This window comes from Nonomuraea sp. NPDC049158 (assembly GCF_040648335.1).
Taxonomy (GTDB): domain Bacteria; phylum Actinomycetota; class Actinomycetes; order Streptosporangiales; family Streptosporangiaceae; genus Nonomuraea.
The window spans coordinates 110,205-223,963 of the sequence record NZ_JBEZDM010000011.1 but is presented as its reverse complement, the minus strand read 5'-3'; the positions used below and the strand labels follow the sequence as shown (position 1 = coordinate 223,963).

At 70.4% G+C, this 113,759-nt stretch carries 104 protein-coding genes (2 of these 104 cut by a window edge); 57 read left to right on the top strand and 47 right to left on the bottom strand.

Annotated features, from left to right (window positions below):
- The 5 genes from AB0B61_RS25035 to AB0B61_RS25015 all read right to left on the bottom strand — a co-directional run.
- Window positions 1-472: the start of a prolyl oligopeptidase family serine peptidase gene (locus AB0B61_RS25035; RefSeq protein ID WP_358436137.1), read on the bottom strand. The gene continues 1,376 nt to the left of window position 1, outside the view; the window shows 472 of its 1,848 coding nt (coding positions 1-472); it begins with the start codon at window positions 470-472; its stop codon lies off the left edge, out of view.
- A 139-nt stretch (window positions 473-611) separates the two neighbouring features.
- Entirely contained in the window at window positions 612-1,511 is a 900-nt protein-coding gene (locus tag AB0B61_RS25030) for an amino acid ABC transporter permease (RefSeq protein WP_358436135.1), read from the bottom strand.
- Entirely contained in the window at window positions 1,508-2,179 is a 672-nt protein-coding gene (locus AB0B61_RS25025; RefSeq protein ID WP_358436133.1) for an amino acid ABC transporter permease, read from the bottom strand. The genes AB0B61_RS25030 and AB0B61_RS25025 overlap by 4 nt, the downstream gene beginning before the upstream one ends.
- Window positions 2,180-2,241: 62 nt before the next feature.
- Window positions 2,242-3,093: a glutamate ABC transporter substrate-binding protein gene (locus AB0B61_RS25020; protein WP_358436130.1), complete on the bottom strand. Its 852-nt coding sequence runs from the start codon at window positions 3,091-3,093 to the stop codon at window positions 2,242-2,244.
- 41 nt (window positions 3,094-3,134) lie between these two features.
- The gene (locus tag AB0B61_RS25015) at window positions 3,135-3,890 is read right to left on the bottom strand and encodes an amino acid ABC transporter ATP-binding protein (RefSeq protein WP_358436127.1); all 756 of its coding nucleotides are present in this window, start codon (window positions 3,888-3,890) and stop codon (window positions 3,135-3,137) included.
- A gap of 134 nt (window positions 3,891-4,024) precedes the next feature.
- Here AB0B61_RS25015 and miaB point away from each other — a divergent pair, with 134 nt between their 5' ends.
- Complete coding sequence (miaB, locus tag AB0B61_RS25010) at window positions 4,025-5,515, top strand: tRNA (N6-isopentenyl adenosine(37)-C2)-methylthiotransferase MiaB (RefSeq protein ID WP_358436125.1); 1,491 nt, start codon at window positions 4,025-4,027, stop codon at window positions 5,513-5,515.
- Between the two features lie 232 nt (window positions 5,516-5,747).
- On the opposite strand, the gene AB0B61_RS25005 is transcribed toward miaB, so the two are convergent.
- A complete protein-coding gene (locus AB0B61_RS25005; RefSeq protein WP_358436122.1) occupies window positions 5,748-6,383 on the bottom strand; it encodes a hypothetical protein in 636 nt (211 codons plus the stop codon).
- 183 nt (window positions 6,384-6,566) lie between these two features.
- Here AB0B61_RS25005 and AB0B61_RS25000 point away from each other — a divergent pair, with 183 nt between their 5' ends.
- Complete coding sequence (locus AB0B61_RS25000) at window positions 6,567-7,112, top strand: hypothetical protein (RefSeq protein WP_358436120.1); 546 nt, start codon at window positions 6,567-6,569, stop codon at window positions 7,110-7,112.
- A 146-nt stretch (window positions 7,113-7,258) separates the two neighbouring features.
- Complete coding sequence (locus AB0B61_RS24995; RefSeq protein WP_358436117.1) at window positions 7,259-8,002, top strand: isocitrate lyase/phosphoenolpyruvate mutase family protein; 744 nt, start codon at window positions 7,259-7,261, stop codon at window positions 8,000-8,002.
- Between the two features lie 12 nt (window positions 8,003-8,014).
- Here the strand turns inward: AB0B61_RS24995 and AB0B61_RS24990 are convergent, their stop codons facing one another.
- The gene (locus tag AB0B61_RS24990) at window positions 8,015-8,407 is read right to left on the bottom strand and encodes a VOC family protein (protein ID WP_358436114.1); all 393 of its coding nucleotides are present in this window, start codon (window positions 8,405-8,407) and stop codon (window positions 8,015-8,017) included.
- A 63-nt stretch (window positions 8,408-8,470) separates the two neighbouring features.
- Here AB0B61_RS24990 and AB0B61_RS24985 point away from each other — a divergent pair, with 63 nt between their 5' ends.
- Window positions 8,471-8,896, top strand: a complete 426-nt coding sequence (locus AB0B61_RS24985; RefSeq protein WP_358436111.1) for a MarR family winged helix-turn-helix transcriptional regulator — start codon at window positions 8,471-8,473, stop codon at window positions 8,894-8,896.
- Window positions 8,897-8,939: 43 nt separating this feature from the next.
- Window positions 8,940-9,812, top strand: a complete 873-nt coding sequence (locus AB0B61_RS24980; RefSeq protein WP_358436108.1) for an LLM class flavin-dependent oxidoreductase — start codon at window positions 8,940-8,942, stop codon at window positions 9,810-9,812.
- Between the two features lies 1 nt (window position 9,813).
- Here the strand turns inward: AB0B61_RS24980 and AB0B61_RS24975 are convergent, their stop codons facing one another.
- The gene (locus AB0B61_RS24975) at window positions 9,814-10,716 is read right to left on the bottom strand and encodes a ribonuclease Z (RefSeq protein ID WP_358436105.1); all 903 of its coding nucleotides are present in this window, start codon (window positions 10,714-10,716) and stop codon (window positions 9,814-9,816) included.
- A gap of 385 nt (window positions 10,717-11,101) precedes the next feature.
- Between AB0B61_RS24975 and AB0B61_RS24970 the strand changes: the two genes are divergently transcribed.
- From AB0B61_RS24970 to AB0B61_RS24915, 12 genes are all read left to right on the top strand, one after another.
- Window positions 11,102-11,617: a methylated-DNA--[protein]-cysteine S-methyltransferase gene (locus AB0B61_RS24970; RefSeq protein ID WP_214638479.1), complete on the top strand. Its 516-nt coding sequence runs from the start codon at window positions 11,102-11,104 to the stop codon at window positions 11,615-11,617.
- A gap of 40 nt (window positions 11,618-11,657) precedes the next feature.
- Window positions 11,658-12,563 (top strand): tRNA (adenosine(37)-N6)-dimethylallyltransferase MiaA, encoded by a 906-nt coding sequence (gene miaA, locus AB0B61_RS24965; protein WP_358436102.1) that lies wholly within the window; start codon window positions 11,658-11,660, stop codon window positions 12,561-12,563.
- A gap of 9 nt (window positions 12,564-12,572) precedes the next feature.
- Window positions 12,573-13,385, top strand: a complete 813-nt coding sequence (gene dapF, locus AB0B61_RS24960) for a diaminopimelate epimerase (protein ID WP_358436099.1) — start codon at window positions 12,573-12,575, stop codon at window positions 13,383-13,385.
- A gap of 51 nt (window positions 13,386-13,436) precedes the next feature.
- Complete coding sequence (locus tag AB0B61_RS24955; RefSeq protein ID WP_358436096.1) at window positions 13,437-14,192, top strand: hypothetical protein; 756 nt, start codon at window positions 13,437-13,439, stop codon at window positions 14,190-14,192.
- Window positions 14,193-14,211: 19 nt separating this feature from the next.
- Complete coding sequence (locus tag AB0B61_RS24950) at window positions 14,212-16,488, top strand: tetratricopeptide repeat protein (RefSeq protein WP_358436093.1); 2,277 nt, start codon at window positions 14,212-14,214, stop codon at window positions 16,486-16,488.
- Window positions 16,489-16,532: 44 nt separating this feature from the next.
- Entirely contained in the window at window positions 16,533-17,291 is a 759-nt protein-coding gene (locus tag AB0B61_RS24945; protein ID WP_358436091.1) for a glucose 1-dehydrogenase, read from the top strand.
- Window positions 17,292-17,425: 134 nt separating this feature from the next.
- Complete coding sequence (locus AB0B61_RS24940; protein WP_214638474.1) at window positions 17,426-17,788, top strand: phosphomannose isomerase type II C-terminal cupin domain; 363 nt, start codon at window positions 17,426-17,428, stop codon at window positions 17,786-17,788.
- 319 nt (window positions 17,789-18,107) lie between these two features.
- The gene (locus AB0B61_RS24935) at window positions 18,108-20,555 is read left to right on the top strand and encodes an FAD-dependent oxidoreductase (protein ID WP_358436088.1); all 2,448 of its coding nucleotides are present in this window, start codon (window positions 18,108-18,110) and stop codon (window positions 20,553-20,555) included.
- On the top strand, window positions 20,552-21,760 hold the full coding sequence (locus AB0B61_RS24930; RefSeq protein ID WP_358436085.1) for a sarcosine oxidase subunit beta family protein: 1,209 nt from the start codon (window positions 20,552-20,554) through the stop codon (window positions 21,758-21,760). The genes AB0B61_RS24935 and AB0B61_RS24930 overlap by 4 nt, the downstream gene beginning before the upstream one ends.
- Window positions 21,760-22,008, top strand: a complete 249-nt coding sequence (locus tag AB0B61_RS24925; protein WP_358436082.1) for a sarcosine oxidase subunit delta — start codon at window positions 21,760-21,762, stop codon at window positions 22,006-22,008. Before AB0B61_RS24930 ends, AB0B61_RS24925 begins: the two co-directional genes overlap by 1 nt.
- Window positions 22,005-25,295 (top strand): 2Fe-2S iron-sulfur cluster-binding protein, encoded by a 3,291-nt coding sequence (locus tag AB0B61_RS24920; RefSeq protein WP_358436079.1) that lies wholly within the window; start codon window positions 22,005-22,007, stop codon window positions 25,293-25,295. The genes AB0B61_RS24925 and AB0B61_RS24920 overlap by 4 nt, the downstream gene beginning before the upstream one ends.
- 99 nt (window positions 25,296-25,394) lie before the next feature.
- Window positions 25,395-26,027: an HNH endonuclease family protein gene (locus tag AB0B61_RS24915; RefSeq protein ID WP_358436366.1), complete on the top strand. Its 633-nt coding sequence runs from the start codon at window positions 25,395-25,397 to the stop codon at window positions 26,025-26,027.
- 47 nt (window positions 26,028-26,074) lie between these two features.
- On the opposite strand, the gene AB0B61_RS24910 is transcribed toward AB0B61_RS24915, so the two are convergent.
- The 3 genes from AB0B61_RS24910 to AB0B61_RS24900 are packed head-to-tail and all read right to left on the bottom strand — an operon-like array spanning window position 26,075 to window position 28,337.
- The gene (locus AB0B61_RS24910; RefSeq protein WP_358436077.1) at window positions 26,075-26,389 is read right to left on the bottom strand and encodes a PepSY domain-containing protein; all 315 of its coding nucleotides are present in this window, start codon (window positions 26,387-26,389) and stop codon (window positions 26,075-26,077) included.
- Window positions 26,390-26,424: 35 nt separating this feature from the next.
- A complete protein-coding gene (locus tag AB0B61_RS24905; RefSeq protein ID WP_358436074.1) occupies window positions 26,425-27,663 on the bottom strand; it encodes a HAMP domain-containing sensor histidine kinase in 1,239 nt (412 codons plus the stop codon).
- Window positions 27,660-28,337, bottom strand: a complete 678-nt coding sequence (locus AB0B61_RS24900; RefSeq protein ID WP_358436071.1) for a response regulator transcription factor — start codon at window positions 28,335-28,337, stop codon at window positions 27,660-27,662. The genes AB0B61_RS24905 and AB0B61_RS24900 overlap by 4 nt, the downstream gene beginning before the upstream one ends.
- 90 nt (window positions 28,338-28,427) lie before the next feature.
- Between AB0B61_RS24900 and AB0B61_RS24895 the strand changes: the two genes are divergently transcribed.
- Window positions 28,428-28,859: a hypothetical protein gene (locus AB0B61_RS24895; protein WP_358436068.1), complete on the top strand. Its 432-nt coding sequence runs from the start codon at window positions 28,428-28,430 to the stop codon at window positions 28,857-28,859.
- Here AB0B61_RS24895 and AB0B61_RS24890 read toward each other — a convergent pair.
- The 3 genes from AB0B61_RS24890 to AB0B61_RS24880 all read right to left on the bottom strand — a co-directional run bounded on the left by AB0B61_RS24890 (window position 28,843) and on the right by AB0B61_RS24880 (window position 31,773).
- Window positions 28,843-30,756: a hypothetical protein gene (locus AB0B61_RS24890; protein ID WP_358436066.1), complete on the bottom strand. Its 1,914-nt coding sequence runs from the start codon at window positions 30,754-30,756 to the stop codon at window positions 28,843-28,845. The genes AB0B61_RS24895 and AB0B61_RS24890 overlap by 17 nt on opposite strands.
- Before the next feature lie 62 nt (window positions 30,757-30,818).
- Entirely contained in the window at window positions 30,819-31,031 is a 213-nt protein-coding gene (locus AB0B61_RS24885) for a DUF2277 domain-containing protein (RefSeq protein ID WP_358436063.1), read from the bottom strand.
- A 4-nt stretch (window positions 31,032-31,035) separates the two neighbouring features.
- Window positions 31,036-31,773, bottom strand: a complete 738-nt coding sequence (locus tag AB0B61_RS24880; RefSeq protein WP_357656073.1) for an IclR family transcriptional regulator — start codon at window positions 31,771-31,773, stop codon at window positions 31,036-31,038.
- A gap of 45 nt (window positions 31,774-31,818) precedes the next feature.
- Between AB0B61_RS24880 and AB0B61_RS24875 the strand changes: the two genes are divergently transcribed.
- Window positions 31,819-32,556 carry a VOC family protein gene (locus AB0B61_RS24875; RefSeq protein ID WP_358436061.1) on the top strand — a complete coding sequence of 246 codons (738 nt, stop codon included), beginning with the start codon at window positions 31,819-31,821 and terminating at the stop codon, window positions 32,554-32,556.
- Here AB0B61_RS24875 and AB0B61_RS24870 read toward each other — a convergent pair.
- The 5 genes from AB0B61_RS24870 to aceB all read right to left on the bottom strand — a co-directional run bounded on the left by AB0B61_RS24870 (window position 32,531) and on the right by aceB (window position 38,876).
- Window positions 32,531-33,283: an IclR family transcriptional regulator gene (locus AB0B61_RS24870; RefSeq protein ID WP_358436058.1), complete on the bottom strand. Its 753-nt coding sequence runs from the start codon at window positions 33,281-33,283 to the stop codon at window positions 32,531-32,533. The two genes, AB0B61_RS24875 and AB0B61_RS24870, sit on opposite strands and share 26 nt — an antisense overlap.
- Window positions 33,284-33,302: 19 nt before the next feature.
- Window positions 33,303-34,520, bottom strand: a complete 1,218-nt coding sequence (locus AB0B61_RS24865; protein ID WP_358436056.1) for a heterodisulfide reductase-related iron-sulfur binding cluster — start codon at window positions 34,518-34,520, stop codon at window positions 33,303-33,305.
- Window positions 34,521-34,547: 27 nt separating this feature from the next.
- The gene (locus AB0B61_RS24860) at window positions 34,548-35,741 is read right to left on the bottom strand and encodes an FAD-binding oxidoreductase (RefSeq protein WP_358436053.1); all 1,194 of its coding nucleotides are present in this window, start codon (window positions 35,739-35,741) and stop codon (window positions 34,548-34,550) included.
- Complete coding sequence (locus AB0B61_RS24855; RefSeq protein WP_358436051.1) at window positions 35,741-37,192, bottom strand: FAD-linked oxidase C-terminal domain-containing protein; 1,452 nt, start codon at window positions 37,190-37,192, stop codon at window positions 35,741-35,743. Before AB0B61_RS24855 ends, AB0B61_RS24860 begins: the two co-directional genes overlap by 1 nt.
- A gap of 106 nt (window positions 37,193-37,298) precedes the next feature.
- A complete protein-coding gene (aceB, locus tag AB0B61_RS24850) occupies window positions 37,299-38,876 on the bottom strand; it encodes a malate synthase A (protein WP_358436049.1) in 1,578 nt (525 codons plus the stop codon).
- Between the two features lie 155 nt (window positions 38,877-39,031).
- Here aceB and AB0B61_RS24845 point away from each other — a divergent pair, with 155 nt between their 5' ends.
- From AB0B61_RS24845 to AB0B61_RS24825, 5 genes are all read left to right on the top strand, one after another.
- Window positions 39,032-39,721: a DUF4097 family beta strand repeat-containing protein gene (locus AB0B61_RS24845; RefSeq protein ID WP_358436046.1), complete on the top strand. Its 690-nt coding sequence runs from the start codon at window positions 39,032-39,034 to the stop codon at window positions 39,719-39,721.
- Between the two features lie 83 nt (window positions 39,722-39,804).
- Window positions 39,805-41,217 carry a GTPase HflX gene (hflX, locus tag AB0B61_RS24840; protein ID WP_357656194.1) on the top strand — a complete coding sequence of 471 codons (1,413 nt, stop codon included), beginning with the start codon at window positions 39,805-39,807 and terminating at the stop codon, window positions 41,215-41,217.
- A 454-nt stretch (window positions 41,218-41,671) separates the two neighbouring features.
- Window positions 41,672-42,880, top strand: coding sequence for an amidohydrolase family protein (locus tag AB0B61_RS24835; RefSeq protein ID WP_225290705.1), 1,209 nt, complete (start codon window positions 41,672-41,674; stop codon window positions 42,878-42,880).
- A gap of 2 nt (window positions 42,881-42,882) precedes the next feature.
- Window positions 42,883-43,695, top strand: coding sequence for a DegV family protein (locus AB0B61_RS24830; protein ID WP_358436044.1), 813 nt, complete (start codon window positions 42,883-42,885; stop codon window positions 43,693-43,695).
- 604 nt (window positions 43,696-44,299) lie between these two features.
- Window positions 44,300-44,941: a ComEA family DNA-binding protein gene (locus AB0B61_RS24825; protein WP_358436041.1), complete on the top strand. Its 642-nt coding sequence runs from the start codon at window positions 44,300-44,302 to the stop codon at window positions 44,939-44,941.
- A 27-nt stretch (window positions 44,942-44,968) separates the two neighbouring features.
- Here the strand turns inward: AB0B61_RS24825 and AB0B61_RS24820 are convergent, their stop codons facing one another.
- Window positions 44,969-45,142, bottom strand: coding sequence for a hypothetical protein (locus AB0B61_RS24820; RefSeq protein WP_358436038.1), 174 nt, complete (start codon window positions 45,140-45,142; stop codon window positions 44,969-44,971).
- Between AB0B61_RS24820 and AB0B61_RS24815 the strand changes: the two genes are divergently transcribed.
- A complete protein-coding gene (locus AB0B61_RS24815) occupies window positions 45,135-47,972 on the top strand; it encodes a ComEC/Rec2 family competence protein (RefSeq protein ID WP_358436035.1) in 2,838 nt (945 codons plus the stop codon). The genes AB0B61_RS24820 and AB0B61_RS24815 overlap by 8 nt on opposite strands.
- Window positions 47,973-48,619: 647 nt before the next feature.
- On the opposite strand, the gene AB0B61_RS24810 is transcribed toward AB0B61_RS24815, so the two are convergent.
- The 4 genes from AB0B61_RS24810 to AB0B61_RS24795 all read right to left on the bottom strand — a co-directional run bounded on the left by AB0B61_RS24810 (window position 48,620) and on the right by AB0B61_RS24795 (window position 51,688).
- Window positions 48,620-49,510 carry a hypothetical protein gene (locus AB0B61_RS24810; protein WP_358436032.1) on the bottom strand — a complete coding sequence of 297 codons (891 nt, stop codon included), beginning with the start codon at window positions 49,508-49,510 and terminating at the stop codon, window positions 48,620-48,622.
- A complete protein-coding gene (locus tag AB0B61_RS24805; protein ID WP_358436029.1) occupies window positions 49,507-49,785 on the bottom strand; it encodes a hypothetical protein in 279 nt (92 codons plus the stop codon). The genes AB0B61_RS24810 and AB0B61_RS24805 overlap by 4 nt, the downstream gene beginning before the upstream one ends.
- Before the next feature lie 304 nt (window positions 49,786-50,089).
- Window positions 50,090-50,917, bottom strand: a complete 828-nt coding sequence (locus AB0B61_RS24800; RefSeq protein ID WP_358436026.1) for a helix-turn-helix transcriptional regulator — start codon at window positions 50,915-50,917, stop codon at window positions 50,090-50,092.
- 213 nt (window positions 50,918-51,130) lie between these two features.
- Window positions 51,131-51,688, bottom strand: coding sequence for a TetR/AcrR family transcriptional regulator (locus AB0B61_RS24795; protein ID WP_358436023.1), 558 nt, complete (start codon window positions 51,686-51,688; stop codon window positions 51,131-51,133).
- A gap of 73 nt (window positions 51,689-51,761) precedes the next feature.
- On the opposite strand from AB0B61_RS24795, the gene AB0B61_RS24790 reads away from it, so the two are divergent.
- The 4 genes from AB0B61_RS24790 to AB0B61_RS24775 all read left to right on the top strand — a co-directional run bounded on the left by AB0B61_RS24790 (window position 51,762) and on the right by AB0B61_RS24775 (window position 56,358).
- A complete protein-coding gene (locus AB0B61_RS24790; protein WP_358436020.1) occupies window positions 51,762-52,457 on the top strand; it encodes an alpha/beta hydrolase in 696 nt (231 codons plus the stop codon).
- A gap of 147 nt (window positions 52,458-52,604) precedes the next feature.
- Window positions 52,605-54,062: an ankyrin repeat domain-containing protein gene (locus AB0B61_RS24785; RefSeq protein ID WP_358436017.1), complete on the top strand. Its 1,458-nt coding sequence runs from the start codon at window positions 52,605-52,607 to the stop codon at window positions 54,060-54,062.
- 57 nt (window positions 54,063-54,119) lie between these two features.
- On the top strand, window positions 54,120-55,091 hold the full coding sequence (gene holA, locus AB0B61_RS24780) for a DNA polymerase III subunit delta (RefSeq protein WP_358436014.1): 972 nt from the start codon (window positions 54,120-54,122) through the stop codon (window positions 55,089-55,091).
- Window positions 55,092-55,212: 121 nt separating this feature from the next.
- Window positions 55,213-56,358: an epoxide hydrolase family protein gene (locus AB0B61_RS24775; protein ID WP_358436011.1), complete on the top strand. Its 1,146-nt coding sequence runs from the start codon at window positions 55,213-55,215 to the stop codon at window positions 56,356-56,358.
- A gap of 50 nt (window positions 56,359-56,408) precedes the next feature.
- Here AB0B61_RS24775 and AB0B61_RS24770 read toward each other — a convergent pair whose 3' ends face one another.
- The gene (locus AB0B61_RS24770; protein WP_358436008.1) at window positions 56,409-56,900 is read right to left on the bottom strand and encodes a MarR family transcriptional regulator; all 492 of its coding nucleotides are present in this window, start codon (window positions 56,898-56,900) and stop codon (window positions 56,409-56,411) included.
- Window positions 56,901-56,976: 76 nt separating this feature from the next.
- On the opposite strand from AB0B61_RS24770, the gene AB0B61_RS24765 reads away from it, so the two are divergent.
- Complete coding sequence (locus tag AB0B61_RS24765; protein ID WP_358436005.1) at window positions 56,977-58,170, top strand: MFS transporter; 1,194 nt, start codon at window positions 56,977-56,979, stop codon at window positions 58,168-58,170.
- Here AB0B61_RS24765 and AB0B61_RS24760 read toward each other — a convergent pair.
- The 6 genes from AB0B61_RS24760 to AB0B61_RS24735 form a co-directional block, all read right to left on the bottom strand.
- The gene (locus AB0B61_RS24760; protein ID WP_358436002.1) at window positions 58,112-58,825 is read right to left on the bottom strand and encodes an ABC transporter ATP-binding protein; all 714 of its coding nucleotides are present in this window, start codon (window positions 58,823-58,825) and stop codon (window positions 58,112-58,114) included. The genes AB0B61_RS24765 and AB0B61_RS24760 overlap by 59 nt on opposite strands.
- Window positions 58,815-59,723 carry an ABC transporter ATP-binding protein gene (locus AB0B61_RS24755; protein ID WP_358435999.1) on the bottom strand — a complete coding sequence of 303 codons (909 nt, stop codon included), beginning with the start codon at window positions 59,721-59,723 and terminating at the stop codon, window positions 58,815-58,817. The genes AB0B61_RS24760 and AB0B61_RS24755 overlap by 11 nt, the downstream gene beginning before the upstream one ends.
- Window positions 59,720-62,320, bottom strand: a complete 2,601-nt coding sequence (locus AB0B61_RS24750) for an FtsX-like permease family protein (protein WP_358435996.1) — start codon at window positions 62,318-62,320, stop codon at window positions 59,720-59,722. Before AB0B61_RS24750 ends, AB0B61_RS24755 begins: the two co-directional genes overlap by 4 nt.
- Complete coding sequence (locus tag AB0B61_RS24745) at window positions 62,317-65,364, bottom strand: FtsX-like permease family protein (RefSeq protein ID WP_358435993.1); 3,048 nt, start codon at window positions 65,362-65,364, stop codon at window positions 62,317-62,319. Before AB0B61_RS24745 ends, AB0B61_RS24750 begins: the two co-directional genes overlap by 4 nt.
- Window positions 65,365-65,550: 186 nt before the next feature.
- Complete coding sequence (gene rpsT, locus AB0B61_RS24740; RefSeq protein ID WP_219527587.1) at window positions 65,551-65,820, bottom strand: 30S ribosomal protein S20; 270 nt, start codon at window positions 65,818-65,820, stop codon at window positions 65,551-65,553.
- 149 nt (window positions 65,821-65,969) lie between these two features.
- Complete coding sequence (locus AB0B61_RS24735; RefSeq protein ID WP_358435991.1) at window positions 65,970-66,959, bottom strand: hypothetical protein; 990 nt, start codon at window positions 66,957-66,959, stop codon at window positions 65,970-65,972.
- A gap of 55 nt (window positions 66,960-67,014) precedes the next feature.
- Here AB0B61_RS24735 and lepA point away from each other — a divergent pair, with 55 nt between their 5' ends.
- The 5 genes from lepA to AB0B61_RS24710 all read left to right on the top strand — a co-directional run bounded on the left by lepA (window position 67,015) and on the right by AB0B61_RS24710 (window position 72,934).
- Window positions 67,015-68,844: a translation elongation factor 4 gene (gene lepA, locus AB0B61_RS24730; protein ID WP_358435988.1), complete on the top strand. Its 1,830-nt coding sequence runs from the start codon at window positions 67,015-67,017 to the stop codon at window positions 68,842-68,844.
- Window positions 68,845-69,440: 596 nt separating this feature from the next.
- A complete protein-coding gene (locus AB0B61_RS24725) occupies window positions 69,441-70,061 on the top strand; it encodes an RNA polymerase sigma factor (RefSeq protein ID WP_358435985.1) in 621 nt (206 codons plus the stop codon).
- The gene (locus tag AB0B61_RS24720; protein WP_358435982.1) at window positions 70,058-71,179 is read left to right on the top strand and encodes a CU044_5270 family protein; all 1,122 of its coding nucleotides are present in this window, start codon (window positions 70,058-70,060) and stop codon (window positions 71,177-71,179) included. The genes AB0B61_RS24725 and AB0B61_RS24720 overlap by 4 nt, the downstream gene beginning before the upstream one ends.
- A gap of 159 nt (window positions 71,180-71,338) precedes the next feature.
- Entirely contained in the window at window positions 71,339-72,085 is a 747-nt protein-coding gene (locus tag AB0B61_RS24715; RefSeq protein WP_358435980.1) for a TetR family transcriptional regulator, read from the top strand.
- Window positions 72,086-72,103: 18 nt separating this feature from the next.
- Window positions 72,104-72,934, top strand: a complete 831-nt coding sequence (locus tag AB0B61_RS24710; protein WP_358435977.1) for a class I SAM-dependent methyltransferase — start codon at window positions 72,104-72,106, stop codon at window positions 72,932-72,934.
- Between the two features lie 13 nt (window positions 72,935-72,947).
- Here the strand turns inward: AB0B61_RS24710 and AB0B61_RS24705 are convergent, their stop codons facing one another.
- The 3 genes from AB0B61_RS24705 to AB0B61_RS24695 form a co-directional block, all read right to left on the bottom strand.
- Complete coding sequence (locus AB0B61_RS24705) at window positions 72,948-73,364, bottom strand: acyl-CoA thioesterase (protein ID WP_358435974.1); 417 nt, start codon at window positions 73,362-73,364, stop codon at window positions 72,948-72,950.
- A gap of 87 nt (window positions 73,365-73,451) precedes the next feature.
- Window positions 73,452-74,753: an RNA-guided endonuclease IscB gene (gene iscB, locus AB0B61_RS24700; RefSeq protein WP_358435971.1), complete on the bottom strand. Its 1,302-nt coding sequence runs from the start codon at window positions 74,751-74,753 to the stop codon at window positions 73,452-73,454.
- A 385-nt stretch (window positions 74,754-75,138) separates the two neighbouring features.
- Window positions 75,139-75,573: a hypothetical protein gene (locus tag AB0B61_RS24695; protein WP_358435968.1), complete on the bottom strand. Its 435-nt coding sequence runs from the start codon at window positions 75,571-75,573 to the stop codon at window positions 75,139-75,141.
- A 100-nt stretch (window positions 75,574-75,673) separates the two neighbouring features.
- Here AB0B61_RS24695 and AB0B61_RS24690 point away from each other — a divergent pair, with 100 nt between their 5' ends.
- The gene (locus AB0B61_RS24690) at window positions 75,674-76,294 is read left to right on the top strand and encodes an HAD hydrolase-like protein (RefSeq protein ID WP_358435966.1); all 621 of its coding nucleotides are present in this window, start codon (window positions 75,674-75,676) and stop codon (window positions 76,292-76,294) included.
- A gap of 91 nt (window positions 76,295-76,385) precedes the next feature.
- Window positions 76,386-76,781: a cold-shock protein gene (locus AB0B61_RS24685; protein WP_225300766.1), complete on the top strand. Its 396-nt coding sequence runs from the start codon at window positions 76,386-76,388 to the stop codon at window positions 76,779-76,781.
- Here AB0B61_RS24685 and AB0B61_RS24680 read toward each other — a convergent pair.
- Window positions 76,778-78,358 carry an MFS transporter gene (locus AB0B61_RS24680; protein WP_358435963.1) on the bottom strand — a complete coding sequence of 527 codons (1,581 nt, stop codon included), beginning with the start codon at window positions 78,356-78,358 and terminating at the stop codon, window positions 76,778-76,780. The two genes, AB0B61_RS24685 and AB0B61_RS24680, sit on opposite strands and share 4 nt — an antisense overlap.
- A 260-nt stretch (window positions 78,359-78,618) precedes the next feature.
- Here AB0B61_RS24680 and AB0B61_RS24675 point away from each other — a divergent pair, with 260 nt between their 5' ends.
- Both AB0B61_RS24675 and AB0B61_RS24670 read left to right on the top strand, forming a co-directional pair.
- Window positions 78,619-79,419, top strand: coding sequence for a DUF3027 domain-containing protein (locus tag AB0B61_RS24675; RefSeq protein ID WP_358435960.1), 801 nt, complete (start codon window positions 78,619-78,621; stop codon window positions 79,417-79,419).
- A 101-nt stretch (window positions 79,420-79,520) separates the two neighbouring features.
- A complete protein-coding gene (locus AB0B61_RS24670; RefSeq protein ID WP_358435958.1) occupies window positions 79,521-82,568 on the top strand; it encodes a hypothetical protein in 3,048 nt (1,015 codons plus the stop codon).
- 95 nt (window positions 82,569-82,663) lie between these two features.
- Here the strand turns inward: AB0B61_RS24670 and AB0B61_RS24665 are convergent, their stop codons facing one another.
- Window positions 82,664-84,202 (bottom strand): alpha/beta hydrolase, encoded by a 1,539-nt coding sequence (locus AB0B61_RS24665; RefSeq protein WP_358435955.1) that lies wholly within the window; start codon window positions 84,200-84,202, stop codon window positions 82,664-82,666.
- 91 nt (window positions 84,203-84,293) lie between these two features.
- Window positions 84,294-84,509, bottom strand: a complete 216-nt coding sequence (locus AB0B61_RS24660; protein ID WP_225300771.1) for a DUF2530 domain-containing protein — start codon at window positions 84,507-84,509, stop codon at window positions 84,294-84,296.
- An 82-nt stretch (window positions 84,510-84,591) separates the two neighbouring features.
- On the opposite strand from AB0B61_RS24660, the gene AB0B61_RS24655 reads away from it, so the two are divergent.
- The 4 genes from AB0B61_RS24655 (at window position 84,592) to thpR (ending at window position 88,432) form a co-directional block, all read left to right on the top strand.
- A complete protein-coding gene (locus tag AB0B61_RS24655; protein WP_358435952.1) occupies window positions 84,592-86,034 on the top strand; it encodes an NCS2 family permease in 1,443 nt (480 codons plus the stop codon).
- Window positions 86,035-86,149: 115 nt separating this feature from the next.
- On the top strand, window positions 86,150-86,602 hold the full coding sequence (locus AB0B61_RS24650; RefSeq protein ID WP_225300773.1) for a MarR family transcriptional regulator: 453 nt from the start codon (window positions 86,150-86,152) through the stop codon (window positions 86,600-86,602).
- Between the two features lie 23 nt (window positions 86,603-86,625).
- Window positions 86,626-87,852, top strand: a complete 1,227-nt coding sequence (locus AB0B61_RS24645; RefSeq protein WP_358435949.1) for an MFS transporter — start codon at window positions 86,626-86,628, stop codon at window positions 87,850-87,852.
- A 22-nt stretch (window positions 87,853-87,874) separates the two neighbouring features.
- The gene (thpR, locus tag AB0B61_RS24640) at window positions 87,875-88,432 is read left to right on the top strand and encodes an RNA 2',3'-cyclic phosphodiesterase (RefSeq protein ID WP_358435946.1); all 558 of its coding nucleotides are present in this window, start codon (window positions 87,875-87,877) and stop codon (window positions 88,430-88,432) included.
- 95 nt (window positions 88,433-88,527) lie between these two features.
- Here thpR and AB0B61_RS24635 read toward each other — a convergent pair whose 3' ends face one another.
- On the bottom strand, window positions 88,528-89,496 hold the full coding sequence (locus AB0B61_RS24635; protein ID WP_358435943.1) for an aldo/keto reductase: 969 nt from the start codon (window positions 89,494-89,496) through the stop codon (window positions 88,528-88,530).
- 119 nt (window positions 89,497-89,615) lie between these two features.
- Here AB0B61_RS24635 and AB0B61_RS24630 point away from each other — a divergent pair, with 119 nt between their 5' ends.
- Entirely contained in the window at window positions 89,616-90,890 is a 1,275-nt protein-coding gene (locus AB0B61_RS24630) for an MATE family efflux transporter (protein WP_358435940.1), read from the top strand.
- Window positions 90,891-90,897: 7 nt separating this feature from the next.
- Window positions 90,898-91,908, top strand: coding sequence for a hypothetical protein (locus AB0B61_RS24625; RefSeq protein WP_358435937.1), 1,011 nt, complete (start codon window positions 90,898-90,900; stop codon window positions 91,906-91,908).
- Window positions 91,909-92,003: 95 nt separating this feature from the next.
- Here AB0B61_RS24625 and AB0B61_RS24620 read toward each other — a convergent pair whose 3' ends face one another.
- From AB0B61_RS24620 to AB0B61_RS24605, 4 genes are read right to left on the bottom strand one after another with little or no spacing between them, the layout of a single operon-like run.
- Window positions 92,004-92,936 (bottom strand): PhzF family phenazine biosynthesis isomerase, encoded by a 933-nt coding sequence (locus AB0B61_RS24620; RefSeq protein ID WP_358435934.1) that lies wholly within the window; start codon window positions 92,934-92,936, stop codon window positions 92,004-92,006.
- 25 nt (window positions 92,937-92,961) lie between these two features.
- The gene (locus AB0B61_RS24615) at window positions 92,962-93,348 is read right to left on the bottom strand and encodes a RidA family protein (protein WP_358435931.1); all 387 of its coding nucleotides are present in this window, start codon (window positions 93,346-93,348) and stop codon (window positions 92,962-92,964) included.
- A gap of 13 nt (window positions 93,349-93,361) precedes the next feature.
- On the bottom strand, window positions 93,362-94,876 hold the full coding sequence (locus AB0B61_RS24610; protein WP_358435928.1) for a leucyl aminopeptidase: 1,515 nt from the start codon (window positions 94,874-94,876) through the stop codon (window positions 93,362-93,364).
- Complete coding sequence (locus AB0B61_RS24605; protein WP_358435925.1) at window positions 94,873-95,802, bottom strand: DMT family transporter; 930 nt, start codon at window positions 95,800-95,802, stop codon at window positions 94,873-94,875. The genes AB0B61_RS24610 and AB0B61_RS24605 overlap by 4 nt, the downstream gene beginning before the upstream one ends.
- A 130-nt stretch (window positions 95,803-95,932) precedes the next feature.
- On the opposite strand from AB0B61_RS24605, the gene AB0B61_RS24600 reads away from it, so the two are divergent.
- Window positions 95,933-96,904, top strand: coding sequence for a LysR family transcriptional regulator (locus AB0B61_RS24600; RefSeq protein WP_358435922.1), 972 nt, complete (start codon window positions 95,933-95,935; stop codon window positions 96,902-96,904).
- Window positions 96,905-96,943: 39 nt separating this feature from the next.
- On the opposite strand, the gene AB0B61_RS24595 is transcribed toward AB0B61_RS24600, so the two are convergent.
- Window positions 96,944-97,318: a hypothetical protein gene (locus AB0B61_RS24595; RefSeq protein ID WP_357651238.1), complete on the bottom strand. Its 375-nt coding sequence runs from the start codon at window positions 97,316-97,318 to the stop codon at window positions 96,944-96,946.
- Window positions 97,319-97,404: 86 nt separating this feature from the next.
- Between AB0B61_RS24595 and AB0B61_RS24590 the strand changes: the two genes are divergently transcribed.
- From AB0B61_RS24590 to AB0B61_RS24550, 9 genes are all read left to right on the top strand, one after another.
- The gene (locus AB0B61_RS24590) at window positions 97,405-98,310 is read left to right on the top strand and encodes an NAD(P)H-binding protein (protein ID WP_358435920.1); all 906 of its coding nucleotides are present in this window, start codon (window positions 97,405-97,407) and stop codon (window positions 98,308-98,310) included.
- 165 nt (window positions 98,311-98,475) lie between these two features.
- Window positions 98,476-98,913 carry a VOC family protein gene (locus AB0B61_RS24585; RefSeq protein ID WP_358436364.1) on the top strand — a complete coding sequence of 146 codons (438 nt, stop codon included), beginning with the start codon at window positions 98,476-98,478 and terminating at the stop codon, window positions 98,911-98,913.
- Window positions 98,914-98,988: 75 nt separating this feature from the next.
- Window positions 98,989-99,978 carry an NAD-dependent epimerase/dehydratase family protein gene (locus AB0B61_RS24580; RefSeq protein ID WP_358435917.1) on the top strand — a complete coding sequence of 330 codons (990 nt, stop codon included), beginning with the start codon at window positions 98,989-98,991 and terminating at the stop codon, window positions 99,976-99,978.
- Window positions 99,975-101,165, top strand: a complete 1,191-nt coding sequence (lhgO, locus tag AB0B61_RS24575) for an L-2-hydroxyglutarate oxidase (RefSeq protein WP_358435914.1) — start codon at window positions 99,975-99,977, stop codon at window positions 101,163-101,165. Before AB0B61_RS24580 ends, lhgO begins: the two co-directional genes overlap by 4 nt.
- A gap of 14 nt (window positions 101,166-101,179) precedes the next feature.
- Entirely contained in the window at window positions 101,180-101,875 is a 696-nt protein-coding gene (locus AB0B61_RS24570; RefSeq protein WP_358436361.1) for a response regulator transcription factor, read from the top strand.
- The gene (locus tag AB0B61_RS24565; RefSeq protein ID WP_358435912.1) at window positions 101,875-103,296 is read left to right on the top strand and encodes a HAMP domain-containing sensor histidine kinase; all 1,422 of its coding nucleotides are present in this window, start codon (window positions 101,875-101,877) and stop codon (window positions 103,294-103,296) included. Before AB0B61_RS24570 ends, AB0B61_RS24565 begins: the two co-directional genes overlap by 1 nt.
- Window positions 103,297-103,361: 65 nt before the next feature.
- A complete protein-coding gene (locus tag AB0B61_RS24560; protein ID WP_358436359.1) occupies window positions 103,362-104,018 on the top strand; it encodes a response regulator transcription factor in 657 nt (218 codons plus the stop codon).
- Between the two features lie 9 nt (window positions 104,019-104,027).
- Window positions 104,028-105,803 (top strand): GTPase domain-containing protein, encoded by a 1,776-nt coding sequence (locus AB0B61_RS24555; protein ID WP_358435909.1) that lies wholly within the window; start codon window positions 104,028-104,030, stop codon window positions 105,801-105,803.
- Window positions 105,800-107,542 carry a GTPase gene (locus tag AB0B61_RS24550; protein WP_358435908.1) on the top strand — a complete coding sequence of 581 codons (1,743 nt, stop codon included), beginning with the start codon at window positions 105,800-105,802 and terminating at the stop codon, window positions 107,540-107,542. Before AB0B61_RS24555 ends, AB0B61_RS24550 begins: the two co-directional genes overlap by 4 nt.
- Before the next feature lie 33 nt (window positions 107,543-107,575).
- On the opposite strand, the gene AB0B61_RS24545 is transcribed toward AB0B61_RS24550, so the two are convergent.
- Genes AB0B61_RS24545 through tdh form a run of 4 tightly spaced genes read right to left on the bottom strand, consistent with a single transcriptional unit; the run spans window position 107,576 to window position 111,897 of the window.
- Window positions 107,576-108,736 (bottom strand): MFS transporter, encoded by a 1,161-nt coding sequence (locus AB0B61_RS24545; protein ID WP_358435905.1) that lies wholly within the window; start codon window positions 108,734-108,736, stop codon window positions 107,576-107,578.
- A 16-nt stretch (window positions 108,737-108,752) separates the two neighbouring features.
- Window positions 108,753-109,667 carry a LysR family transcriptional regulator gene (locus tag AB0B61_RS24540; RefSeq protein ID WP_358435902.1) on the bottom strand — a complete coding sequence of 305 codons (915 nt, stop codon included), beginning with the start codon at window positions 109,665-109,667 and terminating at the stop codon, window positions 108,753-108,755.
- Between the two features lie 20 nt (window positions 109,668-109,687).
- Window positions 109,688-110,869: a glycine C-acetyltransferase gene (locus AB0B61_RS24535; RefSeq protein WP_225300789.1), complete on the bottom strand. Its 1,182-nt coding sequence runs from the start codon at window positions 110,867-110,869 to the stop codon at window positions 109,688-109,690.
- Window positions 110,869-111,897 (bottom strand): L-threonine 3-dehydrogenase, encoded by a 1,029-nt coding sequence (gene tdh, locus AB0B61_RS24530; protein WP_358435899.1) that lies wholly within the window; start codon window positions 111,895-111,897, stop codon window positions 110,869-110,871. Before tdh ends, AB0B61_RS24535 begins: the two co-directional genes overlap by 1 nt.
- A gap of 263 nt (window positions 111,898-112,160) precedes the next feature.
- Between tdh and AB0B61_RS24525 the strand changes: the two genes are divergently transcribed.
- Both AB0B61_RS24525 and AB0B61_RS24520 read left to right on the top strand, forming a co-directional pair.
- Complete coding sequence (locus AB0B61_RS24525) at window positions 112,161-113,354, top strand: Gfo/Idh/MocA family oxidoreductase (RefSeq protein ID WP_358435897.1); 1,194 nt, start codon at window positions 112,161-112,163, stop codon at window positions 113,352-113,354.
- Window positions 113,355-113,384: 30 nt separating this feature from the next.
- Window positions 113,385-113,759: the 5' portion of an RNA polymerase sigma factor gene (locus AB0B61_RS24520; protein WP_358435894.1), read on the top strand. It continues 213 nt past the right edge of the window; the window shows 375 of its 588 coding nt (coding positions 1-375); it begins with the start codon at window positions 113,385-113,387; its stop codon lies off the right edge, out of view.

Genomic DNA, 113,759 nt, shown 5'->3' with positions numbered 1-113,759 from the left:
TCTCGCCGCCGCCGACCGGGATGGAGACGAGGGCCCTGGTCGTCTTCCCGTCGTCGGTGTGCCGTTCGCGTACGCACCAGATCTGGTCGTCACGGACCAGCAGGTCGGCGTAGCGGTCGCCGCCGTCGGGGGTGAGCGGGACGGGCCCGTCAACGCGGTCGGTATGGCCGGCGCGGTCCTTGAGCAGGTAGAGGCGCTGGTCGGCGAGACCGGCGAAGATCACATCGCCCTCGGGGGTCACCGCGTAGGGCCGCCCGCCGTACTCGTGCACGCGGGTGCGGGCACTCCACGGCTCGGGCAGCAGCTCGCGGCAGGTGCCGTCGGCGGCGCGGTGCATGATCGTGGTGCGTCCGCCCTGGTCAGGGCGGTCCTCCGTCCACCACACCTGGCCGTCGAGCGCGATCGGCCAGCCGAGCCGCCGGCCGGACCGGGCGACGTCGGTGGTCGAGATGGGGGAGCGCCAGAAGGGCATAGACGCATCCTGCCGGAAGATCGGCAAGAGTGCGGGGTGATCACCTCACTCCGGTGACCACCCCGCTTCGATCACCGTAGCCCGGTGACCACCCCACTCCCGTCACCTGCAATGCGCGATGACCGCTTGATGACGTGGGCTACTGCGTCATGACGCTGCCGCCCATATCCGGCTGCCCCGGGGGCAGCGGCACCGCGCCCGGCGGCTCGAGCGGCCCGGCCGTGGTCTTGCGGCTGCGGCGGCTGCGCTTCTCCAGCCAGGTGGCGAACGCGCTGAGCGCCATGGCCATGAGGATGTAGATGACGCCGATGACGATCGCCGCCACCAGCTTCGTGCCGGGGTAGACCGACGGCAGCGTCTTGAAGCCCATGTTCAGCAGGTCGACATAGACGATGAAGTAGCCCAGCGCGGTGTCCTTGAGCAGGACCACGAGCTGGCTGACGACCGCCGGCATCATCACCGTGAGGCCCTGCGGCAGCAGGATCAACCGCATCACGCCGCTCTTGCGCAGCCCGACCGCGTACGCCGCCTCCGACTGGCCCTTCGGGATCGAGTTGATGCCGGCCCTGACCACCTCGGCCAGCACCGATCCGTTGTAGAGCGTGAGCCCGAGCACGATCGCGAACAGCGCGTAGTCGCCGCCGCCGAACACGTCGGGCGCCAGGAACCAGATGAAGAAGATCAGCAGGAGCAGCGGGATCGCCCGGAAGAGCTCCACGATCCAGGCGGCGGGGAGTCTGATCCACCGGTGGTCGGAGAGCCTGGCGATGCCGAAGACCGCACCGAAGAGCAGCGCCAGGACGGCGCCGAGCACGGCCGCGGTGAGCGTGCCCACCAGACCGGGCAGGATGAAGTCCACCCAGACGGTCTCGGTGGTGAACGGCTCCCACAAGGAGGCCTTGAACTGGCCCTTCTCGTTGAACTTCAGCAGCACCCAGCCGAGGGCCGCCAGCAGGACCAGCGCGGAGACCCCGGTGATGAGATGGTTGCGCAGCCTGCCGCGCGGGCCAGGCGTGTCGAAGAGGACGGACGCGCTCATCGGACGACCGCCAATCTCCTGGCCAGCCAGCCGGTGTACCAGCCGATCGGCAGGATGAGTATCAGGAACGCGACCACGATGCCCAGGAAGATGGGGATCGAGACGCCGGTGGTGTCGAAGGTCGTCCGCATCACGTTGGAGACTTCCACGGTGTAACCGGCGGCCGCCACCACGGTCGTGTTCTTGATCAGGGCGATCAGGACGCTGCCCAGCGGGGCGATGACCGCCCGGAAGGCCTGCGGGAAGATGATGAGCCTGATCGACTGGCTGAAGGTGAGCCCGATCGCGCGGGCCGCCTCCGCCTGCCCCATGGGCACGGTGTTGATGCCGGACCGCAGCGCCTCGCAGACGAACGCCGCGGTGTAGGCCGACATGCCCAGCACGGCCAGCCAGAACGAGTTCGTCAGCGGCACCTCGGTGGAGAAGATCAGGCCGAGGGTGTCGCTGAGCCCGAGGTAGCAGAAGGCCAGCACCAGGGTCAGCGGGGTGTTGCGCACCAGGTTGACGTACGCCGTGCCCGCGGCCCGCAGGACCGGGGTCGGCGAGACCCGCATGGCGGCCAGGATCGTACCGACGACCAGCGAGAACACCGCGATGATCAGCGAGAGCTTAATGTTGTTCAGGAACCCGACGGCCAGGTCGGGACCGTACTGAATTAGTTCGTCCATCGTGCTCCACCAGTGAGAACGGCGGCGGCGGCCGGATCACCGGCCGCCGCGCGGGGTGAGGATCAGGCGCAACCCTCGGCCGGTGGGGCCTCCTTGGGCAGGTCCAGGCCGGTCTTGCCGAACCACTTCGTGAGCAGCTGGGTGGCCGTGCCGTCCTGCCACATCTTGGCGACGGCCTTGTTGACGGCCTCGCAGGTCGTCTTGTCGCCCTTCTTCAGGCCGATGCCGTACTTCTCGTCCGTGAACGGGTCGTTGAGCAGCTTGTACTTGCCCGGGTCCTGGCTGGCGAAGCCGGCCAGGATCAGGTTGTCGGTGGTGACCGCGTCCAGGTTGCCACCACTGAGCTTCTGCACGCACTCGGAGTAGTTGCTGGCGCCGACGAGCTTGGCGGGCAGGTTGAGCTTGCCGTCCGGCGGCGGGTCGGTGATCCGCTTGTAGGAGTTGGAGCCCTGCGCCTGGCAGATCCGCTTGTCCTTGAGGTCCGTCGCCTTGGCGATGTCGGCGGCGTCGGCACGGACCATGGTGTCCTGGTGGACGACGACGTACGGGCCGCCGAAGGTCACCTTCGGCTTGCGCGCGTCAGTGATGGAGTAAGTGGCGAAGATGATGTCCACGGTGCCGTTGGCGAGCAGCGCCTCGCGGTTGGACGAGGGCGACTCCTTCCACGTGATCTTCACATCCTGGCCGCCGGCCAGCTCCTTCACGATGTACTTGGCGACGTCCACGTCGAAGCCCTCAGGGTCACCGCCACCCTTCTTCAGGCCCAGGCTCGGCTGGTCCCATTTGGTGCCGATGGTGATCTCTTTGGCTCCCTTGAGCTTGTCCACGACGTTGGTGTAGCTGCCTCCACCGCCACACGCGGCAAGACCGACCGCCATGGCCGTGACGGCGAACACGGCCCCAGTTCGACGCATCTGCATAGTGGTTACCTCAATCTTCCTGCTGCGGACTGGGATCAATGCGTGAGGATCTTCGAAAGGAAGTCCTTGGCCCGCTCTGTCTGGGCGTTGGTGAAGAACTCATCGGGGGTGTTCTCTTCGACGATCTGCCCGTCGGCCATGAACACCACCCGGTTCGCGGCTCTTCTCGCGAACCCCATCTCATGCGTGACGACCATCATCGTCATCCCGTCGCGAGCCAGCCCGATCATGACGTCGAGCACCTCCTGGACCATCTCCGGGTCCAGCGCCGACGTCGGCTCGTCGAACAGGATCATCTTCGGGTCCATGGCCAGCGCCCTGGCGATGGCGACGCGCTGCTGCTGCCCGCCGGAGAGCTGCGCGGGGTATTTATCCGCCTGCGCGGCGATGCCCACCCGTTCGAGCAGCTCCATGGCGCGCGTCTCGGCGGCGGCGCGGGCCTTCTTGCGCACCTTGATCGGCCCCAGCGTGACGTTCTCGCGGATCGTCTTGTGGGCGAACAGGTTGAACGACTGGAAGACCATGCCCACTTCGGAGCGGAGCTTGGCCAGTGCCTTGCCCTCTTCCGGCAGTGGCTGACCGTCGAAGATGATCTGCCCGCCGTCGATGGTCTCCAGCCGGTTGACGGCCCGGCACAGGGTGGACTTGCCGCCACCCGAAGGGCCGATCACGACCAGGACCTCGCCACGGGAAACGGTCAGGTTGATGTCCTTCAGGACGTGCAGTGCCCCGAAGTGCTTGTTGACGTGCTCCAACTTTACAAGTGGAGTGACGTCCCCGTTCTCCGTCATGTGCAAAACCTAGGGGCCAATAGGACGCTGGTCACTAACCGAGCGGTACCGATCCGATCACATCGTGCCATCAAGCTGGTGTTTTAGATCCTACGACCGTCGCAAGCCGGACAAGGACTACCCTTGGACGTGCGATGACTGTGACCCAGGAGAGCGCCCGCACCTATGAAGTGCGCACATACGGGTGCCAGATGAACGTGCATGACTCCGAGCGCCTTTCCGGCCTGCTGGAGGACGCCGGCTACGTGGCCGCGGCCGAGGGCGATACCGCCGACGTCGTGGTGTTCAACACGTGCGCCGTACGCGAGAACGCTGACAACCGCCTCTACGGCAACCTCGGCCACTTGCGACCGGCCAAGGTGAGCAACCCCCGGATGCAGATCGCCGTGGGCGGCTGCCTGGCCCAGAAGGACCAGGGCGAGATCGTCCGCAAGGCGCCGTGGGTCGACGTGGTGTTCGGCACCCACAACATCGGGGCGCTGCCGGTGCTGCTGGAGCGGGCCCGCGTCCAGGGCGAGGCGCAGGTCGAGCTCAAGGAGTCGCTCGAGGTCTTCCCCTCGACGCTGCCCACCAAGCGGGAGTCCGCCTACGCCGCCTGGGTCGCGATCTCGGTCGGGTGCAACAACACCTGCACGTTCTGCATCGTGCCGTCGCTGCGGGGCAAGGAGAAGGACCGGCGTCCCGGCGACGTTCTCGCCGAAGTCCAGACATTGGTGGATCAGGGCGTTCTTGAGGTCACGCTGCTCGGCCAGAACGTCAACACCTACGGCGTCGAGTTCGGCGACCGGCTGGCGTTCGGCAAGCTCCTGCGCGCCTGCGGCACCATCGACGGGCTGGAGCGGGTCCGCTTCACCTCGCCGCACCCGGCCGCCTTCACCGACGACGTGATCGCCGCCATGGCCGAGACGCCCAACGTCATGCACCAGCTCCACATGCCGCTGCAGTCGGGCTCCTCGCGCCTGCTGAAGGAGATGCGCCGCTCCTACCGGGCCGAGCGCTACCTCGGCATCATCGAGCGGGTCCGCGCGGCCATGCCCGACGCGGCCATCTCCACCGACATCATCGTCGGCTTCCCCGGCGAGACGGAGGAGGACTTCCAGGCCACCCTCGACGTCGTACGCCAGAGCCGCTTCGCCAACGCCTTCACCTTCCAGTACTCCATCCGGCCCGGCACGCCCGCGGCGACCATGGACGGCCAGATCCCCAAGGCGGTCGTCCAGGAGCGTTACGAGCGCCTGGTCGCGCTGCAGGAGGAGATCTCCTGGGCGGAGAACCGCAAGCAGGTGGGGCGGACGCTGGAGGTCCTGGTCGCCGAGGGCGAGGGCCGCAAGGACGACGCCACGCGGCGGCTGTCCGGCCGCGCCGCCGACAATCGCCTGGTGCACTTCGCGGTCGGCGACCACACGCCGCGTCCGGGTGACATGGTCACGGTCGAGGTCACGTACGCGGCTCCGCACCACCTGGTGGCCGACGGGCCGGTGGCGTCGGTACGCCGTACGCGGGCCGGTGACGCCTGGGAGGCGCGGCAGGGCGCCCCGGCTCCGGCCAAGGGGGTCTCACTCGGCATGCCCACCATCGGCCGCCCGCCGTCGGTGCCCGCTGCTGGGGCGTGCTCGGCTTCCTAGGGCATCGGCTTCCCGGCACTGCGTACCTGGGCGGTCCTCATCCGCGCCCGGCGTCGGCTTCCTGGGGTGCGTCCACAGGGGTCTCTGGGCGGTTCTCATCCGCCCCCCGAAGGGGGTGTCCCTCCAAAGGCCCCCAGCCACGACGGACCGTCACAGGGATCGAGACGGTCGTGTGACGGACCGTCCGTTGTGGCCGGAGCCCCTGCGGTGGGATGTCCCCTTCGGGGGAGAGTCATCGGCCGAGGAGCCGGTAGCAGTAGTCGCGGCGGAAGTCGAGGAAGGTCGCGCACGGGTCGGTTCCCAGGGGTACGGAAGGCGCCGGTCTTTGCGTGGACGCGCTTGTCCGGGGGGCCTGCGCGGTGGCCAGGGTCGGCTGGGCGGTGGTCACGGCCGCCGGTGCGGCCGGTTCGGGGTCCGTGGTCTTCGGCGGGGTCGGCACGGACCTGGGCGCCCGCGTCCTGCCCGCCGGGCCGCTCGGTGTGGCGCTGTCCCTTCGCGCGGGCGGTGGCAGCGCTTCACCTATTCCTGGGCTTGGCGAGGGCACGGGCCGCGGGCGCGCCTTGATCTGCTTGGGCGCCAGGTCCTCCTCGGGCGCGAGGTCCTTCTCGGGTGTCAGGCCGTCCTCGGGTGTCAGACCCTCGTCGGGAGTCGGGCCGTTCTCCGGGGGTGGGCCGCTGTCGGCGGCCAGGCTGTCGGCTGGGTTGGCGTACGAGGGCCACGACGTCGGGACCGGCGGACGACTCGCCGGCGTAATGCTTGATCCATGGGAAAGCCCGCTTTCCTGATCATTTTCCGGCGCCTTTTCCCGCTCGGGACTTTGCGATCCCGTGAACGCCAGGAAAATACCGAGCGCGGCGATGACGATCACCCCGGCCACACCTGCCGCGGCTGCCAGGCGGTCACGACGACCTGGCCGAATGGCATGAAGTGGTGACAAGTCGTGATTCCTTTGTGATTGGTGCGCGAGCATTCCACTCCTGCGGCTAGTGTGGTCCATCACCCGCGGAAGCCGGCGAGCTTTCCCGATACGACCGCAGGGAGTCGCACCACCATGCAAGATCCGATGGAGCCGGATCGCCAGGAGATCCTCACCGGGCCGGGCGATATGCCGAGACCTGCCAGAAAAGCCAGGTCCACCACCAACAAGAAGACCGTCGTCATCGCCGCGTCGGCCCTCGTCGCCGTGCTCGCGGCGGGCGGCATCGGCTTCGCGCTGGCAGGCGGCCCCGGCCAGCCCACAACGCCGACCGGTCAGGCGGGCCAGTCGAGCCAGTCCGCCACCGCCGACGAACTCCAGCAAGACGAAGAGGCGTCCATGGGCGACGCCAAGACGGACGCCCCCGACGCCGGCACCCCGGCCGACGAGCCCTTGACCGATACCGACACGGGCACCGCCGACACGGCTGACACGGGTAAGGCGGACACCGGCCTCGACAAGGGGTCGGCGGGCACCGACACGCGCACCACGCCTCCGGCCCAGAACGGCAAGAAGCCCACGTCAGCCCCGACCAAACCGGCGCAGGAGTCCGCGGGCGAGAGCCCGGCGGACGGCCCGGCGGGTCAGGTCATCGGACAGTGCTCGAAGAGCGGCTGCTGACCGGTCCAGCGACTCGGCGGTCCCCGCACCAAATGGCTCGGCGGTCCTCGGGCCGAGTGGCTCGGCGGTCTTCCGGCCAAGTGGCTTGGCGGTTCCCCGGGTCATTGGCCCTTTGGTGGGAGCCGCTTCCTTTCTAGGCTGCCCGCATGACCACTGACAAGGCGGCTCTGCTGCGCGCTCTCCACGTGCCCGGCAACCCGCTGGTGCTGCCCAATGTCTGGGACGCGGCGTCCGCGCGAGCCGTACAGGAGGCCGGTTTCCCGGTGATCGCCACGGGAAGCGCGGCCGTCTCCCAGGTGCTGGGCTACGAGGACGGCGAGGGTACCCCCGTCGACGAGATGATGGCCGCCGTGGCCCGCATCACGCGCGTGGTGGACGTGCCCGTGACGGCGGACGTCGAGCGCGGCTACGGCCTGAAGCCGGCCGAGCTGGTCGAACGCCTGGCCGCGGCGGGAGCGGTCGGCTGCAACCTGGAGGACTCCGACCCCCGCACCGACGTGCTCGTCGACGTGGAGGCACAGGCCGAGTTCCTGGCCGGTGTGCGGGTCGCCGCCGGGGCGGGGCTGGTGATCAACGCCAGAGTCGACACCTATCTGCACGGCGACGGGTCACGGGAGGCGGCGGTGGCGCGGGCGCGGCGCTACCTGGAGGCCGGCGCCGACTGCGTGTACCCGATCGGCCTCGGCGACGCGGAGGAGATCCGGGCCCTGGTGAGCGAGGTCGGCGGCCCGGTGAACGTGCTGTTCCGGCCGGGCGTCCCGGATTTGACCGGGCTGGCCGAGCTGGGGGTGGCCAGGGTCAGCTACGGGGGCGGTCTGCACCGGGCGGCGTACGAGTACGCTCGCGGCCTGATCCGGGCGATCGACGAGGGCCGCAGCCCGTACGAGTGACCGCGTACCTGCTCAGTAGGACTGAAATTCCACCAGATTGCCTTCCGGGTCACGGATGTGAGCGGCGCGCAGACCCCAACCGGGCCGGTCCGCGGGCTCCGCGACGGACCGGCCGCCGTGGGCCAGGCAGACGGCGTACGCCCGGTCGACGTCGGCCACCCGGCTGACGAGCATGACGCGATCCTGGGCGGCGGCGTTCACCGGCAGGGCGCCGGCGACCTCGGGCATGAGGCCACGGTCGAGCATGGACAGCACCCCCTCAGAGCCCACGTCCCAGTGCGCGTAGGGACCGTCCGGGCCGCCCTTCGCGAGGTTCGCCCCGAGCACCTCTGGCAGGACCGCGTCATAGAAGGCGAAGCACTCCGCGAACGCCGAAACCAGCAGCCGAGGATGTAGCACGTCCATCTGGAAATCTCCTGAAATAGTGGGTCGAGACCTATTATTGGGTGAGACCCTACAATATCCAGGATGGAAGCGCTGCCGCCGAGCCTGCTCGGACTCACCACGTACCTGCTGTCCAAGACCGGGAAGGCGGCCAGAGGCCGGCTGGTCGCGCGGCTGGCGGCAGACGGGCTGCGCATGTGGCACATGGCCGTGCTGGCGGCGTTGGCGGACTTCGGGCCGCACGCTCAGCGTGACCTGTCGGCAAGGCTCGGCATCGACCCCAGTGACGTGGTCAAGGTCCTGGACGAGCTCTCGGCGCCCGGCTTCGTCGACCGCGCCCGCGACCCCGCCGACCGCCGCAGGGTCACCGCCACCATCACCGCCCGGGGACAGCGCGAACTCACCCGCCTGACGCAGGAGGCGCGAGCCATCCAGGACGAGCTCCTCGCCCCCCTCGACGCCGCCGAACGCGACCAGCTACACAACCTGCTCACCCGGATCCTGGTCTAGCAGCTGTTGTCCGGTCTGGGTGCGGGCGGGTAGGAAAGATCTCATGACAGCTCTCGGTGCCGTGTTCCGGCCTCAGCTACCCCCCGAACGAATGCGCGACGTGGCCCGTGCCGCGGAGGAGGCGGGGCTGGATGAGCTGTGGCTCTGGGAGGACTGCTTCTCCCAGAGCGGCATCGCCAGCGCGGCCGCGGCCCTGGCCTGGACCGAACGGCTGCGCGTCGGCGTCGGCCTGCTCCCGGTGCCCCTGCGGAACGTCGCTCTGACCGCCATGGAGGCGGCCACGCTCTACCGGCTGTTCCCGGGGCGGGTGGTTCTGGGTGTCGGTCATGGCGTACAGGAGTGGATGGCGCAGGCCGGTGCGCGGGTGGACTCGCCCGTGACCCTGCTGCGCGAGCACCTCGCGGCCCTGCGGGCGCTGTTGCGCGGCGAGCGGGTCACGGTGGAGGGCCGTTACGTGCGGCTCGACGACGTCGCTCTCGACTGGCCGCCGGAGACGGCGCCTCCGGTGCTCGCCGGGGCGATCGGGCCGCGCTCGCTGCGCCTGTCCGGCGAGGCCGCCGACGGCACCATCCTGGTCGCCGGAACTCCGCCCGACGAGGTACGGCGGGCTCGTGGGCTCATCGACGAGGGGCGGGCGGCGGCCGGGCGTACCGACCGCCACGAGATGATCGTGCACGTGCACGCGGCGACCGGGCCGGACGGAACCGGACGGCTCAAGGCCGAACTCGAGCGCTGGGGCGACGCCGGCAAACCGGACTTCGGAGTCGCGGGGGACGCGGGCACGGTGGCCGAGGCCGTACAACGGCTGGCGGATGCCGGGGGTGACACCGTGGTGCTCCAGCCGACGGCCGACGAGCCCGACCTTGAGGGTTTCGTGCGGTTCGTGGCCGAAGAGGTCCGCCCGCTGGTCTCGTGACCTACGGGTGCCGTCGTCGGGGGACGGGGATCTTCATCAGGTCGCGGGCCAGGATGACCTCGCCGTCGTAGCCGCGCCGTACGTCGCTGAGGAAGGCGGGCTCGTCGGCGAAGCCGTAGCGTTCGGAGAAGTGGGTCAGCACCAGGCGGCGCACACCGGCGTCGGCGGCGACGAGACCGGCCTCGAACGCGGTGAGATGGCCGTACTCCTTGGCCAGGGCACTCTCGGCGGACAGGAACGTCGACTCGATCACCAGCAGGTCGGTGCCGGAGGCGAGCTCGAAGACGGCGTCGCACAGGCGGGTGTCCATGATGAAGGCGGCGCTCTGGCCCGGCTTGGGGACGCTGCACTGGTCGAGCGTGATGCCGCGTACGGAGCCGGTGCGCTGGAGCTCGCTGATTTCCGGCCCGCGAATACCGAAAGATGCCAGCTTGTCGGGCAGCATGCGTCGGCTGGAGGCCTCCTGGAGGCGGTAGCCGTAGGACTCGACGGGGTGGGACAGGCGGCGGGCGGTCAGCGGGCCGATCGTGGCCTGCTCACCGCTGACCGGCTGCTCCTCGATGACCGTGGTGTCGGCGAAGACGGCGGCATGCCGGAGCCGTTGCCAGTAGCCGGCGCCGGAGGCGGGGTAGACCGCTCGTACGGGATGCCGGACCTTGTCACGCGCGATGCGCTGCACCACGCCGGGCACGCCCAGGCAGTGATCGCCGTGGAAGTGGGTCAGGCACAGCCAGTGGACGTCGTTGGCGCTGACGCCCGCGTGCACCATCTGCCGCTGTGTGCCCTCACCCGGGTCGAACAGGAACCCCTGGCCGTCCCAGCGCAGCAGGTAACCGTTGTGGTTGCGGTGGCGCGTGGGCACCGCGCTGGATGTTCCCAGGATGACGAGTTCACGGGAGGACACGAGCGCGATGGTAGACCGTCAGCGCCGGGTGAGGCGTCTGCGGGTCCAGCGGACCGCGCGGCGTCCGGCGCTTCCGACTCGAACAGGTCGCAGACCGTGAACGTCTCGCCCGGCCGCAGGTGGCCGCCGATCAGGACCGCGCTCTTGCCGAGGTACGCCCCGAGCTCCAGAAGGTCGCCCGGCGCGTCCGCCGACAGGAACCAGCCGAAAAGGCGCTGGTCGGCGGGCCAGAACCAGCCGGGGATCCGGTCGAGTGCGGTGGCGCTCGGTGCTGACATGCTGCGACGGTAACAACACGGATTCCCGGCCCTGAAGAGGCTTTGCCACATGGCCATCCCGGAGTCGCCTAGTGTTTATGCCGGGAGCAATTCCCCCAGGGGAGGACATGATGGGTACGGTCGCGTTCGCCGAGGTGCCGACGCCGGTAGGGCCGTTCGTGCTGGCGGTGACCGAGGTCGGCCTGGCCGCCACGGGATGGGGCTCCCGTACGCATCCGGGGGAGCGGCTCTCGGACCTGACCGAGGTGGACGACCCCGAGCGCACGGCATTCGCCGTCGCCGAGCTGAACGCCTACTTCGCCGGCGACCTGCGTACGTTCGAGACCCCGATCGACTGGCGCCTGACCTCCGGGTCGCGGCGGCAGGTGCTGAAGACCCTGCACGGCATCCCGTACGGCACCGCCGTCACCTACGGCGAGCTGGCCGAGCGGAGCGGTTCGCGGGTGCCGGCCCGCGGCATCGGCTCGATCATGGGCTCGAACCCGATCCCGATCGTGGTGCCCTGCCACCGCGTCGTCGCGGGCAACGGGCTGGGCGGCTTCAGCGGCGGCGAGGGCGTGGAGACCAAGCGCTGGCTGCTGACCCACGAGGGATACCTGCAGCCGACCCTTCTTGATCTCTAGACGGTCTGTCCATACCCGGACAGTTGACACACTTGTCGGTGTGCGTCAGCAGCCAGTCATCGCCGTCGTGGGCCCCACGGCCGCCGGAAAGTCCGATCTCGCCGTGGATCTCGCGCTCCGTCTCGGGGGCGAGTGCATCAATGCCGACTCGATGCAGCTCTATCGAGGGATGGACATAGGCACGGCGAAACTTTCCCCGGCCGAGCAGCGGGGGGTGCCGCACCACCTGCTCGACATCTGGGACGTCACCGAGACCGCCAGCGTGGCCGAATACCAGAAGCTGGCCAGGCCGCTCATCGAGTCGCTGGCCGCGCCCGTGCTGGTCGGTGGCAGCGGCCTCTACGTGCGCGCGGCCATCGACGACCTGGACTTCCCCGGCACCGACCCGGAGATCAGGGCCCGGCTGGAGGCCGAGCTGGCCGAACGCGGCCCGGCACCGCTGTACGAGCGGCTGCGGGCGGCCGATCCGGCCGCCGCCTCGGCGATCCTGCCGAGCAACGGCCGCCGCATCGTGCGCGCGCTGGAGGTGATCGAGCATTCGGGCCGCCCGTTCTCGGCCACCATGCCGTCGTTCGAGGCGCTCTACCCGAGTGTGCAGATCGGGCTGGAGGTGCCCAGGCCGGAGCTCGACGAGCGGATCGAGGTCCGGGTCGGGCGCATGTGGGCGGCGGGCCTGGTCGACGAGGTGCGGGCGCTGCTCGGGCGGGGCTTGGCCGAGGGACGTACGGCGAGCCGCGCGCTGGGTTATGCCCAGGTGGCGCGCTTCCTCGACGGCGAGTGGACCGAGGAGCAGGCGTTCGCCGAGACCGTCCGGGCGACCAGGCGTTTCGCCCGCCGCCAGGAGTCGTGGTTCCGCCGCGATCCGCGGGTCAACTGGCTCCCCTACGACGCTTCTGACCTCCTGGACCGGTCCCTGGCGCGGATCGCGGGCCAAGGCTCCGCATAAAATGGTCAAATGCGCTTCCTCAAGGGTCACGGCACCGAGAACGATTTCGTCATCCTCCCTGACCCCGAGGGCGAGCTCGACTTGTCCGCCGTGCTGGTCGCCAAGATCTGCGAACGGCGCTCCGGGATCGGCGCCGACGGCGTCCTGCGCGTGGTCCGCACCAAGCTCAGCCCCGAGGTGGCCGACCAGGCTTCCGCGGCCGAGTGGTTCATGGACTACCGCAACGCCGACGGCAGCATGGCCGAAATGTGCGGCAACGGCGCGCGCGTCTTCGCCCGCTACCTCGTCGAGACGGGGCTGGCCGGGGAGAGCGAGTTCAACGTGGCGACCAGAGGCGGCGTCAGGAAGATCCGCATCGAGGACAACGGCGACGTCACCGTCGACATGGGCAAGCCCATCGTCCGCGGCCACAGCGTCACCACCGTCGCCGGTCACGAGTACGAAGGCGTCCACGTCGACATCGGCAACCCGCACCTGGCCTGCCCCATCGGCGACCCCGTCGTCCAGCTCGACCTGACCCACCAGCCCGGCTTCGACCCGGGGATCTTCCCCAGCGGCGTCAACATCGAGCTGTTCAACGCGGTCGGCCCCAGCCGCGCGGTCATGCGCGTCTTCGAGCGTGGCTCGGGCGAGACCCGCTCCTGCGGCACCGGCACGATCGCCACCGCCGTCGCGGCGGCGGGCCTGAGCGGGGAGACCACCGGCAAGTGGACGATCGAGGTGCCCGGCGGCACCGTCGTCGTCACGCTCACCGAGGAGACCAGCTACCTGACCGGCCCCGCCGTCATCGTCGCGGGCGGGAACCTGATGCTTGCAGAATGATGTTCTCCTGAGGGATGCTGAGTCCACTTGACGAACCGAGGCAAGGTGGACATGGCGGACCCCAGAACCACGGCGGCACGCGTCAAGGGCCCCATCGGCCAATACGGCGGCGGCTTCATGGTCTCCAGGGAGGCCAAGGCTCGCTGCGAGGAGTACGGCCTCGGGCCGCGTGAGTTCTACTTCCGCGGGCGCTGCGGGGTCCTCGGCGAGTGCGCGGCCGACGTCGTCACCTCCGTCGCGGTCTTCTTCCCCGCCGCCCACGTCGAAGAGAGCTGGTACGGCGGGCGCAAGCTGAGCGTCGAGCGGGCCGTCGAGATCTACGCCGAGGTCTGCCACGAGTGGGGACGGCGCCGGCTCGGCGGCTACGACGGCTGCGCCAGGCTCGCGGAGCTGCTCGAACCGGTCGTCGCCCAGGCCCCGGCCGCCGGGGCGCCGCTGTTCGCCGGGTGGCGGGCCGTACCCCTGCCCGACGACGCGCCCGCGCGGGCCACGCAGCTCATGCACGTCGTACGGGAGCTGCGAGGGGGGTTGCACGCCAACGCGGTGATCGCGGCGGGCCTCGATCCGCTCGAGGCGATGCTGGCGGCCGACCACGACGGCACTCCTTTCGGACACTCCACGGGCGAGGTGATGGCGAAGTTCTTCACGTGGCCGGAGCCGTACCAGAAGCCGGGTCCCGCCGTCGTCGCGAAAAGGGCCGCGGTCGAAGAGGCGACCGATGATCTGCTGGCATCTGTATTTTCGGTACTCAACAATGACGAATCGGACGAGCTCATCGAGCTTCTGCGTTTTGGGCACGGTGATTGACCTGGCAGACTGACTGCTCATGGACGTGGACATCTGGGCCTGGGTCGGTGAAACCCAGCAGCAGCTTTCTGAGGCGGGCAACGTGGGGCTCGCCATGGCGCTGGGAGACCTGCCCGCACAGGCCTACGAGGGGCGATACCCCCAGCTAGACGTGATGGCTCCGGCCATCGCCCAGCAGGCGGAGGCCCTGGAGCTCCCGTGGCTCGAGTTCTACGCCCGCTACTGGCACCTGCTCGGCCGCGTGGGCGACCGTGCGCAGGGTGCCGTCGCGATCGGTGACGCCGAGCACCTGCTGTCGTTCGCTCAGCGCGAAGAGGTGCGTGACTGCCCGGCCACCCCGGCCGCGGTCGAGGCGCTCGCCCTGGCGTGGGCCAACGCCGACGGTCCTGGCTACGCCGCCGAGCGCCTGGAGACGCTCGACGCGGTCATCCAGGACCTGGAGCCGGCCAACCCCGCCTACACCGGGCTGGCGACGCAATACGTCGCCGCGCTCATCGACGCGGGCCGGGCCGGCGAGGCCGTCACCTACGCCGAGACCGCCGTCGAGCGGCTGCGCGCCGCCGACCGCGAGGCCAGCTGGGAGCTCGGCGCCGAGAGCGCCCGCGCGCTGCTGGCCGCCGGGCGCGGTGAGGACGCGCTGGCCGCGCTCCAGGCCGCGGCCGACTTCCAGGCCGACGACCCGGTGGCCAAGGAGCGCAACGACGGCGTACGCCGCGCGCTGATCCTGGCCACGCTGGGCCGCATCGCCGAGGCCGTCGACGCGCTGCCCGACCTCGACGTGGTCGGCGAGCACCCGCGCTCGTGGGTCGAATGGACGCACGCCGTCGCCAAGCTGGCCGGCTCCTCGCAGATCACCAACACCTGGCAGCTCGGCCGCGTGCTGCGCCAGTGGATCGACTACTACGGCATGATGGGCGGCTACCGCGCCCGCGTCGAGCTCTCGCTGGTCGCGGGTGAGCTGGCCATCGCCAGGCAGAGCGTCTGGCAGGCGCGGCTGCTGGCGGATCTGGCCCAGTCGGCCGCCGCTGAGCTGCGCGACAGCACGGGCGTGGCCGAGCGGATCGCCGCCCTGCGCGCCGCCGCCGACGCGACGACCGAGCCGCCCGCGCCCTGCCCGGTCGAGGAGCGGGTCGCCTACTTCGACGCCGCCGACGGCCACAACGCCGACCCCGAGCGGTGGACCGGCTGGCTGGCCCCGAGGTCCGGCGAGGACCTGGAGACCACCCGCCGTCACACCACCACGCTCGGCTTCCTCGGCTACCCGGCGGCGGGCGCCGACATCTACTGGAAGCTGCTGATCGACTCCGGCGACATCGCCACCGCCGACCCCGACGACGTCTCCACGCTGACCACGCTGCTCATCGAGGCCCGCCAGGACGAGCGGCTGGAGCAGATGGCGGCGCTGCTGCCGCACGACACCCAATACCTCGCGATGGCCCGTCTCCACAGCGCCCGCGAGCGCTGGCCGGAGGCGCTGGAGGCGGCCGAGCACGCCGTCGCCGCCGGAGGCGGCGTCGAGGCCCGCCGTCTGGTCGCCACCGCGGCCCAGCAGCTCGACGACAACGCCAAGGGTGCCAAGGCGCTGCTCGAAGTGATCGACGAGATCACCGAGGAGGACACCTGGCGCATGATCGTCATGGCCACCTCGAGCGAGGACTGGGACATCGTCCGCAAGGGCACGGCCAAGATCGGCATGCCGGTCAAGTCGGCCGAGGGGCCGATCGAGGAGGAGATGGGCCTGATCCGGGTCATCCTCCCCGCGCCCGACGGCGGCCAGCGCCAGATCCTGTCCATCCGCACCGGCCCGGCCACCGCCCGGCTCGCCCTGCCGCAGCCGCGCGGCATGGACTACAACGCCGGCGACCTGGTCGTGTTCGACCCGCAGTTGCTGGAGCCGGTCCCCGACGACCCCGAAGAGCAGCAGAACTTCGTGCCGCCCTTCGCCGCGGTGCGCATCCTCCGCCCCGGCGGCTACACCAGCTACTTCTTCGACGGCGCCGCGCCGAACGAGGAGGACTGGGCGGAGTTCACCGAGGTCATGGCCGAGCGCGGCTGGCCGATGTGGGTCTACAGCGACGAGAACTACATGGTCACCCACCCGACCGGCGGCGAGGCGCTGCCCGGTGTGTTCGGCTGGGTCGCGGTGCCGCCGGATGTGTCGCCGGCCGAGGTCGACGCCCTGCTCGACGACGCCACCGAGCGCTGGTCGCACCCGCTGGCCTGGCTCGACCTGGCCAAGGAGGTCGACGTGGAGGTCGAGCGCCACGAGCGGATCGTCAAGGAATACGGTCTCTAGGATTCTGCAACGCTTGAGCCTCGACAAGGATTACGGTCTCTAGGATGCTGCAACGCTTCAGCCTCGACGGGAAGGTCGCCATCGTCACCGGCGCCTCGTCGGGGCTGGGCGTGGCCTTCGCCCGCGGGCTGGCCGAGGCCGGGGCCGACATCGTGATCGGGGCCCGGCGGCCGGATCGGCTGGACGAGACGCGGCGGCTGGTCGAGGAGACCGGCCGCCGGTGCCTGGCCGTGCCGACCGACGTGACCAAGGTCGAGGACTGCCAGGCGCTGGTCGCCGCGGCCGTGGAGACCATGGGCGCGGTCGACGTGCTGATCAACAACGCCGGGGTCGGCACCGCCGTGCCGGCGCTGCGGGAGAGGCCGGAGGAGTTCCGGCAGGTGGTCGACATCAACCTGCACGGCACGTACTGGATGGCGCAGGCGTGCGCGCGGGTGATGCGGCCCGGCTCGTCGATCGTCAACATCGGCAGCATCCTGGGGGAGACGACGGCGGGGCTGCCGCAGGCCGCCTACAGCGCGTCGAAGGCGGCGGTGATCGGGCTGACCCGGGACCTGGCGCAGCAGTGGACGGGGCGGCGGGGGATCCGGGTCAACTGCCTGGAGCCGGGGTTCTTCGCCTCGGAGATGACGGAGCAGTACGCCTCCGACTACCTGGAGCGGATGCTGGCGCAGCGGGTGGTCATGGGGCGGGTGGGGCAAGCGGCGGAGTTGGTGGCCGCGGCGGTCTTCCTGGCGAGCGACGCGTCGTCGTACATCACGGGCGTCGTCCTGCCCGTCGACGGCGGCATCCTCATCACCTGACGAACTCGTCCGGCCGTGCGTCCTCGTCCGGCCGTGCGTTGCCGGACCGCGTACCGCCTGATCAGTGGGTGCCTGGTAGTTTGAGCGCGGGTTTATGGCGTGACTTTTCCACGTGACTTTTCCATGGAGGGGCGATGCAGGACATCGACAGGCTGGCGGCTGTGATCCGTGATGAGCGGCCGTGGGGTGGGTTCGAGCGATTCACCCTCAATGAGGTGTCCACCGTTAAGATCATCGAGGTCTCGCCGGGTCAGCGGCTGAGCCTGCAGCGTCATGAGCACCGCTCTGAGCTGTGGGTGGCGCTCGACCCGGGGTGCGTGTTCGAGGTGGACGGGAAGCGCATCGAGCCCGCGGTGGGGGATCGGGTGCTGATCCAGCAGGGGCAGACGCACCGGCTGAGCTCGTCCGGGCCCGCGACGCGGATCCTCGAGATCGCCTTCGGTCACTTCGACGAGGACGACATCGAGCGCCTTGAGGACTCGTACGGACGTTCGTAGCCGCCCGGCTCTCCCATCGTGAGGGGTCCCGCCTTTTAAGGCGGGATCCTCTTTTTTTACGGCAGAGCACGGTGAACCCCACCCCCGCACGGGGCCGGGCTCTGTCCAGGGACACGCTCCTCCGGTGGAGCGCGCTGGGCGCCGTGACGTGCGCGTTCTGGGCCCCGTCCGTGGTCCGGCCGAAAGCCGGTGGCGATGCGGTATGGCCTTCCCCGGGCGACATGTGACCTTCCCGGGGCCTTGTCCGGGGGTGCGGTGGGCTCTATGTTCGTTGCGTAGTCCGGTGCTTGTTGCGTATTAGGGAACAACCGGAGGGCGCATGGTGAGCCGGCCTCGTTTGGTGATCATTGGAGCCGGCATCGTGGGCTGTGCCCTGGCCGACGAGCTCACCGGGCGGGGGTGGACCGATGTCACCGTCGTCGATCAGGGGCCCTTGTTCGCCGCCGGCGGGTCGAGCTCGCATGCTCCCGGACTCGTGTTCCAGACCAACCCGTCCAAGACCATGACCGAGTTCGCCTCCTATACCGTGCGCAAGTACAGCGGACTGGCCCTCGGCGGGCGGCCCTGCTTCGACCAGGTCGGCGGCCTGGAAGTGGCCACCACCGAGGAGCGGTGGACGGACCTGCACCGCAAGCGGGGATGGGCCGAGTCCTGGGGTGTCGATGGGCGGTTGGTCGACGCCGACCAGTGCGTGGAGCTCTGGCCGATGCTCGACAGGGGCAAGGTGCTGGGCGGCTTCCACGTCCCCACCGATGGGCTGGCCGCGGCCGTGAGCTGCGGTGAGGCGCAGGCGAGGCGGGCGATCGAGCGGGGCGCCAGGTTCCTGCCGCACCACACGGTCGTGGGCGTCGAACAGGGGGGCGGCCGGGTGACCGGCGTCGCCGTCGAGGTCCGGCGGCCGGAGTCGCGCGAGGTCGAGTATCGGGTGCTGGCCGCCGACGTGGTCGTGTGCGCCGCCGGGTTCTGGGGGCCGGCGATCGGGCGGCTGTCGGGGCTGACCGTGCCGCTGCTGCCGCTGGCCCACCAGTACGCCAAGGCGCGCACGCCGGGCGTACCGGACGGGCCCATCCTGCGGCACCAGGACCGCGACCTGTACTTCCGCGGCCACGGCGACCGCATCGGGATCGGCTCCTACGCCCACCGGCCGATGCCGGTCCGGCAGGACGAGATCGGGCCCAAGGGCACGGTGATGCCCTCGGTGCAGGCGTTCACCGAGGAGGACTTCGATCCCGCGTGGCGGGACGCGGTCGAGCTGCTGCCGGCGCTCAAGGAGTCCACGTACGAGGACGGCATCAACGGGATCTTCTCCTTCACCCCCGACGGGTTCCCGCTGATCGGCGAGGCGCCGCACCTCGACGGGTTCTGGCTGGCCGAGGCCGTCTGGGTCACCCACTCGGCGGGCGTGGCCAGAGCGGTGGCCGAGCTGCTCGTTGAGGGGCGGTCCAGCTTCGACCTGCACGAATGCGAGCTGAGCCGGTTCGAGCCGGTGCAGCTGTCGCCCGCGTACGTCGAGGAGCGCGGTAAGCAGAACTTCGTCGAGGTCTACGACGTCATCCACCCGCTCCAGCCGATGGAGTCGCCGCGGCCGATGCGGACCAGCCCGTTCTATGTCAGGCAGCGCGAGCTGGGCGGCTACTTCCTGGAGTCGGCCGGCTGGGAGCGTCCGCACTGGTTCGAGGCGAACCTGCCGCTGCTGGAAGAGGACCTGGTGCCGCGGTACGACAGCCAGGCGGCCGAGGCGCTGCTCGGCGTGGCCCAGCGGGACCAGTGGGCCAGCCGCTACTGGTCGCCGGTCGCCGCCGCGGAGTCGCACGCGACCCGGGAGAACGTGGCGCTGTACGACATGACCTCGCTCAAGCGGATCGAGGTCGGCGGGCCAGGCTCGGCGGCGTTCCTGCAGTACCTGACCACGAACAACGTCGACAAGAAGCCCGGCTCGGTCACCTATTCGCTGCTCCTGGACGCGAGCGGCGGCGTGCGCTCCGACCTCACGGTGGCGCGGCTGGCGGAGGACCGGTTCCAGATCGGCGCCAACGGCAATCTCGACCTCGACTGGCTGACCCGCCACGCCCCCGGCGGCGTGTACGTCCGGGACATCACGCCCGGCACCTGCTGCGTCGGCGTCTGGGGACCGCGGGCCAGGGAGCTCCTCCAGCCCCTCACGGACATGGACCTGTCCCATGAGGGCTTCCGCTACTTCAGCCTCAAGACCGGATATGTCGGGCACGTCCCGGTGACCGCGATGCGCGTCTCCTACGTCGGCGAGCTAGGTTGGGAGCTCTACACCAGCGCCGACCTGGGCCTCAAGCTCTGGGACACACTCTGGGCGACGGGCCTGCCGATCGCCGGGGGCAGGGCTGCGTTCAACAGCCTCCGGCTGGAGAAGGGCTATCGGCTCTGGGGCGTCGACATGACCCCGCAGCACAACCCGTACGAGGCGGGGCTGGCCTTCGCCGTCAAGGACGGCAAGGACTTCCTCGGCCGGGACGCGCTGACCACCGAGATCACCCGCAAGCTGGTCCCGCTGCTCAGCGCGGAGGTCGTGATGGGCAAGGAGCCGGTACGGCACGCGGGCCGCACGGCCGGTTACGTGACGAGCGCCGCCTACGGGCATACGATCCAGCGGCCGATCGCGTACGCCTGGCTGCCGATCGAGCTGACCACCCCCGGGACGCATGTCGATATTTCGTACTTCGGGCGGTGTGTTCCGGCCGAAGTCGCCACCGAGCCCCTGTTCGACCCCAAGATGGAGAAGATCAGAAGGTGACCCACCCGGACTTTCTCTGGCGCAACCCCGACCCCAGGCCTACCTATGACGTGGTCATCGTCGGCGGCGGCGGGCACGGCCTGGCCACCGCCTACTACCTGGCCAAGAACCACGGGATCACGAACGTCGCCGTACTGGAGAAGGGCTGGCTGGCCGGCGGCAACATGGCGCGCAACACCACGATCATCCGCTCCAACTACCTGTGGGACGAGAGCGCCGCCATCTACGAGCACTCGCTCAAGCTGTGGGAAGGGCTCGGCGAGGAGCTGGACTATGACCTTCAGTTCAGCCAGCGCGGCGTGCTCAACCTGGCGCACAACCTGGGCGACGTGCGCGAGGGCAGGCGGCGGGTCAACGCCAACCGGCTCAACGGCGTCGACGCCGAGTGGCTGGACGCCGATGAGGTCAAGAAGTTCTGCCCGGTCATCAACGTCTCCGAGCGCGCCCGCTACCCCGTCATGGGCGCCACGCTGCAACGGCGCGGCGGCATCGCCAAGCACGACCACGTCGCCTGGGCCCTGGCCCGCAAGGCCGACGCCTATGGCATCGACCTGATCCAGGGCTGCGAGGTCACCGGCTTCGAGATCACCGGGAACCGGGCGGTGGCCGTACACACCTCCCGGGGACGGATCGCGGCCGGGAAGATCGCGCTCGCGTCCGCCGGGCACACCTCGGTGCTCGCGGCCGAGGCCGGGATCCGGCTGCCGCTCCAGTCGCATCCCCTTCAGGCGCTGGTGTCGGAGCTGCTGGAACCGGTGCTCGACTGTGTGGTGATGTCGAACGCCGTGCACGTCTACGTGAGCCAGGCGCACAAGGGCGAGCTGGTCATGGGCGCGGGCATCGACTCCTACAACTCCTACGGCCAGCGGGGCGCCTTCCACGTCATCGAGGCGCAGATGGCGGCGGCCCTGGAGCTGTTCCCGATCTTCAGCCAAGTACGGGTGCTGCGAACCTGGGCCGGCATCGTGGACGTCTCACCCGACGCCTCGCCGATCATCGGGCGTACCCCGGTGGACGGGCTGTTCGTCAACGCGGGCTGGGGCACCGGCGGCTTCAAGGCCACGCCGGGCTCCGGCTGGGTGTACGCGCACACGATCGCGCACGGCGAGCCGCACGCGCTCGCCGAGCCGTTCGCGCTGGAGCGGTTCACCACCGGGGCGCTCATCGACGAGCACGGCGCGGCGGCGGTGGCGGTGGCGCACTGATGCTGCTCATCGACTGCCCCCACTGCGGCCCCCGCGACGAGAACGAGTTCCACTACGGCGGGCAGGCCGGCATCGCCTACCCCGAAACGCCAGCCACCGCCACGGACGCGGAGTGGGCCGAGTACGTGTTCCTGCGGGACAACCCCAAGGGGTGGTTCGACGAGCGCTGGTTCCACGTGCACGGCTGCCGGACCTGGTTCACGCTCCGGCGGCACACCGTCACCCACGAGTTCTGGAAGGCGCCATGACCCGTCTGGACAGAGGCGGTCTGGTGGATCGCTCCGTCGTGCTGTCGTTCAGCTTCGACGGTCGCCGCATGGAGGGGCATCCCGGCGACACGCTCGCCTCCGCGCTGCTGGCCAACGGCGTGCGCGTGGTCGGCCACAGCGTCGAGCTGGGCCGCCCGCGCGGCGTCTTCTCCGCCGGTCCCGAGGAGCCGAACGCCCTGGTCCGCGTGGGCGCCGACCCGATGCTGGCGGCCACCACCGTCGAGCTGTACGAGGGACTGGCGGCGTGGAGCCTGCGCGGCAAGGGCCGGGTGGACCCGCACGCGACCGACGATCGCCGCCGCGACAAGGGCTACCTGCACTGTGACGTCCTGGTGGTCGGTGGCGGCCCGGCCGGGCTGGCCGCCGCGCTCAGCGCCGGAGTGGCGGGCGCCCGGGTGATCCTCGTCGACGACCAGCCCCGGCTCGGCGGCGACCTGCTCAACAGCCGGGTCCGCCTGGACGGCGCCCGCGCGCTCGACTGGGTGGCCCTGGTAAGCGCCCGGCTGGCCTCCATGCCCGACGTCCGGGTGCTCACCAGGACCACGGCGATCGGCTACTACGACCACAACTACGTGGTGGCCGTCGAGCGCCGCCCCCGGGGCGAGCGGCTGTGGCATCTGCGCGCGGCCCAGGTCGTCCTGGCGACCGGCGCGCAGGAGCGGTCGCTCGCCTTCCCCGGCAACGACCGGCCCGGCGTGATGCTCGCCTCGGCCGCCCGCGCCTACGTCAACCGGTACGGCGTACGGCCCGGCCGCCGGGCGGTCGTCTTCGCCTGTACGGACTCGGGCTACGAGGCGGCGCGCGACCTGCGGGCGGCGGGCGTCGAGATCGCCGCAATCGTCGACCCGCGCCCACGAGCCGGTGCCGAAGAGCTCGCCGGGCAGGTCGTCACCGGGGCCGCCACGGGGACCGGCGCCGAGATCGTCACCGGGACCGTCACAGGGACCGGCGCCGAGATCGTCACCGGGACCGTCACAGGGACCGTGGCGGATGCCGACGGGTTGCTCACCGAGGTCCTGGTCGGCGACCGGCGCTTCGAGGCCGACCTGCTGGCCGTCGCCGGCGGCTGGAACCCGGTCGTCCACCTGTTCAGCCAGTCGCAGGGCCGGACCGTGTTCGACGAGGAGGCGCAGGCGTTCGTGCCGGGCGTCTCCGCCCAGGCCGAACGCTCCGCCGGTGCCTGCCGAGGCCGGTACGGCACGGCGGAGGCGATCCAGGACGGCTACGCGGCGGGCTGCCAGGCGGCCCAGCCGACGGGCAAGAGGCAGGGGGGTGGCTTCCGCGTACCGGAGACCGACGAGCTCCCCCTGCGGCCCCCGGCGGCGCTCTGGGTGGTGGACCCGCTGTCCACCGACGCCTTCGCCGATCTGCATCGAGATGTCACCGTGGCCGATCTCGCCAGGGCCGCGGGGACCGGCATGCGGTCCGTGGAGCACGTCAAGCGCTACACCACCGCCGGAACCGGCGCCGACCAGGGCAAGACATCGGGCGCCGTGGTGGCGGGGGTGATGTCCGCGCTGCTCGGCGCCGCCCCCGGGCAGGTGGGTACGACCACCTTCCGCCCGCCGTACACACCCGTCTCCTTCGCCACGCTCGCCGGACGTGACCGGGGCGCGCTCTCCGACCCGGTCAGGACGACCGCGCCGCACGCCTCGCACGTCGCGCGGGGCGCGGTGTTCGAGGACGTCGGGCAGTGGAAGCGGCCCCGCTACTTCCCGCTGGACGGCGAGACGATGGAGCAGGCGGTGCTGCGCGAGTGCCGGGAGGCCCGTACGGGTGTCGCCGCCATGGACGCCTCCACGCTCGGGAAGATCGACGTCAGGGGCGCCGACGCGGGGGAGTTCCTCGACCGGATCTACACGAACATGTACTCCACGCTGCGCGTTGGCTCGTGCCGCTATGGGGTGATGTGCACCGCCGACGGGATGGTGTTCGACGACGGCACGACCACGCGGCTGGCCGACGATCACTACCTGATGACCACGACCACCGGCAACGCGGCGGCCGTGCTCGACTGGCTGGAGGAGTGGCGGCAGACCGAGTGGCCGGGGCTCGAGGTGTCGTTCACGTCCGTGACGGACCACTGGGCGATGGTCGCGGTGGCGGGACCGAGGGCGCGGGAGATCATCGGGCTGATCGCGCCGGGGGCCGAGGAGCTGGCGTTCATGACGTACGCGGCCACGAGTGTGCTGGGCGTCGACGGGCGGGTGTTCAGGATCAGCTTCTCCGGCGAGCTGGCCTACGAGGTAAATGTGCCCTGGTGGTACGGCAGAGCGCTCTGGGAGACCGTGCTGGACCTGGGCGCGGTGCCGTACGGGACCGAGACCATGCACGTGCTGCGGGCCGAGAAGGGGTTCGCCATCGTCGGCCAGGAGACCGACGGCACGGTCACCCCGCAGGACCTCGGCATGTCGTGGCTGGTGTCGAAGCGCAAGCCCGATTTCGTGGGCAAGCGCTCGCACGCGCGGCCCGACACCGCGCGCGACGGGCGCAAGCGGCTGGTGGGGCTGCTGGCCGACGATCCGGCCGCGTTCGTGCGGGAGGGCGCCCAGATCGTGGGCCCGACCGGGCCGATGCTGGGGCATGTGACCTCCAGCTACCTGAGCGCGGCGCTCGGACGGAGCTTCAGCCTGGCCATGGTCCGTGGCGTGGCCGTCGGCGACCGGCTCTCGGCGGTGTCGGGGGAGGCGGCCGTGCCCGTGACGGTGGTCGAGCCGGTCTTCTACGACCCCGGCAACACCCGGCGCGACGGTGATCCGGATGCGCGGGCGGTCGCCGGGCGGGTGGAGGGCTGCCGCAGGGAGAGTCCGGCGGCGGCGTTCGCCGGTCGCTTCGAGGCGGCCGGTTCCGAGCGGGTACGCCTGCGTGAGGTGCCCTTCGTGCGGATGTGGGAGGTTCACGGGGTTGATCCGGGAGTGGGGCTGCGATTGGGACCCGACTGGTGGCTCGTGACAGAGGACACCGAAGAGCGGCCCGGGAGGGTGGACGCGTCGGGTGGTGCGGAGGAGCGGCCCGGGTGGGTGGATGTGTCGGGGCAGCGGACCGTGCTGGAGCTCACGGGGCCGGGCGCGCTGGACGTCCTGATCACCGGCTGCCCGATCGACCTGCACCCGGCGGTGTTCCCGGGACACGCCCAGACGCTGCTGGGCAAGGCGGCCGTCCTGCTCGAACGGTTCTCCGACCCGGAGGGCGGTTACCGGATCTACGTGCGTTCGTCCTTCGCCACTTACCTCGCCGAATGGTTGCTTGACGCACTTGAGGGATAAATAGGCGCTTAGGGGTAATTGCTCTACCTAGACTTTACGAAAACTTGAGTCTGGGGGTAGAGCGTGCGGCTTCGGGTGGTTTTGGCCGGTTTGGCCACAGTGGGAGTGCTCGCGGGGTGCGGGCAACTGGATGCGCAGACACCTAAAGCCGACACGGGCAAGGCTTCGTCGGCCGACGTGGGGGACGCTCGCAAGAAGCTGGCCAAGCTCGCCGTCAAAGGCCGCGCGCCGCGTACCGGTTTCGAGCGCGAGAAGTTCGGCCCGGCCTGGTCGGACGTCGACCACAATGGCTGCGACACGCGTAACGACATCTTGAAGCGCGACCTGAAGGACGAGACGTTCAAGTCGGGCACGCACGACTGCATCGTCCTGACCGGCGTGCTGGACGACCCCTACAGCGGCAAGACCATCACGTTCAAGCGCGGCCAGGACACCAGCACCGCCGTGCAGATCGACCACCTGATCCCGCTCTCCGACGCCTGGCAGAAGGGCGCGCAGCAGTGGACGGCGGACAAGCGCAAGGAGTTCGCCAACGACCCGATGAACCTGATGGCCGTGGACGGGCCGCTCAACGGCCAGAAGAGCGACTCCGACGCCGCGACCTGGCTGCCGCCGCGCAAGGCGTACCGCTGCACCTACATCGCCAAGCAGATCGACGTGAAGGCGAAGTACGACCTGTGGCTCACCACCGGTGAGAAGGACGCGATGACCGGCATCCTCGACTCCTGCTGACGATCCGGGCGCGCCGCCTCGAAGAGGAGGCGCGCCCGGCCGGCGCGTCAGTCGTCGTCGTCCGTACGGTCGGTGCTCTGGCTCAGGACCTTCCCCGTGGCCGCGTCGACGTCGAGTTCGTGGTCCACGTTGCCCTTGACCACCTCCACCTCCCACACGTCCGGCCGGTTCCCGCGGCCGTCGTAGGAGACCTCCTTGACCCACGCGCCGGGAACCTGCTGGTGCGCGATCTCGATGGCCCGCTCGGCCGTGACCTTGGGAGCCGCGGCGGTGGTCGTGGCGGCGGCGTAGGCGGCACCGCCACCCGCGACGAGGACGACGGCTCCGGCACCTGCTGCGACGAACTTGGTGATTGTGTTCATGCCCCAACGCAATCGTGATCGCCGGTAAGGCCGCGCTAAGCCCCGGTTAACGTCACCTCCACCACCGCCCCGCCCCTGGACGGAGCCGAGACCGACAGCCGCCCGCCCGCGTCCTCGGCCGTGCGCCGGGCGATGTCCAGGCCGAGCCCGGTGGATCCGCCTGCGCTGTTGCCCCGTTCGAGGAGCGCCTGGTCGAAGCCGGGGCCCTCGTCGGCGACCGTCAGCACGGCTCCGGGAGGGCGGGCCGCCAGCCGTACGGACAGGGCGGCTCCTTCGGGAGTGTGCGCGAACACGTTGCCGAGCAGCGCGTCCACACAGGCGGCGAGTTCCTCCGCGCGGACCACCACGGGGAGCGGGCCGGGCGGCAGATCCACCTCGACGGCCCGTCCCTGGTCCTCCGCGAGCACCGACCAGAACCGCACCCGCTCCCGCACCACCGCCGCCGCGTCGCACCCCGCCCGGTCGGCCGCGCGGCGGCGGGCGTCGGTGATGACCGCGCTGACGGCCCGCTCCAGGGCATCCACGCGGGCCCCGACGCGTTCCGCCTCCTCAGGGTCGCGCATCGATTCCACGTCCAGCCTGAGACCGGTCAGGGGGGTGCGCAGCCGGTGCGACAGGTCTGCCACCGACTCCCGCTCGGCAGCCAGCAGCTCGTCGATCCGCCCGGCCAGGTGGTTCAGCGCGAGCGCCACCGAGCGCACCTCCGGCGGGCCGCCCGGCTCCGCCCGCGCGGCCAGGTCGCCACCCGCCAGCCGGTGCGAGACCTTGGCCAGCCCGTCGATCGGCCTGGTGACGGCGAGCGCCAGCCGGTCGGCCAGGACGATGCCCAGCACCATCAGCGCCAGGCCGATCACCAGCAGCGCCAGCCACGCCTCGCGGACCCCGCGCAGCAGTTCCGCGTCGTCCGCGAACGCCCTGATCACCACCGTTCCCTCCGGCGAGCGCACCGAGACGAGCACCTCCCTGCCGCCCGGGGCCTCGGCGGTGACGCTACGGCCGGTCGTGGCCAGCCGTACCGCGTCAGAGCGGGGCGCGGCCGGGCCGAGCGTCCTCCGGTCGGGCATGAACACCGTCACGGGGCGGGAGACCTGCGCCACCGCGAGCTCCAGGTCGGGCGTGCCGACCGCGACGGCGACCGACTCGGCGGCGGCGGTGGCGCGGTTCATGGCGCCGTTCTCGGCCACGGAGCGGATCAGCAGCGCCATCGGCACCAGCAGCGCGATCAGCGCGACCGAGGTGGTCGCGGCCACCAGCAGCGCCAGCCAGCGCCTCACGACGGTTCGACCAGCTTGACCCCGACGCCCCGCACCGTGTGCAGGTAACGCGGTTCCGCGGCGGTCTCGCCGAGCTTCCTGCGCAGCCATGACAGGTGCACGTCGACGGTCTTGTCCGCCCCGCCGTATGGGAGCTGCCACACCTCGGTCAGCAGTTCCCGCTTGGTGACCACCTCACCGGGCCGGGCGGCGAGATAGCGCAGCACGTCGAACTCGCGCGGCGTCAGGTCCAGTTCCTCGCCGCCGAGCGTGGCGACCCGCGCACGCGGGTCGACGCACAGCCCGCCGACCTCCAGCGGCTCGGGCGCGGAGTCGCCCGCGCGGCGCAGCACGGCCCTGATCCGGGCGTCGAGCTGCGCGGAGCTGTACGGCTTGACCACGTAGTCGTCGGCACCCGCGTCGAGCACCGGCACCATCTCGGCATCCCCGTCACGGGCGGTGGCGACGATCACCGGCACCCGGCTCACCGCCCGCAGCATGCGCAGCAGGTCCACGCCGTCGAGGTCGGGCAGCCCCAGATCGAGCACGATCAGGTCGGGCCGGTCCTCGACGGCCAGCCGCAACCCGTCCAGGGCCGTGGGGGAGGAGGAGACGGCATGGCCGAGCTCCCGCAGACCGCGGCTCAGCGCCGTGCGGATCGCCACGTCGTCCTCGATGAGCAGGATGTCAGCCATATATGGCAACGGTAGAGGATGCCAGGACACGGGCAGGGCCGCCTTATCGTGGCGTTAACCCGGCCTTATCCGGAGAGGGGGGAAGCTGGCGTGGTGAAGCGACTCGTACTGGCCTGGGCCGCCACCGCGCTCGCCGCGACGGGTGCGGCCGTGGCGGTGCTCGGGCTGCTCGGCGGAGTGTTCACCGGCACGTCCGGGCGGGTGCTGAGCCAGAGCGAGATCCGAGCCGCCCTCGCCACCGCTACTGTGCGGGCGCCCGGGACCGCCGCCCCGAAGACGTCCGCGGGTTCGCGTGGCGGCAAGGTCATCCGTACGGCCGGCGGCACCGTGATCGCCTCCTGCGTGGGCGGCCGGGTGACGCTGCGCTCGTGGAGCCCCGCCCAGGGCTACTCCGTCGACGACGTCGACCCGGGCCCCCGGCAGGAGGCCATGGTCGAGTTCGACGCCGACGAGGACGAAGGCGCCGACGTCGACGTGCGGATCGGCTGCTCGGGCGACCAGCCGGTCACGCTTCCGCGCTGAGCGCGGCCTTCGTGAGCTCGGCCTGCCGCCTGATCTGTCCCATGACGATGGGGTTGACCCCCTTGGCCTGGAACAGCGCGACCATCTTGTCCATCACCGCGTTCGCCCGATCGAGGTCGCCCTGCCGGGCTTCGGCCCTGGCCAGGCGGCGCAGCACCATGTTCAGGGTGATGTTGTCGACGCTGGCGTCACGGGCGACCGCGGTGAGCTGCTCGATGCCCTGCTTGAGATCCGGCGGCCGGATCCGTACCTGCTTGGCGGCGGTGATCGCCTTGAACTCCCGCTCGGCGTTGAGCCCCTTGACCATCCGGGCGTAGACGGCCAGCGGGTGGCCGCCGTACCGGTCGATCACCTCGTCCAGCGCCCGGTTGCCCGAGCTCAGCGTCGGCGAGTCGGAGCCGAGCAGCGAGAACAGCTTGCCCTGCTCGTCGCCGAGCATCAGCTCGGCCACCCGGTGGTCGTCCGCGCCGACCGGGTAGCGCACCTTGACCAGGCAGGCGGGGGAGACGATGCGGGATCCGTCGGCGGCGATGTACTGGCCGCGCACCTGGTACTCGCCGGGCTGCTGGAAGTAGTGCCCGTCGCGGCCGTGCCCGATGTAGGCACTCCGGTACATGGCCGGGTTGCCCGCGTCGAGCCGGATGTCGGGTGAGGCGTCGACGCAGTGCCGCATCATCGGCCGGTAGAGCACGGTCCTGCCGGTCGGCTGGGTGATGGTGACCTGGGTGAACTCGGTGTCGGGGTGGAGGTGGCCGTGCGTGGTGCGCGGCTCCCCGGTCGTGGACAGCTTCAGCTCCACCACGACGGGCTCGCCGAAGCCGAACGACTCCTTGGCCCGCAGTTCGAGCCGCAGCCCGGACCGATCCACGACCGGCTGCTCGAAGGGCGCGATGTCGGCGGCGCCTGTGCCGAAGGCGTTCGCGCCCATGGCCACGTCCCGGTAGAAGCCGTGGCGAAGGTGGACGAGCTCGGGGTCGGTGAACTGGAAGGGGAAGGCGGCCCAGTAGCCCTGCTCGCCGCCGGGTTGGTAGTTCTGGACGTAGTTCATCCAGGACAGGTCGCCGAAACCGCCGTTCGGGCCGAGTGGCTGGGGTGGGTTGCCCAGGTTCTTCTGCCACGAGTGCAGCAGGTTGAAGGCGTGGCCGAGCTCGTGCACATACGTGCGCAGCTGCGCGCGCTGCGCCTGCGGGGTCCTGCCCTTGATCGCGTCGTAGAAGACCGCGGACCCCTGCCGCTGGTGCGCGTCGTCGTAGTCGAACATGATGCCCCGGTAGCCGCCCACGTGCTTGCTGGCCACCAGCAGCCACACCCGCCAGGCCGGTACGTCCCCGAACGCGCTGAACTGCTGCGTCATCGCGTGATGCAGCTCGGCGTCGTCCCACGCCAGGTCCGCGCCCGACCCGTCTACCGGGATCACCCCGGGCGGGTTGACGGTCAGGCGGATCCCCGCCTCGTCGTAGGCGGCGGCCACGCTCAGCTCCCTGGCCGGCGAGCCGGTCGGGCCGGGCAGGGTCCCGGTGTCGTACTTCTCGAACGGTTCGGTGCCCGCCACCGAGTCCTGTTCCAGCAGCACGGTCCGGAAATGGCGGGCGGAGAACGTCAGCTGATAGCTCTGACCGGCGACCTGGGCGGTGCCCACCGTGCCGCTGATCGTGACCGTCACGTCCTTGGCCGGGGTGTCGAACGAGAACACCCCGCGCCCGGTGATCTTCGTCCCCGCGCCCTCGGCCGTCGCCGCGGCCGTGTTCACCACGAACGAGCCGGCGTAGGACGTGGTCGCGCCGGCCGTGGTGAACAGGTCCCCGCTCACCCGCCCGGTGGGCCGCGCCCCGTCCACGTCCACCCGGAGTTCGAGGCGCGAGTCTCCGTCCTGACCCTGATACAGCCCACTGATCACGGGGTGCCCCCTGGCGAGATGGATGCGGTTACAGGGGACACTTCTCCCACCCGGGGATCGTGTCAACGCCCTCCGCGCACCCGCAGCGCCGCGAGCAACTCCTCCGACGCCTTGGTGATCGTCTCGACCGCCCGGTCGAACGCCTCGGCGTTGTGCGCGGCGGGCGCGCGGAACCCGGAGATCTTGCGTACGTACTGGAGCGCCGCCGCCCGTACGTCGTCTTCCGTCACGTCCTCGGTGTACGGCGGGCGCAGGGTCTTGATGCTTCTACACATGTGGTCAACGGTAATAGCCGATGCGCTGGCTTATCTCCCTCGCGCCCTCGGCCAGGAGCGCCCCGACTTCGGGCAGCCGCTCGGGCGTGAGCCGGTAGGACGGCCCCGAGACGCTCACCGCGGCCACCACCGAACCGTCGCTGCCCCTGATCGGCGCGGCCACCGCGTTCAGGCCCACCTCCAGCTCTTCCACCGTGGTGGCCCAGCCGCGCTCCCTGATCTCGGCCAGCCCCAGCCGCCCGGCCTCGGTGAGGGTCGAGGGCGTGTAACGCGCCGGTTCGGCGGGCAGCCGCAGCGCCCCGAACGCCAGCAGCACCTTGCCGCTGGAGGTGGCGTGCGAGGGGGTGCGCTGGCCCACCCAGTTGTGCCCGCTGATGGCGGCGGGGCCGCGGACCTGGCTGATGTTCACCGCGTCGCCGTCCTGGGGCACCGCGATGTTGACGGTCTCGCCGACGGTCTCGGCCAGGCGCAGGCACACCGGCCGGCTCTCCTTCGACAGGTCCAGCTGCGCGGTGGCCGCGCCCGCCAGTCGGACGACGCCGAATCCCAGGCGGTAACGGCCGCGGTCACCGCTCTGCTCCACCAGCCCGCCCTGCTCCAGCGCGGCCAGCAGCCGGAAGGCCGTGGACTTGTGCACGTCGAGCTGGACGGCGAGGTCCGTCACCCGCGTCGCGCCCTCGCGCGCCAGGATCTCCAGGATGGCGATGGCCCGATCGACCGACTGAACGGACGTGTTGCTCATAGCGCAACACACTAATCTGTCGGTGGGCTGTGACACGCTGCGGTCATGGCAGACAGAACCGCTTATCCCGACGGCGCGCCCTGCTGGGCCCAGCTTCTCACCCGCGACGCCGTCGCGGCCCAGCGCTTCTACGGCCGGCTCCTCGGCTGGGACTGCCGCGACCAGGGCGGCTGGAGCATGTGCCACGTCGACGGCAAGCCCGTGGCGGCGATCACCCCCGACCCCGAGGCGGCCGACCCGGCGGCCTGGACCGTCTACCTGTCCACTTCCGACCTCGCCGCCTCGATGGCGAAGGTCGAGGCGGCCGGCGGCAAGATCCTCGAGGGTCCCGCCGAGGGTTACGCCCTGGTCACCGACCCGTTCGGCGCCAGGTTCGCGCTCTACCAGCCGGGCGCGTTCATCGGCGCCGGCGTTCAGGCCGAGCCGGGCGCGATGAGCTGGGCCGAGGTCAACGCCCCCGACGGCGCGGCGGCCGACGCGTTCTACGGCGCGCTCTTCCCCTACGACCCGCGGCGGGTCGAAGGGGGCCTCGACTACACCGTCTACCAGGCGGGCGGCGAGCCCGTCTGCGGCCGGCTCCAGATGGACGAGCACTGGGCGGGCGTGCCGCCGCACTGGATGGTCTACTTCGACGTGACCGACCTCGACGCGGCCACCGCGAAGGTCTCCGAGCTCGGCGGGGAGGTGCCGGTGCCGCCGTTCGATTCGCCCTTCGGGCGCATCGCGGTCATCCACCACGCGGGCGGGGGCGGCTTCTTCAGCCTGCGCCAGCCACGGGGCTGAGCTCGGCGCCGAAGTCCAGCGCGAGCTTTCGCATGGCCCCGGCCAGCTCCTCCCGGTCGAGGGCGTCGATCCGCTCCGCCGGGCCCGAGACCGACATGGCGGCCACCACCCGGTTCCCGTCGTGCACGGGCACGGCCAGGCAGTGCACGCCGAGCTCCTCCTCGCCCAGGTCCATGGCGTAACCGCGGTCCCTGACCAGGCCGAGCTCCGTGAGCATGCCGTCGGTGTCGGTGATCGTGTTGGGGGTGCGGCGCGGCATGCCGGTCCGTACGAACACCGCGACCGCCTCCTCCGCCGGCCGCCCGGCCAGCAGCACCTTGCCCACGGCCGTGCTGTGCGGCAGCACCCGCCGCCCGACCTCCGCGAACATCCGCAGCCTGCGCGGCGACGGCACCTGCGCCACGTAGACGATGAAGTCGCCCTCCAGCACCGCCAGGTTCGCCGTCTCTCCCGACAGCGACACCAGCTTGGACAGGTACGGCCGCGCCCACACCCCGACCATGCTCTCGGCGATGCCGCCCAGCCGCACCAGCCCGCCGCCCAGCGCGTAGCGCCGGTCCGACTCCTGGCGTACGTAGCCGCGGGCCAGGAGCGTCTGCAGCAGCCGGTGGATCGTGCCGAACGGCAGCCCGGTCTTGGCCGCGATCTCCGACAGCCCCGCCTCGCCACCGTGCTCGGCCAGCGCCTCCAGCACGTCGAGCGCCCGCTCGACAGACTGCACGCTCACCCGCCCAACCCCCGTCCGGTCAAAGAGACACCCCGCGCAGCGACGCGTCCAGCACCTCGGCCGTGTGCGCCACCCTGATCCTGGCGCCGCCGCGCCGCATCGCGGCGGCGATCTGCATCGTGCAGCCAGGATTCGCCGACACCAGCAGCTCCGCGCCCGTCGAGGCTACCGACTTGGCCTTCCGGTCGCCCAGGTCGCGGGCCGCCTCAGGCTGGAAGATGTTGTACGTCCCGGCCGAGCCGCAGCAGATGGCCGACTCCGGCACCTCGCGCAGGTCCAGCCCCGGGATCGCCTTCAGCAGCTCGCGCGGCTGGGCCCGGATCCCCTGCGCGTGGGCCAGGTGGCAGGCGTCGTGATAGGCCACCGTGACGGGCAGGGGATGCCGCTTCGCCACCGGTCCCAGCTCGACGAGGTATTCCGACAGGTCCAGCACGCGGAACCCCGGCTCGCTGCCCAGCAGCTGCCCGTACTCCTTCATCGACGACCCGCACCCGGCCGCGTTGACCACGACCGTGTCCACCCCGGCCCGGGTGAACGTCCTGACCGTGCGCCGCGCGAGCCGCCTGGCCTGGTCCTCGCGCCCCGAGTGCACGCTGAGCGCCCCGCAGCACCCCTGGCCGGGCGGGATGACGACGTCGCAGCCCTCCAGCGCGAGCACCCGCGCGGTGGCCGCGTTGACCTGCGGGAAGAACTCGCCCTGCACGCACCCGGTCAGCATGCCGACCACGGCCCGGCGCGGCCCCCTGGCCCGGACCAATCGCGGTATCCGCTGCCTGCGCCCGACCCGGGGTGCCAGCCCCGCCATCGCCCCGAGGCTGGGATGCACCCGCTCCAGGAACGGCGCCATCCGCTCGGCCAGCCCCAGCCCGGGGCGCAGCAGCCGCAGCCTGCGCGGGTAGGGGAACAGGCTGAACACGATCTCCCTGACCGCCCGCTCGCGCGGCTCGCGCACGTGGACCCGCTCGACCTCGGCCCGCGTCTGCTCGATCAGCCGGTCGTACTGGACGCCCGACGGGCAGGCGGTGACGCACGCCATGCAGCCGAGGCAGGCGTCGAAGTGCCCGGCCATCTCCGGTGTCACCGGGGTGCCCTCGACGTGCTGCTTCATCAGGTGGATCCGGCCGCGCGGCGAGTCCATCTCCTCGCCCCACAGCGTGTACGTCGGGCAGGTGGGCAGGCAGAACCCGCAGTGCACGCAGTCGTTGATCAGCTTGGGGTCGATGCCGCCGGACGTCATGCCAGATGCCTCCTGGTTACCGCTCACTCAGATGCCGCCGATGAACCGGCCGGGAGACATCCGGCGATCCGGGTCGAACCGCTCCTTGACCCGCCGCATCAGCGGCAGCGCGCTCACCGGTCCCCAGCGGTCCACGCTCTCGTACGGCGCGGCCAGCACGGTCACCCGGCCGCCCACCGGCGTCAAGCGCTCCCGCAGGCCGGACACGAGACCCGCGAAGTCCGCAGGCGGTTCAGCCGTGGGCTGGAGCCAGGCCCGGCCCGCGACGGGCGAGCCGCGCAGGGAGAGCCCGGTGTCGCGTACCTCCGCCAGGACGTCGCCCGTCCGCGCGGGCGGGAACCGCAACTCGATCAGGAGCTCGTCGTCGCTGATCAGCCCCCACCAGGCGGGTGCCTCCTCCGTGACGGCGCCCGCGCCGATGGCCTCGCGCAGCGCCTCGGCCCGTTGCCCGGCGGCCGAGCCCTCGACCAGCACGGCCAGTGTGATCGGCGCGTCGCCGCCGGGCCAGTCGAGCTCGACCGCGCTCGGCTCGGCCTGCGCGGCGGCCAGCATCGCGGTCACCTCCTGAACGTGCCGCTGGGCGAGCTCGGTCACGACATAGCGGCGGTCGGCGGGCAGCGGGTGCAGCCGGAACGTGGCCTCGGCGATGACGCCCAGGGTGCCGTATGAGCCGGTGAACAGCTTGCCCAGGTCGTAGCCCGCGACGTTCTTGACCACCCGGCCGCCCGACTTGGCCACGGTCCCGTCCGGCAGCACGACGGTGATGCCGATGAGCAGGTCGCGGGCCGTACCGTAGCGGAAGGCGCGCGGCCCGGCCGTCGCGGCGGCCAGCGTGCCGCCGACCGTGGCGCCCTCGGCGAACGGCACGTCCAGCGCCAGCTCCTGCCCCTGCTCGGCGAGCGCGTCCGCCAGCGCGTCCATCATCACCCCGGCCTGGGTCTTCACCACGAGGTCGCCCGCGGCGTGCTCGACGACCTCGTTCAGGCAGCACAGGTCGAGCAGGACGTCACACCGCTCGGGCGGGTGGCCCCAGTGCAGCTTGGTGCCGCCGCCCACGGGCACGACCGCCAGGCCGGCCCCGGCGCAGGCACGCAGCACGGCCGAGATCTCCTCGACCGACTCGGGCAGGGCCACCACACCCGGTCGCACGCCGCCCACGACGTCGTCCGGCCCGGCCTCCCTGACCGTCACGCCGGTCCGCTCCAGCCCGTCCATCTTCATCAGAACTGCTCCGCCTGCCCCGAGGCGACCAGCGGATGGACGCCCTTGCGCACCCCCGGCACCTCCCCGCACAGGCGCGGCGTGGGGAACACCTTGCCCGGGTTCGACAGGCCCTTCGGATCGAAGGCGCAGCGGACGAGCTGCATGGTGTCGAGATCGGCCGCGGAGAACATCCTCGGCATGTACTTCGCCTTGTCCACGCCCACCCCGTGCTCCCCGGTGATCGACCCGCCGTGCTCGATGCACAGGTCGAGGATGGCGCCCGAGACCGTCTCGGCCCGTTCGCCCGCCCCCGGCTCCGTGTCGTCGAACAGCACCAGCGGGTGCAGGTTGCCGTCGCCCGCGTGGAAGACGTTGGCGACCCTGATCCCGTACTCCTCCGACAGGCGGTCGATGGCGGCCAGCACCTTCGGCAGCGAGGTGCGGGGCACCACGCCGTCCTGCACGATGTAGGCGGGGCTGATGCGGCCGACGGCCGCGAACGCCGACTTGCGGCCCTTCCAGATCGCCGCCCGCTCGGCCGGATCGTCGGCCGTACGCAGCTCGAACGCCCCCGAGCAGATCTCCTGAAGCCGGGCGAACTGCCGGACGACCTCCCGCTCCGGCCCGTCGAGCTCCACGATCAGCACCGCGCCCGCGCCCTCGGGATAGGAACAGGCCACCGCCGCCTCGGCCGCCTCGATGGCCAGCGCGTCCATCATCTCGATCGCCGCCGGCACGATGCCGGCGCCGACGATGGCCGACACCGCCTGCCCGCCCTGCTCGATGCTCTCGAAGGCGGCCAGCACCGTCGTGACGGCTTCGGGGGCGCGGCTCAGCCGTACCGTGATCTTGGTGGCGATGCCCAGCGTGCCCTCCGAGCCGATGAACGCCCCGAGCAGGTCGTAGCCCGGATCCATCCGGTCGAGGGTCACCAGGTCGCCGTCGGGGGTGACGATCTCGCAGGCTTCGATGTGGTTGACCGTGAAGCCGTACTTGAGGCAGTGGGCGCCGCCGGAGTTCTCCGCCACGTTGCCGCCGATCGAGCAGACCTGCTGGCTGGACGGATCGGGGGCGTAGTAATAGCCCTGGTCGCGGACCGCCTCGGTGATCGCCAGGTTGGTGACGCCCGGCTCGACGACGGCCCGGCGGTTGGGCAGATCGATCTCCAGGACGCGGCGCATCTTGGAGGTGACGATCAGCACGCCGTCCTGGCGGGGGAGCGCCCCACCGGACAGACCGGTGCCGGAGCCGCGGGCCACGAACGGGACCCCGAAGTCGTTGCAGGCGCGGACCACCCCGGAGATCTGCTCGGCCGTCTCGGGCAGGACGACGACGCCCGGCGTGGCCCGGTGGTAGGTCAGGCCGTCGCACTCGTAGGTGCGCAGGCGTACCGGGTCCGTGATCACCGAGTCGGCGGGCAGCAGCGCGCGCAGCGCGGCCGTCAGCTCGTCGAGCGGCTTGTCGACCATGGCGCCCCCCTTCTCCCGGCCCATCCTTGGTCATACCCGGTCGATCGCACTACCTTTCGGGATATATCCGGCGCTTACACGCCGGATATATCCCGAAATTTCATGACTACGGCATGCGGGCATACGCGGGCAGCGTCAGGAACTCGGCGAAGTCGTCGTCCAGCGCGACTTCCTTGAACAGCGCCGTGGCCTGCGCGTACAGCAGCTCGTCGTAGCCCGGCTCGGCCGCGATCTTCGCCAGCTCCTCCGCGATGATCCGCTCGACCAGCTCCTTCGTCACCGTCGCGCCCGTGTCGGCGAGCGTGATGTCGTTGTGGATCCACTGCCAGATCTGCGAGCGGGAGATCTCCGCCGTGGCCGCGTCCTCCATGAGGTTGTGGATCGCCACCGCGCCGAGCCCGCCCATCCAGGCGGCCAGGTAGCGCAGCGCCACGTCCACGTTGCCGCGCAGTCCGGCCTCGGTGATGTCACCCGGCGTCTCGGAGACCGCCAGCAGGTCGGCGGCCGAGACCGAGACCTCCTCGCGCGTGCGGTCGAGCTGGTTGGGCCGCGAGCCGAGCACGCCGTCGAACACCTCGCGGCAGATCGGCACCAGGTCGGGGTGCGCGACCCAGGAGCCGTCGAAGCCGTCGCCCGACTCGCGCGTCTTGTCGGCGCGCACCTTCTCCAGCGCCGTCGCGTTGACCTCGGCGTCGCGCCGCGAGGGGATGAACGCCGCCATCCCCCCGATCGCGTGCGCGCCCCGCTTGTGGCAGGTCCGCACGAGCAGTTCGGTGTACGCGCGCATGAACGGCGCGGTCATGGTGACCGCGTTGCGCTCGGGCAGCAGGAACTCCCGGCCCCGGGTGCGGAACTTCTTGATCACGCTGAACAGGTAGTCCCAGCGGCCCGCGTTGAGCCCCGCCGAGTGCTCGCGCAGCTCGTACAGGATCTCCTCCATCTCGAACGCCGCCGGGTACGTCTCGATCAGCACGGTCGCCCTGATCGTCCCCTGCGGGATGCCCAGCAGCTCCTGGGCGCGGACGAACACCTCGTTCCAGAGCCGCGCCTCCAGGTGCGACTCCATCTTCGGCAGGTAGAAGTACGGGCCGCGCCCCTTGTCCAGCTGCCGCTGGGCGCAGTGGAAGAAGTAGAGCCCGAAGTCGAACAGCGAGGCCGACACCGGCCGCCCGTCCACCAGGGCGTGCTTCTCGTCGAGGTGCCAGCCGCGCGGCCGGACCACGATCGTGGCCAGCTCGGTGTCGGGCTTGAGCGCGTACGTCTTGCCGCCGGTCTCGAAGTCGATCGTCCGGTCGAGCGCGGCGCGCAGGTTGAGGTGGCCGCCGACGCAGTTGGCCCAGAGGGGGGAGTTGGCGTCCTCGAAGTCGGCGAGCCAGACCTTGGCCCCCGAGTTGAGCGCGTTGATCGTCATCTTGCGGTCGACCGGGCCGGTGATCTCGACCCGGCGGTCCTCCAGCCCGGGAGCCGGCGGCGCGACACTCCAGTCGCTCTCCCTGACCTCCTTGGTCTCCGGCAGGAAGTCGAGCCGGCCGCCCGCCGACAGCTCCGCCTGCCGTACGCGCCGGGCTTCCAGCAGCTCCTGGCGGGTCGCGTCGAACTCCCGCTGCAGGCTCTCCACGAAGGCGAGCGCCTCCGGTGTGAGGACCTCGTCGAAGCGGTCGAGCATCGGGCCGGTGATCTCCATATGCCCCTTCTTCCATGATGTGGAAAATTGGTTCTGGATTATGGAAGTGAAGCTACTTCATGGGTGGTCCCCGGTTCAAGGTGGGGGTCCCCTGGGGGAGGGTCAGGGGGAAACCCCGATGTACGGCATGCCCTGTGGACGCGAGGATCTGTCTCATGAAGACGATCGTGATCGCGGGTGGCCTCCTCGCCTCGGCATTACTGCTGACGGGCTGCGGGTTGAAGGACCTGGCCGGCCCGACCAACCAGGACACCGTCACGTACCAGGTCACGGACAAGGTCGCCAAGCTGCAGCTCAAGAGCGGCTCCGGCGACACCGTGCTCACCGAGTACGACGGCGCCGCGGTGCGGGTCACCGAGACCCTCCATTGGCGTAACGACAAGCCGAAGGCCGAGCACAAGGTCGACGGCGACACGCTCTCCGTGTTCTACAGCTGCCCCAAGGGCTGGGACAGCTGCAGCGTCGACTACAAGATCGAGGTCCCCAAGGGTCTTCAGGTCGACGCCGAGGCGGGTTCGGGTGACATCGCCATGCGGCAGCTGACCGGGCAGATCGAGGCCAACGCCGGCTCGGGGGACGTGGACGCCAGCGGTCTCGGGACCAAGAAGATCTTCGCTGAGGCCGGCTCCGGCAGCATCGACCTGAAGTTCGCCGTCGTGCCCGACAGCGTCGAGCTGAAGAGCGGCTCCGGCGACGCCACCCTGCGGGTTCCGGCCGGTGCCTATGATGTGAAGACCCAGGTTGGATCGGGCGACGTGCAGGTCTCGGTCGACAAGGACCCGGCCTCTCCGCACAAGGTGTCGCTGACCACGGGCTCGGGAGACGTAAGCGTGTTGCCGGGATAACCAGGTGATGGCATGAGGGATGTCATGTCACCATCGGGGAAGACACTCCGGTGTTCAGACGTTGCCTATTAGAGATGACACGAATGCACGAATACTCCGCGCTTGACGAGTTCGACACCGACGGTATGGACCTCGAGGAGCGCCAGGCACTGCGCCGCGTGGCGGGCCTCTCCACCGAACTCCAGGATGTCTCCGAGGTCGAATACCGGCAGCTGCGGCTCGAACGGGTCGTCCTGGTCGGCGTCTGGACCTCAGGCACGGCGGAGGACGCCGAAAACTCCCTGCTGGAGCTGAAGCTCCTGGCCGAAACGGCCGGTTCGGAGGTCCTGGAGGGCCTCATCCAGCGCCGCCAGAAGCCCGACCCCGCCACGTACATCGGATCGGGCAAGGCGCTCGAGCTCCGCGACGTGGTCGAGTCGACCGGCGCCGACACCGTGATCTGCGACGGCGAGCTGGCCCCCGGCCAGCTCCGCCAGCTGGAGGAGACGGTCAAGGTGAAGGTCATCGACCGCACCGCGCTGATCCTCGACATCTTCGCGCAGCACGCCAAGAGCCGTGAGGGCAAGGCACAGGTCGAGCTGGCCCAGCTCAGCTACCTGCTGCCCCGCCTGCGTGGCTGGGGTGGCAACCTGTCCCGGCAGGTCGGCGGACGCGCCGCGGGCGGCGTCGGCATCGGCGGCCGTGGCCCCGGTGAGACCAAGATCGAGCTCGACCGGCGCCGCATCCGCGAGCGCATGGCCAAGCTGCGCCGCCAGATCAGCGGCATGTCCACCTCGCGCGACACCATGCGCCACCGGCGCAGTCGCCGGGAGGTCCCGGCCGTCGCGATCGCGGGTTACACCAACGCCGGCAAGTCCTCGCTGCTCAACCGCGTCACCGGCGCCGGTGTGCTGGTGGAGGACGCCCTGTTCGCCACTCTGGATCCGACCGTACGCCGGGCGCACACGCCTGACGGCAGGCTGTTCACGATCGCCGACACGGTCGGCTTCGTGCGCCACCTGCCGCACCAGCTGGTCGAGGCGTTCCGCTCCACGCTGGAGGAGGTGGCCGACGCCGACCTGATCCTGCACGTGGTCGACGGCGCTCACCCCGACCCCGAGGGTCAGCTCGCCGCCGTACGCGAGGTCTTCGCCGACATCGAGGGCGCCTCCGACATCCCCGAGATCGTGGTGATCAACAAGGCCGACGCCGCCGATCAGGAGGTGCTGGACCGCATCGCCAGGCGCGAGCGCGACAGCATCGTGGTCTCGGCGCGCACCGGTGCCGGCATCGCCGAGCTGATGGCGCTCATCGAGCGTGAGCTGCCCAGGCTCGACCACGAGGTGGTGCTGCTCGTGCCGTACGACAGGGGTGACCTGATCTCGCGGGCCCACAAGGAGGGCGAGGTGCTCTCGGTGGACCACGTCGCGGAGGGCACGGTCCTGCACGCGCGCGTGCTCCCGAGTCTGTTCCAGGAGCTGGAGCGGGCCGGCAAGCCGGTCGAACGCGTCTCCTAGCGTCCCTTGGCGGGCAGCTCTTAGCGGTCTCTTGGGGGCCAGAACCCCTAAAATCACTGCGGAGCTGCCCAAAGGCGGCAGTGGTCCCTGAACGCTGGGATTGCTAGGATAAGCCGAGTCTTACGACACTAATGGCACGGGTTTCAGATGATCGCTGCTGCGAGTCAGGTCGCGTGCGGGGGCCACAGGGGATCGATGGGGCTGAGTGGCGGTTGGGATGAGTGGGCTTCTTTCCGAATAACCCTGTACAGCAAGCCCACCTGTGAAATAACGTAACTGAACTGAAATCGCCGGATCATGAGTCTGGCGATACGGTCACCGCACAGCCATACGCGGATGAGATCAGGAGACCCCCCATGTCGTCCGGACCCGGAGCCGACTCAGTGGGCGCGGCGGCAGCCGTGCGCTGCTGGGCACCGCGCTCAGCTGGGGGATCCCGCGGGGCGGTGATGCGGTGACCGTTCGGCTCCTGACCAACATCGGCCGCCTCTGGACCGGCAACGAGGTCCTCAGCAACGCGGCCATCCTCGTACACAACGACCGGATCGCGTGGGTCGGGCGGGCGCCCGACCTGCCGCAGAGCGTGCCCGGCGTCGTCGACGACATCGTCGACGTGGACCACGTCGAAAACCTGGGCGGCGCGCTCGTCACGCCCGGTCTCATCGACGCGCACACCCACCCCGTCTACGCGGGCAACCGCTACGCCGAGCTGGCGATCCGCACCGGCGGCTCCACCTCCTCGGCGATCACCGCGGCGGGCGGCGGTGTGGGCTCGACCGTCACCGTGACCCGCGGCACCGACCCGTGGACCCTGTGCAACGGCGTACGCGAGCGGCTTCGTGGCTGGCTGCTCAGCGGCACCACGACCGTCGAGGCCAAGACCGGCTACCACCTCACCCGCGACGGCGAGCTCGCCGACGTGCGGCTCCTGCGCGAGCTGGAGAAGGAGCCGATGATGCCGCGGGTGCACGTCACCTTCCTCGCGGCGCAGGTGGTGCCGCCGGAATACTTCGGCCGGCAGCGCGAATACGTCGAAGCCGTGGGCGCCTGGTGCGCCGACGCGGCCGCCGCCGGCGCTGACAGCGTGGACGTCTACTGCGACGAGGGCCACTTCACCACCGAGGAATCCCGCTGGGTCCTCGCCTCTGGCCGCAACGTCGGCCTGCTGCCGCGCATCCACGCCGGCCTCTACAGCCGCCGCGGCGCCGTTCAGCTGGCCGCCGAGCTCGGCTGTGCCTCCGCCGACGGGCTGCACCACATGTCCGAAGAGGACATCGCGATCATGTCCCGCTACGGCGTGCCCGCCGTGGTCTGCCCCGCGACGGCGCTCCAGCGCGGCCACCTGCCGCCGGTCCGCCAGATGATCAAGCACGGTGTGCAGATCGCGCTCGGCAGCGACCACAACCCCGGCTACTGCGGCATCACCTCGATGTCCCTGGTCATCGCGATGGCGGTGTCGGCGTTCGGGATGAGCGTCAACGACGCGCTGCGGGCGGCCACGCTCGGCGGCGCCACCGTGCTGGGCGCGCCCGACCGCGGCGTGCTGGCTCCCGGCCGCCTCGCCGACATCGTCCAGTGGGACGCCGACCACGAGGGCGCCTTCGCCTGGTCCTTCGGCCTCAAGCCGCGCCGGGTCTGGCGGGGTGGCACTCCGGTCCAGTAGTAATGCCGTCATCGGTGTTCGTGGTCACGGATTCAACTGCTTACCTGCCTCCGGTGCCTGGTGTCGCTGTCGTACCCGTACAGGTGACTTCCGGCGGCCTTTCGTACGACGAGGACTCCTTCACCGGTGATCTGTCGTCGGCGACCACGTCCAGACCCGCACCCGCGCACTTCGCCTCGTGCTACTCATCGCTGGCGGCCGACGGCGCTTCGGCCGTGGTCTCAATACACCTTTCCGGCGATTTTTCCGGCACAGCCACCGCCGCCCTGCTGGCCGCCAAGGAGTCGCCGATACCGGTGGAGGTCATAGACAGCCGCTCGATCGCCATGGGCCTCGGCTACCCGGTGCTCGCCGCCGCCCGTACGGCCGCGGACGGGGGCACGCCGGCGGAGGTGGCGGCGGCGGCCCGGCGGTGCGCGTTACGGACCCGGACGTACTTCTACGCCGACACGCTGGAATACCTGCGGCGAGGCGGCCGAGTTGGGACGGCGGCCTCGCTGGTGGGCTCGGCGCTGCTGATCAAGCCGTTACTGCACCTGGTGGATGGACGGGTCTCACTGCTGGAGAAGGTACGGACCGCGACCAGGGCCATCGCCCGGTTGGAGGACCTGGCGGTGGCCGCCGCGGCGGGGGAGACGGAGGTGAGGGTCGCCGTGCAGCACCTGGGGGCGCTGGGACGGGCGGAGGGGCTGGCCGAACGGCTGGCCAAGCGGCTGCCTGGGGTGGTGGAGATGCGGGTGGTGGAGGTCGGGGCGGTTGTCGGAGTCCATGTGGGTCCCGGGATGCTGGGACTGACGGTGTCGTCGGCCGACTAGGGCGGTGTCTCCGAACGTTCGCCGGGTATCTCGTTCCCCCGCTGGGGGTGTCCGTCCATGGGGGCCTTTGCCACAACGGGCGGTCTTCATTCGCTCCCCCGTAAGGGGTTTCCCTCCATTGGGACATCAGCCACGACGGACCGTCACAGGGATTGAGACCGTCGTCTGACGGCCCAACTTCTTCGTCCACAGGACCGCTTGACCGTGGCTCGCTTATCCCCAGAACCTCGTTCGCCCGCCTGCGGCCCCCTGCTGGTCTCGTACGTTCGCTGGCGTGCGCAACCACGATGCGACAGCCGAGCGGACCATCGCCGAGTCCCGCCTACGGTCGCTCACCAACCCCAGCCTGCCCGGCGGCGCACTCCAACACCCACACGACCCGCCTCCGCAGCCCGGCCAAGCCCTGCCCGAGCTCTGGCCGGGCCCAGCCCTGCCCGAGGCGCCCGTCTGGCCAGACCGAGCCCTGCCCGAGGCACCCGTGAGGCCAGGTCGAGCCTCGCATGGGGCGCCCGTGAGGTCAGGCCGCGCTCCTACCCCGCACGAGCCGATTCAGAGATCTGGCCGTGGGGCGGTCCCTCACGACCCGACTCAGAGGCCTGGCCGAGTGGCGGCTCCGATCCCGCCTTCGTTCGAGGCCTTTCGCCAGGCCGTTACCGCCAAGCCGCCTGCCTCGCTCGACCCCGGCCGACCGGGGCTGCGCATCCTGATCGTCCTGGCCGTCCTGACCGCAGTGGTGGCAGGCGTGATCGCGTGGCGCTCCCAACCCACCCCAGAACCCCTCCCCGCCCCACCCCCCAGCCCGCCGGTATCCGCCGCCCCATCTCCCACGGCCAAAGTGACCGTCCACATCACCGGCAAGGTCCGCAAGCCGGGCCTCTACACCCTCGCGACGGGAGCCAGGGTGGCCGACGCGGTGACAGCCGCAGGAGGCCCCGTCCGCAGCACCGCCATGTCCTCGGTCAACCTCGCCAGACGCCTTGTAGACGGCGAACAGATCGTCGTAGGCGCTCCGCCGGGCTTCCCACCTGGCCTCACCTCAGCCGACCCCGCCACCACAACCCTCGACCTCAATACGGCCACCCCCGACCAACTCGAACAACTCCCCGGCGTGGGCGAGGTCCTGGCGGCTCGCATCGCCGACTTCCGCACCGCACACGGCGGCTTCACCAGCGTCGACCAGTTGCGCGAGGTCAGTGGCATCGGCGCGAAGAAATACGAGGAGATCAAGGGAAAGGTCCGCATCTGACATGCCCCAGGATCTTTCCCCCTCATCTCACTCCTGGTCCCTGGCCCTGCCCGCCCTCGCCGCCTGGGCCACAACTCTCACCCTCCTGAACTTCTCCCCGACCACAAGCCTGATCGTCTCCGCAGTGGCCACCGTGTCGGCCACCCTCACCCTCCTGAACTTCTCCCGGACCACAAGTCTGATCGTCTCCGCAATGGCCACCGTGTCCGCGCTCCTGACCCTCCCCAGACTTTCCCGCCTCCTCCAAGTGGGCTCACCCAGATGGATCGTGTCCGGTCGCACTTCCTCGGGAGCGGTTCAGGGGTCCGCCCGGCGGCTCTGGCGCAACGTGGTCATCGCGACTCTCACCTGCGTCGCCGCGACCTCAGCCTCAGTGGCCCTGCGCGTCCACGCCGTGAGCACAGGCCCGGTGGCAGCCCTGGCGACTCGCGGAGCAGAGGTCACCGCCCAGATCACCCTCACCGACGACCCAAAGATCAGACGCCACCGAGGCGGACGCTTCACCCAGGACCGCATAGTCGTCCCCGCCACCCTGACCGTCCTTCAGACCCCGTCCAGCCTTCAGACCCCGTCCAGCCTTCAGACCCCGTCCGGCCTTCAATCGCCGCTTCGGCGAGGTGCGGCCGGTAGAGCAATCGCGGTGAACACCCCTGTCATCGTCTTCGCCCAAGGCCCCGAGTGGAGCAGCCTCCTCCCGAGCCAGAGCCTGGAAGTAACCGCTCGTCTGGCCCAGGCAACCCCAGGCGATCTGATCGGCGCCGTCCTCCTCGTACGAGGGCCACCACGCGTCCTCACCGCCCCGTCATGGATCCAAGCCGCGGCAGGCACCCTCAGAGCAGGCCTACGGACGGCCGCAGACGTACTCCCGGCAGACCAGCGCGGCCTCCTCCCAGGCTTGGTCGTGGGCGACGTCTCCCGCATGGACCCACAACTCACCGCCGACCTCAACGAAGCAGGCCTGAGCCATCTGAACGCGGTAAGCGGCGCGAACCTCGCGATCGTGGCAAGCGTCGTCCTGGCCCTCTCCCGCCTGGCCGGTTTCCCGCTCGCCCTGAGAGCCGTCCTCGCCGCCATCGCGATGATCGCCTTCGCCGTGGTGGCCAGACCGTCGCCCAGCGTCCTCCGAGCCCTGCTCATGGGCCTGACCGCCGCCATAGCCCTGGGCACCGGCCGGGCCAAGGACGGCGTGGCGGCCCTGTCGGCGTCGATCCTGCTGCTCATCCTGTTCGACCCCGAACTAGCCCATTCGTACGGCTTCGCCCTGTCCGTGTTCGCGACCGCCGGCATCCTCCTCCTGGCTCCCCGCTGGCGAGCCCATCTCACTGGCGCAGACCCGGAGGAAACCCCCGCAAGCGCCGACACCCACGACGACTTCGCCGCCGAGAACCCCACCCCCACCCGGGCCGACGATGCCAGCCGTCACAGCGACTCGACACCATACGGTGCTGTCGCGTCCGATCCAGCGGGCCGTGGTGTGGTCGAGTCCGGTTCGGCAGGTCGTGGTGCTGTCGCATCCGATTGGGTCATTGGTGGCGCGGCCACGTCTGGTTCGGCGGGTCGTGGTGCCGTCGGGTCCGGTTCGGCACCATGCGGCGCCGTCAGGTCAGACTCGGTACCTCGCGATGGCGTCGCGTCTGGTTCAGCCGTTCACTCGGCCGCTGATTCGGCCGCGTTTGGTGCCTTCGCCTCCGACTCGGCACCGCACAGTGCCAATGCCGACACACCCGATGTCGTCCTCGAGTCCGAGGAGCCGCCGCCCTCTGCTCCGATTCGCTCATCGCCAGGACGAGGTCGGCGCCGTCTGCGGCTGCCTCGGTGGGCGGCGGAGGCGGTGGCCGTGTCCGCGGCGGCGCAGGTCGCTGTGACACCGGTTCTCGTGCTGATGTCCGGCCAGCTGACCCTGGTGGCCATACCCGCCAACCTCCTGGCGGGCCCGGCAGTGGCGCCGGCGACCATCCTCGGGTTCGTCGCCGCGCTGGTAGCTCCCATATGGCCGCAGGCAGCTCAGTGGCTGGTCATCCCGGCAGGGTACGCCGTGGGCTGGATCATCATGGTCGCCCAATGGGCCGTGAGCATGCCACTCGCCATGCTCCCGTGGCCGGGCGGTCTTCTGGGACTCGGGCTTCTGATGGTCGCCATGGCCGTGGTGATCCTGGTGCTCAGACGTCGTACCTGGAGAACGGCGGCCCTCACGATGGCCGGTGCGGCTCTCGTGGTCGCGCTCGTGGTTCGCCCCATGGCCAAGCCGTGGCCGCCTCCGAACTGGCTGATGGTGGTCTGCGATGTCGGTCAGGGCGACGGCATGGTGCTGGCGGCCGGTCCCGGTCGTGGCATCGTCGTCGACACCGGCCCGGACCCCGTCGTCATGGATCGCTGCCTGCGCAGGCTGGACGTACGCGACGTACCCCTGCTGCTCCTCACCCACCCGCACGCCGACCACGTGGACGGGCTCCCCGGCGTACTCAGGAACAGGCGCGTCGGCGCGGTCATCGTCAGCCCGCAACGTGTCGCCCCGCAGGAGAGCAATCGCATCGCGACCATCCTCGCCCGCCACCGGATCCCCGAATGGACACCTCCCTCGGGCAGTCGCTGGCAACTGGGCCCGTCCGAGATGACCATCCTCGCCCCCGACCCGGCCCAGGGTGACACCGAGGGCCAAGGCGAGGGTAGCTTGATCAACAACTCCAGCGTCGTGGCCCGCGTACGCTGGCGAGCTGGCTCGGCCCTCCTGAGCGGCGACATCGAAACCGAGGCCCAAAACGCGCTGCTGCGGCGCCTCGCCCCGCGAGCGGACGTACTCAAGGTCCCGCACCACGGCTCGCGGCGACTGGACCCGGCCTTCTTCGCGTCCGTAGGCGCTCGCGCGGCGCTGATCAGCGTAGGAGCCGACAACGACTACGGCCATCCGGCTCCGTCCACGATCGCGCTGCTGCACCGCCTCGGCGCCCGCGTCTACCGAACCGACCGCTCAGGCGACATCGCGGTCATCGACCAGGACGGACAACTGGCAGTGGTCGCTCGCGGCCCGTAGTCGGCACCGGTCCGTTCCAGCCTGCCGTTCTGGGGGCGCTGGAACCGTGATGGGTGTAGCTCTTCCGTAGTGACTGATTGATCTGTGGGCGAAGACGGGTTGGACGGTGCCTTTCCGTGGTCTCCAGCGGGCACTAGCGCGGCCGGCGGCGCGGCAGGCGCCGCCGCAGTGGCGGTCACCTGGCCGACCGCCCGTCCCGTGCAGCCGCTGGAGCCTACAGGGCCATGCACAGCCTGGCGGGATCGGATCTCGCGGACCAGCACCGGCTGAGAAGGCGGCGGCCGGGGTGTCCATGGAGGCTGCGTCCGCCAAGGTTGCCTCCGCCAAGGCTGTGTCCACGGAGGGGTGCGTCCACCGAGGGTGCGTCCACGGAGGGTGCGTCTGCCAGGGCTGCGTCTACCGAGGGAGGAAATGACGCCTGCCAAAGCAAAGGCGCCCGCCCAGGCGAAGGGCGCTCGCCCCCCTCCCGGCGGGCGCCCCTTGTCTGGGCGGGCGCCTCCGGCGCGGGCTCAGCAGGTAACACGGCTCAGCGCATTTGCAGCTCAGCGCATACAGGGCTCAGCACGTCAGTGGTTCGGTACGTCGGTGGCTTGGCACGTCAGTGGATCGGTACGTCAGCGGCTCGGCCGGTGAGTGGCTCAGCACCGTCACAGTGATTGCCGATACGCGAGCCACGTCCTCCCCGCGTCCGCCGTCCTGGCCCGGAACTCGCGCCTCTCCTCCGGCCCGTACCGAGCCTTGTAGGTGCGAAATCGCGTCCACAGGGCGGCCAGCCCGATCACCGCGTCCGGCGGCGCGGACGACCATGACGGTACGCGGGACAGCAGCTCGTCCACCTCTGCTGGAGTGTGTCCGGCTTCGACGAGATGGGGGGCGAGCATGGCCGCGTCGATCCAGGCCGCGCCCCGAGCGGAGAACGACCAGTCGATCGCGTACACGCGTCCCTGCGAAATGAGCATGTTGTTCGAGCCGAGGTCGTAGTGGAGCAGTGTGTTGCCGCGGAGGTCGCGTGGTTCGAAGCGTTCGATGGCGGTGTCGTACAGGTCACGGTCCGCCGGGATGCCCTTGTCGCGCAGGTGGGAGTGCTTGGCCAGGAGCGGCAGGATGTTGTCGATGACCGGCGCCGCTCCCCTGGGACAGGGCGTGAGCAGGGCGCCGAGCAGGGAGACCGTGTCCAGGACGGCGGGCAGGTCGGGGGAGCCGGGTGTCAGGTCGACGTGGCGGCTGTTGTCGTTGATGTACTCGAACACGGTCACCAGCCACCCGTCCTGCTGCCCTCGCCACAGCAGGTGGGGTGCGGGAGTCTCGTCGGGCAGCACGTTCGCCGTCCATGACTCCGTACGGTGTGCCTTGGCAGCGGGTCCGGACGCCTCGACGGCCTTGATGAACACGCTGTGGTTCTCGGTCTGGAGCCGAGCTGAGACACCGGGCATGGTGCTTTCGCCGGCGGGCTCCGCCTTGATGACCGGGCCGCCGCATTCGAGTTCTACCGTTTCGCGCACGCTCGCCGGGAGGTCTTCCCACTGCTGCCGGGTCATCGTAATCCTCCATTTCCGGAGTCGTCGGCGCAGCCCGAGTACCACTGACCGCGTCCGCCGTCTGCGATCCGCAGTTCGGCGTCGGGCGGGAGAGCGGGGGTGCGCATGGTTTGTGCGGTGGCGCCGACTGGCTCGGCCGTGGGGCGGAGCGCCTCCCCGGCCAGGTCGTCGGCGCCATGGTCGCGTGCGACTCGCTCGACCGACCGATCGAGCGGGCCCTGGTTGATGAGGTCGCACGGGTGGCTCAGGGCCGACGGGTCCAGCAGGGGGATCATTGCCGTGCTCCAGCTGTGCGGCGGACGTGCGGAGGCGTCCGCGATAAGTGCGGATGGGCGTCTGGTGGTGGTGTCCGCGGGTCGCGCGATCGGATGTGCGGAGATGTTCACAGGTAATGCGGGCCGGTGTGCGGAGGGGTCCGCAGGTAAAGCAGTGGGGGACACAGCGACTTCCTCACGGAGGTGGTGCTTGCTTGCGGCGGCCGGGGGTTGGAAGTCCGGAGCCTTCCGGCCGCCGCGAAGTGGTCCGCCTCGAAGGTACGAATCCGCGTTGTGGCCGCTCAAGTAAGTTTCGAAAAGTTTCTTAAAGATCTGGGCGAGCCGCGTCGATACAAGACAGCGCGAGCGGCCCGTAGACGGCCACTTCAGCCAGTGCGGTAAACGCTTTCTCGTAGACGGCGACATCGTCCGGTTTCTTGATCCGGAACTGCGCGGCCACACCGTCCACCCGAACCTCGGTGGCGTCGTACAGCCAGAAGTTCTCCGGCGGCATGACGGGTGGTTTTCGGCTGTACGGCAGGATGCCGAGGCTGACGTAGGGATTGTCCCGGGTATAGGTGGCCAGCCGGTCGAGTTGGGCGTTCATCCCGGCTGGGTTCACCATGGGGGTGCGCAGCGTCTGCTCGCCGAGGACGAACACGAAGCGCCGTACGCCACCGAGCGACTGCTGCTGCGCCATGCGCGCCGCCACCGCTCGGTCCAGGTCATCGGTTATGCCGCGGAAGGAGATGATCGTGGACAGATGGGCGCGGGCGTACGCCTCGGTCTGCAGCAGGCCGGGGACCGTGGAGTGCTGCCACACGCGTAATCGGGTCGTGCGCTCGTACAGCGGGATGAACGCCTCCTGGACCTGGCCCAGTCCGTTCCGCTCCAGGCGGCGCCATTCGGTGTAGAGCGTGTCGATATGGCGGGCGGCGGCGAGCAGGTCGGGTATTTCGTGTTCGGCTCCGCAGGCGGTGGCCCAGGCGCGGATATCGTCGTCGCTCGGGACCTGCTGGCCGTTCTCGATCTTCGAGATGCGGGACTTACGTCCGCGCCATCCCATGGCCTCGGCCAGGCGGTCGCCGGTCATTCGCCGGCCGCCATCGGTGTGGGCGGTGCGCAAATCCTTTAGCCTGATGGCGAGCGACATTCGCGCTTCCATGATTGTGCTGTGACTTGTCATGGGCCACCTCAGCTCGGGTGATGGAGTTTGCTTCGAAGCTACGCCCGGGTTCGGCCCTCCGTCTGTAGGGTTTCTTGAAAATCATGGAGAAACCATTGAGTACGTTTCGGACAGATGTGACCGTTGCTTTCGGCGAAACAGCAGCGACTCAGGTCGGGCCAAGTCGGCGGCCCGCAGGTCTCACCGCGCGCGGAGCAGGTCGAGGAAGGCGGTGAAGGCCGCATCGGTGCGGGCGGTGTCGCCGGTGGCGTCGGTGTCCATGAGGAGCCCGCGGACAACGGCGAGCGCGGTGGTGGCCAGTGCGGGTGCGGCCGCGCCATGGCGGGCGCGCAGCCCCTGTTCCAGGACCGCGAGCCAGTCGGTGGTGGCGGCCCTGCGGAAGTCGGGCCACAAGGCCTGCCCGTCGGGCGTGTTGTGGACGGTGCCGAACAGGCGCAGGTAGGGCGCGCCCTCAGGGCCGCTCAGCACCCGCCAGGCTCGGGCGAGGGTCTCCTCGTACGGTTCGTCCCTTGGCGCGAGCGCTTTTCCGAAGAAGTCGAGCTGTCGTCGCCGGGCCTCGTCGAGCACCTCACGTAGGAGCCGTTCGCGAGTGCCGAAGTGGTAGATGAGCATGCGCGCCGTGGTGCCGGCGGCTTCGGCGAGCGGGGTCAGACTGGTGGGCAAGCCGCGCGCCAGCACGTGGTCGGTGCAGGCGTCGAGGAGCGACCTTCTGATGTCGGGCTGTGGCTTGCGTCCCATGACCTTCCTTTGACGTAATGCTCGTTACGCATATTATCGTGCCCAACCGATAGGGAAGATCCGGGAGGTCACGGTGCGGGTGGTGTTCGTCCACGGGGCGTGTGTACGTGACGGGGCATGGTGGTGGCACCGGGCCGCCGGCGAGCTGGAGGCGCGCGGCGTCCGCAGCTCCGCTCCGCCGCTGCCGAGTTGCGGGGAGACGGGGCGCGTGCCCAGCGGGAAAGGGCTGACGTTGGCGGACGATGTGGCGGCCGTGCGCGAATGGCTGGCGGCGGACAAGGAGCCGACGATCGTGGTCAGCCACAGTTATGGCGGTGTGGTGGCCGGCGCCGCGGCGATGGGGCTGCCCCAGGTGCGGCATCTGGTGTACATCGCCAGTTTCCTCCCTGAGGTGGGCGAGAGCCTGGCATCGTTCGGTGACGGGACGCCCGCGCCGTACCTGGACTTCGGTCCTGACGGCACCTTCGGCGTCCACGCCGAGCTCGCCACGCGGACCTTCCTGCAAGACTGCGACCAGGAGGCGGTGGAGCAGGCGCACGCGCGCTTGGTACGGCAGAGCGCTGCCGTCACCACCGCGCCGGTCCAGGCCGCCGCTTGGAAACAGATCCCCTCCACCTACGTCGTGTGCGCGCAGGACAACGGCACCCCTCCAGCCTTGCAGCGCGCCCAGGCCAAGCGGGCCACGCGCGTGGTCGAGGTGGCCACGGGTCACCACCCCTTCCTGGCCCAGCCGAATGTCGTCGCCGAGCTCGTCCTCGATCTGACCTGAGCAACGGCGTAGGGTAGGTGTGCGCGCTCAGGGCGCCACCGGTCCGCGGACAGGGCTAAGCCCACCTGATGCTCATCGAACGACCCGGCCCGACCTCTTTTCCGGCCTGATCATGCGGACGCCAGGCCAGACGGAAAGGAGGCCCTCGTGCCCATCCATCGCCTGCCCGACAACCCCAGCCTCGAACGGCTCCGCAAGCAGGCCAAGACGCTCCTCCAGTATGCGAAGGCGGGAGTTCCCGAGGCGCTCGGGCTCGTCGCCGAGTTCCATCCCCGGACGCCGGAGACGCTCAAGCTGGCCGACGCGCAACTCGTCACCGCCCGCATGTACGGCTTCGCGAGCTGGCCCAAGCTCAAAGAACACCTCGGCACCGTCGAGCGCTACTCCCGCTCGCCGCACCGGGTCGCGCCGAGCCAGGAGTTGCCGGAGGAGTTCCTGCGGCTCGCCTGCCTCACCTATGGCACGGACTACCCGGGCCGGACCGAGGACGCCGACCTGCTGCTCGGCCAGCATCCGCAGTTGTCCACCGCGAACGTCTTCACCATGGCGGCCACCGGCTCGGCCGATGCGCTGGCCGACGTGCTGGCCGGAAATCCGGGGCTCGCCCGGGCGCAGGGCGGACCGTTCGGGTGGGAGCCGCTGCTGTACCTGGCCTACGCGCGGCTCAAGGCTCCCGGCCGGTACGTGGCAGCGGCCCGGCTCCTCCTCGACCATGGCGCCGATCCGAACGCCGGATTCCTGTGGGACGGGCTGACCTCCCCGTTCACCGTGCTCACGGGCGCATTCGGCGGAGGAGAGGGCCACCAGCCACCGCATCCGCAGGGCCTGGCGCTGGCCAGGCTGCTGCTGGAGGCCGGGGCGGACCCCAACGACAGCCAGACGCTCTACAACCTCGGGCTCGGCGGCGCCCGCTCCGACGACACCGCCCACCTTGAGCTGCTGCTGGAGTTCGGCTTGGGCCGGGGCGCGGGCGGCCCGTGGCATGCCCGGCTGGGTCCGACGCTGCAGTCCCCGCAGCAGATGCTGCGCGACGAACTGGCCACCGCCGCGCTGCGCGGCGGCCCGCGGCGGGCCCGGCTGCTCCTGGCACACGGCGCGGAGATGGACGGCCTGGGCGGGCATCCGGCGTACGGCGGGCGCACCCCCTACGAGCTCGCCCTGCTGAACGGGCACACCGAGATCGCCGAGCAGCTCGCCGCGGCCGGCGCCTCGGCGGTACTGGACGAGATGGAGGCGTTCACCGCCGCCTGCATGCGCGCCGACGCCGACGCGGTGGCCGGGTTCGGCCCGGAACCGCTGGCGCGGGCGCTCGAACGATTCCCTGGGCTGATCATCAGGGCTGCCGAGCAGCGCAAGCCCGCGGCGGTACGGCTGCTCGCCGGTCTCGGCTTCGGCGTGAACCACCTGCATCAGTCCACCCCGCTGCACGCGGCGGCCTGGAACGACGATGTCGAGACGGCCAGGACACTGATCGAGCTCGGCGCCGACCCGGCGATCAAGGACACCACGTACGACGCGACCCCGCTCGGCTGGGCCGAGCACGGCGGCATGCACCGCGCGGCGGCGTACCTGCGAAGCCTGGGAGAAGAGTCCAGTACGACGTGATCGGCACCGCCGCCGTCGAGTACCCGCTTGTCGGTGTCGCATGGCATGCTGCACGACATGGCGGCAACAGACCCAGCACTCGTGACCTTGGTCGTCGGCGACGAGGAGCTGCTGGCCGAGCGGGCGGTCAGCGAGGTGGTCGCGGCGGCGCGGGCGGCCGAGGGCGGTGCGGAGGTGCACGATCTGATCGGCGGGAAGGTGGCGCTGGGGGAGCTGACCCAGCTGACCTCGCCGTCGCTCTTCGGTGATCGTTCCGTGGTGGTGATCCGGTCCGCGCAGGATCTCGTCAAGGACGTCATCGCCGAGGTCGTGAAGTACGTGGCGCAGCCCTCCGACGACACCGTGCTCATCCTGGTCCACCCGGGCGGGGTGAAGGGCAAGGCGCTGGTCGACGGGGTCAAGAAGGCGGGGGCGCGGGTCGTCACCGTCAACAAGGTCACCAAGGCCGGGGAGCGGCTCGACTTCGTCAAGGGCGAGATCAAGCGGGCGGGTCGCGGCATATCGAGCGACGCCGCGCAGGCACTGCTCGAGGCGGTGGGCAACGATCTGCGGGAGCTGGCCGCGGCCTGCAACCAGCTGGTGTTCGACACGGAAGACAAGACGATCAACGCGGCGGCCGTGGCCCGCTATCACAAGGGGCGGGCCGAGGTCACCGGGTTCAATGTGGCCGACTCGGCGCTCGAGGGGCGGCTGGCCGAGGCGCTGGAGCAGCTCCGCTGGGCGCTCGGCACCGGGGTGGCCCCCGTGCTGCTGGTGAGCGCGCTGGCGGGCGGGCTGAGGGGCCTGGCCAAGGTCGGCGGAGCGCCGCGCAACCTCAGAGGCGGGCAGTTGGCGAGCCACCTGGGCATGCCGCCGTGGAAGATCGACCGCGTCAAGCGGCAGCTGAACGGCTGGGGCCCGGAGGGCCTGTCCCGCGCCATCCAGGCGGTGGCCGACGCCGACGAGCAGGTCAAGGGCGGCGGCGCCGACCCGGCGTACGCACTCGAACATACGGTGCAAGTGATCGTCGCCAACCGTACGGGCCGGTAGCTGACACGGGTCGATAACTGAAAACCCGCCCCGATAACCAATAGTCCGGTAGCCGGCGCCCCGGTAAGGTCGCGAAGCGTCGGAGGGCGATGGGCGCCTCCTGTCGGTTGGCGGAGGATATGTGAGCTGGTCGCCGTTTCGTATCGAGGTGCCGGACGACGTGCTGGACGACCTGCGGAACCGGCTGCGTAATACGCGGTTCGGCGACCCCACGCGGCCAGGGGAGCAGGCGTGGCAGGGTGGCGCGGATCCCGGCTACCTACGTGACCTGGTCGGCTACTGGGCCGAGGGATTCGACTTCCGGGCCCGTGAGGCCGAGCTGAACGCTCTGCCACACGGCATGGCGCACATCGACGGCACCCGCACGCATTTCCTGAAGATCCCCGGCAACGGGCCCGCGCCCATGCCGTTGCTGCTGAGCCACGGGTGGCCGAGCAGCTTCATGGAGATGCTGCCGCTGGCGGCCCGGCTGGCCGACCCGGGACGGTTCGGGGGCGATCCGGAGGACGCGTTCGACGTGGTGATCCCCTCCATGCCCGGCTTCCTCTATTCGGAGCTGCCCGCTGAGCCGCTGACCAGGGCGGCGATGGCGCGGACGTTGCACGCGCTGATGACCGAGGTGCTGGGCTACGAGCGTTACGGCGCGTTCGGCGGTGACATCGGAGGCGCGGCGACCGGGTGGCTGGGGGCGCTCTATCCGGAGCAGGTGATCGGGATTCACCTGATCCACCCGCCGTTCCCGGCCTCGCTGGAGGTTCCGCCGCTGTCGGCGGAGGAGCAGGCGTTCCTCGACGCGGAAGCCGTCTATGACGAGGGTGACGCCGGCTACAGCTCCATCATGGGCACGCGGCCTGACACCATCGCCGCCGCGCTGCTGGACTCGCCGGTCGGGCTGGCCGCGTGGATCGTGGACAAGTACCGCGACTGGAGCGACTGTCACGGCGAGGTGGAGACGCGCTTCGACCGGGACACCCTGCTGACGATCTTCACCCTCTACTGGGCGACGGGCTCGATCGGCACCTCGTTCAGGCAATACTTCGACTTCGAGCACAACTCCGCGCGGCCGGCCATCACCGTGCCCGCGGCCGTCACACTGAGCCATGAGCCGGTGATGGCCGACTTCCCGCGCACGCTCGCCGAGCGGGCCCTCACGGACATCCGGCACTGGAGCGAGCCCGGCAGAGGCGGCCACTTCCTGCCCCTGGAGGAGCCGGCCCTTCTCCAGGACGAGCTGACGAGCTTCTTCCGCGAACTCCGCCGCACCTGACCGGCTGCGGCTGAGAGACACCGGCGCACCTGATCGGACGCGGCTCAGCGTCAGCGGGTGGATTCCACGTTCACCAGGAGGCGTTTGAGCAGGCCGTCCAGGGTCGCCTGCTCCGCCGGATCCAGCACGTAGACCATCGCGGCCTCCACCTCCCCCCGGATCCGCATGGCCTCCGTCCACAGCTCGTGCCCCCGGTCCGTCAGCTCCACGTCGACCCGGCGGCGGTCGTCCGTGCTGCGCAGGCGGCGTACCAGGCCCGACTTCTCCAGTGTGTCGAGGCGGCCGGTCATCCCGGCGGGCGACAGCATCAGCTCCGCTGCCAGCTCCGAAGGCGTCGCGGAGCCCGACCTGGCCGCCAGCCGATGCAGCGTCTCGAACTCGAAGTCCTGCATCCCCACCTCCGCCAGCGCCGCCTCCTTCGTCTGGCGCAGGTGCTTGACGAGGAGCTGCATGCGCGTCACGACCGCCTCCACCCGCTCGTCGTACGGCGCCTTGCCCCGCCACCGCGCCAGATGCCGATCAACAGAGTCTCCGGAGCTCATCGAATCCACCCCCTAATCCTAAGCCAGCAAGTATTTAGTTGACGAAACATTAGCCAGCGAATTAATCTCCCGTCCCATGAGACTTCTGCTCGGGCGAGCCATCTCCGCCTTGGCCACCGCCTTGATCCCCACCACCCTCACCCTGGCCGTCCTCCGCACCACAGGCTCGGCCGAGGCCCTCGGCGTCGTACTGGCCTGCGAATTGATCCCCCTCCTGTTGCTCCTCCCGGTCGGCGGGGTGCTGGCCGACCGGTTCCGGCCCGAGCGGGTGGCGCTGGTGGCCGACCTGGTCCGCGGCCTCTCCCAGGCCGCCATCGGGATCGAGCTGCTGATGGGCGTCGGCCGCGTGCTCGACCTGGCCGTGTTGTCCGCGGTGGCGGGGGTGGCGATCGCGTTCGGCATGCCGGCCGTACCGAGGCTGGTCGCGGCCGTGGTGCCGGGCCCGGAGCGGCTGCGCGTGAACTCGCGCATCGGCGTGGCCACCAGCACGTCCAGCGTGCTCGCGCCAGCCCTGTCGGGCGGCGTGGTGCTGGTGGCGGGTCCGGGGTGGGCGGCGCTGCTGACCGCCGCGCTGTTCGCCTGCTCGGCGCTGACCCTCGGCGGAGTCCGTACGGCCAAGCAGGCCGAGACAGCCCGGAACACCTTCGCCAAGGACCTGGCCGAGGGGTGGCGCGAGGTCAGGACGCGGCCGTGGTTCCTCAAGTCGGTGCTCGGCCACGGCGTATGGCATTTCATGGCCGGGTTGTTCCTCACCCTCGGCCCGCTGACCGCGGTCAAGCACCTCGGCGGCGAGGCCAGCTGGGTGCTCATCGTGCAGTGCGGCACGGTCGGCCTGGTCGCGGGGGTGTTCCTGGTGCCGAGGCTGCCCGTCCGCCGGCCGCTGGTCGTCGTCCAGGTGGCCGCCGCGCTGTACCTGCTGCCGTTGGTGGCGCTGGCGGTGTCGGCGAACGTGGTGGTGATCGCGGCGGCGTACTTCGTGGCGATGTTCGGGCTCGGGCTGCTCAGCCCGTTGTGGGAGACCGTCGTCGCCGAGGAGATCCCCGAGGGCGCGCTGGGCCGGGTACGGGCCTTCGATCAGCTCATCTCGTTCGCGTCGCGGCCGTTCGGGCTGGCCGTGGCGGCGCCGCTCGCGGGCCTCGTGGGCATGACCGGGCTGCTGCTGACGGGAGCGGTCGCCGTGGCCGTGGCGAACCTGATCGCGATCTCGTCCGTCAAGCCTCCAGCGACCGGCTCCCCAGGGGAGCGGCCTCCCGCAAAACTCCGTCGCTGATCTCCAGCACCCGGTCGGCCAGCGTGATGAGGCTCGGGTCGTGGGTGGCGACGAGCGCGGTGACGCCCTCGCTGCGGACCAGGGCGCGCAGCAGCTCCATGATCTGCCGCCCGGTCTGCGAGTCGAGCTGCCCGGTGGGCTCGTCGGCGACCAGCAGCCGGGGCCGGTTGGCCAGCGACCTGGCGATCGCCACCCGCTGCCGCTGGCCGCCCGACAGCTCGTACGGCCGCTGGTTGACGTGCTGTTCCAGCCCGACGAGGGACAGCAGCACGCGCACGCGCGCCTCCCGCTCCGCGACCGGGGTGCGGGCCAGCCGCATCGGCACGCCGACGTTCTCGGCCGCCGACAGCACCGGGATCAGCCCGAACGACTGGAACACGAACCCCACCACGTCGCGGCGCAGCGCCAGCAGGTCGTCCTCGGACATCGAGGTCACCTCGGCCCCCGCCACGACGACGCGCCCGGCGTCGGGCCGGTCGAGCCCCCCGATCTGGTTCAGCAGGGTCGTCTTGCCGGACCCCGACCGGCCGCGGATGGCGATCAGCTCGCCGGGGTAGGCCGAGAACGACACCTCGCGCAGCGCCACGACCTCCTTCGGCCCGGTGCGATAGGTCTTGCGCACCCCCTCGACGACGACCAGGGGCTCACTGCTCATTGGAGGGCTCCTCTCGGGCCGGCCACACGCCGATGTGGTCGGATTCGAGCTCGAGGCGCACCCGGCGTTCCATGTCCAGGGCGTTCATGAAGTCGCGGGGCAACTGCAGCCGTCCCACGCGGTCGAGCACGGCGTACTCCTCGGCGACGCCCTCGCGGCGGAGCGTCTCGCTGCTGGTCCGCCCGTCGCGGATGCCGATCGTACGATCGACGCGCTCCGACACCAGCGGGTCGTGGGTCACGATGACCACGGTCACGCCCAGCTCGCCGTTGGCCTTGCGCAGCGCCCCGAACACCTCCTCCGAGGTCTCGCTGTCCAGCTCACCGGTGGGTTCGTCGGCCAGGACGAGCTGCGGGGAGTTGGCCAGGGCGACGGCGATGGCGACCCGCTGCTGCTCGCCGCCGGACATCTCGGGCACCTTGCGGTCCGCGCAGGAGGCGACGCCCATCAGGTCCAGCAGTTCGGCGGCGCGTCCCCGGCGGGCCTTACCGGCCAGCTTCATCGGCAGCTCGACGTTCTCACGCGCGGTGAGGTAGGGGAGCAGGTTGCGCGCGGTCTGCTGCCAGACGAACCCGACGATGTCGCGCCGGTAGCGCAGCCGGTCCTTCGCGGTCATCGACAGCAGGTCCATGCCCGCCACCCTGGCCACGCCCGCCGTGGGCACGTCCAGGCCGGACAGCACGTTCAGGAGCGTCGACTTGCCCGACCCGGAGGCGCCGACGACGGCGACCAGTTCGCCCTCCTGGATGAGCAGGTCGAGGCCCTGCAGGGCGACCACCTCGACGCCCTCGGTCTTGTAGATGCGCACCAGGTTGTCGCACACGATGTGCGTGTCCCCGCCGAACGCGGCCTTCTTCTCGGCGGCCTTGGCTTCCAGCTCGGACAACGTTGGACTCATGTGAGGTCACCCACTCGGAGTACGGCGCCGAGGCTGCGGCGGCGGCTGATGGCGGTGTGCGCGTAGGTGCCGAGCACGGCGACGGCGGCCAGCCCGGTCGCCAGGACGACCGGCATGACCGGATCGGCGGAGTAGTCGCCGACGGCCAGGTCACCGGCGTAGGCGGACAGGTCGATGCCGGGCCCGAGCGCCGCGGGCAGGCCGAGGCCGAGCGCGAGCCCGGCGAGTGAGGTGATGAGGATCAGCGGGAGGATCTCCAGCACGGTCAGGCCCCGCGCCTGCCGGTCCGACAGCCCCAGCGTGCGCAGGAACGACAGCGCCCTGGCCCGGTCGGCCGCGCCGATCACCAGCGTCACCAGCACGGCGATGAGCGCGTAAATCGCCAGGGCGACGGTGGTGATGAGCAGGATGTTCTGGACGGTGCCGGTCATCGGATCGTCCTCGATCGCGGCGAGGGCCTGTTCCTGCGAGGTCAGCTCGGCCTTGGGCTGTCCGGTGGCCGCCAGCAGCGCCGCGTGATCCGCCTCGCCCTTGATCAGCAGGGTGTTGACGCCGGGCCGCTTGTTCGTCGCGAAGGGCAGCACGATGAACTTGCCACGGGGGTAGAAGCCGGGCAGTGAGGCGATCTCGCCGGCCGTGGTGACCTTCATCCGCTCGTACCAGGCGATCTCGAACGTGCCGCGTCCGCGCAACTCCTGGGAGACCAGCACCGGGATCCCTGAGGCTCCCGAGGCGGTGAGGGGCACGTTGATCGGCGCGCCGTCCAGCAGCCGCCGCCATTGGGCCACGTCGACGGCGATGACCTCGGCCCGCTCGCCGCCGTAGCCGATCTGCGCGGTGGCGGTCTGCGCGGGTACGAGCAGCCGTACGCCGGGCACCTTGCGCACCCGCTCGATGGCGTCGGGCGGCAGCTCCACGGGTGAGGTCAGCTTGATCGGCGCGCCGACGCTCTGCCAGGACGCCAGGCGCTGCGTGGTGGACAGCCCGCCGGAGATCACCGCCCCGAACACCGACACGGCCAGCGCGGGCAGCAGGATCAGCACCGGCAGCACGCTGGCGGATCTGGCCCGGGCCGCCCTGGTCAGGCCCAGGAAGGGCACGGCGAGGCGGCCGCGCGCTGTCAGGCGTACGAGCAGCTTGAGGGGGAGGGGATAGCAGCGGATGGTGATCAGCGCGGCGGCGACCGTCAGCGCGACCGGTACGAGCAGCAGGAACGGGTCCTGGCCGCCGGTCGTCAGACCGCGGGTGCGCAGCAGGTACGCGCCGGCCAGCGCCAGAGCGACGACCAGCACCTCCAGGGTGATCCGCCGGGCCGACGGGCGGGTGGCGACCACGTCGTCGCGGCGCTCGTGCAGGGGCGTGCGGTGCGTCACGGCCGGCCGCGCGGCCGCGTAGCCGACGGCGGTGAGGGGCACGAGGGCGGGCCCCGCGTGGACGATCCACGGCACCGGCCCCGGCACCAGGAAGGCCAGCCCCCACCCGGCCAGCGCGGCGGGCACCACCGCGAGCGCCACGAGCGCCGCACCGGTACCCGCCACCTGCCGCAGCGATCCGCCACGCGCCCGCGCCAGCGCGAGCGGGTGATCGATCCGCTCGGCCAGCAGTTGCACGGCCAGCACGAGCACGCCCAGCGCCACGACCAGCAGGCCACCGAGCACCAGGAACATCACCGTCTGCGCGGTGCCCAGCGCGGTCCCGAACGTGTCCAGCAGCCCCGGCAGCTCCGTCTCCAGCCGGTACTGGCTGTCGGCGCCCGCCGGTTGCAGGGTGACCACGTGCCCGTAGTCCTCGATGGCGGCACGCAGGTCGGGCAGGTCGAGAGAGGCGGCCGCGGTGGGATCGACCGGCAGGACCCAGCTGTAGATCAGGTTGCGGTCGGCGCCGCTCAGGGCGGCCAGGCCGGCGGCCGGGATCAGCGCGGTCGTGCGCCGCTCCAGCTCCAGCTTGCCGGGCGGCTGGACCTGCGTGACGTGCAGGACGTCGGTGTCGTGGCTCCAGTAGCGGGCGCCGGGGTCCTTCGCCCTGAACACGCCCACGATCTTGACGGCGGCGTAGTCGCTCTCACCGAGGATCCGCACGTCGCCGATCTTCAGCGGCATCGTGGTGCGGGCCTCCTCCACGATGCCCACCTCGAACAGCGGGATCTCCGTCCCGCTCCAGCGCATGGTCGTCGGCTTGCCCGGCGCCCGGCCGTCGACCCACTCGACCCGCCGCTCGCTGTCCGACAGCCAGGCGAGGTTGATGTAGGTCTGCCCGCCCGACAGGTGGACCGGCGTGTCGTACGTCTTGGCACTCATCTGGCCGGAGGCCGAGACGAGCGGTCGCAACTGCGGCGGCACGAGCGAGCGGAGCCGGGCGTCCCTGGAGGCGAACTGGCCGGGCTCGTGCAGGTCGTCCGGCCCTCCGCGCGTCCTGGTCTGTACGGTCAGGTCGGCCTGCTGCGCGGGCGCGTCCTGGAGAGCCCGGTGAAGCGCTTCGTCGTACGAGCCCTGCAGCACCCGCGGCAGCCCCGCCACGAGCAGGCAGGCGCTCAACGTCAGCAGGGACAGCATGGCCATCGCGCCCAGATACACCTGGGCCAGGCGCAGGATCCTCACAAGTCCTCCTGACGCTGACCACGCAGGTTACGGGCCAGTGCGGCGACGATGCCGAGCAGCACCGCGGCCACCAGCGCCAGCATGGCCGCGGTCGCCGCCCACGGGATGTCGAGCAGCACGTCCGGCGTGACGGCCGCGGCCTGCCCGGTGAGCACGATGTGCGGCACGACCAGGACGCCCACGACAACCGCCAGCGCCGTGCCCGCCACCAGCGACAGCCCGATGACGAACGCCTGTTCGACCGCAAGCAGCCCGAACACCTGCCGGTGGCTCACCCCGAGCGCCCGCAGGATCGTGAACTCGGCCATCCGCTCCCGCGCCGCGACGGTGGCGTTCACCACGAAGCCGAGCGCCGCGAACGCCAGCGCCGCCGCGAAGCCCAGGATCAGCGCCCCCTGCAGCCCGCTGGCCAGTGGGTCGTCTCGCAGCCGCTCGGTGAGCTCGCGTTGGTCGACCGCGGTGGCGTCCCACTCCGGCCGCTTCTTCAGCGCCGCGAGCGCGGGCCCGGTGTCACCGCCCTCGGCGGCGAGCCACCATTCGGTGGCCGGTCTGGGGATCTCTCCCGCCGCCAGGCCGTACGCCTGCAGGGTGGCCCAGTCGGCCAGTACGGCGGGCTGGTCCGCGGCGGTCGTCGGCATCCGGTCGACCAGGCCCGCGACCTTGACCTCGACGATCCGCCGATCCAGGTTGACCCGGCCCACCTGGCCCGCCGAGAGCTTGAGCGAGGCGGCCAGATCGGTGGTGAGCACCACCGGCAGCGGGCCGGACAACTCGCCGAAGGCGACCGCGACCGGCTGTGATCCGCTCGCCTTGAGGGAGATCGGGCGATTCGCGCTCAGGCCGGTCACCGTGACCTGCGCGCTGCCGCTCTCGGGCGGACTGGCGACCAGGCCGCGGACCGACAGCGGGTAGGCGATCTTCCCGGTCCGCCCGGCGATCTCCGAGAGGTCGAGGTCGATCTGGTTGTCGCCCGGATGGAGCAGGCCCAGGGACAGCTCGCGCCAGACGCCGAGCGCGTCCGAGACCATGATCCGCAGCGCCACCGCGGCGTCGGCGCGGGCCCGCAACGTGAGCGTCGTGGGCCGGCCCGGCAGCTCCATCGGGGCGCCTCGCGGCCGGCCCGAGCCGAGCGCCCGCGCCATCTCCGCGATCGATCGCGCCGACAGGTCGGGCCGCAGATGGAAGAGCCGGTCGAGCTTGCCGGCGTCGAGTCCGAGCAGGACCGCGCCCTCGCCGCTGAGCTGGACCGGGCCGCGGAAGGCGGGCGAGGCCGTCGTGACGCCCGGCAGCGCGGCGAACGCGGTGCCGCGCCCGAACGTGCCCAGCTCGGGACCGTCCGGCGGCCCGGAGATCCGCAGGTCAGCCCCGGCCTGATGACGGGCCTGGTCCTGCTGGGAACCGCGCCAGGTGGCGGCCGTGGCCATGGACACGATGCCGATCGCGATGGCCATGGTCAGCAGCAGCGCGGGCCCCGCGTACTTGAGGGGCCGCCGGCTGACCTGCCAGACGCCGAGCGCCGGGGCGAGCGTGGGCCGCCTGGTGGTGATCCGCTCGGCCAGCTTCGAGACGCGGGGCACCAGGCGCAGGCCCAGCATGCCGCCGGTGAGCAGCGCCAGGGCCGGGCCCGAGACGATGAGCGGGTCGATGCCGAGGTCACCGGCGGCGGTCGCGGTGACGGGCGCGCCGTAGCGCCGCAGCTGCCAGATGGCCAGCCCCGCGACCACCAGCAGCGCCAGGTCCGCTCCGGCCCGCTCGATCAGCCCGCGCCCGCCGCCGCGGCCGCGCGCCGACTGCTCCTCCACGTAGGTACGCCGGGCGCCCGCGAAGGCCGGGAGCATGAGGAGTACGGCCGAGGCCAGGGCCACGCCGATCGAGACCGCGAAGGTGCCCAGGTCGGGCGAGGGCGTCAGCTGTACCCCGGATGCCCTGATCCAGGGCAGCGCGTTGACCAGGGTCAACAGCGGCGGGCCGAGGAAGGGCGCGATGATCGCGCACGGGACGGCCACCAGCAGCGCCTCGCCGCCCGCCAGCGCGGTCAGCCGCAGCGTGCCCGCGCCGCGCGAGCGCAGCAGCGCCACCTCCATGCGGCGGTGGTCGGCGAGCAGGCGGGCGGTGAGCATGAGCGCGTACGCGGCCAGCAGCAGCAACTGCAGGACCGGGATCAGCATGGTGGAGCGGGCGACCAGGGCGGCGGTGCCGAGCTGGGCGAGCATCTCCGGCAGGCGGCTGGTGGCGGTGCAGCTCGGGCAGCCGTTCGCGCGGAGCCGGTCGCGCAGCTCGGCCACCCGGCCGGCGAACGGCCGCAGCTGCTCCGGCGACAGCGCGCGCAGGTCGGGGACGGCGGTCCAGGTGGCGTTGACGTTCGTGGCGAAGCGGCTCAGGAACGTCTCGCGGGAGACCATCAGCGGGCCGTAGGTGGTGAACTCGCCGGTCTCGACGCCCCTGGTGAGCAGCTGCTCACCGGTCCAGCGGTCGCCGAACGGGTCGTTGAGCTGGAAGACGCCGGTGATGCGGACGGTGACCGCCTTGTGGTCGAGGCGGCCCTCGGTGGTGATCTCCTGACCCGCTTTGACACCGGTCGCCGAGGCCGCCGACAGGGAGATCGCGGCCTCGACCATCGTGGATTCGGTGGCGCTCGGCCAGGTGCCGGAGACCAGCTTGGCGTGGGTGTCGAGGCCGTCATAGCTGCCGAACCTGAGCAGTTCGGGCGTCTTACGGCTCTCCTGGCCCGGCCGGACGTAGGAGTCGGAGCGGAAGGCGGTCGTGATGGCGGCGGGCGCGCCCGCGTAGGCCCTGGCGAGCTCGGCGCGGATCGCCCGGTCGAGCGCCGGGAACGTCTCGCCGGTGACCGGCGCGGCGATGGTCGCGGCCACCTGGCCCAGCGGCGCGGTCTCCATCGTGCGGCGCACACCCACCTCGGCGATGGTGGAGGCGTACATGGTCAGCGCGACCAGAGTCGTGGTGGCCAGCAGGATCGACCCGAACGCGGCCAGCAACAGCAGCGGCTCGCTGAACGCCCGTTTGACGACCAACGGCCCCCGCATGTGCCCCCCTTGCCCCGTTTAGTGAACCTTTGGGCATTCCGCTGGGGGAGGGCAAGGTGATCTTCGCAACGGTGACAGACCTGATGCGGCGGTGTGATATCGAAATCGTGACACAAAAAACGCCGCACCCCTTGACGGCGGTGCGGCGCTCTGGCGCCCTGCTCTTTGGTCGAGCCGGGCTGGGCCTTACTTGGCTGCCAGGCTGGCGGCCTGCTTGGCGATCGCCGACTTGCGGTTGGCGGCCTGGTTCTTGTGGATGACGCCCTTGCTGACGGCCTTGTCGAGCTGACGGGCGGCGGCCCGCTGCAGCTCGGCGGCCTGCTGGGCGTCGCCCTGCTCGGCGGCCTCGCGGAACTTGCGCACGGCCGTCTTCAGCGAGGACTTGACCGCCTTGTTGCGCAGGCGAGCCTTCTCGTTCTGCTTGTTGCGCTTGATCTGGGACTTGATGTTCGCCACGAAGAAGCCTCGGTAAAGTCTGAGTGATGGATGGGGCGCGCGGGCTCGTGAGAGGGGCGCGCCACACGCAGTTGAACAGGTTACCAATAACCCAGAGGGCAGCTCAAATCAACACCCTGGGAATTGGAGTCTCAGACCAGTGTACGGCCTCAGGAGAGCCACTCGGTGGTGTATTCGCGCCAATCCTCCTCCGTCGCGGCGAAATCGACGTACAGGGCCAGGCCGAACCGCTCCCGCCTGCCATGCTCCGTCAGGGCCAGCTTGGCGCCCTGGGCGGCCATGGCGACGCTCTCGGCGGCGTCGCTCCACCCGACGCCGTGGTCGTGGTAGGCGGGGGCGCCCACGAGGACGAGCTTGGTGTCCGGGACCAGGTCGAGGGCGAGCGTGGCCTGCCGTACGACATAGCCCCCGTAAAGGGACTGCAGGGGGGTCAAGGAGTCGTACGTCATGATGGCCACCTGGTCGACGCGGGCGGCGGCCTCCTTGAAGTAGCCGCTCGACCAGTACTTGTCGTGGCCGAGGACCGCGCGGGCGGGCAGGCGGATGAGGGGGTACGGCTCGATCTGGGGTGTCGAGATCGACAGCAGCTTGGTGTACTGGCGGGTTCTGTCGAGGAGGTCGAGGAACTCGCGGTCGCCGTCACCGATCGGCTCGAAGTTGTAGTGGATGCCGTCGAAGCCGGTCTGCATGATGGCGGCGACTCCGGCCAGGACGTTCTCACGGGACTTGGCGTCGTCGAGGTCGAGGAAGCCGTCGACCTTCTGGCCGAGCCAGGCGGAGATGCGGACGCCGGGGAGGTACTGCCGCCCCCATTGAACGAAATTTCTGGCGTTGGGGTATTTATCGGTATTTAGCTGGCCGTCCTTGTCGAACGGGCCCGCGTGGACGTACAGATCCTTGATGCCCGTGGCGCGCAGGCGTACCGCCAGCCGCTCCACATCCTTCTCCGTACGGCGGCCGTCGACCCAGGCGTGGCCGAGCCAGAGAGCGTCGTTACCCGTGCTCTTCGCCCAGGCCGCCGGGGCACCGGTAAACTGAAGGCGGAGCGCGCCGGCGAGGAGGCCGAGCAGCGCGACGACGATGGCCAGGGCCAGCGCGACAAGGCGCAGGCCACGGCGAATGGCGGTTCGGGCAATCACCCGGGCATGTCACCATGAAAGACGCTTGACCTCAACCCTGTCGAAACGGACTTCGGTGCGCACTCAGCCTGGCCAGACCGACCCCGCGTTGATCCGCAACTTCTGCATCATCGCGCATATCGACCACGGCAAGTCGACCCTTGCCGATCGGATGCTGCAGATCACCGGCGTGGTCGACGACCGCTCCATGCGCGCCCAATACCTCGACAGGATGGACATCGAGCGGGAGCGCGGCATCACGATCAAGTCGCAGGCCGTGCGGCTGCCCTGGGACGGCCACGTCCTCAACATGATCGACACACCGGGCCACGTCGACTTCACCTACGAGGTGTCCCGGTCGCTGCAGGCGTGCGAGGGCGCGATCCTGCTGGTCGACGCCGCCCAGGGCATCGAGGCGCAGACGCTGGCCAACCTCTACCTGGCCATGAACAACGACCTGCACATCATTCCGGTGCTCAACAAGATCGACCTGCCCGCCGCGCAGCCGGAGAAGTTCGCCGAGGAGCTCGCGGGCCTGATCGGCTGCGACCCGTCCGACGTGCTCAAGGTCTCGGGGAAGACCGGCGTGGGCGTACGCGAGCTGCTCGACCACGTGGTGCAGACCGTCCCCGCGCCGGTGGGCGAGGCCGACGAGCCCGCCCGCGCGCTGATCTTCGACTCGGTCTACGACACCTACCGGGGCGTCGTCACCTATGTCCGGGTCTTCGACGGCCACCTGGGCAAGCGCGAGCGCATCCTGATGATGTCGACCCAGGCCGCCCACGAGACCCTGGAGATCGGCGTCATCTCGCCCGAGCCCAAGGTGTCGGAGCTGGGGCTGGGCGTCGGCGAGGTGGGCTACCTGATCACCGGCGTCAAGGACGTGCGCCAGTCGCGCGTCGGTGACACCGTCACCTCGGTCGCCAAGGGCGCCACCGAGATGCTGGCCGGCTACGACCACCCCAAGCCGATGGTGTTCTCCGGCCTCTACCCCATCGACGGCGACCAATATCCCGAGCTGCGCGAAGCCCTCGACAAGCTCCAGCTCAACGACGCCGCGCTGATCTACGAGCCGGAGACCTCGGCCGCGCTCGGCTTCGGCTTCCGCGTCGGCTTCCTCGGCCTGCTCCACATGGAGATCGTCCGCGAACGGCTGGAGCGCGAGTTCGGCCTGTCGCTGATCTCCACCGCGCCCAACGTCGTCTACCGGGTGGTCATGGAGGACGGCTCCGAGCTGACCGTCACCAACCCGTCGGAGTTCCCCACCGGCGGCAAGATCTCGCAGGTCTTCGAGCCGGTGACCAAGTCGACCATCCTGGCCCCCGCCGAGTTCATCGGCGTGATCATGGAGATCTGCCAGGGACGGCGCGGCCAGCTCCGCGGCATGGACTACCTGTCGGAAGACCGGGTCGAGATCCGCTACACGCTGCCGCTCGGCGAGATCATCTTCGACTTCTTCGACCAGCTCAAGTCGCGCACCCGAGGCTATGCCTCGCTCGACTACGAGCCCGACGGGGAGCAGGAGTCGGAGCTGGTCAAGGTCGACATCCTGCTCCAGGGCGAGGCCGTCGACGCCTTCAGCGCCATCGTGCACAAGGACAAGGCCTACGCCTATGGCGTCGACATGGCCAAGAAGCTGCGCGAGCTGATCCCCAGGCAGCAGTTCGAGGTGCCGATCCAGGCGGCCATCGGCGCCCGCGTCATCGCCCGCGAGAACATCCGCGCCATCCGCAAGGACGTCCTCGCCAAGTGCTACGGCGGCGACATCACGCGTAAGCGCAAGCTGCTGGAGAAGCAGAAGGAAGGCAAGAAGCGGATGAAGATGGTCGGGCGGGTCGAGGTGCCGCAGGAGGCGTTCGTCGCGGCGCTGTCGACCGACTCGAGCGCCGACAAGGCCAAGAAGTAGCCTTTCGGAAGCCCCGCACCCGTTCGTAGGTGCGGGGCTTTCCCATGTACGGCCTGAGCGCTCCACAACGGGCCTTCGCTTGGCTCCGGGCGTTCTTGCTCCCGCCCGTTACCCGATTCGGTGGTTGGCCGTCTGATGCCCGCCCGCCCACAAAGGCCCTCCGCTTCGCTCCGGACGTCTTCCCAGGCGGGCTGACGCCCGCCCCCTGAAGGGCCTCGCTGCGCTCGGACCGCCTTCCCAAGAACGCTTCGCCGGGTCGGCTGATTGGACTGACCTTGGCGGCAAGATCGCCGAGTAGGCGGTGAGGCTCCAGGAAAGCCCAGGCGCTCGCCAGGATGTGTTGGTAGATCATGGCTTGGGAGCCGGCGAGGCGCTGGTACGCGGCTGGCGAGGTCATCGGCGGTCTGTTCCGGCCAAATAGCCGGAGAGCCTTCCAACGGAGCACCCACGCGCTGCGGCCTATGGGACGGGTCCACGCTGGGACTGCTCCCCAGCTGGCGCGCCGAAATTCAGGGGAAGGCGAAGGCGGCCTTCGGACAACAACGGGTGACCGATGTCCCGCCGACCTTAAGGCTTTGAATGAATGAGTCACATGCATGAATGAGCCACACCTGGCCGATCCTCGGGACGTTGCCTCACCGTCGCAGGACGACGCCGTGGTGATCGAACGGTCCTGGGACGAGCCAGAGCGTTTCGGCGCCGTCTTCGACGCGCACTACGGGGAGCTCCACCGGTACGTCTCCCGCCGACTCGGCCCGCACGCCGCCGACGACGTCTGCGCTGAGACGTTCGCCCTCGCCTTCCGGCAGCGTCGCCGCTACGACATGAGCCGCCGCAGCGCCCGCCCCTGGCTCTATGGCATCGCGACCAACCTCATCAGCCGGCACCGCCGCGACGAGGTGCGCCTCCTTCGTGCCGTGGATCGGCTGCATCCGGAGGCGAACTCGGCCCGAGGTCACGAGGACGAGGTGACGGCGAAGGTGAGCGCGCAAGCCGTCAAAGGCACGCTGGCCAGGGCCATCGCCGCCCTGCCCGCGGACCAGCGTGACGTGCTGCTGCTGGTGGCGCTCTCGGGGCTGAGCTACGACGAGGTGGCGCAGGCTCTGGACGTGCCCTTCGGCACGGTCTCCTCGCGGCTCAACCGGGCTCGCAAGAAGCTACGCAAGGCGTTGGGCGGAACGAATCCACTGTTTGACGAGGAGGAGACACGTCGATGAACGAGCTGCATCTCGTACGTGGGGTGTACGACGATCCGGCCCCGCCTTCCGCAGAGGCCGCGGCGGCCGCCCGTCGCCAGATGCTCAGCCAGGGCGACACCGTACGGCCGCGCTCTCGCCGTACGTGGCGTATGCCGCTCGGCTTGGTAGCCGCTGCCACGGCCGCGGCCGTGGCAGCGGGTATGACACTCGCCCACGACGATCCCGCACGACCGCGGACAGGCGTGCAGGCTATGCCTCATGCTCTGTCGCCTCGCGACATGATGCTGGCCGCCGCCTCTCAGGCGGAGCTGCAACAGCAGGGCCGCTACTGGTACACCCACCAGCGCTCCGCCTTCGTGACGCTCGCGCTCGGCAGGACCGGCGGGTACGTCGTGGAGGAGCGCCGCGAGATCCTCAGATGGACGGGTCGCGCCCGTGGCGACGGCGAGTCCTTCTACGGCCGCGACTTCGCGGGTAAGCCCCAGACCAGCGCCGACGCCGATGCCTGGCGCGCGGCGGGTTCCCCTTCGAGCTGGACGGTGGGCTCGTCGGGCGCGAGGAGGACCGTCAGGACGAAATCGGGTGCCTGGCAGGAGGAACATCCGAACGACCAGGGCGGCGGCACATTCCTCATCAGCGGCGTCGGCCAGTTCACCTATCAGGAGCTCCAAGAGCTGCCTACCGACCCCGGAGAGCTGCGCAAGCTGCTGTGCGAAGGCTCGGTCAAGTTCATAGCGGGCGGGTCTGGAGCGCCGAGGCGCTGCAACGGCCCTACAGGGGTGCTCGTCCGGGTCTTCTTCGCCCTCGTAGATACGCCCGTGCCGCCCAAGGTGCGAGCCGGTCTCATGCGCCTGATCACCGACTATCCGGGCGTGCGGCAGCTAGGCGCTGTCACGGATCCGCTCGGCCGCTCGGCGGTCGGCCTCGCGGCCCCGCTCGACGGCACCGATGATCGTGGGAAGATCCAGCGGGAGGTGCTCTTCGACCAGAAGACCGGCAAGGTCCTGGGCAGCCGTGACATCCAGCTTGAACCAGGCCCCAAAAGCCAGAAGTGGCAGGTTCCCGGCAGGACGCTGTACTACCGGGCGGTCTTGGACTCGGGCTGGAGCAACGCCAAGCCCACCCCTCCCGACTAGAGCGGCGGACTGCGCGGACTCGGGAAAGGCCCCGTGATCGCTTCTGTGATCACGGGGCCGTTTCTGTTTGGTCTACTTCGCCGACAGTGTCGTTTGTAGGTGCGGGGCTTTCGCATGTCCGCTTGCGCGCTGGCTGAACGGCTGTTTATATTACTAAACATGTGTTCAGCGTCTTCTGATCTGACCGCCCAGGCCAAGATCCGCAACGCGGCCATCGCCCATTTCGCCCGCGACGGCTTCCAGAAGACCAATTTGCGGGCCGTCGCCGCCACGGCGGGAGTGAGCGCCGCGCTGGTCATCCACCACTACGGCAGCAAGGACAAGCTGCGTGCCCTCTGCGACGAGCACGTGCTGCGGACGCTGGCCCGCAAGGGACGCGCCGGCCTGCGGGATTTGGCGAACGAATACCTGGCAGACCCGGCGGAGTACCACCTGTACGTGCAGTACATGGGCCGCGCCATCGAGGACGACTCGCCCGCCGGTGCCACGTTCGTGACCACGATGGTGGAGGAGACGGAGGCGACCCTGCGATCCGGGATCGCCGACGGCTCCATGCGCCCGTCGTCGGACGTGCGGGCGCTGGCCGTGTTCAGCGTGCTGACCAGCCTCGCCACGCTCACGATGGCGCCGTCGCTGGCGCGCGCCCTCGGCTACGCGGCCTTCGGCCCGGAGGCCCTGCGGCGGCTCGCGTTGCCGACGCTCGAGGTGTACACGCACGGCTTGTACGCCGACGACTCCCTGCTGATGGCGGCCCGTGACGCACTGACCGACCCCCGCTGGGCAGGCGCACCGAACGACACCTTGGAAGAGGGCCCGGCGGACACCTTGGAAGACAGTCCGGCCGACACCTTGAAAGACGGTCTGGCCGACAACCGATCAGAAGACGCACCGACCGATACTCGATGAGAAGAGGACTGACGACCCATGCCCCCAGATACCCTTCCGGCTCTCACACCGCTACAGGAGACCCTGTGGCTGACGCTGTGCGGCCGGGCCCTCGACAACCGCTTGCCCCGCCCCATCCTCGGCGACGAGATGGCCGACGAGATCGTCCGCGAGGTCGGCTATGACTACAAGAGGTTCGGCCTCATTCCGAGCGCCGCGATCAACATCGCGCACCGGGCCAAGAAACTGGACGAGGTGGCCGAACGGTTCTTCGCCCGCCACCCCGACGGGGTCGGCCTCGACCTCGGAGCCGGCCTGGACAGCCGGGTGCTGCGCATCTCCCCGCCACCCACCGCCGACTGGTACGACATCGACTTCCCCGAGGTCATGGCCGCCCGGCGGCAACTCCTGCCCGCCCGCGCCACCCCTCATGGCATCGCTGCCGACCTGACCGACCCCGCGTGGCTGGACACCCTGCCCACCGACCGGCCCGCGGTGATCGTCGCCGACGGCGTGATCGCGTTCCTCTCCATGGAGGAGATGATCTCCTTGGTGAACCGCCTCATCGGCCACTTCCCCAGCGGGGAGATAGCCTTCAACGGCTACGGCAGCTTCCACGTCTGGGCCCAGCAGCACATTCCCATGGCCGCCACCAAAGCCGTCAGGGGCGTCACCAAATTCCCCGGCCTCGACGATCCCCGGGACGCCGAACGCTGGCACCCCAAGCTGAAGCTGGTCAGGGAGATCCTGTGCACCCGGGAGCCCGAGGTCGCCCGGTTCCCGCCGGTCCTTCGCTGGTGGACCCGCCTGGGCGCACCGAGCACGGCCCTTTCCCGCCGGGGCAACGTCGTACTCCACTACCGTTTCTAGAGAGCTTGAGCGTCTACAGCCCGAGCACGTCCGGGGTGCCGGCCAGGGCGCGCCAGTGGGCCGCCGGGTCATCCACCAGGCGGCGGGCCTCCAGATCGAGCAGCCCGCCCACGCTGGTCATCTCGGCCGCCAGTCGCCCGTCGGAGTGCCTGAACTCCTGCGCGATCCTGAACGTCTTCCCCTCACCCCACAGGAACGCGCACGTCACCTCCACCTCATCGCCGCCACGCAGCTCGCCGAGATAGCGGATGGTGTTCTCCAAGGTCACCGGGCCGATGCCCGAGCCCAGCATGTCGTCGACCGAGATGCCCGCCGCGCGCAGGCACTCCCAGCGAGCGTGGTCGCCGTACTGGTGGTAGACGGCACTGTTGACGTGGCCCTGCGTGTCGAGCTCATAGCCGCGTACGGCGATGCGCACGGAAAAGGTCATCAGAACCTTCCGTGGATACTTTGGCGTTCACGCCGGGGAGGAATCGGGAGCGGGAAGGCCGCAAAGGGCCTGAGCGTGCCCTGACGTTCATCGTTCAATGGTGCTCTCCTCACTCATGGTGTAGCTGCAACCGTCGGCTCTTTGGAGCAGGCGGATGTGTTTGTGGTTGATGCCTTGGCGGGTGCCGGTCGCGGTGGTGATGTTGAAGGAGCCTGTGGTGCGGACGGCGACACGTCCGGTGTGGACTCCGATGTTCTTGCCTTTGGCGACGGTGGCGCGAACGAGGTCGCCGGTGGCGAACCCGTGGATGTGCTTGATGCGGGGAAGTCGCAGGCGGGGGAACCCGTACCGGTCGGTGCGGGTTCGGCAGTAGCTGCCGCGTCCGGTGGCCCGGACCACCAGGACGCGTCCCGGCCACCCGGTCACCTGCGCGAGTTCGCCGACGTGCAGGGCGTCCAGGGTGTGGGACTTCGGCGCGTTCGTGCGGGAGCGGTTCCATTTGGTACGCCCGCCCGAACTGGTGGTCACGGGCAGAGTCGTCTCTGTGAGCGCCCGCCACAGCGCCCAGCGGGTGGCGTTGACCGCCGCGGCGTCCCGGAGCGTGGCCTTAGCCTGCTGGAGGATGCGCGCCAGCAGTGTGGGCTTGCTTCGCAGGAACTCTTCGGCGGGCGTGGTGTTCTTTGCCTGGTTGCACGGCTCGCACGCCAACGTCAGGTTGGAGATCCGGTCAGAGCCGCCGCGCGCTTTGGGGTGGATGTGCTCGATCTGCAACGGTGTACCCGCCATGCCGCAGTACGCGCAGGTCCGGCCCCATTTCTCTAGGAGGTATTGGCGGATCTCGTATCCGGCCAGTGTCCCTTGCTGGTATTCGATGCCTTCTAGCGGTTTGCCCGCTGAGATGGCGTGGGTGTCGAAGGCGACGCGTTCGATGTGGATGGCGCGCACGGGTGCCCATCGCCTCAGCCGGGCCACCCACGACATGGTGGTGTCCAGGCGGTGCCGTAGGGATGGCGCGAGCCAGCCCTGGGGCCTGGTGCGGTTGAGGAATCGAGGAGCGCGGTAGCGCAGGTTGCGCGACCTCCTGCCGCGCCGGTAGGTGGAGCGGGCGGTGAGCTTGTCGCGGATCGCCGCGCCCCGGTGGTCGAGTTGAATGCTGTACTTCCCGGTACGGGTTGCGTCGCGTGCGGTGAAGACGGCGATGCCGGTGTGCCTGGAGCCGGGGTCGAGGCCGACCTCGACGCCGTGCACCGTGGAGTCGGCCAGCGTGCGGTCGATCAGGCGGATGACGAACGGGGTGTGCCGGACCACCACCGCCCGGCCCGCCTTGAGGAACTGCCGGGCCCGGCCAGGTCGGCAGGGCTGCAACGGTTTCCCCTCGCGATCGAGCACGAAAACGTGTGGGTCTGTAAGGACCCTTCCGCCCTTCCCGGACTGCTCCGGGTCGGGGTGACGCCCGCCGCCCGGTGCGGTGCGGCGGATCTCCCCTCGCCCAGCTTCCACGCCGGGTGCGCGGCCTGCCGCGCGTCCGTGAGCCGTTTCGTGCCCACCCTCGGGCGTGTCTGCTCCCACGGATTCCAGAGCAGCGAACTGAGGAAGCATTCGCTGGTGGGTCTGCGGTCCTGCGTGAAAGGTAGCCATCTGGATCACACCTCCAACGGTGATGACTAGGGCTGGTCAACGCGGGGCTTCAAAGCACCTGACGGCACCTCAAGCCCCCTCCTTCAGGAGGGGGTCGTTGACTCTTTCCTGATACCTCCGTGATGGAGCGTAGCCGTCACGGCGCGGCGCGCCGGATCAACCCCGCGACGACCGAGCCGACGATCAGCCACACCAGCGCCGCGAGCCCGTAGTTGACCAGCGTCGTCCACCGTACGTCGGCGAGCTGGAACAGGTTGGCCAGGCCCACCGACAGCGGCGAGGCGAGCGATTCGACGAACTGGTACCAAATGTTGGCCGGGTTGGCCCGGAACACCGTGAAGATCGCGTACAGCACCAGGATCAGCGCGGCCAGCCTGGACGCCAGCCGGACGGCGGCGGCCAGGAACACCACCACGCCTTGCCACACCCTGACCGGTCCGGTCACCGACTGGGGCAGCGCGGGCCGGTGCGGCCGGGGCGAGACGTTCCGGGCGGGCTGTTCGGGTGGGCTCGGCCGGTCGGCGGCGACCAGCCGATCTCCCGCTTCCGGCGGTTTGGGGGGCTCGGTCACGGCCACTCCTCCTGATAAGTAATTCCTTTCTTCCCACTCCCACGCTCCCACAACAGGGGCTGTTACCCGTAATGCGGACGCGTTTGGCATCCTTCACCTTGTGCGGACATCGGTGGGTTTCGACCTGGACATGACATTGGCGGACACACGGTCGGGCATCGCGGCCGTCTACGACGAGCTTTCGGCGCGCCTTGGCGTGGTCATCGACAGCAAGGCGATCATCACGAGGCTCGGCCCGCCACTCGAACAGGAGTTGGCGAACTGGCTGCCGCTGGAGGCGATCCCGGAAGCCGTGATCCTGTTCAGGGAGATCTATCCGGAGTTGGGAGTGCCCGTGCACACCGCCATGGCCGGAGCGGTGGAGGCCGTCGAGGCCGTACGCGCGCAGGGGGGCAGGATCATCGTCGTGACCGGCAAGAACCCGCGCGACGCGAGCAGCACCGTGAAGGCGCTCGGCCTCGCCGTGGACGAGGTGGTCGGGTCGCTCTTCGGGGCGGCCAAGGGTACGGCCCTCGCGCGCTTCGGCGCCGGAGCCTATGTTGGTGACCATGTCGCGGACATCGAGGCCGCGCGGGCCGGGGGAGCCGTCAGCGTGACGGTCGCGACCGGCCCGTACACACTGGGCGAACTACGTGATCACGGAGCCGATGTGGCACTTGGGGACCTGACGGAATTCGCCGACTGGTTCGCCGGATGGCGTTCGAGTGGGCAACTCCGGTAAATGCCGGGAATTTTCCTGGTCGCCCCGGAGCCTCGCGGGGCATAACCTACATCCATTCGCCTTTTACGACTGTTTGAACGAGGTTCCTCCTGTGCCGAGTGGCAAGGTCAAGTGGTACGACGCCGACAAGGGTTTCGGCTTCCTCACCCGCGACGACGGTGGTGAGGTCTTCGTGCATTCCTCCGCGCTACCCACAGGTGCCGGCCCGCTCAAGCCCGGCCAGAAGGTCGAGTTCGGCGTGGCCGAGGGACGGCGCGGCCAGCAGGCCCTGTCGGTGCGGATCCTCGAGCAGCCGCCGACGCTGGCCAAGCCCAAGCCCAAGGCCAAGCGCAAGAAGCCGGACGAACTGGTCGTCATCGTGGAGGACCTGATCAAGCTCCTCGACGACGTCTCGACCTCCTACCAGCGGGGCAAGCACCCTGACGCGGCGCACGCGAAGAAGATCGCGCAGGTGCTCAGAGCGGTGGCGGACGACCTCGACGCCTAGCCGTTGGGGTTCGTCAGCGGCTTGGTCGTGTCGAGAGTGGTGTCGACGCGCTGATCCCGCCGGTCGGCGCGTCGATCCTCGTCGTCCCACGCACCTTGATCCGTTTGGTCTTCCTGGTCCGTTTGGGTCGCGGCCTTGGGTCCGCGTGCGGTGGCGCGGATCCGCTTGCGGCGGCGCACGATCAGCCAGCCGAACGTGCCGGTCAGCGCCACGGCCAGCGTGACCAGCCCCGCCGCGCTGCTCTCGGCCAGCGACAGCAGCAGCCCGATCAGCCCGCCGAACACCCAGGCGAGCTGCAACACCGCCTCGACCACCCCGAACGTGGACGAGCGCACCTCCTCGCCGATCTCCCGCTGCACGATCGCGTCGAGCGCGAGCTTGCCGAGCTCCTGCGCGAACGCGGTGACGAGCGAGATCGCGACCGCGGTCCAGAGGCCGAAGAACACCGCGGTGGCGATCGTGGTCGCGCCGGTCACGGCCAGCGTCAGCAGCGTGATGAGGTGCGGCGAGTGGTTGCGGGTCCAGTTCGCGACCACCGCGCCGACCAGGCCGCCCAGCCCGGCCGCGGCCGCGAGCAGCGCGATGGTCTTCGGGATGTCGAAGAACGGGTCGGGCGTGGCCAGCCACGGCACACCCTTGTCCTGTACGAGGAACAGCAGGAAGAACAGCAGGAAGCCGGAGAACAGGCGGATGGCCACGTTCGCCCAGACCGCCTCGGCCACCGCCGGGCCCACGTTCAGGAGGGTCCGCCAGCGGAGCGGCCTGCCCTCCTCCTCTTCCAGCTCGGGCGAGTCGACGTGTCGCGGCAGCCGTACGGCTAGGACGCCGATCAGGAGGAAGGCGACCATCGCCGTACGCAGGACCGCGGCGCTGCCCAGCCACGCGGTCAGGCCCGCGGCGACCGGCACCATCACGCCCGCCGAGATCAGCGAGAACAGCGCCACCCTCGCGTTGGCCGAGACCAGCGTGATGTCGGCGGGCAGCACGCTCGGCATGATCGCCGCACGTGACACGTTGTACGCCTTCGACAGCACCAGCACGCCCAACGCCCCGACGAACAGCGTCGGCAGATCACCGGGCCCCACGGCGGCGGCCATCGCGAAGCACAGCAGGCCGCGGCCGAACAGCGTGCCCGCCATGACATAGCGGCGGCCCGACCTGAACCGGTCGAGAATCGGCCCCACGAACGGCGCCAGCAGGGCGAACGGCAGCATCGTGATGACCAGGTAGAGCGCCACGGGCCCGCGAGCCTCGCCGACGGGCACGCCGAAGAAGACGGTGCTCGCCAGCGCGACCGTGACCAGCGCGTCGCCGCCGCTGTGGCCGGCGGTGAGCTCGATCAGCCGGCCCAGCCCGGTGCGGTCGGCGCCGTTGGCGTGGGTGAGACGGCGGGTCGCCTTCCCGACCTTCTGCGCCCCTCTGGCCGTGGCCTTGCCCGCCCGCGCGGTGCCGCCGGCGGTCGCCTTTCCCGCCCGCAGGGTGGCGCGGCCCGCACGCGCGGTGGCGCGGCCCGCGTCGGCGACGCCTCGCCCCACGCGCCGCGTGACCTCGCGAGCCGTGTCCCAGCCTCCTTGCACGCTTACCAGTCTTACCCGATCGCCGCTCACAAACGGCGACGGATCGCCCTGGGACGGGCCCACCGATGATCCGGGATGAGCGGTGTGGCCACCTTCAGACCCGGCACCGGTCCTCCTCGATCGTCGCCCGCCTATAGCGGGGGACGGGTCTGTTGATGTGCTGTCAGTGGGGGCGGGATGGGCGGTGTGGGCACCTTCGGGTCTGGTCATGGGTGAGAATGAAGTGTGAGCGAACAGCACCTTGCGGCGGAGGCGGACAGATGACCCGCACCCGGACCCGCGTCTCCCCGCCCGACCAGGCGTGCGTCGCCGCGGTGGACCTGGCGCGCGCCGCCGCGGAGGAGCTCGCGCGGCCGGGCGAGCCGGGCGAGCACCTCGGTTACGAGGGCGAGGGCGACCGCATCGTCACCCATTACTTCGCCTGTCTCGACCGGGCCTACCGCGGCTGGCGCTGGGCCGTCACCGTGACCCGCGCCTCACGGGCGAAGAACGTCACAGTGAGCGAAGCCGTCCTGCTGCCCGGCTCGGGGGCGTTGCTCGCGCCCGAGTGGCTGCCCTGGAGCGAGCGCCTGCGCCCCGGCGACCTGGGCGTCGGCGATCTGCTGCCGACCTCGGAGGACGACGACCGGCTGGAGCCAGGTTTCGTCAAGACCGACGACGAGACCGACCATCAGACGATTTTCGAGTACGGCCTGGGCCGGGCCCGTGTGCTCTCGGCCATCGGCAAGGACCGCGCTGCCAGACGCTGGCACTCGGGCGAGCACGGGCCGCATACGCCGATCGCACACGCCGCTCCCGCGCAGTGCTCCACCTGTGGTTTCTACTGGCCACTCGCGGGTGGGCTCCGGCAGGTGTTCGGGGTCTGCGCCAATGAGTACGCCCCCGACGACGGCAAGGTGGTCGCCGCCGACCACGGCTGCGGGGCCCACTCGGAGGCCGCGGTCATGCCGCCGTCCGTCGAGCAGGCCATGCCCATCCTCGACGACATGGGCTTCGACCTGATGGAAGAGGAGGCCGGATCCGTCGACGGAACGGCCACCGAGGAGCTCGGCCACTCCTGACCGCGAATGTCGGTGAGGGCCGCTAGCCTACGGTGGCCCCCCATCGGCGGACCCCGGACACGTGCCGGAGCCCGCCCCACCAGCGACCAGGATCGTGACAGATGACCGACACCTTTGGCACTGACCGGACGCGGGCCGCCGTGCTCGCCGCGTGGACGGCCTCGACCGCCCGATTCCGCGAGGACGCCAACGCCGAGGAGGATTTCGCCCTCGGCGGCTACCGCGACCGGCTCATCGTGGAGCTCGCCCAGAACGCCGCCGACGCGGCGCTGCGCGCGGGCGTGCCAGGGGTGCTCCGGCTGACGTTGCGCGACGACGTCCTGACCGCCGCCAACACGGGCGCCCCCCTCGACGCGACCGGTGTCGAGGGCCTGTCGACGCTGCGTGTCTCCGGCAAGCGGGACGAAGCGGGCGCCGCCGGCCGGTTCGGCGTCGGGTTCGCCGCGGTCGTGTCGGTCTGCGATGAGCCGTCGATCGGCTCGCGCGAGACGGGCGCCGCCCGCTGGTCGCGCGCGGAGACGGCCGCCGTGGTGGCCTCGGTGCCGGAGCTCGCCGCCGAGCTCGGTTCGCGCGGCGGCCATGTCCCGCTGCTGCGCCTGCCGTTCGAGGCCGAGCCGCTCGACGTGCCGCAGGGCTTCGACACACTCGTACGCCTGCCGCTGCGCGACGCCGCGTCGGTCGCGGCGGTCCGGCGCATGCTGGCCGAGACCAGCCCGGCGCTGCTGCTCGGCATGCCCGCCCTGACGAGCATCGAGATCGACCTCGACGGCTCGGAGCGCCGGGTGACGGCCGACGGGTGGCACCTGGTGTCGGAGTCGGGCGAGTTCGCGCCCGACGAGGTGGCGGCCCTGTTCGCCGACCGGCCCACCGAAGAGCGCGCCCGCCCCTACTGGTCACTGCGCTGGGCCGTGTCCGTCGCCGACACGGAGCCCGCCCCGCTGCCCTCAGGGGTGCCGCCGGTGGTGCACGCGCCGACGCCCAGCGACGAGCCGCTCGACCTGCCGGCCCTGCTCATCGCCTCGTTCCCGATGGCCACCGACCGGCGGCACGTGGCCAAGGGGCCGCTGACCGACTTCCTGGTCGAGCGGGCCGCCGACGCCTACATCCGGCTGCTCGGAGAGCTGCCGCGTACCCCCAAGCTCCTCGACCTCGTTCCCGCCCTGATGGGCAAGGGCGAGCTCGACGCCCGCATCCGGCGGGCCATCCTGCGGCGCCTGCCCGCCACCCCGCTGCTCCCGGCCCTGTCCGCGCCCGCTCCGGCCGTGCAGACGCCGTCGTTCGCCGAGGCCGAGGTCTACGAGCCCGACGCCGAGTGGCAGGTCGAGCACCCGGCCAGGGAGCCGCACGAGGACGGCTGGATCGTGGCCGGCCAGGAGGCGGCCGTGGTCGCCGGGTCGGGTGACTTGCTGGCCGCGATCGCTGACTTCGTTCCCGGCCTGCTGCCCGCCGGGTGGCCCGCCCGGCACCCGGCGATGGGCTCGCTCGGTGTGCGCCGGGTCGAGCTGGCCGAGGTCGTCGACCTGCTGTCCGGTGAGGCGGTCGAGGCGCGGGAGCCGTCGTGGTGGCGCTCGCTGTACGAGGTGCTGCCGGCCGACGATCCCGAGTCGCTGGGCGCGCTGCCGGTGCCGCTGGCCGACGGCCGTCTGGTCCGTGGCCCGCGCGGCACCCTCATCCTCGACCTGGGCGGCACCCGCCTGGCCTCGGCCCACGACGGGCTCGATCTGACGCCTCTGGGGCTGCGGATCGTGCACCCGGACGCGGCCCACGCGGCGCTGCTGCGGCTCGGCGCCGCCGAGGCCACGCCACGCACGATCCTCGAAGACCCCATCACCAAGGCCGCCGTCGCCCAGTCCCTCGACAGCGCGGACTCCGAGCCTGTGGCGCGGGCCGTGCTCTCCCTGGTGGAGGCCGCCTCGCTGGTGCCGGGCGAGGCGCCGTGGCTGGCCGAGCTGGCGCTGCGCGGCAGTGACGGCGAGCTCTACGCGGCGGGCGAGCTGATGCTGGCCGACGGCGCGCTGGCCGGGCTGCTGGAGCCCGACACGCACCTCGGGGTGGTCGCGCCGGAGCTGGTGGAGACCTACGGCTCCCGGGTGCTCGAAGCCGCGGGCGTGCTCGACGGGTTCGCCGTGGCGCACGACTCCGACCTGCTGCTCGACCACGACGACTGCGACCACGACCTCGACGGCGAGGACGACTGGCTCGACCACGTGCTCGACCTGCTGCCTGAGCTGGACGTGCCGCCCGTGGTGCCGGAGTTCCTCGCGGTACGCGACCTGGAGCTGGTCGCCGACTGGCCCGCCGCGCTGGCGCTGCTGACCAGGCCGCCGCTGCGGGCCGCGCTGCATCCGCTGCGGGTCGAGGGCGTCGAGGTGCCGTCCTACACGGCATGGTGGCTGGCCAACCACGCCGTGCTGGACGGGCGACGGCCCCGGGAGCTGCGGCTGCCCGGTGCCGACCCGCTGCTCCAGGGCCTCTATGGTGACGCGCCCGGCGGGCTCGACCCGGTGGCGCTGGGGATGCTCGGTGTACGCACCACGCTGGCCGAGCTGCTCGCCGGCCACGGCGGTCCCGAAGAGCTGCTCGACCTGATGGCCGACGAGTCCATCGAGGTCGACCGGGCCCAGTTGCGGGCCCTGTGGATCGCGCTGGCGGCCGTCGAGCCGGCGCGGGTGGCGCCGCCCGCCCGGGTGCGGGCCGTGCTCGGTGGCGACATCGTGGTGGCCGCGGCCGACGACGCCGTCGTGGTGGAGGCTCCCGACCTGCTCCAGCTCGTCACCGACCGGCCGCTGGTGCTGGCCCCCTACGACCTGGCCGAGTCGCTGTCGGAGCTGCTCGACCTGCCGCTGGCCGGCGAGCTGGCCCAGGGCGAGGTCACGTCCGAGGGTGAGACCCGCCAGGTGCCGCCAGAGGTGCGCTCCCTGCTCCCGACGGCTCCCGAGACCTACGTCGAGCACGAGAAGCTCCTGGTCGACGGCCTCGCCTGCACGTGGCGCTTCTTCGAGGGCTCGGTGCACTGCACCGGGCTCGACGGGCTGGCGCGCGGCCTGGCCTGGGCGACGGGCCAGTGGAACGACCGGCTCGCGGTGGCCGCGCTGCTGCACGACCCCACGGCCGTCCCGCTCCTGCTGGCCGAGGCCGACCTGTCGTAGCGCTGACCGGCCCGTACCGCTGACCGGCCCGTACCGCTGACCGGCCCGTAGCGCTGGGTCCTGTAGCGCCGACCTGCCCGTAGCGTCGTGAGGGTTCACGCCGCCGGGCAGGTGGCGTTCTGGCCGGGGGTCTTGCCGGTGAGGAAGTAGGCGTCTACCAGGCGGCTGACGCAGGAGCTGCCGCTCAGGTAGGCGCCGTGCCCCTCGCCCTCGTACGTGACCAGGACCCCGGTCTTGAGCTGGGCGGCGAGCTTGGGCGCCCACGCGTACGGCGTGGCGGGGTCGCCCTTGCCGCCGATCACGAGGATGGGGGCGGAGCCGGTGGCGTCGATCTTCTTGGACTCGTCGCTGCCGGCCGCCGGCCAGTGCGCGCAGATCAAGCCGAGACCCCCGGAGCTCATGAGCGGGAAGATCTTGGCGGTTTCGCGTTCGACCTGGTCGATCTCGGCGGGGCTCGGCCGTTCGGCGCTGTCCACGCAGTCGATCGCGAGGACGCTGGTCATCAGCGACGAGTACGTCCCGTCGGCCTTGCGGCCGTTGTAGGAGTCGGCCAGGGCGAGGAGCTGCGTGCCGTCTCCCTTGGTCGCGGCGGCGGCCGCCTGCTCCAGCACCGGCCAGCTGAGCTTGGAGTAGAGAGCGGCCAGGACGCCGGTGCTCGCCAGGCCCTTGGTGAGCTCCCGGCCGGCCACCTTGAGCGGCTTGTCCCGCAGGCCGTTCAGCAGCGTCTCGACACTCTTCCGCACGGCCCCGGGGTCGGCGCCGAGGTCGCAGCCCTGCTTCACGCAGTCGGCGGCGAACGCCTCGAACGCCTGCTTGAAGCCGGCCGTCTGCGTCTTCGCGCGCTCGGCGAAGCTGACGGTCGGGTCGAGGGCGCCGTCGAGGACGAACCGGCCGACGTTCTTGGGGTACTGGGTGGCGTACACGGCGCCGAGGTGCGTGCCGTACGACATGCCGAAGTAGTTGAGCCGCTCGTCGCCCAGCGCGGCGCGGATGCGGTCGAGGTCGCGCGCGGCGTTCACGGTGCCGACGTGGGGGAGGAGCTTGCCGGAGTCCTTGGCGCAGGCGGCCCCGAACTCCTTGGCGGCCTTGGCCATCTCGTCGCTGGCTGGGTCCAGGGAGATCCACTTCTCGACGCTGCCGCACTTGACGGGCGCGCTGCGTTCGACGCCGCGCGGGTCGAAGCTGACCAGGTCATAGCTCGTGCCCATACCGGCGAAGACCTTGGCGGTCATGGACAGCAGGTCGACCCCCGAGCCGCCGGGGCCGCCGAAGTTGAACACCAACGAGCCGAGCCGGTCGCCGGAGGCTTTGACACGGATCAGCGCCAGATCGATCTGCTCGCCGTCCTGCTTGGCGTAGTCGAGCGGCACCGCGAGCTTGCCGCACTCGACGGCCGGGTCGGGCGCGGCGGGCTTGCCGTCGGGGCCGGTCAGGCCGGTGCACGAGCTCCAGGCGACGGCGCCGGAGTCCTTCGCAGTCTGGGCAGGTTTCGTGGCGCCGGTGCTCGCCGTGGGCTGCTCCGCCGACCCGCCTGTGGGCTTGGCGGTGGGCTGCTCCGCTGACCCGCAGCCGACGAGGGTGGCGCTCGCGAGGGTCACCGCGCAAAGGAGCGAGGGGAATGACGTCTTCTTCATGCCTCCAGCATGATCAGCCGGCTTTTTCCCAGGTAGTGGGGTAAAACAGCACTTTCCAGTGACTTCGGGGATCGGCCGGAGGTGACGAATGTCAGCTCCGGGACGCCCGCCTGTGCACGTACCAGAGGCCGAGGAGCCCGAGCCCGACCCCGGCGACGCAGGTCCAGATCCACCACGACTGTTCGGCGGCCGGGCGGAAGATCAGTAGCGCGACCAGCGCGAGCGCCCACGCGACCGTGCCCACGGCGACCGCCGCGACGTCGTTGGTCTCGATCGGCTCCGGGTCGGGACGCCATTCCTGCTTCACAGGATCCAGCCTAGCTTCCAATCGGGTCTCGATCCGATCACCGCCACTTTTCGCAGATGACGCAAACTGTCACTGTTCGCCCGTGAGTGACACAAGTAGTGGTATCGACAGGTTCTTCGCAATCTCCGCACGCGGCTCGACGATCTCCCGTGAGATCCGCGGCGGGCTGGCCACGTTCTTCACGATGGCCTACATCGTCGTGCTGAACCCGATCATCATCGCCAACGGCAAGGATGTCCAGGAGCAGTTCATCGGCGACGGCTCCTCGCCCAACCTGCCCCTCGTGGCGGCGGGCACGGCGTTCGTGGCGGGTGTGCTGACCATCCTCATGGGGGTGATCGGCCGGGTGCCCTTCGCCATGGCGGCCGGGTTGGGGCTCAACGCCTTCGTGACCTTCAACATCGCCTCGGTGATGAGCTGGGAAGAGGCCATGGGGCTGGTCTTCCTGGAGGGCGTCATCATCGGCATCCTGGTGTTGACCGGTTTCCGGGTGGCGGTGTTCAACGCCATCCCGGCCCAGCTCAAGACCGCCATCAGCGTCGGCATCGGGTTGTTCATCGCGCTGATCGGCTTCGTGGACGCCGGCTTCGTCCGCCGGGTGCCCGCGGGGCCGCCGCTGGAGATGGGCATCCACAACACCCTGACCTCCTGGCCGATCTTCGTCTTCGTCGTCGGGCTGCTCGTGACGGCGGCGCTGGTGGCCCGCAAGGTCAAGGGCGCGATCCTGATCGGCATCATCGGCACCACCGTGCTGGCGATCATCGTGGAGGCGATCGCGAAGGCCGGCCAGGTCTCCGACAAGAACCCCGGCGGCTGGATGCTGAACGTGCCCAGCCTGCCGGACCAGATCATCGGCTTCCACAACCCGCTGGTGCTGTTCAAGGAGTTCGACCCGTTCGGCGCGTTCAGCCGGGTCTCGGTGATCCTGGCGGTGCTGTTCGTCTTCACGCTGCTCATCACCGACTTCTTCGACACGATGGGCACCGTCGTCGGGGTCGGCCGCCAGGCCGGTCTGGTCGACGCCAACGGGATGCTGCCGCGCACCCGGGAGATCCTGCTCGTCGACTCGCTGGGCGCGGCGGCCGGTGGTGCGGGCTCGGTCTCGTCGAACACCACCTACATCGAGTCGGCCGCGGGGGTCGGCGAGGGCGCGCGGACCGGTCTGGCCAGCGTGGTCACCGGCCTGCTCTTCCTGGTGGCGATCTTCTTCGCGCCGCTGGTCACGGTCGTGCCGTATGAGGCGGCCGCGCCCGCGCTGGTCGTGGTGGGCTTCCTGATGATGACCTCGATCCGCGAGATCGACTTCACGGACTACGAGATCGCCATCCCGGCGTTCCTCACCATCGTGGTCATGCCGTTCACCTACTCGATCTCGAACGGCATCGGCGCGGGCTTCATCAGCTATGTGCTGATCAAGATCGTTCGTGGCAAGGTACGGGAGATCCACCCGCTGCTGTGGGTGGTCATGGGCCTGTTCGTGATCTACTTCGCGCTCGGCCCGATCAGGGTACTTTTCGGGGTCTGATGCCTGGTGAGGCCGTCTTCGCATGGGAGGCGGCCTCGGGGTATCAAAGAGTGAGACGAGAAATGAGGTAGGGAAATAACGTGGAGTGCCGTATAGTTAGCAAAGGTAATGACTCATGCTAACCAAGAACCAGTCCCAGATAAACCTGCGCAGCGACGCAGGCCTGGCCACAGCCCTGCGCGTGTCGCTGGCGCGGCTGACCAGGCGGCTACGACGACAAGCGGCGGCGCACTCGCTGACTCCCACACAGTTCGCGACGCTCGCCGCGGTGGAACGGCATTCCGCGATAACCCCCGGCGAATTGGCCGAGCTCGAGAAGGTGCAACCCCCCTCGATGACTCGCGTGATCGCCGCGCTAGAGGAACGCGGTCTGGTGTCCCGTACACCGCACCCGACCGACCGGCGACAGGTGACCGTGACCGTGACCGAGGCCGCCCAGAAACTGCTGAAGGAGGAACGACGTCTCAAGGAAGCCTGGCTGAGCCAGCGCTTGAGGGAGCTGACCGCGGAGGAGCGGTCGATCCTCAGGCAGGCGGCGCCGATTCTGGAGAAACTCAGCAGGATCTAGAGCCTGAAGAACCCAAGACCGGGATGTTCCGGTCACTCCAGGTACGTAACTACCGCATGTTCGCAGCCGGTGGCGCGGTGTCCAACGTCGGCGGCTGGCTGCAACGCACCGCCCAAGACTGGCTGGTGCTCGATCTGACCCATGGCAGCGCGGCGGCCCTCGGCACGGCGACCGCGCTGCAGTTCCTGCCGATGCTGCTGTTCGGGCTCTTCGGCGGCGTGCTGGCCGACCGCTACCCCAAGCGCCCCATCCTCATCGTGGCGCAGTCGCTCATGGCCGTGCTCGCCCTGGTCATCGGCGTACTGACGATGACGGGCAGCGCCCAGGTGTGGCACGTCTACGTGATGGCGTTCACGCTGGGTGTGATCTCCTGTGTCGAGGTGCCGACCAGGCAGGCGTTCGTGGTCGAGATGGTGGGCCGCCGGGATCTGTCCAACGCGATCGCGCTCAACAGCTCCATCTTCAACCTGGCCCGCGTCGTGGGACCGGCGATCGCCGGTGTGCTGATCTTCCTGTTCGGGGGCACGGGGCCGCTCTTCCTGATCAACGCGGTGACGTTCGCCGGCGTGATCTCCAGCCTGATCTTCATGCGGAAGTCGGAGCTGAACCTCTCCGTGCCGGTGCCGAGAGCCAAGGGCCAGCTCCGCGAAGGGCTGCGCTATGTGCTGCATCGCGAAGAGCTGCTGATGCCGGTACTGCTGATCGGGTTCGTCTCGATGTTCTCCCAGTCGTTCTCGATGTCGATCGCGCTCATGGCCCGCGAGGTCTTCAAGGCCGGCGCCTCGTCGTTCGGCCTGGCCTCCAGCATGTTCGCCGTCGGCGCGCTGGGCGGGGCGCTGCTCGCCGCCCGCCGGGCCCGGCCGTCACGCCGTATGCTGATCGCCGGAGCCATCGGGTTCGGGCTGTTCCAGATCGCCACCGGGCTGGCCCCGGTCTACCCGGTGTACCTGCTGCTGCTGATCCCCACCGGCATCGCGTTGATCACGATCAACACGGCCGCGAACGCGAGCGTCCAGCTCGCCACCGCGCCGGACATGCGCGGCCGCGTCATGGGCATCTACATGCTCGTCTTCACCGGTGGCGCGCCAGTCGGCGCCCCGCTGGTCGGCTGGCTGTCGGAGCTGGGCGGACCCAGGACGGGCGTCATGCTCTCCGGGCTGCTGGTGCTGGTCGGCACGGGCGTCGCGGTGATGCTGACGAGACTGATCAGCGCCCGTGTTGTGGGCGAGCCGGTGCTGGCGATCGCCTGAGCACGTTGCAGAATCGGGTGGCATGAGGTTATTCGCGGCACTGATGCCGCCCGATGAGGTGCTCGACGAGATCGAGCACGCCATCGCGCCGCACGTCGGGCAGGTGCCGGGCCTGCGCTGGCCGGACCGCGCCACCTGGCACATCACGCTGGGCTTCTTCGGCGAGGTGCCCGAGCACGTCCTGCCGGAGCTGCAGGTGCGGCTGGCCCGCGCCGTCGCTCGGCATACCAGCCTGGACCTGGCATTCACCGGGTTCGGGGCGTTCTCGTCCGCCCGCCGGGCCAGGGTGTTCTGGGCCGGGCTCTCCGGTGACTCGATGATCCGCTTGTCGGAGTCGGTCAGAGCGGGCGCCCGCCGGGCGGGGGCCGTACAGACCGACGACAAGCACTTCCACCCGCATCTGACGCTCGCGCGGGCGAAGGCGGAGATGGACCTCCGCCCGCTCGTCGAGTCGCTGTCGGAATTCAGCGGCTCGACATGGCGGGCGAAAGCCGTCCATCTCGTACGGAGCCATCAGGGAGCGCAGATGAGGTACGAGTCACTCGCACAATGGGATCTGGCACCCATCGGGCGCGATTAGGCTCCAGATTGTGGACCGTCCTCGCCCTTGGCTGCTGCCCGTCGTGCTCGGCCTCCTGCTGCTGATCGTCGTGATCGGCGCCCTGCTGACCTGAGTTACCAGGCGTAGTCCTCCGGCGCCGGACGGTGCCCGGGGAAGATCTCGTCGAGGCGGGCCAGCGCCTGCTCGTCCAGTTCGATCTCCAGCGTGCGCAGGCTGCCGTCGAGCTGCTCCTGCGTGCGCGGGCCGATGATCGGAGCGGTGACAGCGGGCTGCTTCAGGAGCCAGGCCAGCGCCACGTACGCGGGGTCCTCGCCGAGTTCGTCGCAGAACTTCTCGTACTGCTCGATCTTGTCGCGGTGCTTCTCGAGCTCCGTGACCATGCGGTCGGCGGCCGACCGGCCCTTGTCGATCTTGCGCAGCACGCCGCCCAGCAGGCCGCCGGCCAGCGGGCTCCACGGGATCACGCCGAGGCCGTAGTCCTGGCTGGCGGGCAGCACCTCCAGCTCGACCGCGCGGGTGAGCAGGTTGTAGTGGCTCTGCTCGCTCACGAGCCCGATCGAGTTGCGCCGGGCCGCGGACTCCTGGGCCTTGGCGATGTGCCAGCCCGCGAAGTTGGACGATCCCACGTACAGGATCTTGCCCTGCTGCTTCAGGACGTCCATGGCCTCCCAGAACTCGTCGAACGGCGTGTTCCGGTCGACGTGGTGGGCCTGGTAGAGGTCGATGTAGTCGGTCTGCATGCGCTTGAGCGAGGCGTCGCAGGCCCGGCGGATGTTCAGCGCGGACAGCAGGTTCTCGTTGGGCCAGTCGCCCATCGCGCCGTAGAGCTTGGTCGCGATGACCGTCTTCTCCCGGCGACCTCCGCCCTTGGCGAACCAACGTCCGACGATCTGCTCGGTGATCCCCTCGCCCTGCTTCCAGCCGTACACGTTGGCCGTGTCGAAGAAGTTGATGCCCAGCTCATGAGCCCTGTCCATGATCGCGAAGGAGTCTTCCTCCGCGGTCAGCGGGCCGAAGTTCATGGTGCCCAGGCAGAGTGGACTGACCCGGAGGCCACTGCGTCCGAGGTTCACATAATCCATGAACTCCACCCTAAATACCTGGAGTGCACTCCAGGCTAGTAGGGGTGGCGGGAATGCCTGGAGTCCGCTCCAGCCGCCGGCATGCCTGGCCTTCGCTCCAGCCTACTAAGATCGGCCGGGTGAACTCGGGCCTCCTTCGTGCGGCGGTGCCCCTGTTCCTCTCCATGGTCACCACTACGCTCGGCACGCTGGTGGTCACTTCCGTGCTCGGCAGGCACGCCACCGTCACGCTGGCCGCCTTCGCGGTCATGTCGGCCGTCCTGAACCCCGCCTCCGCCGCCGTCGTGGGCGCTCTGCGCGGGCTCGCGCCCTTCGTCGCGCCGTACAAGGACTCGCCCGCGGCGGCCGTGCCGATCCTGCGTGACGCGCGCTGGCTCACCCTGCTGGTGGGTGCGGCCGGTGCGCTCGCGGTGCTGTGCGTGCCCCTGCTGGCCCGCGCCACGGGGGCGCCCGCCGAGGTCGTGGCCGAGCTGGGGCCGCTGCCCTGGCTCCTGTCGCTCTATCTGCTGGTGTTCGCCTCGGGCGGTGGGGCCAACACCGTGCTCGTGGCGCTCGGCCGCAGCCGCCAGGTCCTCTGGTCCAGCCTGGCGGCCAGTGCCGCGATGATCGGCGGCACGGTCGCCCTGGTGCCGCCGCTCGGCCTGACCGGCGTGGGTGTCGCCTGGCTGCTGTCGGGCGTCGCGGGTGTGCTCGTCTCGAACCTCTGCCTGCGCCGCGCCCTCGGGACGCGCGTCGGCCAGGGCCGGCCGCGGATCAGGGAGATCGTCCGGCTCGGCCGGGTGAGCATCCCGCTGGCCGGGACGGTACTGATCAAGTTCGGCGGCCTCGGGGTCGTCACCTTCGCCGCGAGCACGACCGGCACCCGTGACGTGGCCGCCCACGCGGTGCTGAGCACGCTCACCGGGTTCATCATGCTGGCCTCGATCTCCGTGGCGCAGGCGTCGGTGCCCGAGGTGGCCAGGGCCCGGGACGTGACGCGGGCGCGCCAGGCCAACCGGGCCGCGGCGCTGCTCGCTCTGGCGGGGACGGCCGTCGCCGCGGCTGTGCTGCTCGGGTTCGGTGACTCGGCGCTGGTGCTGTTCAGCGATGACGCGAGCGTACGAGAGCGGGTCGCGGCGCTGCTGCCGTTGATGCTGCTGGCCTCGACGGCCGACGGGGCGCAGGCGGTTCAGGGCATCGGGCTCACCGCGCTCAAGCGGTCGGGGGCGAGCTTGATCTACTTCGCCGTCGGCTACGGGGCGATGGTGGCCGTGGCCGCACCCGTGGCCGCGGTTTGGGGGCTCGTCGGGCTGTGGTGGCTCATGGCGGTGACCAACGGGGTGCTGGTCGCGCTGCAGGGCGCCGGATTTCACCGGCACAGCGCTACCGTGGGCGCGGCGTCCGTTGGGGCATGATGGCGGGGTGGGGGATGTTGTGATTCGTACGGCCGCTGGGGTTATCGCGGTCTTCGTGGTGTTCGTTCCGGCACATGCGGCCTTCGCCGATGACGGCGACAAGAAACTGTTCACGTTCAAGGACGCGCGGATCACCGAGTCGAGCGGGCTGGCTGTGTCGCCGACGAAGGAAGGCGTCTTCTACACGCACAATGACAGCTCGGCGGCGCCGACGTTCTACGCGGTGGGTTCCGACGGACGGACCCGGGCGACGTACCGACTCCAGGGGGCGCAGGCCCGTGACTGGGAGGCGATGGCCGCGAGCAAGGACCCCGCCACGGGGCGTGGGGTGCTGTGGTTCGCCGACATCGGCGACAACCTGGACGGGGCCTGGCCGAACGTCTCCATCTACAAGGTCATGGAGCCGGAGACGCTGCGGGACGCCACCCTTCCGGCGGTCCGCTACCGGTTCCGCTACGCGGACGGCGCCAGGAACGCCGAGGGCATCATGGTCAACCCCGTGACCGGGCGGCTCTTCGTGGTGTCGAAGGAGTTCTCCGGGTCGGTGTACCAGGCGCCCAAGAAGCTCAGGAGCGACCGGGTCAACGTGCTCCGCAAGGTGGGGACGGCCCCGATCATGGCGACGGACGCCGCGTACGCGCCCGACGGCAGCTCGTACGTGATCCGTACGTACTTCTCGGCCACGGTCTTCCGGCCCTCGGGGGAGTCGATCGCCAGGGTGTCGATGCCGGAGCTGAAACAGGCCGAGTCCATCGCCTACACCCGCGATGGCAAGGGCCTGCTGACCGGCTCGGAGGGCGTCCGCAGCCCGGTCTACCAGGTGGCGCTGCCCGCGGCCGCGCTACCGGCCGCCGGCCCGTCCAGCTCGCCGACCCGCCGGCCGAAGACGACCGCGTCGCCGTCCGCCCGGCCGGTGGCGGCGGCCAAGGGGCTCAGCGCGCGGGACGTCCTGATCTGGCTGGCCGCCGCCGCGGGCGCCGGCGGCATCATCGCGGCGATCGCCCGCCGCACCCGGTAGGTACGGCGGCCGCCGGGGTGTCCGGCGCCATCCGTGTCATGGAGTAAACGCGCCGCCTCTGACGCCGTTCCCGCATCCCCGGTGCCGGCAGCGGTTCAACGCGGTGTCCGCTGGACCCCGTCCGGCAGGGGACTGTGCAGCTCGGCCCTGAATGCCGTTGCCGCATCGCCTGTGATGGATACCAGGAGTCTGCCGTCGGACTGGGTTTCGACATGAACGCGTACATCGCCGGGCCGTCCCATCGCTGCTCCCTGTCTCCCGGTGAAGGTGAGTCGTCCGCCGGGTGCCGCGACGATGCCGTGCCGCACCAGATAGGCGCCGAGCGGGCCGTGCCCATTGCCGGTTACCGGGTCCTCGATGATGCCGATCGCGGGTGCGAACATCCTCGACCAGGTGAGCAGACGGGCGTCGCCGGTGGCACGGGAGAAAACGAAGAAGCCGTTGCTGCCCACTTCATGGCTGAGCTCCGTCAACGCGGCGGGATCCGGCTTCAAGGCGTCCACCGCGGCGCGGTCACGCAGTTCTATCAACACTTTGGAGTGCCCGGTCGAAACGACCTGGACCGGACCGTTGTCGGCGAGGTCGCCAGCACCGGCGCCCAGACCTTGCAGGAGCCTGTCCACCTGGTGGCGGTCCAGCTCGGGGCCGAAGTCGGCCGCACCTTGGTGCATCCCGATCCGCACCCGGTCGTCGTCCCGGTGGACTTCCACCCGCTGGAGCAGCCCAGTGCCCGTCTTCTGCACCAATGAGCACGACGGCAAGTCATACTCCACGGCTCGGGCGAAATGTGCCCCCACGGTGGCGTGCCCACAAGTCGGAACCTCTGTCGTCGGGGTGAAGAAGCGGACTCGCACATCATGGTCAGGACCATCCGGGGGCAACACGAACGCCGTCTCGGAGTTGTTGAGCTCGCGCGCGATCGCCAGCATTTCGGCGTCCGTCATGCCCTGTGCCGTCAGCACCACACCGGCCGCATTACCGGTGAACGGGGTGAGAGTGAAGGCATCGATCTGGTAGAGAATCCTCATAGTCGGCTGCCCTTTCGATCGGGAGTCATGGTGTTCGCCAGGAGACAGCGTCTGCCGCTACGCGAAAGCCATGGTGCAACCCGGCGACTTGGAGCACGGTCCGCGCTGGGCGATGTTCGCCGAACACCTCAGCGAAGACGGCGTCGATCGCGTCCCAGTCAGAGATGTCCGTCAGGTAGAGGTTGACCTTGGCAACGGACTCGATCCTGCCTCCGAAGGATTCGACGATCGACAGGACATTCGACAATGCCTGTCGTGCCTGCCGTGAAACGGGGGAATGGGAAGAGATGTCGCTGCCCACTGGAAGCTGCGCGGATACCCAGATGGTGCCGTCCGGCGTGACCGTGGCCAGTGAGTAGTGGCCGAAGGGTGCGGTGGAGCCGTCAAGGGTCATACGGTCTTCGGTCCCCATTCGTCGTGGATTGTCATCTGCCAGCCGGCTTGCGATCGCCCGCGATGTCCTCCGCCAGCTGAACCAGGGTTCGCACTGCGGATCCGGTACCGCCCTCGGGGGTGTAGCCGTAGGGGGCGCCCTCGTGGAAGGCGGGTCCGGCGATGTCCAGGTGAGCCCATGCGGTGTCGTCCGGCACGAACTCCTTGAGGAACAGGCCGGCCACCAGGCCACCTCCCATCCGCTCGCCGGTGTTGGCGATGTCGGCCACACGGGAGTCCAAACTCTTGCGCAGCTGGGCAGGCAGCGGCAGCGGCCAGACCTGCTCGCCGGCCCGCCTGGCGGCGTCGAGGATTCGGTCGCGGAAGGCGTCGTTGTTGGACATCACGCCGAAGATGCGGTTGCCCAGCGCCATCCTCATGGCCGCGGTCAGGGTGGCCACGTCCACGATGGCGTCAGGCTTGTCCTCGCCCGCGCGTACCAGGGCGTCGGCGAGCACCACCCGTCCCTCGGCGTCGGTGTTGAGCACCTCGACGGTCTTGCCGCCGTACATCCGCAGCACGTCGCCGGGGCGGGTGGCGGACCCGGACGGCATGTTCTCGGCCAGCGCCAGCCAGCCGGTGATGTTGATCCGCAGGCCGAGCCGGGATACGGCCGCCACGGCTGCGAACACGGCGGCGGCGCCGGACATGTCGCGTTTCATGATCTCGTTGGAGCCGACCGGCTTCAACGAGATGCCGCCCGAGTCGTAGGTGATGCCCTTGCCCACGAAGGCCAGGTTGGTCTTCGCCTCCGGGTGGTTGTAGGCGATCTTCACCAGGCGCGGTGGGTTGGCTGACCCCTGACCGACACCGAGGATGCCGCCGAACGAGCTTCGCGTGAGCGCCTTGTCGTCGAGGACCTCGACCTCAAGCCGGTACTCCTCACCGACTGCCCGCACGATGGCGGCGAAACTCTCCGGGGACAGGTCGTTCGCCGGCATGTTGACGAGGTCCCGGCAACGGTTCAGCTCCCGGCCGATCACAGTGGCGCGCTGTGCCGCGACCTCCGCGCTCGGGTAACCCCGATGATCGGTGAGGATTGTCAGCTCACCGACAGGGGCCTTGGCGTTGCCGGGTGCGCGGTACGCGATGAAGGCGTACGCGCCGAGCAGACCGCCCAGGGCTACCGCCTCCGCGGCTTCGGCGGTCTCGACAGGAAGGGCCAGGGCGGCCTTCCTGACGCCGGCCAAGCTCCGGGCGGCCGCACCTGCGGCCTCGCGCAGGTTCTCGGCGTCGTACGCGCCGCTGCTGACGGCGGCGCCGAGGCCGACCACGAGGACCATGTCGGCCTCGACGCCGTCGGGGGACGGCAGCTTGACCACCTCGCCTTCAGTACCGGTCACCCCGAGCATGCCGAGGATCTCGGCCCACGCACCGTCGAAGGCCTTGGCCACTGTCTCCGCTCCGGGTGCGAGCACCGGCCCCTGAGGGCCTTTGGCGACACCGATCACGATGGCGTCCGCTCGCAGCGACGCTGCCGGGGAGGTGCTCACTGTCACTGTCGTCACTGAAGGACATCCTCTTCTTTCGTAGTCCGCGAGGTTTCGACGGCCGGATTCCGTCGACGCGTCATGCCGACACCGATGAGTACGACGACCATTCCGGCCGCGACCCGGACGCTGAAACCCTCGTCCAGCACAATGGCCCCCAGCACCACCGAGACCACCGGCAGCAGGTAGCCGACTGTCGCGGCATTGGTCGCGCCTTCGTCCGCGATGATCCGGAACGTGAGGTGGAAGGTGATTCCGGTGGCGAGGACCCCCAGGATGACGACGGCGATCAAGCCTCGCTGGTCGGCCTGGACCGGCGCCAGGCCATCGGCCGGCAAGGTCAGCGCCGTCAGCGCCGCCGCCGCGAAGAGCTGAGCCGTGGAGAGGGAGATCGTGGCGGCACCCTTCCCCACGAGGTTTCGTCCCATGTAGACGAAGCCGATGGCATAGCTGGCCGCCGCGACGACGATGGCGAACGCTCCCCAGCCGACAGGGCCGGCATGCTGCCATGGAGCGAAGATCACCACGACTCCCGCGAACCCGAGAAGCAGCCCGCCCAGGCGGGCCGGATGGACTCCGCGTTCGGTGCCGATGACGATTCCGATCAGCAGCGACCACAGCGGAGTCGTCGCGTTCAGCACGCCGGCCACCCCGGAGTCAACGCTCTGCTCACCGATACTGAAGAGGAAGAAGGGCAAAGCGTTGCAGAAGAAGGCGGCAACGAAAAGGTGTCCCCAGATCTTGCGCCCATGGGGGAGGCGCTGGCGCGCTCCAAGGCACAACGCCAACAAGGTGAGCGCCCCGAGTACGCAGCGAGCGAAGGTGAGCTGGGCAGGAGACAGCGCGGTCAGGGCCAGTTTGATCCAGAGGAATGTCGATCCCCACAGCAGGGCGAGTACGCCCAGACGGGCCCATGCCCAGGTTCTGCCGGCGGTGCCGTTCACGCTTGTTCTCCTCGTTTCGAGTCGTCTTGTGGACGCATGCCGCCGCTGATCGGGCCCTCACCCGCTCAGTTTCGATAAGCTCGCGAGATGAAGCAAATAAATCCACTTCATCTACTCATGAGGTAGTTACATGGGCTTTACCCTGCGCCAGCTGGAAGTGTTCACGGCCGTGATCGACCACGGTGGCTTCGGTGCGGCAGCCGACCACCTCCGGATGAGCCAGTCAGCCGTCTCCCACACACTCGCCGCGTTCGAACGCGCCACTGGGGCCCCGCTGGTGCGCCGTTCCCCCGCCGTTGCCGCGACCATGCTCGGCGAGGTCCTCCTCCCCCACGCGCGCAGCGTGCTCGCGGCGGCACGCGCCATGGAAGCCGCCATCGAGACCCACAATGAAAAGGACGCCACCGGCCTCGTCCGGGTGGCGGCGCCGCCGACCGTCTCCCACCGGCTCATTCCCGAACTGTTCGCCTTATGGCGTACGGAGATTCCCGGGGTCGACATCCGGCTCTTCGAAGGCAGCGATGCCGAGCTCGAGGAATGGCTGGCGACCGGGGCCGTCGACGCCGCCGTGCTCATCGATCCCGACCCGTTCCCAGCGGGCGGTCTGCTGCTGGCCAGCGACGACTTCCGGGCTGTGCTCCGACAAGATCACCCGCTCGCGGCCAGCGGGCGCATCGAACTCGAGGACCTTCTGGCGGATCCGCTCCTGGTGACCTCCAGCGGCTGCGAGCCCCAGATCAAGCAACTGCACCTCATGGCCGGCGCCGGCTACGCCCCCGCGCAGAGGGTCCACGACGTCAGCACCCTCCTCGCCATGGTCGAAGCACACCTCGGCGTCGCGATCATGCCTTCGCTTGCCGCCACCATGCTCCCCGACACCCTCACCATGGTCGAGCTCGAACCGAGACTCGGCCGTCGGCTCGTGCTCACCGGCCCCACGGACCGGCCTTGGAATCCCCACGTCACACGTATGCGAGACATCGCACAGAAGTCCACAGGGAGTCGCGCGAGGCATAGCGGGGGTGGCGTGGCTGGGACACTCGGCGACGTGCACGGGCTGAGCCGTGGGGAATTCGTCCGTCAGGCCGCCCAGGCCTTCTAGCTGATCACATCGGTGCCCCAAGATGGGCACGTCGCTACGTCATCGGAAGTTGCGCATGGTCGCGGTGAACATATCGCCGCGCAAGGCTTGCTCGACGACGGTGACGGAGCGGGCCAGGCGGACCAGACGCGGCCCCTCCTCGCGATAGACGTCGAGCACCGCCTCGACGGCATGAGGAGGGAGATGACCTTTGAGATCTACCGCTGCGCTTCGGTATCCCGCCCTTGCTGCTTCGACAGATGCATTCACGTGGTGGACAGCCATTCTCGCCAGGGCGATCGGATGTCGTTTCAAGACTTCGTAGGCCCTGTAGTCCGGGGGAACGGCGTCGAGCAGCCAGGCCACTGCCGAGGTCTCCCAGTCGGGGACGCTGGGTGGCCGGACCTCGGGCGGCCACTCTGGCGGCAGATACATGACACCATCGTACTCACGTTCGATTTGTTGGCGAAGAGGTAGTTTTACCTGGGGTAAGGCCACAGCGATAGGAAGGAGATCGGCCGATGGTCGCCAGCAATCTTGTTCTCGTCGCCGGGGTCGGTGGAGTGGGTCGTACGGTCCTCGAGCAGTTGCGCGCGCAGGACGTACCGGTGCGGGCGATGGTGCGCCACGACGATGATCGGGCGGCTGAGCTGCGTGCGCTCGGCGCGGAGGTGGTCGTCGGCGATCTGACCCGGCCCGAGACCGTCGCGCCCGCGCTGGAGGGCGTCGGGCCGATGTACTTCGGGATGCCCGTGTCGCCGGACCATCTGCTGGCCGCGACGGTGGTGGCCACCGTGGCGCGGGAGTACGGGGACCTGACCGGCCTGGTCGACATGTCACAGATGACGGTGTCGCAGATGACCGCCATCAGCACCGCCCAGTCGCACCAGCAGCGGCTGCACTGGCTGGCGGAGCAGGTGCTGAACTGGTCGGGCCTGCCCGTGGTGCACATCCGGCCGACGGCGTTCCTGGACAATCCGCTGTTCACCACGCTGGCGGCGCGTTCGATCCGGGAGAACGGCACGATCGAGCTGCCGTTCGGCACCGGACGTACGTCGCCGGTCGCCGTGGACGACGTCGCCCGGGTGGTCGCCACCGTGCTCCGCGACCCGGCTCCGCACGTCGGGCACGTCTACGAGCTGACCGGGCCACGTACGGTCGACATGACGGAGATGGCGGCGGAGTTCTCACGGGCGTTGGGGCGTCCGGTGTCCTATGTGGACGTGCCCCTGGACCGGTGGCGGGCCGAGGTGCTGGCGACGGCGGGCCTGCCGCCGCACACCGAGGAGCACATCGCCACCATGGCCCGGCTGCACCGCGAGAACCGCTACGACCGCGCGTCCGACGACGTGGAACGCGTCACGGGCGTCCCCGCTCAGACGATCGAGGCGTTCGTGGCCGCGCGCAGGGACTTCTACCTGGGCTGAGCCGTTCCGTATGGAGGCAGCGACGACCGCTTACCGATAGTTGAAGCCGGCGTTCCTGGACTTAGCCCGTGACGTGCGCGAATGTGGAGAGAACGTCCCCCCATGTCATAGACAGCAGCCCCGGGGCCACCGGGGGTCGAACGGGGAGGATCCGCCGCTGTGGACATGAAGCTTGAGGTCGTGGTGGTGCCGGTCGCCGATGTCGACCGGACCAAGGACTTCTACAAGGCGCTCGGGTGGCGGGAGGACGCCGACGTCGCCGCCGGCGCGGACTTCCGGGTGGTGCAGCTGACCCCGCCCGGATCGCCATGCTCGATCATCTTCGGCAGCGGGGTCACCTCGGCCGCGCCGGGCTCGACGCAAGGCCTGCATCTGATTGTCGACGACATCGAGGCGGCACGGTCCGAGCTCGCCGAGCGCGGGGTCGACGTGGGTGAGGTGTTCCACGACGCGGGCGGGGTCTTCCACCGCGCCGGGACCGAGGGGCGGGTGTCGGGCCCGGAGCCGGACCGCCAGAGCTACGGCTCCTACACCTCCTTCAGCGACCCTGACGGCAACGGCTGGATACTCCAGGAGGTCACCACCCGCCTCCCGGGCCGCTGAGCCCGGAGCCGGGACGCTGCCATCCGTTGACCAGAAGGTTGATAGATCACCCAAGTAAGCGCTAGCTTCCATGGCATGCGCGTCCTGGTCAGCGGTGGCTCGGGGTTCGTCGGCTCGCACGCGGTCATGGCCCTGATCGCGGCCGGTCATGAGCCATGCCTTCTGGCGAGAAATCCGGAAAAAGTGCGTCGGGTGCTGGGGGCCGGGGACTGGGTGATCCGCCAGGGGGACATCCGCGACGCGCCGGCCGTACGGGCCGCTCTGGAGGGGTGTGACGCGGTGCTGCACGCCGCCGCCGACATGGGGGTCACCGGGCACGGGGCGGACCTGCGCGGGTCCAACGTCGTCGGGCTGCGCAACGTGCTCGGGCAGGCCGCCGAGCTGGGGCTGGATCCGATCGTGTACGTCTCCACGATCGCGGTGTTCGTGCCGCCCGCCGAGCCGCTCATCACCGCCGACAGCCCGCTGGTCAGCCCCAGGAACGCCTACGGCAGGTCCAAGGTCGAGGGCGAGCGGTACGCCAGGGAGCTCGGCGGCGTGACCATCGTCTATCCGGGCGGCATCGCCGGGCCGGGCCAGCCGACGCTCGACGCGCTCAACGAGGGGCTCCGCGCGGGCCTGCGGTGGGGCTGGCCGATCGTGCCGGGCGGGGTGGGCGTGCTGGACGTCCGGGATCTGGCCGTCGCGCTGGCCCGCTGCTTCACGCCCGGCCGCCTGGATCGCCGCTACCTGCTTGGGGGAAATTTCCTGACCTGGAGGCAATTGGCCGACATGTGTGCGGAGGTGACGGGACGGGCGGGACGGACCTATCCGATGCCCGGCGGCCTGCTGCGCGGGATGGCCGCGACGCTCGACGGGCTCAAGCGGCTGGTGCCCATCGACTACCCCCTCACTCGTGACGCGGCCGACTTCATGCTCACCTTGGTCCCCACCGATGACGGCCCCGCGCTCAAGGATCTCGGCCTCACCCTGCGCCCGGTGGAAGACACCGTTTCGGATACATTGCGGTGGTTGACCGCTGAAGGCCACCTGGAACCCGGCAGAATCGGCAAACTGGCGCTGTGACAGAGAAGATCGGTGTCATCGGGGCCGGCATCGTCGGCCTGGCGGTCGCCCGCGAGCTCGCCACCACGAGAGGTGCCGAGGTGACGGTCCTCGAGAAGGAGGACCGTGTCGGCGCGCACCAGACCGGACACAACAGCGGCGTCGTCCACGCGGGCATCTACTACCCGCCGGGCTCGCTCAAGGCCAGGCTCTGCCGGGAGGGCGTGGCGCTGCTCAAGGAGTACTGCGCCCAGCACCACCTGCCGTACGAGGAGGTCGGGAAGCTGGTCGTGGCCTGCACCAGCGCGGAGCGGCCGCGGCTCGCGGCGCTGGCGGAGCGGGCCAGGGCGAACGGCGTCCCCGGCATCACCGAGCTGGACGCGCTCGGCCTGCGCGAGATCGAGCCGCACGCCGTCGGCGTCGGCGCGGTCCACTCGCCGCACACCGCGATCGCCGACTTCCCCGCCGTCGCGCGCCGGCTGGCGCTCGACGTGGCCGAGCTGGGCGGTTCGGTACGACTGGCACACCCGGTCAGGGCGATCCGGGAGACCGCCGGGAGCGTCGAGGTGCTGGCCGCCGGGCGGCGGTTCGCCTTCGACCGGCTGGTGATCTGCGCCGGGCTGGGCACCGACGCGGCGGCCCGGATGGCGGGACGGCCGGGCGACATCAGGATCGTGCCGTTCAGAGGCGAGTACTACGCGCTCGACGGAGCGGCCAGGGACCTGGTGCGCGGCCTGATCTACCCGGTGCCCGACCCGCGTTACCCGTTCCTCGGCGTCCACCTGACCAGGCACATCGACGGCGAGGTGCTGGTCGGGCCGAACGCGGTGCTCGCGCTCGCCTATGAGGGCTATCGGGGATACAACCTTCGTAATTCCTGGCAGATTCTGCGCTGGCCGGGCACGCTGCGCATGGCCCGGCAGCACTGGCGTACCGGGCTCAAGGAGGTTCACGGCTCGCTGGTCAAGGGGGCCTTCGTCCGGGCCGCGCGCCGCTACGTGCCCGAGCTCACCGCCTCCGACCTGCGGCGAACCGAGGGCGGGGTACGCGCCCAGGCCGTGGCGAAGGACGGCCGGCTGGTCGACGACTTCGCCGTGGACGTGGAAGGCAGGGTCGTTCTGGTACGCAACGCGCCGTCCCCCGCGGCCACCTCCAGCCTGGCGATTGCTCGGCACATCTCCGGAATTGTCCCAGCACTCGTTCGGTGAGGGCATCCTTGGAGATGATGGAAGCGCGACTGCTGATCGTCGAGGACGACCCCAACATCCTCGAACTCCTCGCCGCGAGCCTGAGGTTCGCGGGTTTCGACGTGTGTACGGCTAAGAGCGGCCTGGACGCCGTCACCGCCGTCCAACGGCACCGTCCTGACCTGGTCGTCCTTGACGTCATGCTGCCCGACCTCGACGGCTTCGAGATCGTCCGGCGGCTGCGCGGCGGGGGTGTGCACGTGCCCGTGGTCTTCCTGACCGCGCGCGACGAGACCGAGGACAAGATCCGCGGGCTGACGATCGGCGGCGACGACTACGTCACCAAGCCGTTCAGCCTCGAAGAGGTGGTCGCCAGGATCCACGCGGTGCTCCGCCGTACCAGTGGCGAGTCGCAGGCGCCGCCGCCCAGGCTGACGTTCGCCGACATCGAGCTGGACGAGGAGAGCCACGAGGTGTGGCGGGGCGGCAACGCCGTGTCGCTGTCGCCCACCGAGTTCAAGCTGCTGCGTTACTTCATGACGAACGCGGGCCGGGTGCTGTCGAAACCGCAGATCCTCGACCACGTCTGGGACTACGACTTCAGGGGTGAGGTCGGGATTGTCGAGTCCTACGTGTCGGTGCTCCGCCGAAAGATCGACAACCGCAACCCGCGGCTCATTCACACGCTGCGCGGTGTCGGATACGTCCTGCGGCTGCCGCCGAGTCCGTGATGCGCGGCCTGCCGCTCAGGATCAAGCTCATCGCCGCGATGCTGGCGCTGCTCGGCGTCGGGCTGACCTTCATCGGCGTGGTGAGCGTCTCCGTGCTGCACGGCTACCTGATGAACCGGGTCGACAGCCAGATCCAGCTCCTGTCCATCCGCGTGGAGAACAAGCTCAAGCACGACCAGGAGAAGCGCGATCGGGGCAAAGAGACCAACGACAAGATGGCGCTGATCGAGTCCGACACGATCGTGCTGGTGAAGCCGCCGGGCGGGGCGCTCGCGCCGGTGTTCGGCGACCGCGACGTGGACGCGCGGCCGAGGCCGCTGCTGTCGCCCACGCCGGGAGCGAACCTCTACACGACGCGGGCGGTCAGCGGCGACGGCGAATGGCGGGTGCTACAGACCTCGACCGTGGTGGGCGACTACGTGATCGCCGCGGACCTGGAGGAGGTCAGGGACATCACCCGGCGGCTCGGCCTCATCGAGCTGCTGGGCGGCGGTGGCATCCTGCTCATCCTCGCCGTCGTGGGCGTCGCGATGGTCCGGCGGAGCATGCGTCCGCTGGCCGAGATCGAGAGCACGGCCGAGGCCATCGCCGGGGGCGAGCTCGGCCGCCGGGTGCCGGCCGGCGACCCGCGTACGGAGGTGGGCCGCCTGGCCCTGTCCCTCAACGGGATGCTCGCGCAGATCGAGGCCGCGTTCACCGCCCGGTCCGCGTCCGAGGCGGCGGCCCGCCGCTCCGAGGACCGGATGCGCCAGTTCATCGGCGACGCCTCGCACGAGCTGCGCACCCCGCTCACCTCGATCCGCGGCTTCGCCGAGTACGCCAGGCAGAACCAGAAAGCCGACGCCGCCGAGCTGATGCAGCGCGTGGAGAAGGCCGCGGGCAGGATGAGCCTGCTCGTGGACGACCTGCTGCTGCTCGCCCGTGTGGACCAGCAGCGGCCGCTGCGCATGCGGCCGGTCGACATGCTGGCGCTGGCCGCCGACGCGGTGCACGACGCGCGCATCCTGGCGCCCGACCGGGTGATCAGCCTGGACGTCGTCGGCGGCGCGGCCCTGATCGTCTCCGGTGACGAGGTACGCCTGCGCCAGGTGGTCACCAACCTCATGACCAACGCCCTGACCCACACCGAGCCGGGCACCCCGGTGACGGTACGAGTGGGGGCAGGGTCCGACAAGGCGTTCCTGGAAGTGGGCGACAAGGGGCCCGGCCTCACGCCCGAGCAGGTCGAGCGGGTGTTCGAGCGGTTCTACCGGGCCGACTCGGCCAGATCACGGCACCGCTCGGGCGAGGACCGGGGCAGCGGGCTCGGCCTGGCCATCGTGCAGGCGCTGGTACGGGCGCACGGCGGCACGGTGCTGCTGGACAGCGCGCCGGGCTCGGGCTCCACCTTCCGGGTCGAACTCCCACTCGCCTTGGAGTGAGCGTTCAGCTATTCCTCAGCCTCCTGAGTCACTCTGAGTAGGTGACTAGACCCGAGGCGCTGATCATGGTGGTGGACGACGAGCCCAGCATCCGAGACCTGCTGTCCGCGAGTCTGCGCTTCTCCGGCTTCGAGGTGCTGACCGCCGCCGACGGCTACGAGGCCGTGGAGGTGGCCGAGCGGACCAGCCCAGACCTGGTCGTGCTCGACGTCATGCTGCCCGATCTCGACGGGTTCGAGGTGGCCAGGCGGATCGGCGTACCGGTGCTCTTCCTGACCGCCCGCGACAACACCGAGGACAAGATCGTCGGGCTGGGCGTGGGCGACGACTACGTGACCAAGCCGTTCAGCCTGGAGGAGGTCCAGGCCAGGATCCGCGCGGTGCTCCGCCGTACCCGAGGGGAGAACACCCCCGCGAGCCGCCTCCAGGTCGCCGACCTGGAGCTGGACGAGGAGGCCCGCGAGGTCTGGCGCAACGGGCGGCAGGTACGGCTCTCGCCGACCGAGTTCAAGCTGCTGCACTACTTCATGTCCAACGCCGGGCGGGTGCTGTCCAAGGCGCAGATCCTCGACCACGTGTGGAACTACGACTTCGGCGGCGACGCCGGCGTGGTCGAGTCGTACGTCTCCTACCTGCGGCGCAAGGTCGACGACGTCGAGCCCAGGCTCATCCACACGCTGCGCAGCGTCGGATATGTGCTGCGGGAGCCCCCGGCGGGCTAGCGTGGTCCTATGGATCTGCTGGGCGCGTTGGAGGGGTTGCGCCACCGGCTCGATCGCGAGCTGTTCCCGCTCGAGATCGGCCCGGCCGCCGACGACCGTCGCGCGCTCAAGGAGCTGACCGGCCAGCTCGACGACTACCTGCTGCCCAGGCTGCGGGCCATCGACGCGCCGCTGCTGGCCGTGGTCGGCGGCTCCACCGGGGCGGGCAAGTCGACCCTGGTCAACTCGCTGGTCGGGGCCGACGTCGCCGAGCCGGGCGTGCTGCGGCCCACCACGCTGGTGCCGACGCTGGTGGTGAGCCCGGCCGACCGCGACTGGTTCATGGGCCAGAACGTGCTCCCCGGGCTGTCGCGCGCCACCGGATCGGCTGCGGGTGCCCTGCGGGTGGTCACCTCCTCGTCGCTCGGCGCCGGGCTGGCGCTGCTCGACGCGCCCGACATCGACTCGGTGGTGACCGCGAACCGCGAACTGGCCGCCCAACTGCTGGCCGCTGCCGACCTGTGGCTGTTCGTCACCACCGCCGCCCGCTACGCCGACGAAGTGCCGTGGAGCTTCCTGCGCTCCGCGCGCGAACGCAGTACGGCGCTGGCCCTCGTGCTCGACCGCGTGCCCGCCGAGGCCGTCGAGCCCGTCACCCGCGACCTCGAACGCCTGCTGGTCGAGAACGGCCTCGACGGCACCCGGCTGTTCACCGTGCCCGAGGCGGCGCTGCCGTCGGAGAAGGCGCGGCTGCCCGCCGAACTGGTCTCGCCGATCTCCGCCTGGCTGTCCGAGCTGGCCGCCGACGCGGCCGAACGGTCCCGGGTCGTCCGGCAGACGCTGTCCGGCGCGCTCGACAGCCTGGTCACGCGGGTGCCGCTGCTGGCCGAGGCCGTCACGCGGCAGCAGGCCGGGTTCGACGGGCTGCGGTCCATCGTGTCGGGGGCCTACGCGGGCGGCCTGGCCGACTTCGACGAGGGCATGCGCGACGGGTCGCTGCTGCGCGGCGAGGTGCTGGCCCGCTGGCAGGACTTCATCGGCACCGGCGACCTGATGCGGTCGCTGGAGAGTCGGGTCGGCTGGCTGCGCGACCGGATCGCCGGCTTCTTCACCGGGCGGGCGCCCGCCGCGTCGCTGCGGGACGCGCTGGAGAGCGGTGTCGAGACGCTGATCAGAGGCGCCGCCGACGGGGCCGCCGAGCGCAGCCTGGAAGGCTGGTCGGCCGCTCCCGGCGGGCCCGGGATCATCGCCCGCGTCGGCGCGGTGGACGCGGCCCGGCTTGGCCGGACCTCTCCCGACCTGGGCAAGCGGGCCTCGGCGGCGGTGCGGGGGTGGCAGGAGTACGTTCTCGACCTCGTACGCCACGAGGGCGCCGAGAAGCGGACCACGGCCAGGATCGCCTCCTTCGGCGTGAACGGGGCCGGGCTGCTGTTGATGCTGGCCGTTTTCGCGTCCACGGGTGGGCTGACGGGGATCGAGGTGGGGATCGCGGGCGGCACGAGCGTGCTGTCACAGAAGCTGCTGGAGGCGGTGTTCGGCGATCAGGCGGTGCGGACACTGACCGTGCAGGCGCGGGACGATCTGCGGGAGCGGGTGCGGGTGCTGCTGGAGGAGGAGGCGGGGCGGTTCACCGCGCTGCTGGCTGAGGTCGAGCCACCGGCCGGAGCGGCGGACGCCCTGCGGGAGGCCGCTCAATCGGTCCGGATCCATCGCACCGAGCTGCCGTCGGGCCCGGGCCCGGGCCCGGCTCCGATCGACGTCGGTGAAGGTGTCGGTGGAGGTATCGCCGAAGGTGAGGGGTCGTGAAGCTGCTGCGCCGTAAGGAGGGGCCGTCGCTGGACTCCCGGCTGGCCGCGCTGCTGGAGGCGGCCGAGCTGGGCGACGGGCGGCTGCCGGCCGACGTGGTGTCCAACGCGCGGGCGGTGGCGGAGCGGGCCGGGACCCGCCGGAGCCTGTCGGTCGACCACACCGTGGCGGCGCTGGCCGGGGCCACGGGGAGCGGGAAGTCGTCGCTGTTCAACGCGCTGGCCGGGGATGAGCTGGCGGCCGTGGGCGTCACCCGGCCGACCACCTCGACCGCCCAGGCGGCGCTGTGGGACGGGACGGGCGCGGGTCCGCTGCTCGACTGGCTGGAGATCCCCCAACGGCACACCCCGCAGGCGCCCGCCGCGCCCGCTGGGTCCATCGCGCCCGCCGCGCCTGCTGGGTCCATCGCGCCCACTGGGTCCGCTGGGTCCGCTGTGTCTGCGGCGCCGGCTGCGCCCGGTCAGGCGGCTCCGGTCGCGGATGCGGATTTTTCCGGGCTTATCCTGCTAGACCTCCCCGATCATGACTCCATCAGGCTGGCGCACCGCCTGGAGGTCGACCGGCTGGTGGAGCTCGTGGATCTGCTGGTGTGGGTGCTGGACCCGCAGAAGTACGCCGACGCGGCGGTGCACGAGCGCTACCTGCGTCCGCTGTCCGGGCACCGGGACGTGATGGTCGTGGTGCTCAACCAGATCGACCGCCTGCCGCCCCACGCCGTGGACCGATGCCTGCGCGACCTGCGCCGCCTCCTGGACGACGACGGGCTGACCGGGGTGCCCATCCTCGGCGTCTCCGCGCGCACCGGCGCGGGTCTGGCCGAGCTGCGCGAGCTGCTGGCCAAGCGGGTGGCCGAGCGCCGCTCCTGGTCCGCCCGCCTGTCCGCCGACGCCTCCGCCGCCGCCGACCGACTGGCCGACCCATCCCTCGGCTCCGGTACGCCGGGTGGCGCGGTGGCGGGGCTGGGAGTGCCTCTCACCGACGCGTTGTCCGAGGCCGCCGGGGTGCCGCTGGTCGTGGCGGCCGTCAGCAAGGGGCACCGGCATCGGGCCGTGGTCGCCACCGGCTGGCCCGTCACCAAGTGGGTCCGGCGGTTCCGGCCCGATCCGTTGCGCAGGCTGCGCATCGGTACGAGCACCGCGGCCAAGTCGGCCGACCGGGAGATCGTCGGCCGCACGTCCGTACCGGCTGCTTCGGCCGTACAGAAGGCGCAGGTCGAGACAGCTCTCAGGGACGTCGGCGAGGCGGCGGCGAGTGACCTGGCGGGGGTGTGGGCGGCGGCGGTGCGGCAGGCGGCTCGGTCGCGGGCCGGGGATCTGGCCGACGCCGTGGACCGGGCGGTGGCGACGACCTCGCTCGGGGCGACCCGGCGGCCGAGGTGGTGGCGGGCGGTGGGGGTGCTGCAGTGGCTGGTGTTCGCCGTCATGGTGGCCGGTGGGCTCTGGCTGGGGGCGCTGTTCGGCATGGACTACCTGCGCCTGCCCCAGCCGCCCCTGCCGACGGTGGGTGTGGTGCCGTGGCCCACGGTGCTGCTGGGCGGGGGTGCGCTGGCCGGGGTGGCCATCGCGCTGCTGTCCCGGCTGGCGGCCTGGGCGGGTGGGCACCGCCGGGCGCGGCGCGTGGCGAAGGCGCTGCGGGCGGCCATCGCCCAGGTGGGCGCCGACTACGTACTCGATCCGGTGGAGGGCGAACTGGCCAGGCACGCCCGCTTCACCGACGCGATCACCCGCGCCCGCGCCTGAGGACCCATACACGCTCACCACACCGCGAACCGGTCAGGGGCGGCCGATGGGTCCGAGGAGGAGGCTCGACAGGAGCGCGGCCAGGCAGGCGAAGCCGGCGGCCACCAGAAACGGTAACGACGGCCCGAACTGCTGCCCCACAAACCCCGCCACCCCCGCCCCCGCCGCGGCCCCCATGCTCGCCGCCGTCGACACCCACCCGAACGCCTCCGCCTGCGCCCCCGGCGCGAACTCGTCCACCAGCAGGGACGCGGTCGTCAGCGCGGGGTTCAGCATGAGACCCCCGGCGAAGAGCACCACCCAGAACACCGGCAGCGAAGACACCAGAACCAGCGGCGCCAACGCGAGACCGAAGACCAGGGTCAGCCCGAACAGCCTGCGGGCGGGCGCGGCGGTCCACCGGCGGGCGCCGTAGACGGCCGCTCCCGTGACGCCGCCCAGCGCCAGAGCCGCCACCAGCAGGCCCGTCGCGGCCGGAATGCCCCGGGCCGCCGCGAGAGCGGGCACGCCGACGTCCAGCGCCCCTATGCCCCCGCCGAGCAGGACGACCACACCGAGCAGCAGTCGCATGCCGACATGCCGGAACACCCGGCCCCGGCCCGCCGACAGCGAGGGGCCGGTGACCCGCAGCGCCCGCGAGAAGGCCAGCGTGCCGGCCCCCGCGGCGGCGGCCACCACGCCCAGCCCCACTGACGCCGACACCAGCGCGATCAGCAGCCCGAACAGCAGCGGACCGGTGAGGATGGCCAGCTCCTGCACCAGGTACACCAGGCTGTAGGCGGCGGTACGTCCCTCCGCGGCCATCCGGGTGCCCCACTCGATGCGCATCGTCACCGAGATCGGCGGCAGCCCGGCGCCCGCCGTCCAGGCCAGCGCCACGATCGTCCACCCCGGCCAGCCGGACCCCGCGCCGACCACCAGCGCGATCAGGGCCGTGACGTGCGCTGACGCGCTGACGGCCAGTACTCCGCGCGCCCCCCGCCGGTCGATGAGGCGCCCCTGGACCGGCCGGGCCATTCCCGCGCCGATGCCTAACGCCGCCGCGGCCAGCCCCGCCAGTACGAGCGACCCGCTCGACGCCTGCACCACCAGGACGATCCCCACCGGCGCGACCTGCTGGGTGAGCTGGGCCAGGAACCCGAGCACGGCCTGTGCCGCCACTCCCGGCAGCCCGAATAACTTCCGGTACGGCACACCTGGTCCCACAGTGTCACCCGCTTCCGAGGGAGCCGGCGATCGTGTGCAGGGTGTCGAGCAAGGGGCGGAGGAGAGGGTGGGTCTCGGCGCCACGGCGTACGGCCGCGAAGACGCGTCGTTCGGGCCCCGGCGTACGGCGTACCGCCACCCCGGGCAGCACCATGTCACGCAGCGCCAGCCTGGGCACGAGCGCCACCCCCGCACCGGCTCCCACCAGTGCCACCACGGCGCGGAAGTCGTCGGAGCAGTGCGCGAAGTCCGGCGAGAAACCGGCCTGCTCGCAGGCGAACGTGATCACGTCGTGGACCGGATTGCCGGGATAGGGGCCGATCCACGTCTCGCCGACGAGATCGCCGAGCCCGACCGAGGGGGCGCCGGTGCTCGCCAGGGGGTGGTCCTGCGGGAGGACCAGGTCGAATGGCTCCGCGTACAGGGCGGAGCGGTGCAGGCGGGGATCGGCCGCGTCGGGGGCGCCTCGGTATTCGACCGCGATGGCCAGGTCGGCCCGGTCGTCGAGCAGCATGGACAGGCTGTGGTCGCCCTCGGCGTCGAGCACCCGTACGCGCAGCCCCGGGGAGCCGGCGCGCAGGGCCGTGATGGCGGGGGAGAGCACGGCGCTGATCGCGGTGGCGAAGCAGGCGACGGTCACCTCGCCCGCCGCGCCCGTGGTGTAGGCGGCGACCTCGGCCTCGGCGCGTTCGAGCTGCGCGAGCACCTCGTTGGCGTGGGACAGCATGATCTGGCCGACGGCGGTCAGGCGCACGCCGCGCGCGTCGCGGGTGAACAGCCGGTGGCCCACCTCGTGTTCCAGCGCCAGGAGCTGCTGGGAAACGGCCGACGGGGTGAGGTGCAAGGCGGCGGCCGCGGCGGTGACCGTGCCGTGGTCGGCCACCGCGCGCAGCGTACGCAGCCGCCGCGTGTCTATCACGCAGCGAGAATACTCAGCGCCTATACCGGGTGCGGTGTGCGGGCCTTGATGAAGGCGTCGACCGCGCGGTCCACGTCCTCGGCCGAGTGGGCCGCCGACAGCTGGACCCGGATCCGGGCCTGGCCGTGGGGTACGACCGGGTAGGAGAAGCCGATCACGTACACGCCGAGCTCCAGCAGCCGCTCGGCCATGGCCCCGGCCTCGGCGGCGTCGCCGATCATCACCGGGGTGATCGGATGGTCGCCGGGCAGGATGTCGAACCCGGCCTCGGCCATCTTGGCGCGGAAGCGGGCGGTGTTGGCGCGCAGTTGCTCGCGCGCCTCGCTGGAGGTCTCCAGCAGGTCGAGGATGCGCAGCGAGGCCGAGGCGATGACCGGGGCGAGCGAGTTGGAGAACAGGTACGGGCGGGAGCGCTGGCGCAGCAGCTCGCAGATCTCCTTGCGCGCCGCGACGTAGCCGCCGCTGGCCCCGCCGAGCGCCTTGCCCAGAGTGCCGGTGATGATGTCCACCCGGTCGGTGACGCCGTGCAGCTCGGGCGTGCCGCGTCCGGTCGGCCCGACGAAGCCCACGGCGTGGGAGTCGTCGACCATGACCATCGCGTCGTAGCGTTCGGCCAGGTCGCAGATGTCGGCCAGCGGCGCCAGGTAGCCGTCCATGGAGAACACGCCGTCGGTCACGATCAGCCGCCGCCGCGCGTCGGAGGCCTCCTTCAGCCTGGCCTCCAGCTCGGCCATGTCGCGGTTGGCGTAGCGGTAGCGCCGGGCCTTCGACAGCCGGATGCCGTCGATGATGCTCGCGTGGTTCAGGGCGTCGGAGATCACCGCGTCCTGCGCGTCGAGCAGCGTCTCGAAGACGCCGCCGTTCGCGTCGAAGCACGAGCTGTAGAGGACGGAGTCCTCCTGGCCGAGGAAGTGTGAAAGGCGGCCTTCGAGCTCCTTGTGCACTTCCTGGGTGCCGCAGATGAACCGTACCGAGGCCATCCCGAAGCCCCAGCGGTCGAGCGCCTCCTTGGCGGCGGCGACCACCTCGGGGTGGTCGGCCAGGCCGAGGTAGTTGTTGGCGCAGAAGTTCAGCACCTGTCGCCCGGCCACGCCCACCTGCGAGCTCTGCGGCGTGGTGATCACCCGCTCGGGCTTGTGCAGCCCCGCCTCGGTGATCTCGTCGAGCGTCGCACGCAGCTGATCGCGTACGTTCGTGAACATCAAGCGCTCCAATCCAGGATGACTTTGCCCGTGCGGCCGCTGGCGGCCGTGTCGAAGGCGGCGTCGAACTCGCCGTACGGGTAGCGGTCGGTGATCACCGGAGACAGGTCGAGGCCCTTCTCCAGCAGCACCGACATGTTGTACCAGGTCTCGAACATCTCGCGGCCGTAGATGCCCTTGATGGTGAGCATCGAGGTCACCACCGTGGCCCAGTCGATGGCGAACTCCTCGGCGGGCAGCCCGAGCATCGCGATCTTCCCGCCGTGCGTCATGTTCGCGATCATGTCGCGGACGGCCCGCGGGTTCCCGGACATCTCCAGCCCGACGTCGAAGCCCTCGCGCATGCCGAGCCGCGTGATGCCGTCGGCGATCGAGGTCCGCGCGACGTTCAGGGCCAGGGAGACGCCGACCTTGCCGGCCAGGTTCAGGCGTTCCTCGCTGACGTCGGTGATCACCACGTTGCGCGCGCCCACGTGCGTGGCCACCGCCGCCGCCATCAGCCCGATCGGGCCCGCGCCCGTGATCAGCACGTCCTCGCCGACCAGCGGAAACGACAGTGCGGTGTGTACGGCGTTGCCGAACGGATCGAAGATGGCCGCCACGTCGGGGTGGACCGGCACCCGGTGCACCCACACGTTGGAGGCGGGCAGCGTGACGTATTCGGCGAAGGCGCCGTCCCGGTTGACGCCGAGCCCGATGGTGTTGCGGCACAGATGGCGGCGCCCGGCCATGCAGTTGCGGCACTTGCCGCAGACGATGTGCCCCTCGCCGCTCACCAGGTCGCCGACGGAGATGTCCTCGACGCCGGGTGCGACCTCGACCACGTGCCCGGAAAACTCATGCCCCACGATCAGCGGAAGCTTCAGAGTTTGCCGCGCCCAATCGTCATATTTCCGGATGTGGAGGTCGGTGCCGCAGATGCCGGTACGCAGCACCCGGATCAGCACCTCGCCCGGCCCCGGTGTGGGCTCCGGCACGTCGGCCAGCCGCAATCCGGGCTCGGCTCGATCCTTGACCAGCGCTTTCATCGCTCCAACTCTCCCCTGTGTCCCCGAACCTAACGCACTGTGCCCGCTCTCTGAGGGAGGTGTCCATCGAGGGATTCTTAAGTGCCCCCACAGCTCCCCTTCACGCCCGCCCTCACACCACCTTCGGGGCCGCCCTCACGCCCGTCCTCAGGCGCCCGCCTTCAGACCCGCCCTCACGCCCGCCTTCGTGCCACGAATGGCGTGCCCGATGTCGCACTATTCGCGGTGGTTATTTGCATAAACGAGCGCTAGCCTCTCAAGACGTGGACATCGTCACTGGAGTGGAAGACCTGCGCATCGGAGTCATCGGCCTCGGCCTGCGCGCGAACCTGGCCCGCTACGCCCACCGGCCGGGTCAGGGCTCGGTCGTGACCGCGCTCTGCGACTCCGACCCGGCGGTGCTCAAGAGCCAGGCCGGGCGCTTCGCCGCGAAGTTCCTGACCGAGGACTACCGCCGCCTGCTCGACCGCGACGACCTCGACGCGGTCATCGTCCTGACGCCCGACGACACGCACGAGCGCGTCGCGATCGACTGCCTGGAGGCCGGCAAGGCCGTCTACCTGGAGAAGCCGCTGGCCATCACCGTGGAGGGCGGCGACAACATCCTGCGCGCGGCGCGGCGTACCGGAACCCGGCTGTACGTGGGGCACAACATGCGCCACATGGGCGTGGTCCGGCTGATGCGCGACATCATCCAGCAGGGCGTCATCGGCGAGCCGAAGACGGTCTGGGTGCGCCACTTCGTCTCGTATGGCGGCGACTACTACTTCAAGGACTGGCACGCCGACCGCACCCGTACCACTGGCCTGCTCCTGCAGAAGGCCGCGCACGACCTCGACGTGATCCACTGGCTGGCCGGCGGCTACACGACCCGCGTGAACGCCCTCGGCGACCTCATGCTCTACGGCGACCTGCCGCGCCGCGAGCCGGGCACGCCCAGGCCGGAGGGCTGGCTGAGCGAGTACGAGTGGCCGCCCACCAGCCGGGCCGACCTCAACCACGTCGTCGATGTCGAGGACGTGTCGGTGATGAACATGCGCCTCGACAACGGCGTCATCGCCGCCTACCAGCAGTGCCACTTCACCCCCGACTACGTACGCAACTACACGGTCATCGGCACGGAGGGCCGGCTGGAGAACTTCGGCGACGGCCCCGGTGACACGGTCAAGGTCTGGAACACCGGGCCGTCGGGCTACCGGGGCGACGGCGACATCGCGTACCGGGTGCCCGACGCCACCGGCTCGCACGGTGGCGCCGACGCGGAAATCATGCGGGAGTTCTGCGGGTTCGTCCGGGACGGCGGGGTCACCGACACCTCTCCAGTGGCCGCGCGGATGAGCGTCGCCGCCGGTTACATGGCCACGATGTCGCTGCGCGACGGAGGCATGCCGTACGACGTCCCGCCGCTCGACCCGGACCTGGCGGCGTACTTCGACCGGGGACAGTTGGAACTCTGACGCGCGGGCGGACAGTCCCTCTATGTGGATATGTCGACACGTGCCCTGATACGCGCCGGGGACAAGGCGGCCTTCGCGCAGCTCTTCGACGACTACGCGAAGGCCGTGTACAACCATGCCTTCCGCCTGACCGCGAACTGGTCCGCGGCCGAGGACGTGATGGCGCTGACCTATCTCGAAGCCTGGAGGTTACGCGGCCGGATCGACCCCGAGGGCGGCTCGCTGCGGCCATGGCTGCTCGGCATCGCCACCAACGTGGCCCGCAACGCCCGCCGGGCCGCCCGCAGGCACGACGACGCGCTGGCCAGGATGCCCAGAGGCGAGAGCGTGCCGGACTTCGCCGACGAGATCGTGGGCCGGATCGACGATGCGGGGCGGCTGGCCGCCGTCCGCGCGGCCTATGAC

Excerpts from the sequence above, each read along its gene's own strand:
- AB0B61_RS24600 (WP_358435922.1), top strand. The coding sequence starts at position 95,933 with ATGGGCTTTACCCTGCGCCAGCTGGAAGTGTTCACGGCCGTGATCGAC.
- AB0B61_RS24720 (WP_358435982.1), top strand. The coding sequence starts at position 70,058 with ATGAACGAGCTGCATCTCGTACGTGGGGTGTACGACGATCCGGCCCCG.
- AB0B61_RS24580 (WP_358435917.1), top strand. The coding sequence starts at position 98,989 with ATGCGCGTCCTGGTCAGCGGTGGCTCGGGGTTCGTCGGCTCGCACGCG.
- AB0B61_RS24920 (WP_358436079.1), top strand. The coding sequence starts at position 22,005 with ATGACCCGTCTGGACAGAGGCGGTCTGGTGGATCGCTCCGTCGTGCTG.
- AB0B61_RS24725 (WP_358435985.1), top strand. The coding sequence starts at position 69,441 with ATGAATGAGCCACACCTGGCCGATCCTCGGGACGTTGCCTCACCGTCG.
- AB0B61_RS24560 (WP_358436359.1), top strand. The coding sequence starts at position 103,362 with ATGGTGGTGGACGACGAGCCCAGCATCCGAGACCTGCTGTCCGCGAGT.
- AB0B61_RS24805 (WP_358436029.1), bottom strand. The coding sequence starts at position 49,785 with ATGATCCCCCTGCTGGACCCGTCGGCCCTGAGCCACCCGTGCGACCTC.
- AB0B61_RS24815 (WP_358436035.1), top strand. The coding sequence starts at position 45,135 with ATGGCCACCGTGTCCGCGCTCCTGACCCTCCCCAGACTTTCCCGCCTC.
- AB0B61_RS24760 (WP_358436002.1), bottom strand. The coding sequence starts at position 58,825 with ATGAGCAGTGAGCCCCTGGTCGTCGTCGAGGGGGTGCGCAAGACCTAT.
- AB0B61_RS24710 (WP_358435977.1), top strand. The coding sequence starts at position 72,104 with ATGCCCCCAGATACCCTTCCGGCTCTCACACCGCTACAGGAGACCCTG.
- AB0B61_RS24705 (WP_358435974.1), bottom strand. The coding sequence starts at position 73,364 with ATGACCTTTTCCGTGCGCATCGCCGTACGCGGCTATGAGCTCGACACG.
- AB0B61_RS24925 (WP_358436082.1), top strand. The coding sequence starts at position 21,760 with ATGCTGCTCATCGACTGCCCCCACTGCGGCCCCCGCGACGAGAACGAG.
- AB0B61_RS24880 (WP_357656073.1), bottom strand. The coding sequence starts at position 31,773 with ATGAGCAACACGTCCGTTCAGTCGGTCGATCGGGCCATCGCCATCCTG.
- AB0B61_RS24910 (WP_358436077.1), bottom strand. The coding sequence starts at position 26,389 with ATGAACACAATCACCAAGTTCGTCGCAGCAGGTGCCGGAGCCGTCGTC.
- AB0B61_RS24940 (WP_214638474.1), top strand. The coding sequence starts at position 17,426 with ATGCAGGACATCGACAGGCTGGCGGCTGTGATCCGTGATGAGCGGCCG.
- AB0B61_RS24755 (WP_358435999.1), bottom strand. The coding sequence starts at position 59,723 with ATGAGTCCAACGTTGTCCGAGCTGGAAGCCAAGGCCGCCGAGAAGAAG.
- AB0B61_RS24865 (WP_358436056.1), bottom strand. The coding sequence starts at position 34,520 with ATGACGTCCGGCGGCATCGACCCCAAGCTGATCAACGACTGCGTGCAC.
- AB0B61_RS24665 (WP_358435955.1), bottom strand. The coding sequence starts at position 84,202 with ATGAAGAAGACGTCATTCCCCTCGCTCCTTTGCGCGGTGACCCTCGCG.
- AB0B61_RS24615 (WP_358435931.1), bottom strand. The coding sequence starts at position 93,348 with ATGGGGACCGAAGACCGTATGACCCTTGACGGCTCCACCGCACCCTTC.
- AB0B61_RS24555 (WP_358435909.1), top strand. The coding sequence starts at position 104,028 with ATGGATCTGCTGGGCGCGTTGGAGGGGTTGCGCCACCGGCTCGATCGC.
- AB0B61_RS24800 (WP_358436026.1), bottom strand. The coding sequence starts at position 50,917 with ATGTCGCTCGCCATCAGGCTAAAGGATTTGCGCACCGCCCACACCGAT.
- AB0B61_RS24860 (WP_358436053.1), bottom strand. The coding sequence starts at position 35,741 with ATGAAGATGGACGGGCTGGAGCGGACCGGCGTGACGGTCAGGGAGGCC.
- AB0B61_RS24995 (WP_358436117.1), top strand. The coding sequence starts at position 7,259 with ATGACCACTGACAAGGCGGCTCTGCTGCGCGCTCTCCACGTGCCCGGC.
- AB0B61_RS25020 (WP_358436130.1), bottom strand. The coding sequence starts at position 3,093 with ATGCGTCGAACTGGGGCCGTGTTCGCCGTCACGGCCATGGCGGTCGGT.
- AB0B61_RS24950 (WP_358436093.1), top strand. The coding sequence starts at position 14,212 with ATGGACGTGGACATCTGGGCCTGGGTCGGTGAAACCCAGCAGCAGCTT.
- AB0B61_RS25030 (WP_358436135.1), bottom strand. The coding sequence starts at position 1,511 with ATGAGCGCGTCCGTCCTCTTCGACACGCCTGGCCCGCGCGGCAGGCTG.
- AB0B61_RS25025 (WP_358436133.1), bottom strand. The coding sequence starts at position 2,179 with ATGGACGAACTAATTCAGTACGGTCCCGACCTGGCCGTCGGGTTCCTG.
- AB0B61_RS24765 (WP_358436005.1), top strand. The coding sequence starts at position 56,977 with ATGAGACTTCTGCTCGGGCGAGCCATCTCCGCCTTGGCCACCGCCTTG.
- AB0B61_RS24855 (WP_358436051.1), bottom strand. The coding sequence starts at position 37,192 with ATGGTCGACAAGCCGCTCGACGAGCTGACGGCCGCGCTGCGCGCGCTG.
- AB0B61_RS24590 (WP_358435920.1), top strand. The coding sequence starts at position 97,405 with ATGGTCGCCAGCAATCTTGTTCTCGTCGCCGGGGTCGGTGGAGTGGGT.
- AB0B61_RS24990 (WP_358436114.1), bottom strand. The coding sequence starts at position 8,407 with ATGGACGTGCTACATCCTCGGCTGCTGGTTTCGGCGTTCGCGGAGTGC.
- AB0B61_RS24945 (WP_358436091.1), top strand. The coding sequence starts at position 16,533 with ATGCTGCAACGCTTCAGCCTCGACGGGAAGGTCGCCATCGTCACCGGC.
- AB0B61_RS24675 (WP_358435960.1), top strand. The coding sequence starts at position 78,619 with ATGACCCGCACCCGGACCCGCGTCTCCCCGCCCGACCAGGCGTGCGTC.
- dapF (WP_358436099.1), top strand. The coding sequence starts at position 12,573 with ATGCGCTTCCTCAAGGGTCACGGCACCGAGAACGATTTCGTCATCCTC.
- AB0B61_RS24650 (WP_225300773.1), top strand. The coding sequence starts at position 86,150 with ATGCTAACCAAGAACCAGTCCCAGATAAACCTGCGCAGCGACGCAGGC.
- miaB (WP_358436125.1), top strand. The coding sequence starts at position 4,025 with ATGACTGTGACCCAGGAGAGCGCCCGCACCTATGAAGTGCGCACATAC.
- AB0B61_RS24875 (WP_358436061.1), top strand. The coding sequence starts at position 31,819 with ATGGCAGACAGAACCGCTTATCCCGACGGCGCGCCCTGCTGGGCCCAG.
- AB0B61_RS25000 (WP_358436120.1), top strand. The coding sequence starts at position 6,567 with ATGCAAGATCCGATGGAGCCGGATCGCCAGGAGATCCTCACCGGGCCG.
- AB0B61_RS24845 (WP_358436046.1), top strand. The coding sequence starts at position 39,032 with ATGAAGACGATCGTGATCGCGGGTGGCCTCCTCGCCTCGGCATTACTG.
- AB0B61_RS24935 (WP_358436088.1), top strand. The coding sequence starts at position 18,108 with ATGGTGAGCCGGCCTCGTTTGGTGATCATTGGAGCCGGCATCGTGGGC.
- AB0B61_RS24565 (WP_358435912.1), top strand. The coding sequence starts at position 101,875 with ATGCGCGGCCTGCCGCTCAGGATCAAGCTCATCGCCGCGATGCTGGCG.
- hflX (WP_357656194.1), top strand. The coding sequence starts at position 39,805 with ATGCACGAATACTCCGCGCTTGACGAGTTCGACACCGACGGTATGGAC.
- AB0B61_RS24620 (WP_358435934.1), bottom strand. The coding sequence starts at position 92,936 with ATGAGGATTCTCTACCAGATCGATGCCTTCACTCTCACCCCGTTCACC.
- AB0B61_RS24900 (WP_358436071.1), bottom strand. The coding sequence starts at position 28,337 with ATGGCTGACATCCTGCTCATCGAGGACGACGTGGCGATCCGCACGGCG.
- AB0B61_RS24635 (WP_358435943.1), bottom strand. The coding sequence starts at position 89,496 with ATGGATTATGTGAACCTCGGACGCAGTGGCCTCCGGGTCAGTCCACTC.
- AB0B61_RS25015 (WP_358436127.1), bottom strand. The coding sequence starts at position 3,890 with ATGACGGAGAACGGGGACGTCACTCCACTTGTAAAGTTGGAGCACGTC.
- AB0B61_RS24830 (WP_358436044.1), top strand. The coding sequence starts at position 42,883 with ATGCCGTCATCGGTGTTCGTGGTCACGGATTCAACTGCTTACCTGCCT.
- AB0B61_RS24955 (WP_358436096.1), top strand. The coding sequence starts at position 13,437 with ATGGCGGACCCCAGAACCACGGCGGCACGCGTCAAGGGCCCCATCGGC.
- AB0B61_RS24970 (WP_214638479.1), top strand. The coding sequence starts at position 11,102 with ATGATGGGTACGGTCGCGTTCGCCGAGGTGCCGACGCCGGTAGGGCCG.
- AB0B61_RS24595 (WP_357651238.1), bottom strand. The coding sequence starts at position 97,318 with ATGTATCTGCCGCCAGAGTGGCCGCCCGAGGTCCGGCCACCCAGCGTC.
- AB0B61_RS24795 (WP_358436023.1), bottom strand. The coding sequence starts at position 51,688 with ATGGGACGCAAGCCACAGCCCGACATCAGAAGGTCGCTCCTCGACGCC.
- AB0B61_RS24810 (WP_358436032.1), bottom strand. The coding sequence starts at position 49,510 with ATGACCCGGCAGCAGTGGGAAGACCTCCCGGCGAGCGTGCGCGAAACG.
- aceB (WP_358436049.1), bottom strand. The coding sequence starts at position 38,876 with ATGGAGATCACCGGCCCGATGCTCGACCGCTTCGACGAGGTCCTCACA.
- AB0B61_RS24980 (WP_358436108.1), top strand. The coding sequence starts at position 8,940 with ATGACAGCTCTCGGTGCCGTGTTCCGGCCTCAGCTACCCCCCGAACGA.
- AB0B61_RS24670 (WP_358435958.1), top strand. The coding sequence starts at position 79,521 with ATGACCGACACCTTTGGCACTGACCGGACGCGGGCCGCCGTGCTCGCC.
- AB0B61_RS24715 (WP_358435980.1), top strand. The coding sequence starts at position 71,339 with ATGTGTTCAGCGTCTTCTGATCTGACCGCCCAGGCCAAGATCCGCAAC.
- thpR (WP_358435946.1), top strand. The coding sequence starts at position 87,875 with ATGAGGTTATTCGCGGCACTGATGCCGCCCGATGAGGTGCTCGACGAG.
- AB0B61_RS24645 (WP_358435949.1), top strand. The coding sequence starts at position 86,626 with ATGTTCCGGTCACTCCAGGTACGTAACTACCGCATGTTCGCAGCCGGT.
- AB0B61_RS24985 (WP_358436111.1), top strand. The coding sequence starts at position 8,471 with ATGGAAGCGCTGCCGCCGAGCCTGCTCGGACTCACCACGTACCTGCTG.
- holA (WP_358436014.1), top strand. The coding sequence starts at position 54,120 with ATGGCGGCAACAGACCCAGCACTCGTGACCTTGGTCGTCGGCGACGAG.
- AB0B61_RS24770 (WP_358436008.1), bottom strand. The coding sequence starts at position 56,900 with ATGAGCTCCGGAGACTCTGTTGATCGGCATCTGGCGCGGTGGCGGGGC.
- tdh (WP_358435899.1), bottom strand. The coding sequence starts at position 111,897 with ATGAAAGCGCTGGTCAAGGATCGAGCCGAGCCCGGATTGCGGCTGGCC.
- AB0B61_RS24885 (WP_358436063.1), bottom strand. The coding sequence starts at position 31,031 with ATGTGTAGAAGCATCAAGACCCTGCGCCCGCCGTACACCGAGGACGTG.
- AB0B61_RS24535 (WP_225300789.1), bottom strand. The coding sequence starts at position 110,869 with ATGTTCACGAACGTACGCGATCAGCTGCGTGCGACGCTCGACGAGATC.
- AB0B61_RS24585 (WP_358436364.1), top strand. The coding sequence starts at position 98,476 with ATGAAGCTTGAGGTCGTGGTGGTGCCGGTCGCCGATGTCGACCGGACC.
- AB0B61_RS24745 (WP_358435993.1), bottom strand. The coding sequence starts at position 65,364 with ATGCGGGGGCCGTTGGTCGTCAAACGGGCGTTCAGCGAGCCGCTGCTG.
- AB0B61_RS24570 (WP_358436361.1), top strand. The coding sequence starts at position 101,180 with ATGATGGAAGCGCGACTGCTGATCGTCGAGGACGACCCCAACATCCTC.